The sequence below is a fragment of the Paraburkholderia atlantica genome, from assembly GCF_009362785.1.
Classification (GTDB): domain Bacteria; phylum Pseudomonadota; class Gammaproteobacteria; order Burkholderiales; family Burkholderiaceae; genus Paraburkholderia; species Paraburkholderia atlantica.
Genome location: NZ_WHNQ01000020.1, coordinates 57,672 through 148,225, shown reverse-complemented (window position 1 = coordinate 148,225; position 90,554 = coordinate 57,672). Strand labels below are relative to the sequence as shown.

At 63.2% G+C, this 90,554-nt stretch carries 82 protein-coding genes and 10 pseudogenes (1 of these 92 only partly in view); 50 read left to right on the top strand and 42 right to left on the bottom strand.

Annotated elements, in window-relative coordinates; genetic code table 11:
- Together mhpE and GCT19_RS25790 are read left to right on the top strand one after the other, a co-directional pair.
- Positions 1–350: pseudogene (mhpE, locus tag GCT19_RS25795) on the top strand (4-hydroxy-2-oxovalerate aldolase); the annotation flags it as partial.
- A 76-nt stretch (positions 351–426) separates the two neighbouring features.
- Positions 427–1,293: an alpha/beta fold hydrolase gene (locus GCT19_RS25790; protein WP_152853514.1), complete on the top strand. Its 867-nt coding sequence runs from the start codon at positions 427–429 to the stop codon at positions 1,291–1,293.
- Between the two features lie 339 nt (positions 1,294–1,632).
- Here the strand turns inward: GCT19_RS25790 and GCT19_RS25785 are convergent.
- Positions 1,633–2,441 (bottom strand): annotated as a pseudogene (locus GCT19_RS25785) (IS3 family transposase); the annotation flags it as partial.
- Positions 2,442–2,473: 32 nt separating this feature from the next.
- Between GCT19_RS25785 and GCT19_RS43545 the strand changes: the two are divergent.
- Both GCT19_RS43545 and GCT19_RS42890 read left to right on the top strand, forming a co-directional pair.
- A pseudogene (locus GCT19_RS43545) lies at positions 2,474–2,665 on the top strand (substrate-binding domain-containing protein); the annotation flags it as partial.
- A 355-nt stretch (positions 2,666–3,020) separates the two neighbouring features.
- Positions 3,021–3,260 carry a hypothetical protein gene (locus GCT19_RS42890; RefSeq protein WP_193727452.1) on the top strand — a complete coding sequence of 80 codons (240 nt, stop codon included), beginning with the start codon at positions 3,021–3,023 and terminating at the stop codon, positions 3,258–3,260.
- Positions 3,261–3,533: 273 nt separating this feature from the next.
- Here the strand turns inward: GCT19_RS42890 and GCT19_RS25770 are convergent, their stop codons facing one another.
- Genes GCT19_RS25770 through GCT19_RS25755 form a run of 4 tightly spaced genes read right to left on the bottom strand, consistent with a single transcriptional unit; the run spans position 3,534 to position 8,702 of the window.
- Positions 3,534–5,201: a dipeptide ABC transporter ATP-binding protein gene (locus tag GCT19_RS25770; RefSeq protein ID WP_152853512.1), complete on the bottom strand. Its 1,668-nt coding sequence runs from the start codon at positions 5,199–5,201 to the stop codon at positions 3,534–3,536.
- A complete protein-coding gene (locus GCT19_RS25765) occupies positions 5,198–6,109 on the bottom strand; it encodes an ABC transporter permease (protein WP_152853511.1) in 912 nt (303 codons plus the stop codon). The genes GCT19_RS25770 and GCT19_RS25765 overlap by 4 nt, the downstream gene beginning before the upstream one ends.
- Entirely contained in the window at positions 6,106–7,056 is a 951-nt protein-coding gene (locus GCT19_RS25760) for an ABC transporter permease (protein ID WP_152853510.1), read from the bottom strand. Before GCT19_RS25760 ends, GCT19_RS25765 begins: the two co-directional genes overlap by 4 nt.
- The gene (locus GCT19_RS25755; RefSeq protein WP_152853509.1) at positions 7,053–8,702 is read right to left on the bottom strand and encodes an ABC transporter substrate-binding protein; all 1,650 of its coding nucleotides are present in this window, start codon (positions 8,700–8,702) and stop codon (positions 7,053–7,055) included. Before GCT19_RS25755 ends, GCT19_RS25760 begins: the two co-directional genes overlap by 4 nt.
- Before the next feature lie 204 nt (positions 8,703–8,906).
- Between GCT19_RS25755 and GCT19_RS42885 the strand changes: the two genes are divergently transcribed.
- Together GCT19_RS42885 and GCT19_RS25750 are read left to right on the top strand one after the other, a co-directional pair.
- A complete protein-coding gene (locus GCT19_RS42885; RefSeq protein WP_193727451.1) occupies positions 8,907–9,092 on the top strand; it encodes a hypothetical protein in 186 nt (61 codons plus the stop codon).
- 58 nt (positions 9,093–9,150) lie between these two features.
- The gene (locus GCT19_RS25750) at positions 9,151–10,521 is read left to right on the top strand and encodes an LLM class flavin-dependent oxidoreductase (RefSeq protein WP_152853520.1); all 1,371 of its coding nucleotides are present in this window, start codon (positions 9,151–9,153) and stop codon (positions 10,519–10,521) included.
- 89 nt (positions 10,522–10,610) lie between these two features.
- On the opposite strand, the gene GCT19_RS25745 is transcribed toward GCT19_RS25750, so the two are convergent.
- From GCT19_RS25745 to GCT19_RS25705, 9 genes are read right to left on the bottom strand one after another with little or no spacing between them, the layout of a single operon-like run.
- Positions 10,611–11,834, bottom strand: a complete 1,224-nt coding sequence (locus tag GCT19_RS25745; protein ID WP_152853508.1) for an acyl-CoA dehydrogenase family protein — start codon at positions 11,832–11,834, stop codon at positions 10,611–10,613.
- Between the two features lie 2 nt (positions 11,835–11,836).
- Entirely contained in the window at positions 11,837–13,246 is a 1,410-nt protein-coding gene (locus GCT19_RS25740) for an LLM class flavin-dependent oxidoreductase (protein WP_152853507.1), read from the bottom strand.
- Positions 13,243–14,082 (bottom strand): TauD/TfdA dioxygenase family protein, encoded by an 840-nt coding sequence (locus tag GCT19_RS25735; RefSeq protein ID WP_152853506.1) that lies wholly within the window; start codon positions 14,080–14,082, stop codon positions 13,243–13,245. Before GCT19_RS25735 ends, GCT19_RS25740 begins: the two co-directional genes overlap by 4 nt.
- A complete protein-coding gene (locus GCT19_RS25730; RefSeq protein WP_152853505.1) occupies positions 14,075–15,493 on the bottom strand; it encodes an LLM class flavin-dependent oxidoreductase in 1,419 nt (472 codons plus the stop codon). The genes GCT19_RS25735 and GCT19_RS25730 overlap by 8 nt, the downstream gene beginning before the upstream one ends.
- A 12-nt stretch (positions 15,494–15,505) precedes the next feature.
- Positions 15,506–16,507 carry an oligopeptide/dipeptide ABC transporter ATP-binding protein gene (locus GCT19_RS25725; RefSeq protein WP_193727450.1) on the bottom strand — a complete coding sequence of 334 codons (1,002 nt, stop codon included), beginning with the start codon at positions 16,505–16,507 and terminating at the stop codon, positions 15,506–15,508.
- Positions 16,504–17,586 carry an ABC transporter ATP-binding protein gene (locus GCT19_RS25720; RefSeq protein WP_152853503.1) on the bottom strand — a complete coding sequence of 361 codons (1,083 nt, stop codon included), beginning with the start codon at positions 17,584–17,586 and terminating at the stop codon, positions 16,504–16,506. Before GCT19_RS25720 ends, GCT19_RS25725 begins: the two co-directional genes overlap by 4 nt.
- Before the next feature lie 2 nt (positions 17,587–17,588).
- Entirely contained in the window at positions 17,589–18,446 is an 858-nt protein-coding gene (locus GCT19_RS25715) for an ABC transporter permease (protein ID WP_227749335.1), read from the bottom strand.
- A complete protein-coding gene (locus tag GCT19_RS25710; RefSeq protein ID WP_152853502.1) occupies positions 18,443–19,363 on the bottom strand; it encodes an ABC transporter permease in 921 nt (306 codons plus the stop codon). Before GCT19_RS25710 ends, GCT19_RS25715 begins: the two co-directional genes overlap by 4 nt.
- A gap of 3 nt (positions 19,364–19,366) precedes the next feature.
- Positions 19,367–20,935: an ABC transporter substrate-binding protein gene (locus tag GCT19_RS25705; RefSeq protein ID WP_152853501.1), complete on the bottom strand. Its 1,569-nt coding sequence runs from the start codon at positions 20,933–20,935 to the stop codon at positions 19,367–19,369.
- 300 nt (positions 20,936–21,235) lie between these two features.
- Between GCT19_RS25705 and GCT19_RS25700 the strand changes: the two genes are divergently transcribed.
- On the top strand, positions 21,236–22,687 hold the full coding sequence (locus GCT19_RS25700) for an NAD(P)-binding domain-containing protein (protein WP_152853500.1): 1,452 nt from the start codon (positions 21,236–21,238) through the stop codon (positions 22,685–22,687).
- A 67-nt stretch (positions 22,688–22,754) separates the two neighbouring features.
- A complete protein-coding gene (locus tag GCT19_RS25695; RefSeq protein WP_152853499.1) occupies positions 22,755–23,702 on the top strand; it encodes a TauD/TfdA dioxygenase family protein in 948 nt (315 codons plus the stop codon).
- Positions 23,703–23,789: 87 nt separating this feature from the next.
- Here GCT19_RS25695 and GCT19_RS25690 read toward each other — a convergent pair whose 3' ends face one another.
- Positions 23,790–24,386, bottom strand: a complete 597-nt coding sequence (locus GCT19_RS25690) for a nitroreductase family protein (RefSeq protein ID WP_152853498.1) — start codon at positions 24,384–24,386, stop codon at positions 23,790–23,792.
- 251 nt (positions 24,387–24,637) lie between these two features.
- Here GCT19_RS25690 and GCT19_RS25685 point away from each other — a divergent pair, with 251 nt between their 5' ends.
- The gene (locus GCT19_RS25685; RefSeq protein WP_227749334.1) at positions 24,638–24,838 is read left to right on the top strand and encodes a hypothetical protein; all 201 of its coding nucleotides are present in this window, start codon (positions 24,638–24,640) and stop codon (positions 24,836–24,838) included.
- A gap of 890 nt (positions 24,839–25,728) precedes the next feature.
- Here the strand turns inward: GCT19_RS25685 and GCT19_RS44820 are convergent.
- From GCT19_RS44820 to GCT19_RS25670, 3 pseudogenes are all read right to left on the bottom strand, one after another.
- Positions 25,729–26,025, bottom strand: a pseudogene (locus tag GCT19_RS44820) (LLM class flavin-dependent oxidoreductase); the annotation flags it as partial.
- Positions 26,023–26,527: pseudogene (locus GCT19_RS25675) on the bottom strand (ATP-binding cassette domain-containing protein); the annotation flags it as partial. The pseudogenes GCT19_RS25675 and GCT19_RS44820, both read right to left, overlap by 3 nt.
- A gap of 27 nt (positions 26,528–26,554) precedes the next feature.
- Positions 26,555–26,707 (bottom strand): annotated as a pseudogene (locus GCT19_RS25670) (ABC transporter permease); the annotation flags it as partial.
- A 151-nt stretch (positions 26,708–26,858) separates the two neighbouring features.
- Here GCT19_RS25670 and GCT19_RS25665 point away from each other — a divergent pair.
- The 11 genes from GCT19_RS25665 to GCT19_RS25615 all read left to right on the top strand — a co-directional run bounded on the left by GCT19_RS25665 (position 26,859) and on the right by GCT19_RS25615 (position 37,552).
- Entirely contained in the window at positions 26,859–28,235 is a 1,377-nt protein-coding gene (locus GCT19_RS25665) for an LLM class flavin-dependent oxidoreductase (protein WP_152853497.1), read from the top strand.
- 41 nt (positions 28,236–28,276) lie between these two features.
- Positions 28,277–28,822, top strand: a complete 546-nt coding sequence (locus GCT19_RS25660; RefSeq protein WP_152853496.1) for a carboxymuconolactone decarboxylase family protein — start codon at positions 28,277–28,279, stop codon at positions 28,820–28,822.
- Positions 28,823–28,844: 22 nt separating this feature from the next.
- Positions 28,845–30,086 (top strand): ABC transporter substrate-binding protein, encoded by a 1,242-nt coding sequence (locus GCT19_RS25655; protein WP_152853495.1) that lies wholly within the window; start codon positions 28,845–28,847, stop codon positions 30,084–30,086.
- Positions 30,083–30,853 (top strand): ABC transporter ATP-binding protein, encoded by a 771-nt coding sequence (locus GCT19_RS25650; protein ID WP_152853494.1) that lies wholly within the window; start codon positions 30,083–30,085, stop codon positions 30,851–30,853. Before GCT19_RS25655 ends, GCT19_RS25650 begins: the two co-directional genes overlap by 4 nt.
- The gene (locus GCT19_RS25645; protein ID WP_152853493.1) at positions 30,850–31,596 is read left to right on the top strand and encodes an ABC transporter ATP-binding protein; all 747 of its coding nucleotides are present in this window, start codon (positions 30,850–30,852) and stop codon (positions 31,594–31,596) included. The genes GCT19_RS25650 and GCT19_RS25645 overlap by 4 nt, the downstream gene beginning before the upstream one ends.
- Positions 31,597–31,608: 12 nt before the next feature.
- Positions 31,609–32,487: a branched-chain amino acid ABC transporter permease gene (locus GCT19_RS25640; protein WP_152853492.1), complete on the top strand. Its 879-nt coding sequence runs from the start codon at positions 31,609–31,611 to the stop codon at positions 32,485–32,487.
- A 9-nt stretch (positions 32,488–32,496) separates the two neighbouring features.
- Positions 32,497–33,390: a branched-chain amino acid ABC transporter permease gene (locus tag GCT19_RS25635; RefSeq protein ID WP_152853491.1), complete on the top strand. Its 894-nt coding sequence runs from the start codon at positions 32,497–32,499 to the stop codon at positions 33,388–33,390.
- A 164-nt stretch (positions 33,391–33,554) separates the two neighbouring features.
- Positions 33,555–34,568 carry an ABC transporter substrate-binding protein gene (locus GCT19_RS25630; RefSeq protein ID WP_152853490.1) on the top strand — a complete coding sequence of 338 codons (1,014 nt, stop codon included), beginning with the start codon at positions 33,555–33,557 and terminating at the stop codon, positions 34,566–34,568.
- 21 nt (positions 34,569–34,589) lie between these two features.
- The gene (locus tag GCT19_RS25625; RefSeq protein ID WP_018432805.1) at positions 34,590–35,633 is read left to right on the top strand and encodes an ABC transporter permease; all 1,044 of its coding nucleotides are present in this window, start codon (positions 34,590–34,592) and stop codon (positions 35,631–35,633) included.
- Positions 35,627–36,463, top strand: a complete 837-nt coding sequence (locus GCT19_RS25620; RefSeq protein ID WP_227749333.1) for an ABC transporter ATP-binding protein — start codon at positions 35,627–35,629, stop codon at positions 36,461–36,463. The genes GCT19_RS25625 and GCT19_RS25620 overlap by 7 nt, the downstream gene beginning before the upstream one ends.
- Positions 36,464–36,517: 54 nt before the next feature.
- The gene (locus GCT19_RS25615; protein WP_013093524.1) at positions 36,518–37,552 is read left to right on the top strand and encodes an ABC transporter substrate-binding protein; all 1,035 of its coding nucleotides are present in this window, start codon (positions 36,518–36,520) and stop codon (positions 37,550–37,552) included.
- Between the two features lie 63 nt (positions 37,553–37,615).
- Here GCT19_RS25615 and GCT19_RS25610 read toward each other — a convergent pair whose 3' ends face one another.
- The 3 genes from GCT19_RS25610 to GCT19_RS25600 are packed head-to-tail and all read right to left on the bottom strand — an operon-like array spanning position 37,616 to position 40,895.
- Positions 37,616–38,704: an LLM class flavin-dependent oxidoreductase gene (locus tag GCT19_RS25610; protein ID WP_152853489.1), complete on the bottom strand. Its 1,089-nt coding sequence runs from the start codon at positions 38,702–38,704 to the stop codon at positions 37,616–37,618.
- Entirely contained in the window at positions 38,701–39,927 is a 1,227-nt protein-coding gene (locus GCT19_RS25605) for an acyl-CoA dehydrogenase family protein (protein WP_152853488.1), read from the bottom strand. The genes GCT19_RS25610 and GCT19_RS25605 overlap by 4 nt, the downstream gene beginning before the upstream one ends.
- An 11-nt stretch (positions 39,928–39,938) precedes the next feature.
- On the bottom strand, positions 39,939–40,895 hold the full coding sequence (locus GCT19_RS25600) for an ABC transporter substrate-binding protein (protein WP_026228172.1): 957 nt from the start codon (positions 40,893–40,895) through the stop codon (positions 39,939–39,941).
- Positions 40,896–41,086: 191 nt separating this feature from the next.
- On the opposite strand from GCT19_RS25600, the gene GCT19_RS25595 reads away from it, so the two are divergent.
- A complete protein-coding gene (locus GCT19_RS25595; protein WP_152853487.1) occupies positions 41,087–41,998 on the top strand; it encodes a LysR family transcriptional regulator in 912 nt (303 codons plus the stop codon).
- Between the two features lie 6 nt (positions 41,999–42,004).
- Here the strand turns inward: GCT19_RS25595 and GCT19_RS25590 are convergent, their stop codons facing one another.
- The 4 genes from GCT19_RS25590 to GCT19_RS25575 are packed head-to-tail and all read right to left on the bottom strand — an operon-like array spanning position 42,005 to position 45,805.
- Positions 42,005–43,612 carry a rhodanese-related sulfurtransferase gene (locus tag GCT19_RS25590; RefSeq protein ID WP_152853486.1) on the bottom strand — a complete coding sequence of 536 codons (1,608 nt, stop codon included), beginning with the start codon at positions 43,610–43,612 and terminating at the stop codon, positions 42,005–42,007.
- Positions 43,609–44,205 (bottom strand): cysteine dioxygenase family protein, encoded by a 597-nt coding sequence (locus GCT19_RS25585; RefSeq protein ID WP_018432813.1) that lies wholly within the window; start codon positions 44,203–44,205, stop codon positions 43,609–43,611. The genes GCT19_RS25590 and GCT19_RS25585 overlap by 4 nt, the downstream gene beginning before the upstream one ends.
- Positions 44,205–44,717, bottom strand: a complete 513-nt coding sequence (locus GCT19_RS25580; protein WP_152853485.1) for a class II aldolase/adducin family protein — start codon at positions 44,715–44,717, stop codon at positions 44,205–44,207. The genes GCT19_RS25585 and GCT19_RS25580 overlap by 1 nt, the downstream gene beginning before the upstream one ends.
- Before the next feature lie 11 nt (positions 44,718–44,728).
- Complete coding sequence (locus tag GCT19_RS25575; RefSeq protein ID WP_152853484.1) at positions 44,729–45,805, bottom strand: LLM class flavin-dependent oxidoreductase; 1,077 nt, start codon at positions 45,803–45,805, stop codon at positions 44,729–44,731.
- 402 nt (positions 45,806–46,207) lie between these two features.
- Here GCT19_RS25575 and GCT19_RS25570 point away from each other — a divergent pair, with 402 nt between their 5' ends.
- From GCT19_RS25570 to GCT19_RS25545, 6 genes are all read left to right on the top strand, one after another.
- Entirely contained in the window at positions 46,208–47,047 is an 840-nt protein-coding gene (locus GCT19_RS25570; protein ID WP_152853483.1) for a MetQ/NlpA family ABC transporter substrate-binding protein, read from the top strand.
- Positions 47,048–47,072: 25 nt separating this feature from the next.
- Entirely contained in the window at positions 47,073–48,239 is a 1,167-nt protein-coding gene (locus GCT19_RS25565; RefSeq protein WP_152853482.1) for a methionine ABC transporter ATP-binding protein, read from the top strand.
- A complete protein-coding gene (locus GCT19_RS25560) occupies positions 48,232–48,888 on the top strand; it encodes a methionine ABC transporter permease (RefSeq protein WP_018432818.1) in 657 nt (218 codons plus the stop codon). The genes GCT19_RS25565 and GCT19_RS25560 overlap by 8 nt, the downstream gene beginning before the upstream one ends.
- 316 nt (positions 48,889–49,204) lie before the next feature.
- Entirely contained in the window at positions 49,205–50,452 is a 1,248-nt protein-coding gene (locus GCT19_RS25555) for an SfnB family sulfur acquisition oxidoreductase (protein ID WP_152853481.1), read from the top strand.
- Between the two features lie 3 nt (positions 50,453–50,455).
- Positions 50,456–51,703, top strand: a complete 1,248-nt coding sequence (locus tag GCT19_RS25550) for an SfnB family sulfur acquisition oxidoreductase (protein WP_152853480.1) — start codon at positions 50,456–50,458, stop codon at positions 51,701–51,703.
- The gene (locus tag GCT19_RS25545; protein WP_018432821.1) at positions 51,703–53,097 is read left to right on the top strand and encodes an LLM class flavin-dependent oxidoreductase; all 1,395 of its coding nucleotides are present in this window, start codon (positions 51,703–51,705) and stop codon (positions 53,095–53,097) included. The genes GCT19_RS25550 and GCT19_RS25545 overlap by 1 nt, the downstream gene beginning before the upstream one ends.
- Before the next feature lie 82 nt (positions 53,098–53,179).
- On the opposite strand, the gene GCT19_RS42880 is transcribed toward GCT19_RS25545, so the two are convergent.
- On the bottom strand, positions 53,180–53,455 hold the full coding sequence (locus GCT19_RS42880; protein ID WP_184247053.1) for a hypothetical protein: 276 nt from the start codon (positions 53,453–53,455) through the stop codon (positions 53,180–53,182).
- A gap of 365 nt (positions 53,456–53,820) precedes the next feature.
- On the opposite strand from GCT19_RS42880, the gene GCT19_RS25535 reads away from it, so the two are divergent.
- Together GCT19_RS25535 and GCT19_RS45090 are read left to right on the top strand one after the other, a co-directional pair.
- Positions 53,821–54,639, top strand: coding sequence for a MetQ/NlpA family ABC transporter substrate-binding protein (locus GCT19_RS25535; protein ID WP_152853478.1), 819 nt, complete (start codon positions 53,821–53,823; stop codon positions 54,637–54,639).
- A 12-nt stretch (positions 54,640–54,651) separates the two neighbouring features.
- A complete protein-coding gene (locus GCT19_RS45090; RefSeq protein WP_429262053.1) occupies positions 54,652–54,900 on the top strand; it encodes a DUF7685 domain-containing protein in 249 nt (82 codons plus the stop codon).
- An 84-nt stretch (positions 54,901–54,984) separates the two neighbouring features.
- On the opposite strand, the pseudogene GCT19_RS25525 reads toward GCT19_RS45090, so the two are convergent.
- Positions 54,985–55,155, bottom strand: a pseudogene (locus tag GCT19_RS25525) (IS3 family transposase); the annotation flags it as partial.
- Positions 55,156–55,520: 365 nt separating this feature from the next.
- Here GCT19_RS25525 and GCT19_RS25520 point away from each other — a divergent pair.
- The 7 genes and pseudogenes from GCT19_RS25520 to GCT19_RS43535 form a co-directional block, all read left to right on the top strand.
- Positions 55,521–56,351, top strand: coding sequence for a DUF1016 N-terminal domain-containing protein (locus GCT19_RS25520; protein WP_321576872.1), 831 nt, complete (start codon positions 55,521–55,523; stop codon positions 56,349–56,351).
- 65 nt (positions 56,352–56,416) lie between these two features.
- Positions 56,417–57,451 carry a sugar ABC transporter substrate-binding protein gene (locus GCT19_RS25515; RefSeq protein WP_152853477.1) on the top strand — a complete coding sequence of 345 codons (1,035 nt, stop codon included), beginning with the start codon at positions 56,417–56,419 and terminating at the stop codon, positions 57,449–57,451.
- Positions 57,448–59,034, top strand: coding sequence for a sugar ABC transporter ATP-binding protein (locus GCT19_RS25510; protein WP_152853476.1), 1,587 nt, complete (start codon positions 57,448–57,450; stop codon positions 59,032–59,034). The genes GCT19_RS25515 and GCT19_RS25510 overlap by 4 nt, the downstream gene beginning before the upstream one ends.
- Positions 59,031–60,095, top strand: a complete 1,065-nt coding sequence (locus tag GCT19_RS25505) for an ABC transporter permease (protein ID WP_018437003.1) — start codon at positions 59,031–59,033, stop codon at positions 60,093–60,095. Before GCT19_RS25510 ends, GCT19_RS25505 begins: the two co-directional genes overlap by 4 nt.
- A complete protein-coding gene (locus tag GCT19_RS25500; RefSeq protein ID WP_152853475.1) occupies positions 60,088–61,047 on the top strand; it encodes an ABC transporter permease in 960 nt (319 codons plus the stop codon). Before GCT19_RS25505 ends, GCT19_RS25500 begins: the two co-directional genes overlap by 8 nt.
- A gap of 65 nt (positions 61,048–61,112) precedes the next feature.
- Positions 61,113–61,346 carry a hypothetical protein gene (locus GCT19_RS25495; RefSeq protein WP_152853474.1) on the top strand — a complete coding sequence of 78 codons (234 nt, stop codon included), beginning with the start codon at positions 61,113–61,115 and terminating at the stop codon, positions 61,344–61,346.
- A gap of 6 nt (positions 61,347–61,352) precedes the next feature.
- Positions 61,353–61,557, top strand: a pseudogene (locus GCT19_RS43535) (amidohydrolase family protein); the annotation flags it as partial.
- 94 nt (positions 61,558–61,651) lie between these two features.
- Here GCT19_RS43535 and GCT19_RS25490 read toward each other — a convergent pair.
- The 4 genes from GCT19_RS25490 to GCT19_RS25475 form a co-directional block, all read right to left on the bottom strand.
- The gene (locus GCT19_RS25490) at positions 61,652–62,722 is read right to left on the bottom strand and encodes a substrate-binding domain-containing protein (protein WP_018437006.1); all 1,071 of its coding nucleotides are present in this window, start codon (positions 62,720–62,722) and stop codon (positions 61,652–61,654) included.
- Between the two features lie 38 nt (positions 62,723–62,760).
- Entirely contained in the window at positions 62,761–63,996 is a 1,236-nt protein-coding gene (locus GCT19_RS25485) for an SfnB family sulfur acquisition oxidoreductase (protein WP_152853473.1), read from the bottom strand.
- Positions 63,997–64,106: 110 nt separating this feature from the next.
- Positions 64,107–65,162 (bottom strand): ABC transporter permease, encoded by a 1,056-nt coding sequence (locus GCT19_RS25480; RefSeq protein WP_026228992.1) that lies wholly within the window; start codon positions 65,160–65,162, stop codon positions 64,107–64,109.
- The gene (locus tag GCT19_RS25475; protein ID WP_152853472.1) at positions 65,159–66,658 is read right to left on the bottom strand and encodes a sugar ABC transporter ATP-binding protein; all 1,500 of its coding nucleotides are present in this window, start codon (positions 66,656–66,658) and stop codon (positions 65,159–65,161) included. Before GCT19_RS25475 ends, GCT19_RS25480 begins: the two co-directional genes overlap by 4 nt.
- Before the next feature lie 277 nt (positions 66,659–66,935).
- Between GCT19_RS25475 and GCT19_RS25470 the strand changes: the two genes are divergently transcribed.
- The 3 genes from GCT19_RS25470 (at position 66,936) to GCT19_RS42875 (ending at position 70,265) form a co-directional block, all read left to right on the top strand.
- Entirely contained in the window at positions 66,936–68,177 is a 1,242-nt protein-coding gene (locus GCT19_RS25470) for an acyl-CoA dehydrogenase family protein (RefSeq protein ID WP_152853471.1), read from the top strand.
- Between the two features lie 5 nt (positions 68,178–68,182).
- The gene (locus GCT19_RS25465; RefSeq protein ID WP_152853470.1) at positions 68,183–69,619 is read left to right on the top strand and encodes an LLM class flavin-dependent oxidoreductase; all 1,437 of its coding nucleotides are present in this window, start codon (positions 68,183–68,185) and stop codon (positions 69,617–69,619) included.
- Between the two features lie 421 nt (positions 69,620–70,040).
- Positions 70,041–70,265, top strand: a complete 225-nt coding sequence (locus GCT19_RS42875) for a hypothetical protein (RefSeq protein WP_184247495.1) — start codon at positions 70,041–70,043, stop codon at positions 70,263–70,265.
- Here the strand turns inward: GCT19_RS42875 and GCT19_RS25455 are convergent.
- Positions 70,251–71,081, bottom strand: coding sequence for a CmcJ/NvfI family oxidoreductase (locus GCT19_RS25455; RefSeq protein ID WP_152853469.1), 831 nt, complete (start codon positions 71,079–71,081; stop codon positions 70,251–70,253). The two genes, GCT19_RS42875 and GCT19_RS25455, sit on opposite strands and share 15 nt — an antisense overlap.
- A gap of 32 nt (positions 71,082–71,113) precedes the next feature.
- Positions 71,114–71,338, bottom strand: a complete 225-nt coding sequence (locus GCT19_RS25450; RefSeq protein WP_018436444.1) for a hypothetical protein — start codon at positions 71,336–71,338, stop codon at positions 71,114–71,116.
- A gap of 305 nt (positions 71,339–71,643) precedes the next feature.
- On the opposite strand from GCT19_RS25450, the pseudogene GCT19_RS25445 reads away from it, so the two are divergent.
- The 3 genes and pseudogenes from GCT19_RS25445 to GCT19_RS25435 form a co-directional block, all read left to right on the top strand.
- A pseudogene (locus GCT19_RS25445) lies at positions 71,644–71,756 on the top strand (co-chaperone GroES); the annotation flags it as partial.
- Positions 71,757–71,821: 65 nt separating this feature from the next.
- Positions 71,822–72,175, top strand: a pseudogene (locus GCT19_RS25440) (TCP-1/cpn60 chaperonin family protein); the annotation flags it as partial.
- 111 nt (positions 72,176–72,286) lie between these two features.
- Entirely contained in the window at positions 72,287–73,873 is a 1,587-nt protein-coding gene (locus GCT19_RS25435; protein WP_152853467.1) for a gamma-glutamyltransferase family protein, read from the top strand.
- A 181-nt stretch (positions 73,874–74,054) separates the two neighbouring features.
- On the opposite strand, the gene GCT19_RS25430 is transcribed toward GCT19_RS25435, so the two are convergent.
- From GCT19_RS25430 to GCT19_RS25420, 3 genes are read right to left on the bottom strand one after another with little or no spacing between them, the layout of a single operon-like run.
- Positions 74,055–74,645: a flavin reductase family protein gene (locus GCT19_RS25430; protein ID WP_013093401.1), complete on the bottom strand. Its 591-nt coding sequence runs from the start codon at positions 74,643–74,645 to the stop codon at positions 74,055–74,057.
- Entirely contained in the window at positions 74,635–75,390 is a 756-nt protein-coding gene (locus tag GCT19_RS25425; RefSeq protein ID WP_152853466.1) for a GntR family transcriptional regulator, read from the bottom strand. The genes GCT19_RS25430 and GCT19_RS25425 overlap by 11 nt, the downstream gene beginning before the upstream one ends.
- Positions 75,387–76,352 carry a polysaccharide deacetylase family protein gene (locus tag GCT19_RS25420; protein WP_152853465.1) on the bottom strand — a complete coding sequence of 322 codons (966 nt, stop codon included), beginning with the start codon at positions 76,350–76,352 and terminating at the stop codon, positions 75,387–75,389. Before GCT19_RS25420 ends, GCT19_RS25425 begins: the two co-directional genes overlap by 4 nt.
- 318 nt (positions 76,353–76,670) lie before the next feature.
- Between GCT19_RS25420 and GCT19_RS25415 the strand changes: the two genes are divergently transcribed.
- The 8 genes from GCT19_RS25415 to GCT19_RS25380 all read left to right on the top strand — a co-directional run bounded on the left by GCT19_RS25415 (position 76,671) and on the right by GCT19_RS25380 (position 85,046).
- Positions 76,671–77,729 carry an ABC transporter ATP-binding protein gene (locus tag GCT19_RS25415; protein ID WP_152853464.1) on the top strand — a complete coding sequence of 353 codons (1,059 nt, stop codon included), beginning with the start codon at positions 76,671–76,673 and terminating at the stop codon, positions 77,727–77,729.
- 81 nt (positions 77,730–77,810) lie between these two features.
- On the top strand, positions 77,811–79,106 hold the full coding sequence (locus GCT19_RS25410; protein ID WP_152853463.1) for an ABC transporter substrate-binding protein: 1,296 nt from the start codon (positions 77,811–77,813) through the stop codon (positions 79,104–79,106).
- A 128-nt stretch (positions 79,107–79,234) separates the two neighbouring features.
- A complete protein-coding gene (locus GCT19_RS25405; protein WP_152853462.1) occupies positions 79,235–80,149 on the top strand; it encodes an ABC transporter permease in 915 nt (304 codons plus the stop codon).
- 2 nt (positions 80,150–80,151) lie between these two features.
- On the top strand, positions 80,152–81,057 hold the full coding sequence (locus tag GCT19_RS25400) for an ABC transporter permease (RefSeq protein WP_013093395.1): 906 nt from the start codon (positions 80,152–80,154) through the stop codon (positions 81,055–81,057).
- 231 nt (positions 81,058–81,288) lie between these two features.
- The gene (locus GCT19_RS25395; RefSeq protein WP_152853461.1) at positions 81,289–81,840 is read left to right on the top strand and encodes a hypothetical protein; all 552 of its coding nucleotides are present in this window, start codon (positions 81,289–81,291) and stop codon (positions 81,838–81,840) included.
- 598 nt (positions 81,841–82,438) lie between these two features.
- Positions 82,439–83,482 (top strand): ABC transporter substrate-binding protein, encoded by a 1,044-nt coding sequence (locus tag GCT19_RS25390; protein WP_018436432.1) that lies wholly within the window; start codon positions 82,439–82,441, stop codon positions 83,480–83,482.
- The gene (locus GCT19_RS25385) at positions 83,479–84,315 is read left to right on the top strand and encodes an ABC transporter permease (protein WP_152853460.1); all 837 of its coding nucleotides are present in this window, start codon (positions 83,479–83,481) and stop codon (positions 84,313–84,315) included. The genes GCT19_RS25390 and GCT19_RS25385 overlap by 4 nt, the downstream gene beginning before the upstream one ends.
- Positions 84,291–85,046 (top strand): ABC transporter ATP-binding protein, encoded by a 756-nt coding sequence (locus GCT19_RS25380; RefSeq protein ID WP_152853459.1) that lies wholly within the window; start codon positions 84,291–84,293, stop codon positions 85,044–85,046. The genes GCT19_RS25385 and GCT19_RS25380 overlap by 25 nt, the downstream gene beginning before the upstream one ends.
- Positions 85,047–85,122: 76 nt before the next feature.
- Here the strand turns inward: GCT19_RS25380 and GCT19_RS25375 are convergent, their stop codons facing one another.
- The 6 genes in view from GCT19_RS25375 to GCT19_RS25350 are tightly spaced (at most 55 nt apart) and all read right to left on the bottom strand, a layout consistent with a single transcriptional unit that may run on beyond the window.
- Complete coding sequence (locus GCT19_RS25375) at positions 85,123–85,440, bottom strand: 4Fe-4S dicluster domain-containing protein (RefSeq protein ID WP_018436429.1); 318 nt, start codon at positions 85,438–85,440, stop codon at positions 85,123–85,125.
- Positions 85,437–87,086: an FAD-dependent oxidoreductase gene (locus GCT19_RS25370; RefSeq protein WP_152853458.1), complete on the bottom strand. Its 1,650-nt coding sequence runs from the start codon at positions 87,084–87,086 to the stop codon at positions 85,437–85,439. Before GCT19_RS25370 ends, GCT19_RS25375 begins: the two co-directional genes overlap by 4 nt.
- A gap of 55 nt (positions 87,087–87,141) precedes the next feature.
- Complete coding sequence (locus GCT19_RS25365; RefSeq protein WP_152853457.1) at positions 87,142–87,954, bottom strand: ABC transporter permease; 813 nt, start codon at positions 87,952–87,954, stop codon at positions 87,142–87,144.
- 19 nt (positions 87,955–87,973) lie between these two features.
- On the bottom strand, positions 87,974–88,774 hold the full coding sequence (locus GCT19_RS25360; protein ID WP_152853456.1) for an ABC transporter ATP-binding protein: 801 nt from the start codon (positions 88,772–88,774) through the stop codon (positions 87,974–87,976).
- 31 nt (positions 88,775–88,805) lie between these two features.
- Positions 88,806–89,843 carry an ABC transporter substrate-binding protein gene (locus tag GCT19_RS25355; protein WP_152853455.1) on the bottom strand — a complete coding sequence of 346 codons (1,038 nt, stop codon included), beginning with the start codon at positions 89,841–89,843 and terminating at the stop codon, positions 88,806–88,808.
- A 42-nt stretch (positions 89,844–89,885) separates the two neighbouring features.
- Positions 89,886–90,554, bottom strand: the 3' portion of a protein-coding gene (locus GCT19_RS25350) for a TauD/TfdA dioxygenase family protein (RefSeq protein WP_152853454.1). The gene runs 264 nt beyond the window's last position; the window shows 669 of its 933 coding nt (coding positions 265–933); its start codon lies off the right edge, out of view; its stop codon occupies positions 89,886–89,888.

Sequence of the window (90,554 nt, the reverse complement as noted above, 5' to 3'; positions counted from 1 at the left end):
CATCGCTCGCGGGCATGGGCGCGGGTGCGGGCAACGCGCCGCTCGAAGTGTTCATCGCGGCCGCCGAGCGCATGGGCTGGAATCACGGCACCGACCTCTACACGCTGATGGACGCCGCCGACGACATCGTGCGTCCGCTGCAGGACCGGCCGGTGCGCGTCGATCGCGAAACGCTCGCGCTCGGTTATGCGGGCGTGTATTCGAGCTTCCTGCGTCATTCGGAAGTGGCCGCGAAGAAGTACGGCCTGAAGACCGTCGACATTCTGGTCGAGCTGGGCAAGCGCCGCATGGTGGGCGGTCAGGAAGACATGATCGTCGACGTCGCGCTCGATCTGCTCAAGCGGCAGTGAGACAAGGGGCAGGCTGGCGCTGCGTGCGCTCTTCTGCCCCATATTCCGATCGAACAATCACGCAAGGAATTCGCACATGAGTGCTACTTACACTGAAGCCAATACCAGCCGCTTTGCGACGATTCGCGACGGCGAGACCGATTACAAGGTGCATTACAACGACGCGGGCCGGGCCGAGGGCCAAGTCGTGATGATGCTGCATGGCTCGGGCCCGGGCGCGACCGGCTGGGCCAACTTCCACCGCAACATCGAGCCGCTCGCGGCGGCCGGCTATCGCGTGATCCTGCTCGACTTCCCGGGCTGGGGAAGGAGCGATGCGTTCGTGAACACCAAGGGTTCGCGCTCGGACTTCAACGGCCGCATCGTCAAGGGCCTGCTCGACCACCTGGGCGTCGAGCGCGCGCACCTGATCGGCAACTCGATGGGAGGCCACAGCGCCACGGCGTTTGCGCTGGAGAATGCGTCACGCGTCGGCAAGCTCGTGCTGATGGGCGGAGGCACCGGCGGCCCGAGCCAGTTCGTGCCGATGCCGACCGAAGGCATCAAGCTGCTGAATCATGTCTACCGCGAGCCGACGCTCGAGAACGTCAAGCGCATGATGAACATCTTCGTGTTTGATCCGAGCTCGCTGACCGACGAACTGCTGCAGCTGCGCGTGGACAACATGCTGTCGCGCCGCGATCACCTCGAGAACTGGGTCAAGAGTCTGGCCGCGAATCCGAAGCAGTTCAGCGACTACGGTCCGCGCCTCGGTGAAATCCAGGCGGTGGCGATGATCATCTGGGGCCGCGACGACCGCTTCGTGCCGTACGATATTGGCCTGCGCCTGTTGTGGGGTATGCCCAACGCCGAACTGCACATATTCAACCGCTGTGGCCACTGGGCCCAGTGGGAGCATGCGGAGAAGTTCAACCGTATGGTGCTCGAGTTCTTCGCAGACTGATCGATTTTCCTCGACCCCGGTTGCTGACATTGTTCACGCATGGGTTTGCATATCCATACGGGAATCGGCGCGGCGACGGGTGGCGCAGGAACGCGCGATACGCGATCGCATCTCTTGGGCTAACTCTCGCCTCGACGAGGAACTTCCGCTCCGGTTTGTATCGGCTCACCCGAAAAGCAATGCCGCCAGCCTCATAACGGGCTCGATTCGTCGCGGACGGCGGCTATCTTTGGTAGTGACGTATGCGGTTTACAGGCGCTAAGGCGCCGCCCTCCATTAGCTGTCTGTTGATACGCAGATAAAACTGACGCAGGGGGGCGGACAAATTCTTGGACTGATTTATGCCGCAATTCCAAGACTCTGCCGGTATTCGACCGGGCTGAGGAAGCCGAGCGAGATCTTGATCCGCTTTGCGTTGTACCAGCGGATGTACGAGTCAACGACTTCGATGAATTGATCAACGGTCGTGGCCCGCCAGTCACGAGGATAGAATAACTCCGTCTTGAGGCGCCCGAAGAAACCTTCGCAGGCTGCATTATCCGGCGAACATCCTTTGCGCGACGACATCGAACGAATCAGTCTGGCATCCTGCATCCGTGAGAGCCATCCTGGCCAGCGATAGGAACCACGGGCCGCTGCTCGCAGCAAGCCACCGACTCAATCGCCGAATCCAGCATGGTATTGACGAGTTCGGCATCCGGGCGCGTGCCGATTGACCAGCTCACAACGAGACCGTCGAAGCAGTCGATCACCGGCGGCAGATATACCTTGCCGTCCGGGATCTGGAATTCGGTAATGTCAGTGAGCCATTTCTGATTTGGAGCGGCGGCACAGAAGTCACGATTGATGATGTTCTCCGGCACGGGGCTTATTTCTCCGCGATAGGAGCCCTAGCGACGTCGCCTGGTCGTGGCAGCGGCCAGACCTTCCTGTCGCATCAAACGTCGCACTACCTTCTCCGAGATAAAGATCTGCTGCCTGCCCAACGCCGCGCGGGTTCGGCTATATCCATAGCAACGGTGATTGAGTTCGAAGATGTCCGCGATAACGCGACGCGCCCCAGCATGCCTGTCAGCAACCAACAGACGTGCACGGTGATAGAAGTATGAACTTCGGGCAAGCCCCATGGCGGCTAACAGCTCCGGCAACGTCGGGTAACACAGAGTCCCCGGCTTAAGATAAGGCCATCAATCTGGGCGTGTCGGCGATCATCGTCAATCACGGCTTGCCCGAGTCGCTTAAGGATGTCGTGCAGCAGGCGCTCGACAAGGGCATCAAGGTCGTCGCGTTCGACGTCAATCTGGCCAATCCGAAGGTCCCGCAAATCGAGCAGAGCGACCATGACCTGGCTTCGCTGCTGCTGACGCAGGCGGAACTGGGGGGAAGTTCCCGGCGTTCCGGGCCAGCGATGTGGCGACGGCGGCCTGGATTCCCGTCGATCAGCAACCCTGGTGGTGGCGCGGACCGAGCACCCGGCGGGTCGCGCCTGGTTCCATTCCCTTCACTCCGCGGCTTTCGAGGCAATGCGGCTCGTGGGAATCTTCGTCGCGCTTCTTTCGATCTGACTGATTGTTGGTGCCGTTTCGCTGCAGTGCTTTCTATGCTGGGAGGCTGGATGAGCTTGCCATCTCGCGTACGGAACGCCGAGCCTCATCGCCTCCGATTCCCAACAAGGACGCATCGTCGACGCTTCGGACCGCGTATTGCGCTTTTAATCGGAAATCATCATGAGCACAGACGTCGTCCCAGAAGAAGCCCAGATCGTTGTCCGGCCGCTTTCAGCCCATATTGGCGCCGAAGGAACTGCTCGCGGAAAAAGCCGCAGGGTGCGCGCGGAGACGATCAGCGCCGTGGAGTTGGAAGATCTGTTTCGCGAGATCAATGCCGAGAACGTCGATTTCCGATTGCTCATCGACTTGCAAGTTCGTCGGCAGCGCAAGTTCCACGAGCTCGCGCTGCCTTGGTGAAGCCGTTTTGCACGCTATCTCGGCCAGATTTTTCACGATTCGAACGATTACCCCAACATGTGCGCGCAGTAGTCGATAGCGTGTTGGATTGGCACGGTCATCGGCAGGGTGTCGGGTCCACGACCACCTCGTCCCGCGCAAACACGCGGATCAGATGATCGGGCTTGCCCGCATATGAGCGGCCAAAGAATAGTTCATGTCGCTAAAAATCCCGATCTAATCCTCGCCATCGTCCTCGCCGCCAAAATGGAGGCGGCTCGCGCGTGCGTCAGGTCACGAAGCGATCTTTGCGATGGAGCCGATCAGTTCCTGGGTGTAGGTGTCCCGCGGTGATCGGAAGACGGTCTCTGTCTCGCCTTCTTCCACGATTCGCCCATCCTTGAGGACGACAACCCTATCGGCCACATGGTGAACCACACCGAGGTCGTGGGAAACAAAAAGGATTGTCGTACCATGCTCGGCGCGGAGCTCGACGAGAAGGTCGAGCACCTGTGCTTGCACGACGACATCTAACGCGGAGACCGGTTCGTCGCAGACGATAAGGGATGGCGTGGGTGCCAACGCGCGAGCGATCGCGACTCGCTGACGCTGGCCGCCCGACATGCTGCGCGGGTTGCGCTCCAACACGGAGCGGGGTAGGTGCACCTGGTCGAGCACCTCCAGCACGCGTCGCTGCCGATCCACTGCGTTCGGAACCGAGTTCAGCAGCGGCTCTTCGATCAGCCGTCCGACCGGAGAGCGGGGGTCGAAGGAACTGAGGGGATCCTGGGAGATGAGCTGGGCATATGCCCGATGGGGCCGGCGGTCGACCTCCTTGAGTGAACTCCACGGCTCGCCATTGAGCAGCACCTCGCCGGTGGTTGGCGCCAGCAAACCGAGAACGATCTTCAGAATCGTCGACTTTCCTGATCCCGACTCCCCCACGATGCCGAGCGTCTCACCTCGACGGACCTGGAAGCTGACATCCGAGACCGCCGTGAATCCCGCACCGCGACGGATCGCCTTCGCGCCCCCATAGACCTTGGCCAGGTTGCGCACTTCGAGGACCAGTTCATCCGTACTGGGCGTGTGGACTGGGGCGGCGATACGCTTAAGGCCGTGCCCGGCTTGCGGGGACGCAGCGAACTGGGACAGATAGTAGCCACGCGACGATCTGGCCGGGATCGCCGCCAGAAGCTGCCGCGTGTACGGGTGCTCAGGGTACCTGAGCACAGTGCCGATCGGGCCGCGCTCCACGACAACACCATCTTTCAGGATCAGGACGTCGTCGGCGATCCCGGAGACCATCGCCAGGTCGTGACTGATCAGCAGCAACGCGGCGCCGTCGTCGCGGCGCCGCTGGAGGACGCTGAGGATGCGCTTTTGCACCGTGACGTCGAGGGCTGTGGTCGGCTCGTCGGCGATGATCACCTTCGCGTCAGCGGATATGGCCGAGGCGATCAGGGCACGCTGGCGCTGCCCGCCGGAAAGCTGGTGTGAGTAGGAATCGACCCGATGCTCGGCGTCGCGAATGCCTACGGCCTTGAGCAGCGCGACGGCTTTGGACGCCCGCTCGGCACGGGTGCCGATCTTGTGAGCCTCCAGGGTCTCGGTGATCTCGCGGCGCAAAGTACGCAGCGGATCGAGGCTGGTCAGGGCGTCCTGGAGGACGAGCCCGATCTCCTTGCCGCGGATCCGTTGCCAGTCCTCGCGGGAGAAGCCCAGCGCGTTCTCGCCACCGATCTCAAACGTGTCCGCCCGGACGACGAGTCCTTCTCCGGCCAGGCCGACCAGGCTGCGGGCGGTGAGGCTCTTGCCCGAACCAGACTCGCCAACCAGGGCGAGGCAACGTCCAGGGCGCAACTCGAAGGAAACACCTTTGGAGACGATCGCGTCGGCGCCGGGCAGGCCGATCCGGAGGTTCTCGACCTTGACGAGCACATCGTTCGTCTCGACGCTCATCGCAGCCTTCCTTCGAAACGAGCCTGGACGTAGTGGCCAAGGATCGCGAAGGCGACCACGGCCAGCACGATGGCACTGCCGGGGAAGAGGCTGGGCCAGGTGGCGATGCGCAAGACGTTGCGGCCTTCGGCGACCATGACACCCCACTCCGGGGTGGGCGGCTGCGGGCCCATTTGAAGAAAACTCAACGCCGATACGGCAAGGATCGCGGTACCGATGTCCAGCGCGGCCACGAGCCCGACGGAGCCGATCACGTTCGGGAGCACATGACGGAAGACGTTGCGGGTCTGGCTGTGGCCAAAGAGCACCGCATGGGTGACGTAGTCCGAGTTCGCCACCTGTTTCGTGCGTCCGCGGATGATGCGGCCGAACTTAGGAATGCTCGACACACCGATGGCCACCGCGGTGCCGAGCGGACCGCGGCCCCACAGCACCGCGATGAACAACGCCAGCAGAACACCGGGGAAGGATGAGAGCAGGTCAAAAACACGACTCAGAATCTCGTCGAGCAAACCGCGGGCCAGCCCGGCAACCAGACCGAGCACAGTACCGCCAGCCACACCGATGACCATGGCTGACAGGGCTATGCTGAGCGACCACCTGGTACCGACCACGACCCGGCTGTAGACGTCGCGGCCGAGTTGGTCCGTGCCGAACCAGTGCTCGGCCGACGGCACTTCGAGGGCGTGCTCGGGGGAGGAGGCAGTCGCGTCCCCGGCACCCAGCAGGCCGGGAGTGAAGGCCGCGATCAGGAGCACGAGGACGTAGGCGAGGGCAATGATGACAGTGACCGGTGGGATTCGGCGCTCCTGTCGGGCGCGTTGGACGTCATGCGACGACCTTGCCGCCTCAGCATAGTTTGCGGGAATGGCGCAGTCGAGTGCTTCGGCGCTCTTCTTCAAGCTCATGAGGTTCCCTTCGTTCTTGGATCGATGATTGCGTACGAGAGATCGACGAGTGTCGAGGTGACGACGTACACCAGAGCGACGATGAGGACAACGGCGAAGACCACTGGGACGTCCTTGCCGAGCACCGCCTGAAGGGTGGTCGTCCCGAGTCCGGGGCGGCTGAATACCGTCTCCGTGACGACCGTACCGCCGAGGAGCTGACCTATCAGCCATCCGGCAAGCGTGATTGTCGGGACCAGGCCATGACGTAGCGCGTGGTGGGTGCGCAGGCGCAGCGGGCCGATGCCACGCGACAGCGCGGTGAGTGAAAAGGGCTGATCGAGGGCGCGCTCCATCGCCTCGCGCAAGACAGGGCTCAGCAGCCCGAAGGTCGGCAGGGCCAGGACGATCGCCGGGAGCACCAGCGAGGACAGGCCATCGGCGCCAGAGATGGGGAAGAGATGGATCTTCACCGAAAAGGCGACGAGGAGCACCAGTCCCGACCAGAAAACCGGGATCGAGTTGACGAGCAGCTCCAGGCCGATGAAGAAAGAGCGCAGCGCCCGATTGCGACCCGCGGTCAGCAGGGAGACCGCTATTGCCGCGACGACGGCGATGAGACCGGCGGTCAGGGCCAGTTGGATCGTCGGACCGATCGACTCGCCAAGGATGACACTGACGTCTTCTCGTTTGACGTAGGAGCGACCGAAATCACCGACAAAGAGCCGGGCAACGTAGTGGACGTACTGCACGTACCATGGCTGGTCGAGTTGCCACTCCTTTCGGATCGCATCCTCAAGCCCTTCGTAACTGTTTTGGCCAGCCATGATGGCAGCGATGTCGCCCGGAATAAGCTGGAGCGAAATGAAAGTGAGGGTCACCGCTGCCCATAGCACCACCACGGCTCCTGCGAGGCGTCGGAAAATGGCACCTCGCTGGGTGGGGTGCGTTGCCACGCTGCCGGTCATTTGGCGATCCATACGTTATACAGGCTGCCGACTGTCAGGGACTCGGGTTCGAAGCCGATGTTGTGGACCTTCGAGGTGGCCGCGAGCTGGAATGCCCCGGAAGTCAGCGGCACGAAGAGCGCGTAGTCATCAACAAGCTTTCGCTGCGCCTCCGACAAGATGTTCTTGCGCGCGTCGTGGTCGGTGGTAGCCGTGGCCTCCTGGCCGAGCTTCGCGACGTCAGCCACGTCGGCAGGCAAGTTCTTGACGGTGTAGCGGTAAAGCCAGTTCACGATATAGGTTGTGATGTTGTTTCCATAGTCGGCGCGGGTCCAGATGTTCGGGTAGATGCCGTAATCCCCCTTGCCGAGTTCGTCGTAGAACGGGCCGGACGCCGGGGTGTGCAATTCGAGGTCGAGGCCGATATTCTTCTTCAGGGCGGCGGCCACCGATTGGATGAGTGTGTCGCGCTGGTCGCGGACGGCCTCGGCGATGTACTCCACGTTGACAGTCAGGCGCTTGCCATCCTTGGTGCGGTAGCCTTCGCTGTCGCGTGTGGTCCAGCCCGACGCGTCGAGAAGCTTGTTGGCCTCGTCAATTTTGTTGCCCCACGAACCTTTCAGGGATGTGTCGTAGTAAGGACTGTCGGAGCCGACCCAGCTCCAGGCGCGGGTGCGCGTGCCTTTGTAGAGCGAGGTCACGATGGTGTCGGCATCAAAGCCGTCGCGAAGGGCTCTGCGGACGTTGATGTCGTCCAGCGGGGCTTTGCCAGCGTTGAGGTTGAAGCCGAAGGAGGTGCTGGTGTCGTAGCCGACGATGTGCTGGAAGTCCTTGTCACCGGCAAAGAGCGGCACATCGTAGGACTGGACCGAGTCGATCGCATCAACCTGGTTGGACTGCAGCGCGTTCGTACGCGAGGAAATGTCGGGCAGGAACGAGTAAACGATCTTGTCGAGATACGCAGGCCCCCTGTGTTTCTCCCCAGACTTCGGCCAGTTGTAATTCTTGTTCCGGACCAGGGTTATATTCTGACCCGGGCGGTAATTCTCGAAGATGAAGGGACCAGTGCCAATGATGTTTTTGGCGTCCTGGCAGAGCTTATCCTTGAGCGCGAGCTTGCTCGGCTCGATGAAACCAGCACGCACGCTGGACAGGGACTGGAGCAAACCGGCGTCGACCCGCTTAAGATGCAGCACGAGCGTGGCGTCGTCGGGTGCCTCGACTGACTTGATGCTGTTCAGAATGCCTAGCGCATTGGTCGCGTTGGCTGGATCGAGGTCGAAGTCGAGGTTCGCCTTGGCCGCCTTGGCGTTGAACGCGACCCCGTTGCTAAACGATACGCCCTGGCGAATCTTGAAGGTGTAGGTCAGATGGTCGTCGGAGACTTTGTAAGATTCCGCAAGCCACGGCGTGAGCGTGCCATCGGCCTCGAGATAGAGAAGCGAGTCGATAACATTGCGCGAGACTGTATAGTTAATGATCGTGCCTGTGTACGCCGGGTCGAGGCAAGGTGGTTCCACCGAGAGGCCAAACTTCAATGTGCCGCCGGCGACCGGAGCAGTATTGTTGCCGCCAGTCCGGGAGCCGGTCGCCTGTTCGCAGCCACCCACGATCAGGGACAATGCAACAACCATAGCTGAGGCACAAACGCTCCGCTTCTGCTTCATAGCCTATCTCCTCGACAGAACTCGTTGGCGTGCAACCAAGGGATAAGATGGGTGCACTTCATGATCCAATAAGGACAGGTGAAGAGGCATGAACCGCAGGTTCTTAAGCACTGCCGACATGAATACCTCTTGCTTGACAGCTCGGCATTGTCATAAGCAAGCGAAGCACACGGCAAACATTAATTTCGCATATGCAAATGGTTTATGTCGGCATATGGCAAGGTGAAAAACATATTTAGCCCAACCTCCTTCGCTACTTATCATGGCCCTCGCATTTTCAGTATTCGTCGCTTGACGATGGCGCGCCGCGCCGAGATCATGGGCTTTCACCCCAGTCTGAAATGCTGGCTGGCGGAACACGGCCGGGCGCACGATGATGTGATGACCTGAAATCATGCCCGGCGGCTACCGCAGCCCACACATCCATGCCACCCCAGACGGTCGAAAAATGAGCAAAGAAATCCGACTCAACGCGTTCTCTCTGGCAGCGCCATCGCATCTTTCCATGGGCCTTTGGCGCCACCCTCGCGATCGTTCGCTGGAATACAACCAGTTGTCCTACTGGACCGACCTCGCACAGATCGCCGAGAAGGGCAAATTCGACGCGCTCTTTCTGGCTGATGGAATCAGCCTCTATGACGTGTACCGAGGCAGCGCCGACACGGCCATCCGTCACGGAGTGCAGTTCCCCCGGCTGGATCCGCTGCTGCTGGTGTCGGCCATGGCGCATGTGACCACGCACCTGGGCTTTGGCATTACCAGCAGCGTCAGCTACGAGTCGCCCTACATGTTCGCGCGCCGCATGAGCACGTTGGACCACATCACGGGTGGGAGAGCCGGCTGGAACATTGTCACCAGCTTTGGCGACAGCGGCACCAAGGCCCTCAATGGCCAGGCTGCCCGTGCCCATGATGATCGTTACGATGTAGCCGACGAATACATGTCACTGGTCTACCAATACTGGGAAGGCAGTTGGGAAGACGGTGCCGTTTTGCGCGATCGAGAACAGGGTGTATTTGCCGACCCGGCGCGCATTCACAAGGTAGAGCACGAGGGCGAGTTCTTCCGTAGCGAAGGCATCCACATCTGCGAGCCCTCGCCGCAGCGTACCCCGCTGCTGTTCCAGGCCGGCACTTCGGAGCGCGGCAAAACATTCGCGGCCCGTCACGCCGAATGCGTGTTTATCTCGGCTCCCAGCAAAAAAGTGGTCAAGAACGCAGTAGATGACATACGCCAGCGCGCCGTGCAGGCAGGGCGTCCTGCGGACAGTATCAAGGTATTCCTGTCACTGACGGCCATCCCCGCCGAGACCGACGAGCAGGCCCAGGCCAAGTACCAGGATTACCTGCAATACACCAGCGCGGAAGGGGCGGCTGCGCTTTTCTCGCGCTGGACCGGCATCGACCTCGCCAAGTACGGCCTCGATGATCCGATCCAGTATGTGGACTCCAACCACATGCAGTCGGCGATCAACAACTACACCCGCGCGGACCCAGACAAAGTCTGGACGTTCCGCGAAATCCTGGCCCGCGTGGCCATCGGCGGCGGCAGCGCCAACCTGCTGGTTGGCTCGCCCACCACCATTGCAGACCAGATGCAGGAATGGGTCGATGACACCGGCATCGATGGATTCAACCTGGGTTATGCCGTGGCCCATGAAAGCTTCCAGGATTTCGTCGACCTGGTGGTGCCTGAATTGCAACGCCGTGGCGTCTACAAGCAAGACTATGCCCCCGGCACGCTGCGTGAAAAGATCTACGGTTCGGGGCAGGCTCGTCTTCCCGACGACCACCCGGCGGCGCGGGCGCGACGCGCCTGAAGACTGCGTGCCTGCCGACATCGACTGGAGACGCGCGTGAATCCCGCGCTCGCGCGCAAACAGCCGCGAGCCGGATTGCGCGTCGATGGCTAGAAAGTCCGCCCTTCGACCAAGTGTGTCTTGACGCCGTTAAGGACATAGTCGCCAACGACTTTGGCCTTATGATTCAGCGGGTTGTGGCTGAAAATGGTGCGGAGGTTACGCCAGTGGCGGTCGAAATTATATTTTCGCGAAGTCGCCGAAGCGCCTCCCGCATCGAATAGGCGCTCTCCCGCCTGCAGTGCAAGCCGCCCGACAACGATCTGCGTGCGCGCAGTTGCGAGTGCGCTTTCCAGCACGAGTTCGTCCGCCGCCGGGTCGGCGTGCAGGATAGCGTCAGACGAGCGCCCGAGCGTGCGCGCGTTTTCGCTCACGAGCACATCGATGGTGTGGCTCAGTGCCGAAAGCTCGCCCACCACCTGCTGGATGAACACATCCTCTCGCGCGGAGGACGCAGTGGAATGCAGCACGGGGCGCCCATGCGCGGTCACATACGACCGGGCGTCGGCGAGGATATTGCGCACAATACCGGCCGCCACGGCAACCAGATGCAGCTGACGATACGCGCCGCCATGCCGTCCGATCAGCGATGAGTAGCCCTTGTTGATGACTTCGGTCGCATCGACCCGGACGTCTTCGAACACGACGCTTCCGCTCGCCGTCATGCGCTGCCCCATGCCGTCCCAGTCGTCGAGCACGGCCAGGCCCTCGGCGCGCACCGGGATGATCGCCGTCACGCCGTTACCGTGCTCGTCCACGAGATTGGTGCGCACGAAGTCCGCATAGGCGGTGCCGGTGGTGTAGTACTTCTTGCCCGACACGCGGAAGTGATCGCCCTCGCGGCGCAGCACGGTCTCAATTTCGCCCGCGCGAGCGGTGCCCTGTTCGCCCGACGCGCCGCCATACAGGGCACCTTCAATGATGCGGCGGATCTGGCGGTCGTGAAACGGTGTGTGCGGCGCGAGCCGCATCGATTCCACGACATCGAAATGCACGCGCAGCGCATGCGCGACGTTCGATTCCGATGCGGCCAGCGTCGTGACCACGTGGATGGCGTCTTCGAGCGAGCCGCCCAGCCCGCCGCGCTCCGCGGGAATGCGCAGGGCGCCGAGGCCGGAGCGCCGAAACGCATCGAAGGCCGCGAACGGCAACTCACGGCGGACTTCGCGTTGAGCCGCGTCGACGCCGATTTCCGCGGCCAGCGCGGGCAGTGCGGCGAGCGCGTCGCGCAGACGGCTGGTGGAAGGAGATTCGTGCAGGGTGGTGCTACTCATGGTCAACGTTCCTGGATGGAGTGTGGCGCACGCCGGAAGGCCGCGCCGGGATGTCGCTCATCGAGCCGGCTGCTGTCGCCGCCCAATTTCTCGCGCAGCGTGCCCGGTGCGTAACGCGTCTTGTAGCGTCCGCGCCCCTGCAGCTCTGGCACGATGAGATCTGCGAAGTCTTCGTACGCCTCCGGCGTGACGGCATAGCTCAGGTTGAAGCCGTCGATGCCTGTTTCGTCGACCCATTCTTCGAGCGCATCGGCGACTTCGCCGGGCGCGCCGATGAAAACCGGGCCGCGGCCGCCGATCGCGTTATGCAGCGCAAGCTCGCGCACGGTCCAGACGCGTTCCGGATCGAGCCGCGTGAAACCTTCGAGCGCCGAGGACGTGCCCGCATCGAGCTGCATGTAGCGGATCGGCTCGTCCGGGTCCCAGGTCGAGAAGTCGATGCCGGTCCAGCCAGAAAACATCGCCAGTGCGGCCTCGGGCGTCACGTAGCGGCGGTAGTCCTCATATTTCTCACGCGCCTCGCGAGAGGTACGGCCCGTGATGATGGTCGCCATGGTGAAGAACCTGATGTCGTGTGCCGCGCGTCCTGCCTTCACGGTTTCGGCGCGCGTGGCGTTCACTACGGGCGTAAGCACTTTCTTGCTCGGTCCGCTCAAATAAATGCCCTCGGCGTGACGGCCGGCAAAACGCTGGCCGCGTGCCGACGCCCCCGCCTGGAACAGTACCGGCGTGCGCTGCGGCGAAGGCTCGGTCATATGGATGCCCTGAACCTTGAAGTAGCGGCCCTGATGATCGACGCGATGGACCTTCGAAGGATCGACGAAAACTCCGGTGGCTGTATCGCGTACGGGCGCATCGTCTTCCCAGCTGCTTTCCCAAAGCTTGTAGACAACGTCCATGTATTCGTCGGCGATGTCGTAGCGCTCGTCGCGCGAGGCGATCGCGTCCTTGCCGAGCACTTTCACGCTGCTTTGCGCGAAGCCTGTGACGATGTTCCAGCCGATGCGTCCACGCGTCAGATGATCGAGCGTCGACATGCGGCGCGCGAAAACATAAGGCGGCTCGTGATTTGCGTTGCTCGTGACGCACAGGCCGAGATCGCGCGTGACGTACGCCATCGCCGAAAGCGCCATGACCGGGTCCTGCTTGGGCACCTGCGCGCCGTGCCGCAGGGCGGTATCCACGCTGCCGCCATGGACGTCGTTCACGCCGATGCTGTCGGCCATGAAGAGCGAATCGACGAGGCCGCGCTCCAGCGTCTTCGCGAGTTCGACCCAGTATTCGAGCGTGTTGTAGTGCAGCGAGCGGTCGCGCGGATGCCGCCACATGCCCGGCGAGTGATGCACCGGGCTGTGCAGCGCGAACGCGTTCACGCGGATTTCCTTCTTCTGATGAGCAGTTGCGGAACTCATAGGTAGGGCTTGTCTCCGTTGATCGTCACGCGGTAGCCGGAGCGCACCTCGGGGTAGTAGTCCCACACGGCCAGATGCTGGCAGGCGCGGTTGTCCCAGAACGCGATCGAATGCGGCTCCCAGCGCCAGCGCACCTGGAATTCGGGCGAGGCGAAGCGCTCGAAGAGCAGGCGCAGGATGCCTTCGCTCTCGGCGGCGGGCACGTTGTCGATATGCGTCGTGAAGTTCTCGTTGACGAAAATGCCTTTGCGTCCGGTCTCGGGATGAGTTCGCACGACCGGGTGCGAAGCCTTCGGAAAGCGTCGGCCGCTGTCGTCGATGCCGCGCAGACGGTTGCGCTGCCGGTATGTCGGTTCGCCGTCGTGTGTGGCGCTCAGCCCTTCGAGATAGCTCCGGAATCCCGGCGAGAGCGATTCGTACACCGCATAGGCGCTCGAAAAGAGCGTGTCGCCACCATGCGAGGGAAGCGTGTGCAGATGCAGGATGCTGCCCATCGGCGGCTCGTCGTCGCACGACACATCCGAATGCCAGCGGTCGCCGGCTACGCGGCGCGTGTTCTCGTCCGCGTGAATCTGGAGAATATCCGGGTAGCCCTCGGGGCCCGGCGTGTTCGGATGCACGTGCAGCGTCCCGAAATGGCGGCCGAGCGCGAGATGTTGATCGAGACTGATCGGCTGATTGCGGAAGAAGATGACCTGGTGCGCAAGCAGCGCGCGGCGCAGTTCGGCTACTTGCGACCCGGTAAGCGGACGGGTCAGGTCAATGCCGTCGATCTGCGCGCCGATATGGCGCGTGAGGGGCTGCACGGCGATGGTCGGTTGGTCGGTTTCAGACATGGGGTGCGGTGTCGAATTGCGGGCCTGCCTGGGCGCCGCGTGAGTGGACAGCGCGATGAAGCGCTGCGGGATGCGGAGGCGCGATGAGCGCCGCGCCTTCGCCGTAGAGTTTTTCGCGCAAGGTGCCGCTCCGGTATGCCTCCTTGTAGATGCCGCGGCGGCGCAGCTCCGGCACCACGAGATCGACGAAATCCTCATGTGTGCCGGGCAGCAGCGCGTGGCTCAGATTGAAACCGTCCACGCCCGTTTGGGCTTTCCAGTTTTCGAGCGCGTCCGCCACCTCTTGCGGCGAGCCGATGAACACTGGCCCCTTGCCGCCGATCGCGTTGAAGATCGCCAGCTCGCGAATGGTCCAGACGCGCTCGGGATCGGCCACTGTGAAGGCTTCGATGGCCGATTGCATGCCTTCGCTCTTCACGTAGCGCAGCGGATCGTCGGGGCTGTATTTCGAAAGATCGATGCCGCTCCAGCGCGAGAACAGCGCGAGCGCGCCTTCGAGGCTCACATGGCGCTGGATGTCCTCCCATTTGGCCTGCGCCTGCGCGGAGGTCGGCGCGACGATGACCGTTGCGAGCGAGAAGAAGAGCACGGAGGTCGGGTCGCGACCGAGCGCGGCGGCGCGCCGGCGCACGTCGGCGACGTCGCGCGCCACCACATGCGCGGTGGGCGAAGAGAGAAACACGCATTCGGCATGGCGAGCCGCGAAGTCCTTGCCGCGATTCGACGTGCCCGCCTGGTAGAGCAGCGGGGTTCGCTGCGGCGAGGGTTCGGCGTAGTGCGTGCCCTGCATCGAAAAGTAGCGGCCCTCGTGGCGGATCTCGTGCACACGTTGCGGGTCGGCGAACGTCAGCGTTTCGCGCTCGCGCACTGCCGCGCCTTGCTCCCAGCTTTCTTCCCACAGGCGATAGACGAGTTCCATGTATTCGTCGGCAAGGTCGTAGCGTTCGTCATGCGGCCGCGCGTCTTGCTGGCCGACCGCGCGCGAGCCGCTTTCGCCAAAGCTCGTCACGATGTTCCAGCCAATGCGGCCGCGCGTCAGATGGTCGAGCGTCGAGAGCCGGCGCGCGAACAGGAACGGCGCCTCGTAGCTCACGCTGCTCGTGACGGCGAAGCCCAGATGCTCGGTGACCTGAGCCATTGCGGAAATGAGCAGCAGCGGATCGAGGCGAGGAAACTGCAGGCCGAGCCGCACGCCTGTGGCGTTGGAGCCGCCGTAGACGTCGTACTGGCTGATGCCGTCGGCGAAGAAAAGCGCGTCGTAGCCGCCGCGCTCGGCGGTGCGTGCAAGGTCGGTCCAGACGGACAAGGTGTTGTAGTCGAGCGAACGGTCGCGCGGGTGGGCCCAAAGACCGGGCGAGAGGTGCGTCGGCGCGAAAGCCAGAAACGCGTTGATGCGGATTTCCGTGGACATGCGAAGCGTCCTCTAGGCTGGAAGATTGGGGACGTGCGAAGCAACCGGGAAGTGGCAGGTCACGCGGTGCGTCGCGGAGAATTGATGAGCGGGCGGCGCCTGCGTGCGGCACACTGCGCGCGCGACCGGGCAGCGCGTGTGGAAAACGCAGCCGGGCGGCGGCGAGAGTGGCGAGGGCATGTCGCCGCCCACGGCCTCCACGTGCAGCGCGTCCGGGTCGGAGGCGGCGATCAGCGCGTGCGTATACGGATGCGCCGCGCGCTCGACGATGTCCTCTCGCGTACCTTGCTCCATGAGGCGCCCGAGGTAGAGCACGCCGATATGGCTGCTCATATACGCGACGACGGCGAGATCGTGCGAGATCAGCAGAAAGCTGAGGTCCAGCGTTTCCTGCAGGTCTTTGAGCAGATTGAGCACCTGCGCCTGTATCGAGACGTCGAGCGCCGAGACCGGTTCGTCGAGCACGAGAATTTCCGGCTCGAGCACGAGCGCACGCGCGATGGCGACGCGCTGGCGTTGGCCGCCGCTCAGCTCGCCAGGTCGGCGTTGCCTGAATTCGGCGGACAATCCTACTTGTGCGAGCAGTCTGTCGAGGCGCTCTTCGCACGCGGCGCGTGCAATACCACGGCGCTGGATGCGCAACGGTTCGAGCACGATATCCGCAACCTTCATCTGTGGATCTAGTGAAGCGGACGGGTCCTGGAGGACAGCCTGGACTGCGCGTTGCCGCCAGCGAAGATCCTCGGCGCGCGTGTCTTTCCCGAACGTCCTTCCGTCGAGGCAAACCTCGCCCCGGCTCGCGGTCTCGGCGCCTAGCACGATCTTCGCGAGCGTCGACTTGCCCGAGCCGGACTCGCCGACCAGCCCGAATGTCCCGCCCTTGGGCAGGACGAAGGAGACGTCCGCGACGGCGTGCAAGTCCGTCGCGCGTGACAGCAGCCCGCTTCGAACGGCGAAAACGCGTCCGAGATGGGTCACCTCGATGGCCGCGACGGGCGATGCTTGCGTATTCACGAGGCCGTAGTGAGAGGAAGCCGTTCGAGCGGGACGGAAGCAGCACGCGAAGCCGCGCTCGGCGCCGCGGCCGACGCAGATGCAGGCTCGGGATGCCAGCAGGCCACGCTGCGTCCCGGCTGCGGCTCGACTGTTGCGGGATACTGCGCCGTGCAATCGGCGTCGGCACGCGGGCAGCGCGGTGCGAAGCGGCATCCCTGCGCGATGCTGCCCGGCAGCGGTGGCTGCCCCGGAATCACGGTGAGCCGCCGCTGCGGCTGCCGCAGTCGCGGCACGGCGCCAAGCAGCCCGCTCGTATAGGGATGGCGCGGCTGCGCGAAGACCGCCTCGACCGGCCCCTGTTCGACGATGCGGCCGGCGTACATCACGGCCACGTTGTCGCAATAGCGGCGCACGAGATGCAGGTCGTGCGTGACGAGCACGATCGCGGTGCCGCGCTCGGCTTGCATTTCGCGCAGCAGATCGAGGATCTGGAGCCGCACGGTAATGTCGAGGGCGGTTGTCGGTTCGTCGGCGATCAGCAGGCCGGGGTTGCACGCGAGATTCATTGCGATGGCCACGCGCTGGCGCATTCCGCCGCTGAACTGGTGCGGATAGCTCTTCAGGCGACTCTCCGGCGCCGGAATGCGCACGCGGCGCAGCAGATCGACCGCCCGCGCCTCGCACTCGGTACGGCTTTCGATGTTCGCTCGGTAGCGGAACATCTCGGTGATCTGCCGGCCTATCGTCAGCAGCGGATTGAGCGAGGTCATCGGGTCCTGAAGGATCATGCCGACCTCGCGGCCGCGCAGCGCCTGAAGCTCGGCAGGCGTCTTGCTTCGCAGGTCGTCGCCGCGCAGCAGGATGCGTCCACCCGCCACGCGCACGCGTGCGGGCGGCAGGCCCAACACGGAAAGACACGTCACGCTCTTGCCGGAGCCGGATTCGCCGACGAGTCCCAGCGTGCGGCCCGCGTGCACAGAAAAGCTCACGCCGTCCACGAGCCGTACCGGCGCCTGCGGCGAACCGGCTGGCGGCGCGGCTTCAGCAATGAGGCCTTCAACCGCGAGCACCGGCGCCGCCTCGGTCTTGCCGTTCATTTTCAGCCTCCCTGGCTACGTTCGCCGCGCTGCAACGCATCGCCGGTCCGGTTGCTGCAAAGCACGGTGGCGATGAGCACGAGTCCCGGCAGCGCGGTCAGCCACCAGGCCGTATCGAGGTAATTGCGGCCTTCGGCGAGCATGCCGCCCCACGACGGATCGGGCGGCTGCACGCCGAGGCCTACGAAGCTCAGCGCCGCCTCCATGAAGATCACGAGACCGATGTCGAGCGTGAGCAACACGACGAACGTGTTGCGCACATTGGGCAACAGGTGGCGCAGCGCCACGTAGAGGGGCGACGCGCCCGCGAGCCTCGCGAGCAGCACGAAGTCGCGCTCGCGGAGGCTGAGGGCCTCGGCGCGGATGATGCGCGCGAAGCGCCCCCAGTTCGCGAGCGTCACGACGATGATGATGTTCGTCACGCTCGGGCCGCATATGCCGACAATCAGCATGGCGAGGAAAACGGGCGGCAGCGCGTACTGCGCGTCGACGAGGCCCATCAGGACCGTGTCGAAGCGGCCGCCGATGTAGGCGGACAGCAGCCCGGCCAGCACACCCGAAAAGCCCGCGAGCAGCACGGCGCAAAACGCGATGAGCAGGGAGATGCGTCCGCCGTAGAGCGTGCGCACGAAGACGTCGCGGCCCATCTGGTCGGTGCCGAACCAATGCGCGTGGCATGGCGCCCGGAACGTGGCTGAGAGATCGATCGCGTTCGGGTCGATGCGCGTGAGCCACGGCGCGAGCGCGGACGCGCCGACGATCAGCACAAAGATGATTGCGTAGGCAAGCATGCCGCGCTGGCGCCATGCGGCTCGAATGGCTTCGCCGCGCGCAACAGGGAAGAGCAGGCGCCCGCTCATGAATGATGCCGGATGCGCGGATCGACGAGTGCGCACAGCACATCGACCGCAAGATGGATCACGGCGAACAGCAGCACAGAAACGATCACTGCGGCCTGCACGACCGTGAAATCGAGCGTGTTGATGGCCTCGACCATGAGACTGCCGAAACCTGGCCACGAGAACACCGTTTCGATCGACACGGCGCCACCGATCAGGATGCCGAACTGCGAGGCGGTGTACGCCACGATCGGTAACGCAGCATTTCTCAGTGCGTGCGTGCCGATCACCACATACTCGGGCAACCCCTTGATGCGCGCCATGCGAATGAAGTCGGAGTCGAGTACGCTCAACATGTTGGCGCGCGTGAGGCGTGCGATGCCGGCGGCTGAGTACCACGCGAGCGAGACGACGGGCAGCACGAGCTGTTTCCAGCTACCGTGGCCACCCGTCGGCAGCCACCCCAGCTGCACGGAAAAGAGCCGGATCAGCAGCAGCGCGACGAAGAAGGGAGGACCTGCCTGGCCGAGCACAGCGAACAGGGTCGCGAATCGATCCACCCACGAGCCGCGCGCAACAGCCGCGCCGATACCAAGCACGAGCCCCACGAAGAGCGCCAGCGCGAGCGATGTGCCGACGAGCACGAGGCTCGCACCAAGGCGACCGAGCGCCATATTGAGCGCCGGTGCGCCGAAGTGAAACGAATTGCCCATGTCCCCTTGCAGAATCCCGGCCAGAAAGTGCACGTACTGCACTGGGAGCGGGTCGGCGAGACCGAGCTGCTGCCGAAAGAGCTGGCGGTCCGCTTCAGTGGCTTCGGGTGGCATCAGCAGATAGGCGGGGTCGCCCACCATGCGCACCAGCACGAATATCACAACCGACATTAGCCACACCGTGACGAGTGTGGAGCCGAGGCGGCGCAGAACATAGCCGCACATGGGTCAGTTCCCGACCACCGTCTGCGGCGCCCACGCGATCGTGCGGAAGTTCAGGAAGCCGCCGCCTTGCTGCGGCTGCCACTCCAGCGTCTTTTTCTTCGCGTAGACGTATGTGAACTCGGAAATGAAGATGGCCGCTGCGTCGTCGTGCAGTTCGCGCCCAATTTGCTGGAATACCTGCCCGCGCTGCGTCCTGTCGCTGACCTTCGAGACGTCGGCGAGCAACGCGTCTACCTTCGGATTCGAATAGTCCGACCAGCTACCGGTTGACGCGAACGCACCGGCGACCGGATGGACCGGGTCGTAGAGCGCATTGGTGAACTGGCTCAGCGCCAGCGGCCCGGAAGCGTGCGTATTGTTCAGGCGCTGGAACGTTGCGTAGGTCAGCCGATTGAGCTTCACCTTCACGCCGACCTGCCCCCAGTAAGCCGCGATTGCTTCGGCTACGCCTTGCGGCATGTCTCCCTGAATATTGAGCGTGGTTTCGAAACCCTTCGGATAACCGGCTTCAGCGAGCAGCGCGCGTGCTTTGACTGGATCATACGGATAAGGCTTGATCGAGTGGTCCGCTCCATACGGGTAGTAGTTCGAAATCATCGTGCCGAGCGGCTCGCCCACGCCGTACAGCACGCTCTTGATGATGGCGTTCGTGTCCAGCGCATAGCTGAGCGCCTGGCGGACCCCTACGTTGGCAAGCGGCGAATCCTTCGCATTGGTATAGACGCGAACATAGATCGGTGAAGCGACGCGGCTTTGAATGACATCGAGCCCACTTTCTTTCTTGAGGCGCGCGTAGTCAGAGAAGGGCAGCGCGACCGAAAGGTCGACCTCACCGCGCAGCACCGCATTGACGCGGCTCGACGGGTCGGTGATTGCGCGGAAGATCAGCGTTTTCACGCGTGGCCTTTCTCCCCAGTAGTCGTCGAAGCGCTCCAATACGAGTTCATTGCCGCCCGGAGAAAGAGACTTGAATTTGTACGGTCCGAGCGAAACAGGTTTTTGCGCGAACGCGTCCGGAATCGGCAAGCTCGCGAGGTAGTCGGCGGGAACGATGTACAGATAGCCGGCGACCTTGTTGGCGAACGCGCCATCCGGCGCCTTCAACTTGAAGACGACCGTGAGCGGATCCGGCGTTTCCACTGATTCGACAACGGGTGCGAAGAACGGACGGCGCGTGCTTTTGCTGCGCGGGTCGAGGATATGATCGAGCGATGCCTTCACGTCGCGCGACGTGAGTGTCGCGCCATTGTGAAATTTGACGTTGGGGCGGAGTTTGTAAGTGAAGACGCGAGCGTCGTTCGAGACGGTCAGGCTCGTTGCAAGACGCGGGACGAGATTGCCCCTGGTATCGAAGCCGTAGAGCGTATCGTAGATCTGCCAACCATAGCGCAGCGAATCACCGCTCACGGCAACGAGGCCGTCGAGATTGTAGAACTCCTTTTCAACGCCTATCACGACAGTATCACGATCGACGGCGGGCGCGGTGCTCGTTGCGTGGGACGGTGCGACGAATGTGCAGGAAAGGGCGGCCGCCAATGCGAATCCGCGAAGGAAAGTCAAGATCGTGTGCATGGTAGGACAGTGGCGACAATGCAGAATCGTCGCGGATGCAGTTGCGGCCGGTAGCCATCGGAGCGATGGATGATCGCGCGCCAAATGGCGATTCGGCAACGATGCAAATGCGATATCGATATCAATGCGCACCTTAAGTGCTTTTCTGCAAACGGCATGAGGTACACCGTGCATGGGGTAGCGCAGTCCGGAACGTGGGACCCGCATTTCATGAAGATGAAAATCACAAATGCTTCGTTTCCGGCTGACCGCATAGGGCCGATACTCGATCGCCCGCCACGTTCGACCGGATACCCGTTCATGACTTCGTCCTCGACCCAAGATGCTCTCGCTCGCGAAACGCTGCGCCTCATCGGTCCCGATCCCGAGAACTGGGTCGCCGATCGGTCGGGCATCGATCACAACGTGCTGATCGTAGGAGGTGGACAGAGCGGTGCGGCGTTTGCTTTCGCACTGCGGCGAGCGGGCATTGGCAAAGTCAGCGTAATCGACGCTGCAGCAGATGAAAGAGGCGCGGGTGTCTGGACGACGCGAGCACGTATGAACCGGTTGCGCACGCCGAAGTCGCTCGCAGGCCCCGAGGCGGGACTGCCTGGACTGAGCTTCCAGGCCTGGTACGAAGCGCGCCATGGCGAGACCGCCTACGCGGAGATCGAGCGGATCGGGCGCGAGCAGTGGAGTGAATATCTCGCCTGGTACCGCCACTTTCTTGGCATTCCGGTGCGGTACGGCACGACGCTCGAACGTATCGAGCCGCATGGACGACACTTCCGGCTGCATCTTGCGATTCGGGGCGCCGATGGTATCGAGCATCGTATGGAGACGGCGCGCAAAATCATTCTCGCCAACGGCGTAGCGGGTAACGGCAGGCCCAACCTGGTCGCGCCACTGGCGACGCTGCCGTCCACGCACTGCGCACACACATCCCAGGCGATCGACTTCGCTTCGCTGAGCGGCAAGTCGGTCGCAGTGGTCGGTGCAGCGGCCTCGGCATTCGATGCGGCGGCGACGGCGCTGGAAGCCGGGGCCGCCGACGTACATCTGTTCGCAAGGCGTGCGGCGCTCGCCGCGGAGCCCGTGATTCGCGCGCGCTCGTATCCGGGTGCCTACGACAACTATCCGGCACTGCCCGATGCGCTGCGCTGGCACTTGGCGTGGCGTTTCAGGCGTGCGGGTTCGACGCCGCCGGCCGATGCCGTGACTCGCGCGACGCGCTTTGCCAACTTTCATCTGCATCTCGGCACGCTTTGGCACGAGGCCACCGTCGAGGGCACGCGTGTACGAGCGCGCGCAGGGGGCGCAACGTTCGCATTCGACTTCGTGATCGCCGGCACGGGCTACGCGGTCGACCTGCATGCGCGGCCCGAACTGGCCGAAATCGCGGATCAGGTGCTGCTCTGGCAGGACCGCTACGTGCCCACCCCGCCCGAGCGGGACGACGCGCTCGGTGCCCACCCATGGCTCGGCGAAGCATTGGAGTACCAGGAGAAAACGCCGGGCACGGCGCCGTATCTCGCGAACATCCACGTGTTCAATCCCGCCGCTTTTGTGAGCCGGGGCTTGCCTGTCGGCGATGTGCCCAGCATGAAGCGCGACATCCCGGCGGTGATCCGGCGCATCAGCCAGGACCTGTTCGTCGAAGACCTCGGTGTGCACGAAGAGCGTATGAGCGCCACTGTTCCTGCTGACTTCGACGAATCTCACTATGCGCAGAGCGTTTATCGGGAAACCGACGTCGCATTGGCGAAGTAAATCGAAGCAACATGGGCGGCTGATTTTGCAGCGCGCCTGTTCGTTACGACATCAACCGGAATCCATCATGAATACAGCCGTCGTTTCAGAAGACGCACAGGTCGTTGTGCGCCCGCTTTCTGCGCATACCGGCGCCGAAATCAGCGGCGTCGATCTTTCCCGACCCCTGACACGCTCGCAGATCAAGGCGATCCGCAATGCCTTGCTTGAATGGCGCGTGATCTTCTTTCGCGACCAGTTCCTCAGTCATGAGCAGCATGTGGTTTTTTCAGCTCAATTCGGCGAGCTGACTGTTGGGCATCCTGTCTTCGGCCATGTCGAAGGTCATCCGCAGATCTATTCGATTTCGAAGTTTCGAAAGGAGACGCGTTTCGAGGGAGAGCCGCTCCGGCGTCCGTGGACAGGCTGGCATACCGATGTCACGGCGGCGGTCAATCCACCCTATGCGTCGATCCTGCGGGGCGTGACGATCCCCCCATACGGAGGGGACACGCAATGGACCAATCTCGTGGTCGCCTATGAGAAGCTTTCTGCCCCGCTGCGCGCTTTCGTCGACGGTTTGCGCGGCGTGCATCGCTTTGCGCCGCCGCAAGGCGCGAAAGGCACTGACGCGTTTGCATCGGCGGTCGAGCAGCATACGCTCGTCAGCGAGCATCCGATCGTGCGCGTGCATCCGGAGACCGGCGAGCGCGCGCTATACGTGAGCCCCGGCTTTCTCAAGCAGATCGTCGGACTGGCGCCACGCGAAAGCCAGGTGCTGCTCGAACTGCTGTGGGAGCACGTGACACGACCGGAATTCACCGTGCGCTTCAAATGGGAAGCGGGCAGCGTGGCGTTCTGGGACAACCGCACGACTGCACATCTCGCGCCGACCGACATCTTCGATCTCGACTTCGACCGTCAGTTGTATCGCACGACGCTCGTCGGTGACGTACCGGTCGGGCCGGACGGAAGGACGTCGGTGTCGCTCGAAGGTTCGCCGATGGGAGCGGCCGCAGCGATTGCGCTGAACTGAGTCGCAGGTCGCTCGTCGGGCGGTCCGGTTCGTCGACGCGCGCGCCGCGAAGCCCGGTGACGGCGACGCGCCCCGCAAGCGGCGCGCTCAGAGCGCGAAACGGCCTTCCGCGACGAATGTCGGTAGCGGATTGCGCGGGCTCGGCGCCTCGCGCTTTTGCAGGGCTTCAGGCAACGAAGCTTTGTCACCAGCGCGACCGATGGCAACGGCCGCCTCGATCGCATAGTCCTCGGGGATCGCCAGTTCCGCGCGGATATGCTCGCGTTCAATGCCGGCAAGGCCGTGTGCCTTCCACCCCGACAGGCTTGCCTGCAGCGCGAAATAACCCCACGCGGCGCCTGTATCGAACGAATGCGACGCGAGCGGCACTTCCGTTGCGGCCCCCGGTGGCGCGAACGTGCGCTTCGACAGCACGATCAGGATCGCGGCGGCATATTGTGCCCAGCCGCGGTTGAACTCGTTCAGGAAACCCAGAAATCGCGTCCAGTGCTCCGTGTCGCGGCGCGCATAGACGAACCGCCACGGCTGCGAGTTATACGACGAGGGCGCCCAGCGGGCCGCTTCTAGAAAGGTTAGCAACGTCGATTCTGGAATCGTGTCCTTCGTGAACGCGCGCGGCGACCAGCGTTCGAGAAATTGCCTGTCGATCGGATACTCGGCGGTACGGGAGTTTGAGGTGGTCATGTCTGTGCCATTGAGGAGAGAGAGGCGATGCTTATGCGTGTACGCCCGCCAGAGTCAGGACGGTAAGTCGGGTCAAACATGAATCCAACCAATGTTTGCGCATAAGAAAAGCAGATGACGGGAGAATACGTTGAGTCGATGTCGTCCTGCCGACATTGCATTTGCGGCACAGAGCATTGCACAAATGCTTGTTTGCGCAAGCGAGCGGCGCTGACTAGATTCGATCAATGCCACGAGCAGGGGAGCGCACGATGTCATTGGACCTCGCATTGTTCTATCGGCGGGCCGTGTCCGGCTTCCTCGAAGCCGTGCGGCAGCGGATGCATCTCGACCGGCGCCACGCGGCTGTCCGCGCGCGCAGTGCACGCGAACAGCCGCGCGACGATCCCGAGCGCCTCGAGCGCATCGCCACTTACGCGCGCGGGATACTTCAACATGGGCTGGACGTTTGAATAAATCCGGACAGGGCGGCTGAAACCTACGCGTTAGTGTTCGATCGGCGGCACGGCGGCTATTGTTTTCCGCTAGTGACGCCAGACTAACTGCTCCTGCTGAACATCTACAATTCAGCGGGCGACGACACAGCGCGATCGAGCGTCCATAAGGTGTTCGTCGATCCGTCCTCGCCGCGCGACGCGCGGTCACGACGCGGTCACGACGCAGCATCGAATTGCGCTCGCGCTGTTTTCCTGAGTCCCTGCGCGGCATAGGGCCGGTCGTCATAACCTTAGTCGCAATCCGCTTTGATGGGCTCGCTCGCACTACTTATACTGGTGCGCTTGTCGGCGCGCCGATTCTGTCGTCGCAGTACGCGGATTGAACTCGAATTATCACTGCAACGGCATTCAGCAATGGCGCATCGACGCCGATGGGAGCGTGAAAAATGCGTAAGCGGGTCCGGTTCGTGGCTTCGAGATCGAAGACGATGAGCGCTCTGCTGACGGTGGTCGCGGTCAGCGGCCTGCTCGGAAGTTGCTCCTCTTCGGTCAACGCAACCGGTGAAGCGCAATCCTCCGCCGAACCGGTGCGCTGGCGCCTATCTATCGACACGATCGGCAAGCCCACTAGCGGGGCCGAACTCAGCGCATGGAACGTCGATGTCGCGGCGGATGGACGCGGCCTGGCCAGTGGCAGCGACGATGTCGCAACGGATGGCCGGATTTTCGCGGCTAATTGGGCGGCCTGCCATGGCGCGCAAGGCGAGGGGTTGAGCGGCGATCAATTGGTCGGCGGCGCGGGCACGTTCGCGAGTGCGAATCCGAAGCACACGGTCGTCAGCTACTGACCAGATGCGACGACTATATTCGACCATATCCGCCGGGCGATGACGTATAACGCGCGTCGATAGCAACGCGAGACGGACCGCCGGATCGATGAACTCCTGCAACGCGTCGAACTTGTCGCGCGCTTCCTGCTGCGTCTTGCCGATCACCGGGAAGATGCCCGGTATGATCTTCAGGTGTTCGGGCGCGCGTCCGTAGCGGGCGAGCCGCCCCTTGACGTCGCGATAGAACTGCCGTGCTTCGTCGAGCGTCTGATGCGCGACGAAAATCACCTCGGCCGTTTGCGCGGCCAGCAGCCCGATGCGCTCCGTCAAGACCGACAGCGCGGCATGCGCGCGAGCTGCGCGTAGTGGGCCAGGGCGCGGCGCCATCGCCACCACGCGATCGCCAAGATGGATCGCTTCGTCGACGTCATGCGTGACGAGCATTATCGTGATGCGCTCGCTATGCTCGAAGCCTTGCAGGCCGACGAGTGCGACGTGCTCGGACACCGCGTCGCGCTTCTGCTGTGGCGAAAGCGGCGCGTTGCGCAGCGCGGCGAGAATATTCTGCGAGGCTGTAAGCCACTGAAATAGCCGCTGATCCTGAAAACACGATGCCACGTTCGAGCGACGTATCGCGCACCCGCTCGCCGTCCACGCTGATCTCGCCGCGATAGTCAGTGTCGAGTCCGGCGGCTAGCCGCAGCAGCGTCGACTTGCCGCAGCCGCTGGCGCCGAGCACGCTAATGAATTCGCCGGCCGCGATATTGAGTGAGATGTCATCGAGCACGAGCAGGTCGTCGTCCGCATCACGTTGGCGCGCATAGCGGTTGCTGACGCCGCGGATGCGGATGCCTTCGGAACCCGTGGTGGTCATGAGTCCGCTTCCTGTTGTTGAGCCGCTTCAAGCTACGGCACGTTCGCGCGGCGCACCGCTGCGGCGCGCGATCACTCGTCGCTCGACGCCGCGCGCCAGTGCGTTGAGCGCCCAACCCGTCAGTCCAACGACGATGATGCCGAATAGCACCAGGTCCATCCGGAACTGCTCGCTGCCGTCGCCGGTCGCGCAACGGGAGAGACGGGCGACGTAAGCGGCCTGCGTGCTTTTTATTCCATGTATACGCTGATAAGCAAACCAGAATCGCATGGTTGGGCGGCGTTTATGCGAAACATAGAATCACCGGTTCCCAAGCGTCACCAGCCCTGCCATGCCTCGCCAGATACGACTGAATGCCTTCATGATGAATTGCGTGGTGCACCTCGCACCCGGGCAGTGGACAGCGCCCGACGACAATTCGGTCGGCTATCTCGACACGAACTATTGGGTCGAACTCGCGCAGACGCTGGAACGCGGCCTGTTCGACGGCCTTTTTCTCGGCGATGTGACGGGTATCTACGACGTACTCGGCGATAGCCCGGCCGCCGCGTTGCGCACCGCCGCGCAGGTGCCGATGAACGATCCTGTGCCGCTGATCCCGTTGATGGCGCACGCGACAAAGCATCTCGGCTTCGGCGTGACCGTTTCTGTCGCGTATGAAGCGCCGTACCTGCTGGCGCGCCGCTTCACCACGCTCGATCATCTGACCGGCGGCCGCGTCGCCTGGAACATCGTGACGTCGTATCTGCAAAGCGGCGCACGCAGTCTCGGCCAGACGCAACTGCGCGCGCACGACGAACGCTACGACCGCGCCGACGAATTTCTCGAAGTCTGCTACAAGCTGTGGGAAGGAAGCTGGCAGGACGGCGCGGTTAAACGCGACACCGAACGCGGCATTTATGCCGATCACGATCGCGTGCGACCCATCGAGCACGAGGGCCATTATTTCAAAAGCGAAGGCATCTTCCAGTGCGAGCCGTCGCCGCAGCGCACGCCGCTGCTTTTTCAGGCGGGCGGCTCCACGCGCGGCACGCAGTTCGCCGCGAAGCACGCCGAATGCATCTTCCTCGGCGCGCCCACGCGCAACGGTCTGCGCAAGTCGGCGCAGGCGATTCGCGCGGCGCTTGTCGAAGCGGGACGCGCGCCCGACAGCGCGCTGCTGTTCGCGATGTTCACCGTGATCGTCGATGAAACCGCGGAAAAAGCGCAGGCGCGCTACGAAGCCTACCGTCAGCGCGCGAGCTACGAGGGCGCGCTGGCGCTGCTGTCGGGCTGGACGGGGATCGACCTGTCGCGCTACCAGCCCGACGATACCTTGGCCTACGTCGACACGGATGCGGGCCAATCGGCGCTCGCGTCGTTCAGCAAGCTCGACCCGGATCGCGAATGGACCGTGCGCGACGCGGTGGAATTCGTGACGATCGGCGGACGCGGCGCGGTGGTGGTCGGGGATGCGGCGCAGGTCGCAGACGAACTGCAAGCGCTCGTTGAAGAGACCGGCATCGACGGCTTCAACCTCGCGTGGGTCGAATCGCCGCGCACCTTCCACGACGTGGTGGAGTACCTCGTGCCGGAATTGCAGCGGCGCGGCGCATACAAGACGTCTTATACGGAAGGCACCTTGCGCGACAAGCTGCTCGAGCAGGGCGCGCATCTCCAGCCACCGCACGTAGGCGCGAGCTTTCGCTTCGAATCCGGCGCGCGCTGAGCGTGCGTCCGTCATCCACTTTTCTCACGGCGGGATTGCCCATGCCTCGCGTCAGCGAACCGGATCCATCTTCTTTCTCGCCCGAACTGCGTCAGCTATTCAACGCGTTCACCGGCAACGGCGCGCATTTCGCCGATCAGTTCTCCGTGCTCTCGCATGTAGGACCGGCGGTCGAGCATTTGCCTCGCATGCTGCTCGAACTGAAAGCGCGCAACGCGGTGCCGTTTCGCTACATTGAAATCTCGATTGTCGTGGTGTCGCTGCTGAACGATTGCGACTACTGCGTGCGCAGTCACGCACCGCGTCTTGCGGTTGAAGGCGTGAGCGAGGCGGGCGCGCGCAACCTGCTCGACTACGCGGATCATCCAGAGCTCGATGCCGTCGATAAGCTCGTAGTGGAGTACGCAATCGCCGTGACCAACGCGCCGCAACGCATTCGCGACAACGTGTTCGAACGTCTGCGCGAGCACTTCAGCGAGGCGCAAATCGTCGAGCTGACGCTGCGCATTTCGCTGTGCGGCTTCTTCAATCGCTTCAATCAGGCATTGCAGATCGGCGAAGACCCGACGGCAGTGCATCCGGCTTAACCACATCTTCTCAACCTCGCACATGTCCGATTCTTCGTTCGATCGCCGCGCCTTCCTCGGCGTGGCGAGCGCCGCATTCGCCGCGCTTGCCGTTCCGCGTCTCGCCTTCTCACAGGACAACGGTCCGATCCGTATCGGTCTGCTCGCGCCGCTCACCGGCGCGGGCGGCGCGTATGGCGAAGGCATGGTCAACGCAGCGAAGCAGGCCGCGAACTTCATCAATAGCGAAGGCGGCGGCGTGCTGGGCGGCCGCAAGATCGAGATCGTCGTCGAGGATGACGAGAGCAATCCGACCGCTGGCGTCGCCGCTGCGCGCAAGCTGTTGGACGTGTCGAAGGTGTCGGCGATTGTCGGCGTATGGAGCAGCGCAGTCGCGATGGCGATCAAGCCGATCACCATCGAGAAGGGCGTGCCGCTCTTCGTCACCGGTTCGGGCGACGAAGTCACGCAAGGCGACAATCAGGGGCTCGTGTGGCGCTTTCAGGCGCGCGGCACTGACTGGGGCGCGATATTCGCACGCGCGGCGCTGAAGGACGGCGCGCGTACGGCGTCGGTGCTTGCGTTGCAGACGCCGTTCACGCTGAGCATGGTGAACCCCTTCGTCGATGCCTTCAAAAAGGGCGGCGGCAAGATTCTCGACGTGGTGTACTACAATCCGAATCAGCCGTCGTATCGCGCGGAAGTCGAAAAGGTGTTCGGCAAAAAGCCGGACGCGGTGTTCCTGCCGAGCTATCTGCCGGACCTGTCGGCGATCGCGCGCGAGGTCTATCGCAGCGGCTTCAGCGATTCGCGCATCTATGCGAATTCGTCGGCGGCGGATGCGGAAGGCGCGTTCATCAAGAACGTCGGCAAGAGCGTGGCCGAGGGCATTCACCATATTCAATCGATTCCGCCCGCAAGTTCGACCGCATACAAGACCTTCGCGCACCGCGCGGGCATTCCGGCGAATACGCTCGCGATCTTCCCGTCGAACGTGTGGGACGAAATCTCCGTGCTGGCACTCGCTATCGAACATGCGGGCAGCGCCGATCCGGCCGTGTTTGCGAAGTCGATTCTGCCAGTCGTCAACGGTAGTGGGCCCAACGCAAAGAGCGTCGAGAATCCCGTCGATGGCCTCAAGGCGCTCCGCGCGAAGCAGGCCATCTCGTATAGCGGCGCGGGATCGAGTTTCCGCTTCACGCCGACCGGCGATCAGTTGAACCGCGAATATGGCCACTTCGTGATCAAGAACGGCGCGAACCAGTTGATCGACACGCTCCGATGAAGGAAGACCTCTCGTTGGCGGTCGCGCACGTGAGCGTCTCTTTCGGCGGCGTGCGCGCGCTCGACGATGCGTCGCTCGGTCTGCGCGCGGGCCGCATCACGGGGCTGGTCGGGCCGAACGGCGCGGGCAAGTCCAGTCTATTCAACGTGCTTGCAGGCACGCTGCGGCCGCAGCGCGGCGCGGTGACTCTTGGTGGTCGGGACATCGCGCGGCTCGCGGTTCATGCGCGCGCGCATCTGGGAATTGGCCGCACGTTCCAGATTTCGCGCGAACTGGACAGTCTCTCGGTGCTGGAGAACCTGCTGCTCGCGGCACCCGCGCAGCGCGGCGAAACTATCACCGGCTTGCTGTTTTCGCGGCGCAGCGTGCGGCGCGCGGAAGAACGCGCGATCGAACGGGCGTTGTCGCTGCTCGCTCGCGTGCGCCTTACTCATCTCGCCGACGAACCGGCCGGGGTGCTCTCGGGCGGTCAGAAAAAGCTGCTGGAGTTATGCCGCGCATTGATGCTCGAACCGTCGATCCTGCTGCTCGACGAGCCTGCTGCTGGTGTCAATCCCGCACTGATCGACGAACTGAGTGCGTTCATTCTCGAACTGCGCGATGAAGGCATGACCTTCGGCATCGTCGAACACAACATGGAGATGATGGCTGCGCTGTGCGATCACGTGTATGTGCTCGCCGAAGGCCGCGTGCTGACCCAGGGCACGTTCGATGCCGTCACCACCGATGCGCGTGTGCAGGAAGCCTATCTCGGAGCAGCGGCATGAGCGCGGCGCTGACGTTGCATGGCGTGCATGCGGGCTACGCCGGTAAAGACATTCTGCACGGCGTCGATATCGAACTGGAGCAGGGCGGCGCGCTTACCGTCGTCGGGCCGAACGGTTCGGGTAAGTCCACGCTGCTCAAAACCGTAGTGGGGCTTTTGCGGACTTCGCGTGGGTCGATCGCATTGCAGGGAACCCAGGTCGAAACGCTCAACGCACCGGCGCGAGCGCGGCTTGGTCTCGCGTACGTACCGCAGGAGCGCAATGTTTTCGCCAATCTCTCGGTGGCGGATAACCTGCGGCTCGGCTGGGAGTTTTTGCATCCGCGCACGGAAGGCTCGGCGCGGCGCGAGCGGCTCGATTATGTGTTGCAGCTTTTCCCCGAGATCCGCGACCGCCTTTCCGCGAGCGCGGGTCTGCTGAGCGGCGGTCAGCGGCAGATGGTGGCGATTGCGGCCGCGCTAATGCAGACGCCTTCGCTGCTGGTGCTGGATGAGCCTTCCGCGGGCCTTTCGCCCCGCAACGCGGGCCTGCTGTTCGAATCGATCGCGCGGATTCGTGCGGCGGGCATCACGCTGCTGATGATCGAGCAGAACGTGAAGCTCGGTTTGTCGGCGGCGGATCGCGGGCTCGTTCTCGTTGCGGGACAGGTGCGCCTTCTCGCCCCGGCGCAAGAGCTTCTCGCCGATGACCGTTTGCACCGCCTCTACCTCGGCGCGCCGCTCGACGCGTCCGAGACTCACTGATTCGCGTACACGATGCTGCAAATTCTTTTCAACGGACTGGTCTCGGGCCTGCTCGTCGCGCTGCCGGCGCTGGCGCTCGCGCTGAGCTTCAGCATCCTGCGCTTCGCCAACTTCGCGATCGGCGCGATGCTCACGCTCGGCGCTTACATCATCTACTTCTTCAACGTCAAGCTCGGATGGCCGATCGCTTTCGCTGCGCTCGCGGGGATGGTGCTCGGCGGACTGATCGCGGTCGCGGTCGACTGGCTGGTGTATCGCCCGCTGCGCGAACGCTCCGGCGTGACGCTGCTGGTGGCGAGCATGGGTGTCGCACTGGTGCTGGAGAACGCGGTGCGCTTCGTCGCGGGCAGCACGCCGCTCGGCTACGACGTGGAGCCCGCGCGGCCGACGCGCTTCGCCGCGCTCGAACCGCTCGGCGGATTGCGCGTGAATCACGAGCAATGGCTGATCGTCGCGGTCGGTCTTGCGGGCCTTGCCGTGGTCTGGGCACTGTTCGGCCACACGCGTCTCGGACGCGCGATGCGCGCCGTCGCCGACAACGCGGCGCTCGCTTCGGTGCGCGGAATCTCGCGCGACCGCACGGTGTCCGCGATGTGGTTCGTGAGCGGCGCGCTCGCGAGCGCAGCGGGGCTGCTAGTCGGGCTCGATGCGACGCTCGATCCACAGATGGGCTGGAACTATCTGCTGCCCGTGTTCGCCGCGGCGATTCTCGGTGGCATCGATAAGCCGATGGCCGCCGTGTTCGGCGCGCTCGTGATGGGCGTGGCGTCCGAACTCTCGACGCTCGTGATCGCGCCGCACTATCGCACTGCGGTCGCTTTCGTCGTGCTCAGCGCGTTGCTGCTGGTGCGCCCGTGGGGCGTGTTCGGGCAGCCGCGCGTCACTCGCTAGGTCTCGCACATGACACCGTATCTCATCTCACTACTGATGCTGGTCGCGATTGCGGGCATCGCGGCGCTCGGGCTGAATCTGCAATGGGGCCTGACAGGGCTCGTCAATTTCGGGCTGTTCGGTTTCTACATGCTCGCCGCTTATCTGTGCGCGCAACTGACGAAGAGCGGCTTTGATCCGTGGCTCGCGATGCTCGTCGCAGTCGCGCTCACCGCGCTGGCGAGCGCAGGCGTCAGCCTCATTTCCATCCGCCTCTCCGACGACTATCTCGCCATCGTCACGCTCGGCGCGGCGGAGTGTCTGAAGCTCGTGGCGATCCACGAGGAGTGGCTGACGCGCGGCAGTCTCGGCATCTCGAACATCGCGCGGCCTCTTAACGGCGACGTGCCCTTGCTGCTGCTGACGCTCGCGTTGCTCGCGGGCGTGTTCGCGCTGTTCGAACTGGTTGCGCGCGCACCGCTCAGCCGCGCCGCCCGTGCCGTTCGCGACGATCCGCTGGTCGCCGCGACGCTTGGCAAGAACGTGCTGACGCTGCGCCTGCGTCTGTTCGCGCTGGGCGGCGGCGCGATCGGCCTCGCGGGCTGTCTGCATGCGTTCTACTACCAGTACATCGACCCGACGCAGTTTGGTCCGATCCTGACCGCCTATGCGTTCATGAGCGTGATTATCGGCGGACGGGGCAGCAATCGCGGCATGCTGCTGAGTGTGTTCACGGTGGTGCTGCTGCTGGAGGGCACACGTTTCGTCAACGACTATGTGGCGTGGTTGTCGTCGAGTCAGCTTGCGGCGTTGCGGCTGATGCTGGTTGGACTGGGCCTGATCCTCGCGCTGATCTTCAAGCCTGATGGTTTCGTGCGGGAGTACCGGTTCAGGGTCGCACGCGACGCGGCGAGCAAGGCTTAAGCTCCGCGAATCCTACGGCTCTCGCATGGCGAGAGCCGCGCGCTTACCTGCGTTGCTGACATGCAAAACATAAATATTGAATAAATATAAACATATCGAAATCGAATAATTCTCACGCGGGTCCTTCCTCGCTACGCTGTGTTGACTATCTTCGGCGAGGACTTATGACCCCTTCCGTTCCAACGTCTTTTTCCGCGCGGCGACGCGTGTTGCGTGCGCTCACTGCAGCGCCGCTCGCCTCAGTGGCCGCCGCGGCACGTGGGCAAAACGTGTCCGCGGGCAGTCCAAACGCGAGCACGGCAAGCGACGGTGTAACGCTCGTGCTCGGCGATCAGGCCGGCGGAACGCGGGCGCTGATCGAAGCATCGAAGGTACTGGACGACGCACCTTACGCATACCGCTGGGCTAACTTCCAGGGCGCCGCGCCCTTGTTCGAAGCGCAACGCGCGGGCGCCGTCGATCTCGCGCCTGCGGGCGACTTGCCTGTTCTCGCCGCGGCGGTGGGCGACCCGTCGTTGAAAATCGTGGCGACCCGCGTCGGGTCCGGCGCGCAACTCGGCATTCTGGTGAGCCCGAATTCGACTGTTCGCACCGTGGCCGACCTCAAGGGGCGCACGGTGTTCGTCTCGTCGGCGCGCGGCAGCATTTCGCAGTTCCAGCTTTATGGCGCGTTGGCGGAAGCGGGTTTATCGAAGGATGACGTCAACGTGCGCTTCATTCTGCCGGTCGACGCGTTCGCCGCCTTCGCGTCCGGTTCGATCGAAGTGTGGGCGACCTTCGACCCGTACTACGGAATCGCCGTGCAGCGCGGCGGCCGGGTGCTGCGCGATGGCAGCGGGATCAACAGCGGCCTCGGCTTCATCACTGCGTCAGGCAACTCGCTGACGGACCCGCGCAAACGCGCGGCGATTGCCGATGTCCTGAAGCGCTATCAACGCGCCGGCGATTGGGCCCTTGCGAACCCCGATGCCTATGCGCAGATCTACGCGACGCTCACGCGCTCGCCACTCGACGCCGCGAAGCAGATCACGCAGCGCGCTTCGCTGAAGCAGCACTTCGTCACCGACGCGGACATCGAAGCGCTGCAAAAAGTAGCCGACAGCGCGAACCGCGACGCGATCCTGCCACGCCGGATCGACGTGCGCGCGATTTCAGAAACCCATCTTGCCAGCGCATGACCTCGACTGACGGAGCGCGACATGTCCACGCAAACTCAAACTTTCCCTCGGGCCAATCTTGCCGCCGATGCCGCGAGCACTGCGCGACACGACCCCAAGCTGATCGTGTCCGGGCTCGCCGCGCTTGGATGGCTCGGCGGCGCGGCGATCACGCAGTGGTGGCCCGCACTCGACGACTGGCCATACACGCGTGAACTGCTGATCCTCAAGCTGCTGTTCGCGGTGTTATCGGCGGGTATCGGCGTGGCGGGCTGGCGAGTGAATACCTCGACACCAGCGGCAAGCGCAAAGCGTCTGCGCGTGCAGGCGTGGCTCAACGCGACGCCCTGGCTGTTGGCGCTGTCTATCGGATTGACGGCATGGGAAGTGGTCACCGCGCAGCTCGAATGGCTGCCGCGTCCGTTCTTCGCGCCCCCGCAAGCATTGCTCGCCGTCTATGCGGACGATCTGCCGAGACTCGCGTCGAGCGTCGGTCACTCGTTCGTGTTGCTCGCGTACGGCTACGTGTGCGGGGCGCTGGCGGGCTTCGTGATCGGCGTCAGCATCGGCTGGTCGAAGGCGGTGGGGTATTGGCTTCATCCGGTCCTGCGCCTCGTGGGTCCGTTGCCCGCCACCGCGTGGCTGCCGCTCGCCTTCTTCTTTTTCCCGTCGAGCTTCAGCGCAAGCGTGTTCCTGATCGCACTCGCTGCCGCGTTCCCGGTCGCCGTGCTCACATGGTCCGGTGTAGCGAGCGTGAGTTCCGCGTATTACGACGTGGCCCGCACTCTCGGCGCGCGGCCATCGTTCCTGATTCTTCGCGTCGCCATTCCGGCTGCGTTGCCTTCGGTATTCGTCGGGCTGTTCATGGGTCTGGGCGCGTCGTTCGCGGTGTTGATCGTCGCGGAGATGATGGGCGTGAAAGCGGGCCTCGGCTGGTATCTGCAATGGGCGCAGGGCTGGGCCGCCTATTCGAACATGTACGCCGCGCTGCTCGTGATGGCGCTGATGTGCTCGGGGCTCATCACGTTGCTGTTTCGCGTGCGCGATCGTCTGCTGACATGGCAAAAAGGATTGCTCAAATGGTAGCCGCTTCTCTGTCTCAATCGTTTCCCGGGTCGTTTCGGCAGATGTCTTCCGCTCACGCACGGAGAGGCACGCGAGTCGATGTGCGCGAGGTCAGCCATCAATTCACGCTGCGCGGCGAGGCGCTGCCCGTGCTCGACAACATCAGCCTCACGGTCGAGCCCGGCGAGTTCGTCGCGCTGCTCGGCGCTAGCGGCTGCGGCAAATCGACGTTGCTCAGGCTCGTCGCGGGCCTCGATGCGCCCGCGCGCGGCGAGATCCATGCAGACGGCGAAGCGGTCGCTGGTCCCGATCCGTCGCGCGTCGTCGTGTTTCAGGACCCGACGCTGTTTCCGTGGCGGACGGTGCGCGACAACGTCGGGCTCGGTCCGCAGGCGCAGCGCAAAACACGGGGCGATCAGGCGAAGCGCGAAACCGCGGAACGTATCGACGCGGCGCTGCAGACGGTCGGCCTGTCGGCGTTTGCGAACGCGTTTCCGCATCAACTGTCGGGCGGGATGGCGCAGCGCGCGGCACTCGCGCGCGCGCTGGTCAATAACCCGCGCCTTCTCGTGCTCGACGAACCATTCGGCAAGCTCGATTCGCTGACGCGTATCCGCATGCAGGCGGAACTCGTGCGGCTGTGGCAGGCGGAAGGGTTTTCCGTGCTGCTCGTCACGCACGACGTCGAGGAAGCGCTGTACGTCGCGAACCGCGTGATCGTGCTGAGCGAACGGCCGGCGCGCATCGTTTCCGAGGTGCGCAACGACGCGCCGTATCCGCGCCATCGCGACGATCCCGCGCTGGTGTCGTTGCGCCGCGATGTACTGGGGCTGCTGGGCCTCGAAACGTAGCCCGCGCGCAGACGCGGCCACAGACCATCCACTCAAGCACAGGGAAGCAACACGATGAACCATACTGACGACAATCAGCCATCGAACGCCGCGCGCCGCGTGTGGCTGCGCAACACCGCGTGGGCTGCCGGCGCGGCTGCGCTCGGCGGCGCGGCATTCGGTCTGCCGGGCGTGCGCGCATCGGCCGACGAAGCGCTGAAGCCGCTCAAGCTCTCATGGAATGCGTCGGCGATCTGCACCGCGCCCGTGCCGGTCGCCGAGAAACAGGGCTTTTTCCGCAAGCATGGCTTGCAAGTTGAACTGGTCAACTTCGCAGGCTCGACCGACCAGCTGCTCGAAGCGATCGCAACCGGCAAATCGGATGCAGGCGTCGGCATGGCGCTGCGCTGGATCAAACCGCTTGAACAGGGCTTCGACGTGAAACTGACCGCGGGCATTCACGGCGGCTGCATGAGACTGCTCGCGACGAAGGCGTCGGGTATCGTCGATCTTCAGGGGCTTAAGGGGCGCACGGTCGGCGTGAGCGACATGGCGAGCCCCGCGAAGAATTTCTTCGCGGTCACGCTAAAGAAGATCGGCGTCGATCCGGACAACGATGTGCACTGGCGTCAATATCCCGCTCCGCTGCTTGGCGAAGCATTGAAAAAGGGCGAAGTGCAGGCGATCGCCGATGGCGACCCGACCATCTGGACCTTGCGCGAAGGCGACCATTTGCAGGAAGTGTCGAACAACCTGTGCGGCGAGTACGCGAACCGCGTGTGCTGCGTGCTGGGCGTGCGCGGCTCGCTGATCCGCAAGGACCGCGCGACGGCGCAAGCGCTGACTCAGGCCTTGCTCGAAGCGACCGAGTGGACCGCGAACAACCCCGCGCAGGCCGCCGCGATCTTCGCGCCGAACGCGCCGGGCGCGAATGTCGAGCAACTGACGGAGATGCTCAAGAGCCATACGGACCACCATCATCCGGTGGGCGATGCGTTCAAGAAGGAAATCGCGCTCTATGCCGACGATCTGAAATCGGTCGGCGTGTTGAACAACGGTACGAATTCGGACCGTTTCGCGGCGCGTGTGTTTTCGGACGTGCTTGCCTGACGTGCAAAAAGCCTCGACGCGCGCCTGGTTAGCAGGCGCGCGTCGGTTGCATGAGAGAAATAATCAAGCGGACGCCGTTTCGCGCGCGACGGCGGCTCGCACCACAGGTAACAGATCCCGGCCATACGCCAGCGCATCTTCGAGCGGATCGAAGCCGCGAATCAGGAAGGTCGATACGCCGAGCTTGTGATATTCGAGCAGCGCGTCAGCCACCTGTTGCGGCGTGCCGACCAGCGACGTCGAATTGCCCGCCGCACGCGTGAGCGCGGTAATGCCGGTCCACAGCCGCGTATCGACGACATTGCCCTTATCGGCTTCGGCGAGCAGCCGTTGCGAGCCGACGTTCTGCGGGTTCTTCGGCCGGCGCGTGAAATTCGGCGACGTGGCGACAATGTCTTTCGCGCGCTCGAGAATGGATTCGGCGCGCGCCCATGCGGCGTCTTCGGTGGACGCGATGATGGGACGCAGAGACAGGCTGAAACGCACGTGCTGTTCGCGGCCATAGCGCGCGGCGGCTTTGCGCACCTTCGCGATGGTCTCTTCGACGGCCGCGAGCGACTCGCCCCACAGCGCGTAGACGTCGGCGTGCTTGCCCGCGACCTCGATCGCCGCCTCGGACGATCCGCCGAAATACACCGGCAAATGAGACCGCTGCAACGGGCGAATCTGCGACTTGTGGCCCGTCACGCGGTAAAACGCGCCTTCGTGATCGAACGGTTGATCGCTGGTCCAGGAGCGCTTGACCACATCGAGATATTCGTCGGTGCGCCGATACCGGTCAGCGTGCGACAGATAATCGCCACCGCGCTGCTGCTCCGCGTCGTCGCCGCCCGAGATGATGTGCACGGCGGCGCGTCCCGCGCTGAAGTGATCGAGTGTCGCGAGTTGCCGCGCGGCGAGCGTCGGCGCGACGAAGCCGGGCCGATGCGCGAGCAGGATGCCCAGGCGCTTCGTCTGCTGCGCGACGAACGACGCAATCTGAAAGCCGTCGGGCGACGCGCTCGAATGCGCAATCAGCACACGGTCGAAGCCGCCATATTCATGCGCTTGCGCCACGGCGGCAATGTACGGCGGATTGACCGCAGGTCCTTTCGGCAAATGAATCTCGCTCGATTCCTGATGGCTCACATAGCCGATGAATTCGACGCTCATCTGGGTTCGCTCCTCGTGGGTGAAGTGGTGGCGAATGCGGCGCGGCCCAGATTGCCGAGCACGGTGTCGTTCTGCGGTGTGTGAATGCGCGCGCACAGCACGTCGCGGTAGTGGCGCTCCAGTGCGTTGTTGCGACTGAGGCCAGGATTGCTGCTCGCTTCGAGTGCGAGTTCGACGGCATCGATAGCGTGCTGGCTGACGAGATACTTGATGGTCGGCGCTTCGACCGTATCGATCTGGCCGGCTGCGCCTGCATCGAGCAGGACGCAGTTGTTGAACAGCAGCGCATCGATGCGCCCCACCGTCTGCTGAAAACTGTCGAGCGTCGATAGCGGAGCGTTCAGTCCCGAAGGCACGCGTTGCGCCGCCCACTGCACGAACCAGTCGCGCGCGGCGCGTGCGATGCCGTCGTAGATCGATGGCAGCAACACGTTCATCCACAGGCTCGTCACCGGGTCCATGCCGTTGGCCGGGCCGGGCGGTTGAAGATCGACGGCCTGGTCGAACGGTACGCGTACGTTATCGAAGATCACTTCATGGCTGCCCGTCGCACGCATGCCGAGATGATTCCACGGCTCGCCAAAACGGATACCGGGCGTGTCGCGATGAACGAGCCACGTGCCGACTCGCGGTGCCGCTTCGTCCGTGCGTCCCCACACGGCGAACCAGGTCAGACCGGGACTGCCCGTCGAATACAGCTTGCGGCCGCTCAGTATCCAGTGACTGCCTTCGCTGCGGCCAACCGTGGCGGGCAGGCCGCCACGCGACGGCGAGCCGAGTTCGGGCTCGACGCGCAACGAGTTGATCAGCGCGCCGCGTTCGACGGCATCGCGCGCAATGCGTTCTTTCAGCGCTGCCGGCCAGTTCGGATTGGCCTGCAGACGCAGATGATAGAGGCATTGCATCACAAGAATCAGCGCCGTCGAAGGTTCGCCGCGCGCTACCGCGCGAATCACCTTGAGCGCTTGTGCAAGTGTGGCCTCGCGTCCGCCGAGCGCACGCGGCACGGTCAGCGAAAGCAGACCCGCGCGACGCAGACGGGCGAGGTTCTCGTGCGGGAAGATCGGGCCGGCGTCGAGCGCGGCGGCGCCTGCGCCGAATTCGGCTGTCAGCGCGGCGAGCCACGCATCGGCTTGCGGACTGTCGAGATCGGCGAGTGCCTGAAGCGCATCGGCGTCGCGCTCCACATCGGCAAGCGCGCCTTCGGGTTGACGGCTGGTCATGGTCGGTCGGTTCACTGTGCGGCAAGCGGAAATTGCCGGTCGAAACTCTTCGTGACATCGAGCGGTGTCTTGATCACATCCGCACGGTGATAGAGATCGGCCGTCTTTTGCTGTTCGGCGATGAGACCATCGTCGATGACGACGGGATGCAGTTGCGCGCGCTGATATACGGTCTTCAGCACTTCGGGCGGCAAGCCCGTCACTTTCGATTGCATGGCTGCCACTTCGTCCGGATGCGAGAGCGCCCAGCGCTGGCCGGCCGCGACGCGCTTGAGAAAATCGGCGATTTCGGCATGCTTGTCCTTGATGGAGGTTTCGGTCGCAGCCTGGAAGCTAAGGCCAGAAGACAGATTGACGCCATTCGCGATGCTGCGATCGTGATCGCGCTGCTCGGCGAGCGCGACATACGGATCCCACGTGGACCATGCGTCGACGTTGCCGGACGTGAGCGCGGCCTTGGCATCGGCGGGCTGCATGAAGCGCAGCGATACATCCGAGAGCTTGATGCCCGCGCGTTCGAGTGTTGCAATCGCGAGGTAATGGCCGATTGACCCGCGCGTGGTCGCTATGCGCTTGCCCTTGAGATCGGCGGCCGTCCTGATGGGCGATGCGTCAGGCACGATGATCGCGAGATCGGTCGGCGTCGAGCGCGTTGCGGCTACTGCACGCACTCGCGCGCCCGCTGCGTACGCGAAGATCAGCGGCGCATCGCCGAGGCCGCCGACATCGATTGCCCCCGCGTTGAGCGCTTCTCCCAGCGGTTGCGCAGCAGGGAAGTTGAACCATTCGATCTTGTACGGCACGTCCTTCAACTGGCCTGACGCTTCGAGTATGCCGCGCGTCTGCAACTGCTGATCGCCGACTTTAAGCGTCGTCTCCGCCAGCGCGGCAGGCGATGCACTTGCGACGATCGCGCAAATCAGAAGGCCGGACAATCTTTGCAGAAATCGATTGAGAAGGAAGGGCATGAGGGAGCGCAGCATCAGGTAGTTGGATAAAAACACACGATACGATCGCAGGTTTTATAAGGCAACCGCATTGTTCTTCTTTGTTAATATGCGTTGGAGGAAAACGGAAAGCTGGAAGTGCCGCTTGAGCATACGGGCGGTTGCAGGCTAATGTCGCTCCATCAACGCTTCATTTGAAGACAAGACCATCCATGAAACTCGAAGAAATCGAGGCCTTCGTTGCCGTCGTGCGCAGCCAGTCGCTGAGTCAGGCCGCCGATTCTCTCGCACTGACGCAACCTGCTGTCACGCGCCGCATCCAGAACTTCGAAGAAGCGCTTGGCGTCGAACTGCTCGATCGCAACACGAAGCCGCTGAAGACCACGCCGATGGGCCGAGTTGTGTATGAGCAATGCCGTGCCATCGTGCGCGAGGTGGATGCGCTCGGACATCTGGTCGCGGACGACGCGCCACTCGCGGGGGTATTGCGCCTCGGCGTCGCACAGACGGTTGCCGATGTGGCGATGCTCAAGGCGCTTCATGCGCTGCGCTGCGCGCATCCCGAGTTGCGGGCGCGGGTGACGACGGGATGGGGTAACCCGCTACTGCAGAAGGTCGACGAGGCCGAACTGGATGCGGTGATCGTGCTGCTGCCAACGAACCGTGCGTTACAGGAAACGCTCGCAGGCGAAACGCTGGGCGAGCTGAAGCTCGCTGTGGTCGCGCAAAAGGGCAGCCTGAAGAAGCGTGCGTATACGCTCGCGGAATGCCAATCGTATGGCTGGGTATTGAATCCGGATGGCTGCGGCTTTCGCGCGGGCTTGCAGCAGGCCCTCGCGGCGAAAGGTTACACGCTGAAGCTCAACCTCGAAACGCTCGGCACCGAGTTGCAGCTCGGGCTTGTCGCCGACGGCGTCGGCCTGGGGCTGGTTCCGCTGCCCTTGCTGCACAACAGCGTGCATGCAGCGCAACTCGACGTGGTTCCGATCACCGACTTCAAACCGGAAATCGCCGTGTGGATCGTACGTTCGCGCGCGTTGGGCAAGATGCAGTCGGCGCTCGCCGTACTCGCGGAAAGCGTCGAACAGAGCTTCAAGGCGGCACGTCTATCACGTGCCGCCTGATCCCGATCAGACCACGAAGAAGCCATGCGTGCCGTCGCGATCGAGTTGCGCGACGAGGCCGTATTCCCATTCCAGATAGGCGTTCATCGCTTCGCGCGCATTGTCGGTGCCTTCATACGGACGACGATAGCGATCGATACGCGGCGAAGCGAGCCGGGCGTCTCCCGATTCGGTCAGAAAGCCCGCACTTATCCACGCCGATGTGCCGCCCTCCAGCACATGCACGGGCTTACCTGTTAGCGAGGCGACTTCGGGTGCGGCGAACGGTGCCAGCGCGTTGGTCGCGCAGGTGACGACATAACGTTTCGCGTCGGGCAGCGCGCGAAGATCGTCGACATCGTTCGACAGGCGCGAACGCACGATCCAGTGCGCACCCGGAATATGCGCCTTCACGTGGTTCGCGCTCGACGTAACGTCGATCACCACGGTGCGGCTCGATGGATCGGCGAGCAGCGCGGCGAGTTCTTCCGCGGATAGGGCGGGGGTGTGCGCGGGCTCCGGCTTCGTGCTGCGCCAGGGGCCACTAGCCGTGAGTTCCTGTCCGGCAGCGTCATCGATCACGTAGACGTCGATGTTCATCTGCGCGAGCCAAGATGCTGTCATGTTGGCGCGCACGCCGTCGTCGTCGAACAGCACGACGCGCGCGCCGCGCACGGGCGCGAACATGTCCGTCTCCTGCACGAGCTGGCCGCCCGGCGCGCCCTGAAACCCCGGTGCATGCGCGCGTTCGTATTCGGCAGGCGTGCGCACATCGAAGCGATACGTGGTGCGCGACGGATCGGACGCCCAGCGAGCGGCTTCATCGAGCGTCGTGCGTTGGACGCCCGCGCGGTCGGCGAGCGCGCGCGCTGCGTTGCGCGATGCAGCGAGGTTCGTCTGATCGAGACCGGCCTCGGCATCGAACCGACGGCTGCTGCCGTGCTCCAGCGTCTGCCCCGCGAGCGTCCAGCCGATGGTGCCGTTGCGCAGCGCCGCGACGGGATTCGGCAACCCCGCATTGACTAGCGATTGCGTGCCGATGATGCTGCGTGTGCGCCCCGCGCAATTGACGATCACACGCGTCTTAGGATCCGGCGCGAGCGCTCGCGCGCGCAGCACGAGTTCCGCGCCGGGCACGCTGATGCTGCCGGGAATGTTCATCGTCTGATATTCGTCGAAGCGGCGCGCGTCGAGCACGACGACGTCGTCACCGTTTTCAAGCAAGATTCCGACCGCCTCGGCGGAAAGCGAAGGCGTGTGCCGCTGCGCTTCGACGAATTCGCCGAAAGCCTTGCTCGGCACGTTGACGTCGCGGAACACTTCGCCGCCGGCGCGAATCCATCCGTCGAGTCCGCCCGCCAGCAGTGCGATCCGTGTGTATCCGAGGGACGTGAGCTTGTCGGCGGCGCGCGTCGCAAGTCCTTCGCCAGCGTCGAACAGCACGATGGGTACGTCGCGGCGGGGCAAACGGGTGTAGGCGTCCAGTTCGATCTTCGACAGCGGAAAATTCGCGGCGAAGAGCGGATGAGCCTGTGCATGCGGGTCTTCTTCGCGCACGTCGAGCAGCGCGATTTCACGGCGCGCGAGCAGCGCTTCGCGCACGTCTTCATACGTGCGGACGGAATATGACTTCATGAAAGAGGTATTTCCTTGCTGAGATCCCACAGGTTGGGGAGCGTGTCGTTCGAATAGCCTGAAATAAACGGCTTTGGCCGCTCGTTTGGCGGGTACGTGGAGCGGCGCACCGCGCCGATGTTCGCGCCATAAACATGGATGCTGACGGACGTGCGGTCGTCATACGCATTGCGCACGCGATGAATGTCGCCGATGGCGGGCGACACCGCTTCGACATCGCCCGCTTCGAGACGTACTTCGGCGCCCGCCACGCATAGCGTGCCGTCGTCGTTGCGCGCGTAGGGCGCGGCAAGTTCCGCGCCGCGCAGCACACCGATGAGTCCCCACACGGTGTGATCGTGAATCGGCGTCTGCTGGCCCGGACCCCAGACGAAGCTGACGACGCTGAAGCGTTGGCGTGCATCGGCGTAGAGCAGAAACTGCTGATAGCGATCGACGGAAGGCTGCGCATAAGCATCGGGCAGCCAGTCGTCGACGCGGATCAACTCGCGCAGCGCAAGGACGCCTTGGTGGAGCAATCCGGCTTCATCGACTCCGGAATCAACGAGTTCCGCAATCTCGCCGACAAAGTGCCGAAGTTTGTGAATGGCCATCAGTCGAGCAACTCCCGTTCGTTTTCGATCAGCCCTTCGTACAGGCTGTCGAATGCATGACGCGCACCGTTCGCGCGGCCGACCTGCTGATGCGTGAGGTCTGCCATATCGTGCGGAATCGGCCGTGGCGTGAGATCGGGGCGCGCCTCGTGAATGGCAGCGTGAATGGCAAACGCAGCCTGATTCACAGGATCATCGCCCACCACGATCTCGCCGTGGCGATTCACCAGCAGGAGATCGGACACGCGCATGCGGCCGAAGTGCCGGCCCAGCGGATTGACCCAGAAGTGGTCCGTCCATTCGGGATCGCGCGCGGTGATATGACCCGCGAGCCCTTGCGCGAAGCCATATTGCGCGAACAGTCGAAATGCGCCCGCAAGACGTTGCTGACGATGCAGACGTTCTTCTGCAAGCGTACGTTGTGGTTCCAGTTCTTCGTCGAACCAGAACTTGCGCACAGGTGTGTCATGCCGCACGAGCGACGGTTGATCGGCGGCGAGAAGGGTGCTCATGATCGCTCCGGTCAGGCGGCGCGGCGTGCGCGGGACGTGAGTTCGCGGGTCGCGGGAATCAGTTCGCGCCCATAGTCGATGGCGTCTTCTAATGGATCGAAGCCGCGAATGAGGAAGGTCGTCACGCCGAGTTCATGATATTCGGCGAGCGTCTGCGCGACTTGCGCCGGCGTGCCGACAAGCGCAGTGGAATTCGAGCGTCCGCCGATTTCTTTTGCCACGGCGGTCCAGAGACGTTCGTCCGCGCGTACGCCGTCGCCGGATGCCGCGAGCAGGCGGCGCGCGCCTTCGCTTTGCTGCGGACCGCCGCGCGAGAAGCCCTGTTCGACACGCAAGCGACGTGTCTCTTCGAGGATGTGTTCTGCGCGCTCCCATGCGGCACTTTCCGTCGCGGCAAGGATCGGCCGGAACGACACGGAGAAGCGCACGCTGCGGCCGTGTTTCGCGGCTTCGGCGCGCACGCGCGTCACCTGTTCATGCACCTGCTGTTTCGATTCGCCCCACAGTGCATAGACGTCGGCATGTTTGCCGGCCACGGCGAGCGCGGGCTCGGATGCACCGCCGAAATAGATGGGCACATGCGGCGACTGTTTCGGCTTGACCTCGGAGAACGCCTTTTCCACGCGGTAGAAGCGGCCTTCGTGATCGAACGGCTGATCTTCCGTCCACACGCGACGCAGAATCTGCAGGTATTCGTCGGTGCGCGCGTAACGGTCGTCGTGACTCAGGAAGTCGCCGTCGCGCCGTTGATCTTCGTCGCTGCCGCCGGAGATGAAGTGCACACCGAGCCGGCCGCCCGAGAAGTGATCGAGCGTGGCGATCTGCCGGGCCGCGAGTGTTGGCGCGACAAAGCCCGGGCGATGCGCGAGCATGAAGTGCACTTTCGATGTCGCGCTCGCCGCGTAGGCGATCGTGATCGTCGCATCGGGGCTCGTCGAACTGTGCGGGACCAGAATGCGATCGAAGCCGGCGTTCTCGTGCGCCTGCGCAAAGGCGCGTACGTAGTCGGTATCGATAGCGGGCCCTTGCGGAAGATGCGTTTCCGACACCTTGCGCTGTTGAATCATGCCGATGAATTCGACGCTCATGTTAGTTCCCTGCGGAAATCCGTTTTGATGATGAAATACATGTCACAACAGACGCAACGATGAACGAAGCGCCTGCGGATGATCGAAACGAGGCTAACACTACGTTATGCAAAGGCTAAATAGTTAATTCAGATAAACATATAGAGATCGCATGTTGCGCAAGAGATCTGCAACGCCTTTCATATCGCGTTTTACGATTTCCATTCGAAAATCTCTTCGTAGACCGGGTTTTTGCGTGACTCTATTATCGGCTCTCCCAGGACTGAGCGCGGCGAGGTCTTATCTAACGGCCAAATAGGTTCCCAGTCCATTCCCGCGCGTGGAAGTCCGTGGAGGCGTGATCTGAGCCTCTTGCAGTCGCGAGCGCTTTGAATCAATACATTCCATTGACGAGAGTCGAGTATGAGTCAAGCTTTGTCCACATTACGGCGTTTCTTTTTCGCTCGAAACGCGTCGGCAGTCCACGCTATCCTCTTTGTGCTGGCCTTCAGTACGTCATCCGCATTCGCGGGCGACGCACAGACACTCAAGATCGGCACATCGACCAGCCCGCAAATCGAAGCGTTGAAGACCGCGGCTCAGGAAGCCAAACAGCAAGGGCTCGACGTCAAGATCATCGAATTCACCGACTGGAATACGCCGAACGCCGCCCTCGCGAACAAGGATATCGACGTCAACTATTTCCAGCACATTCCCTTCCTCGAAAACGCAAAGAAGCAGGGTGGTTACGACTTCGTGGCGATTGCTCCCGGCACGATCATGAAGATCGGCCTCTATTCGAAGAAGGTAAAGCGCTTTGAGGATCTGAAGGATGGCGCCACGGTTGCGATCGCGAACGATCCCGTCAACGGTGGTCGCGGACTGCTACTGCTGCAACGCGCTGGACTTATCAAGCTGAAGCCTGGCGCCGACTACCGCGCGACCACGCTGGATATCGTCGATAACCCGAAGCATCTGAAGATCGTTGCCCTTGAGGCGTCGCAACTGGCACGCTCGCTCGATGACGTCGATCTCGCGCAGGGCTATCCGAGCTTCATCAAACTCGCGGGCACGGCCGATCCGAATAGCGCGCTGTTGTTCGATGGCCTCGAAAACAAGAACTTTGCGATTCAATGGGTGGTGCGCCCGGAAAGCGTCAACGACCCGCGCATCCTCAAGTTCATTTCGATCTACCAGCATTCGCATGCCGTGCGAGTTGCGCTCGATAAGGCGTTCGGCAATCTGTACGCTGTCGCGTGGTGAGACGAGGATCGGCAAGGAATTCCACATGACCCATCTGCTCGACGCTGTGCGCTTCATCGAGGAAGAATCGGCATTCGCCGTCGGAGCGCCGGAGCACGGCACCGCACCTGCCGTCGTATTCGACGCTGCAGGCAAGGTATTCAAGCCGGCACGCGGTCAGCCCGCCGTCGCGTTGACGAACGTACGGTTGAATGTGCGTCGTGGCGAGATATTCGGCATCATCGGGCGCAGCGGTGCGGGCAAGTCGACCTTGCTGCGCCTTGTCAATGGACTCGAAAAGCCGTCCTCGGGAGCGGTGCTCGTGAACGGCGTGAGCGTCGGCGAACTCGGCGAGAGCGGACTCGTCACATTGCGTCGGCGCATCGGCATGGTTTTCCAGCACTTCAACCTGCTGTCGGCGAAAACGGTCTATGACAATATCGCGTTGCCGCTCAGGATCGCGGGCGTGTCCCGGGCGGCCATCGAAGAGAAAGTCTCGGCCCTGCTCGATCTCGTCGGGTTGTCGGCCAAGCGAGACGCATTTCCGGCGAGTCTTTCGGGCGGGCAGAAGCAGCGCGTCGGCATTGCACGTGCGCTCGTACACGATCCCGACATTTTGCTGTGCGACGAAGCGACCTCTGCGCTCGACCCGGAGACGACACAGTCGATTCTCGCGCTGTTACGCGATATCAACCGGCGTCTCGGTCTGACGATCATTCTCATCACGCACGAAATGGGCGTGATACGCGAAGCCTGCGACACCGTCGCTGTCATCGAGCAGGGCGCCGTAGTCGAAACAGGCCCCGTGTGGCGAGTGTTCGGCGAGCCACAGCATGACGCGACGCGCGCGCTGTTGCGCACATTGGTGCACGCCCTTCCCGACGATCTTGCCGCCCGCCTGAAGCCGGCGAGCAGTCCTGCATTGCCTGGCGAGGCGGCCGATGTTCTGCTTGACGTGCGCTACACGGGGGCCAGCGGAAACGATCCGGACCTTGCGGCATTGAGCTCGTCGTTGACGGTGGACGGCGGCGCGGTGCGCTTCGTGCATGGCGGAATCGACCGCATTCAGGGACATGCACAGGGGCGTCTCGTGCTGGCGGCGCGGTTGTCGGCGCATGAGAGGTCAGAGGGCGCATTCGCGAGCCGCATCGCCGTGCTGGTTGAGCGTGCGCGGCGACACGCGGATCACGTGGAGGTGCTTGGCTATGTCTGAACTGTGGCTCTCGGAACTGACGGGTGCGATTCGTGACACGTTGCTGATGGTCGGCATTTCGGCATGCATCGCGTTGATCGTCGGCATTCCGCTTGCGCTGGTGCTCGTCACGACCACTCGGGGTGGTATCTACGAGCGACGCACGGTGAATTCGACGCTCGGCGGTCTCGTCAACGCGCTGCGCTCGACGCCGTTCATCATTTTGCTCGTCGCGCTGTTGCCGCTCACGCGTGTTCTGGTCGGCACGACGATCGGCGTGTGGGCTGCGATCGTGCCGCTCTCTATCGCAGGGATTCCATTCTTTGCCCGCGTTGCCGAAGTCAGTCTGCGCGAAGTGGATCGCGGTCTGATCGAGGCCGCCCAGGCGATGGGTGCGCAGCGCCGCCACATCATCTGGCATGTACTGCTGCCAGAAGCGCTGCCGGGCATCCTGGGCGGATTCACGATCACGATTGTGGCGATGATCGGCTCGTCCGCGATGGCGGGCGCCGTCGGTGCGGGCGGGCTTGGCGATCTCGCGATCCGTTATGGCTACCAGCGCTTCGACACGACTGTGATGGTGACGGTGATTGTGTTGCTCATCGCGATTGTCACGGCGGTGCAGGTCGCCGGGGACCGCCTTGTTCGCCGTCTCGCGCGACGCGCGTGAAGTCCGGCTGGATCGGCCGGAAGCGAATCGTGGCGCTGCACGGCGCACCTCGTACAGACTTTCTGCAGCGACATCGCAGCGCGTGCTCTTTCCGGGGCGATTTGTCCGGATTCTCGAGGCACAGGCCTGCCCGCATGAGTGCCGGCTTGTCCGTAAATCCTGCTAAGCAATCTCGGATTCGATAGTAGGCGTGGCGCGCCGCGACTGATCCAATATGTGATTGGCCTCGTCTGCGGCGGATTGCAATGTCTGCTCCTTCGTTTGTGACGCGACGCCGCGAGCCGACGGGCTTCACTTTTGCATTCGAGCCAACATCATGTCGACATTTCAATCCGATGCCGTGGCGCAGTTGCCGCGACGTCCCGATCCTGCGCGCGTCAAGCGCATCAAGGACGATTCCGAAGCCCTCGATGCGGCGCGCACCCTCGCGGCAGACTTCGCAGCGGGTGCCGCCGAACGAGATCGCGACCGCATCCTGCCATGGGCCGAACTCGACCGGTGGTCCGAAAGCGGGCTGGGAGGGATTACCGTACCGGCGGAATACGGCGGCGCCGACGTTTCGTTCGCGACGCTTGCGGAAGTCTTCGTGATTCTTTGCGCGGCCGATCCCGCGTTGGGTCAGATCCCGCAAAATCATTTCGGCGTGCTGGGCGTACTTCGCGAGATCGGCACACCGGCCCAAAAAGCGCGCCTGTATGGCGAAGTGCTGGCGGGCCAGCGGCTCGGCAATGCCGGCCCGGAACGCCGCTCCGCATCGAGCGCGACGATCCTGCAAGGCACGACGCGCTTGCGTGCGACGCAAGATGGGCTGCGGCTAGACGGCAAGCGTTTCTATTCTACGGGCGCGCTGTTTGCGCACCGCGTCCCGGCCCGCGCGACCGACGACGAAGGACGTGCCGTTCAGGTCTGGGTGCCGCGCGATGCCGCTGGCCTGAGCGTGATCGATGACTGGAATTCGTTCGGGCAGCGCACAACCGCGAGCGGAACCGTGATTTTCGACCAGGTGTCCGTCGATGCCGACGATGTATTGCCCATCTGGCAGCTTGGCGACCGTCCGGGTCTGTTCGGGCCGACTTCTCAACTGATACAGGCCGCCATCGACCAGGGAATCGCCGAGGCGGCCGTGGCCGATGCAATCCATTTCGTGCGCGAGCGTTCCCGGCCGTGGATCGATTCGGGGCTGGAGCGCGCCGTCGATGATCCCTACATCATCGCCGACGTCGGCCGCCTGCAAATCGATCTCCACGCCGCGCACGAAGTGCTGATCGAGGCTGGCCACACGCTCGACGCCATCGCTTCGCAGCCGGTCGATGCCGCGGCGAGCGCGCGTGCGTCCGTTGCCGTGGCTCAGGCAAAAGTGCTCACGACGCGCATCGCGCTTGAAGCCAGCGAGAAGCTGTTCGAACTGGCGGGGTCCGCGTCGACGCGCGCGGCACACAGCCTCGATCGCCATTGGCGCAATGCACGCACCCACACGCTGCACGATCCCGTGCGCTGGAAGTTGCATCTGGTCGGTAACTATTTTCTGAATGACGTACTGCCCGTGCGGCATTCGTGGAACTGAAAAATGGCAACAGACATTCATGACAGTACGCTTGAGCGCACCACGCCGGCCGAATCGACGCGCGCGAGGCCGGCACGAATCGCCGATGACGCACACGCGTTGCTCGCCGCTCGACAGCTCGCCGCAGCTTTCGCCCCCGAAGCCGCGGCGCGCGATCGCGATCGCCGGTTGCCATGGGCCGAACTCGACGCGTTTGCGGCGAGTGGTCTATGGGCGATCACGGTGCCTCGCGAATATGGCGGCGCGGGCGTCAGCAGCAAGACGCTCGCGCAAGTGACGGCGATCATTGCGGCAGCTGATGGCTCTTTGGGCCAGATTCCGCAGAATCATTTCTATGCACTGGAAGTGCTGCGTGTCGGCGGGCGCCCTGAGCAACAGCGCTTCTTCTATGATCGCGTACTGGCGGGAGACCGATTCGGCAACGCACTCGCCGAGACTGGCCACAAGGACTTCAAACGGCGCACGCGGCTCACGCGCGGCGCGGCCGGGTGGCAAGTCGAAGGGCGAAAATTCTATTGCACCGGCGCGCTGTTCGCACACTGGATTCCCACACTGGCGGTCAGCGAAGAAGATGGGCGCGATGTCACTTACCTCGTGTTCATCCCGCGCGACGCGCCGGGTGTCGAAGTGATCGACGACTGGGACGGTTTCGGGCAACGCATCACGGGCAGCGGCTCCGTGCAGTTCGATCAGGTGCGCGTCGAGCCAGAATGGATCGTGCCGTTTCAGACTTCGTTCGAGCGGCCTACGACGATCGGCCCGTTCGCGCAGATCATGCATGCGGCAATCGATCTGGGACAGGCGCGCGGGGCATTTCAGGCAGCGTTGCAGTTCGTGCGCGAGCATTCGCGGCCATGGATCGACGCGAGGGTGGAACATGCGTCGCAGGATCCGCTCACCATCACGGCCTTCGGTGATCTTGCCGTTCGCCTGAGCGCGGCGGAAGCGCTGTTGCGCCGGGCGGGCCGCTTCGTCGATGCAGCGCAGGCGAAGCCAGCCGAACGCTCCGTTGCTGAGGCGTCGATCGCCGTGGCTGAGGCGCGCGCGCTCACCACGACGGTCTCGCTTGAAGCCGGCTCGCGGCTGTTCGAACTCGCCGGCACGGCCGCGACGCTCGACGGCCTCGGCCTCGACCGGTTCTGGCGCAATGCACGCACCCACACGCTGCATGATCCCGTGCGCTGGAAGTATCACGCCGTCGGCAACTTCTATCTCAACGACAAACATCCGCCCAGGCACGGAGCCTTGTGATGGCAAAAAAGCAGATCCTGCTGAACGCATTCAACATGAATTGCGTCGGCCATATCAACCACGGGTTATGGACGCATCCGCGCGATCGCTCGGCAGACTATCGGACACTGCCGTACTGGACCGATCTGGCGCGCACGCTCGAGCGTGGACTGTTCGACGGGCTGTTTCTGGCCGACATCGTTGGCGTGTATGACGTTTATCAACACAACGTCGATGTGACGTTGCGGGAATCGATCCAGCTTCCCGTCAACGATCCCACGCTGCTGATTTCGGCGATGGCCGCCGTTACCAGGCATCTCGGGTTCGGCGTCACGGTCAATCTCACCTACGAGCAGCCCTATCTGCTTGCACGGCGTTTCTCGACGCTCGATCATTTGACGCAAGGCAGAGTCGGCTGGAACATCGTGACGGGCTATCTCGACAGTGCGGCAAGGGCGATGGGACTTGAAGAGCAGTTGCCCCACGACGAGCGCTACGACCGCGCGGACGAATACCTCGACGTGCTGTACAAGCTCTGGGAAGGGAGCTGGGAAGCGGATGCGGTGCTTCGCGACAAGTCGGCGCGTGTGTATGCCGATCCGGCGAAGGTCCACAAGATCCGGCACGCGGGGCGCTACTACAACGTAGACGGCTATCACCTCGCGGAGCCGTCGCCGCAGCGCACGCCAGTTTTGTTTCAGGCGGGGAGTTCGGGGCGTGGTCAACGTTTTGCCGCCCGTCACGCAGAATGCGTGTTCATTTCGCCCCCGAGTCGAGCGGTTGCACGCGAGACGGTCAAGACGCTGCGCGAGCAACTGGTTGAAGCGGGACGACGCCCAGATGACGTGAAGGTGTTCGCCGGCGCGGCAGTCGTGACGGGGGCCACGGAGCGCGAAGCTCGCGAGAAATACGCGGACTATCTTCGGTATGCAAGCCGCGACGCAGGGGTTGCGCATTTTGCCGCCAGCACGGGCATCGACTACGCACAATACGATCTTGACGCCCCCGTCGATTACGCGCCCACCAATGCCATCGAGTCCGCCACGCGCACAGCAAAGCAACACGGCTGGACGCGACGCAAGCTGCTCGAGATGTTCGAGCTGGGTGGCCGGTATCCCGCCATCGTCGGGAGTGCCGCGCAGGTCGCGGATGAACTGCAGGGCTGGATCGAAGAAACCGGTATCGATGGATTCAATCTGAGCCGTACGGTCGTGCCCGAGAGCTACGAAGACTTCATCGATCACATCGTGCCCGAACTGCAGAGCCGGGGTCTTTACAAGACTGCTTATGCGGACGGAACGCTGCGCGGCAAGCTGTTTGGGCGCGGCGATCATTTGCCCGAGCAGCACACCGCGTCGGATTTCCGTGTCGGATCGAACGAGCGAAGAGAGATTGAGCAAAACGTCCACCGTTGAGCAATCTCGTTGCTCGCGGATGAGCTGGCCGCTGGTGCGCTTCGCGGCTGATATCAGCGAATGACGATCTGATCGCGAAAGTTCATATGTCCAATCCGAAGATGCGTTCGAATCTGTCTATCGCGACGCGCCGAATCAGCACATCAAGATCATTCGCTATCCTGGCCGCGACGCGCGAATTGATCTGCGGCCGCTTCACGGGCGGCGGGAGCCACAACCCGGCGTGGGAATGCTCGGGCGCCGTCGCACCCCTCACGACAATTGGCGCGGCGACGAGAATCGACGCATCATCCGGCAAACGCGCCGGCACACCTGGCGGAATGCCGATCACCTGCGTATCGGGCAGGAGGGCGCGCACGGCATCGTTGAAGGCTTCGGGAAGTTGACTCGCGATCGTGACCCACGGATGTGTTGATATTAGTGGCTAAAGAGGCGTACCAGGATGGGGCGGCATCGGAGGGCGACGGAGTAACGCGTCGCGCCTTGATGCACGAGGCTACGGTTTGATCGCGCACTCGACAACGAACGAATGCTGAAGAACATATGAAGCGCGTCACGCCCGCGCCGGTTGAATGGACGGTCAGCCGTATTCACTTCCAGAAGAAACCAAAGATTGATTTGTTGGTTTGGCAAGGGCTGACGTTTTTGTAAGCTCACATGCCTACAACCGATAAAAGGTCGCCGGGCCCAACCCACGGGCGCGACGGCTCAGAGGAGAACCCGATGAAAGCTTTCCGCCGTGCATGGTCGCCCTTGACTGTCATCGCTCTCGGCGCGTTGATCGCAGTCAGCGTGACCGCGCATGCCGCCGATCCCGACAAGAAGGAAATCCGTTTCGGCGCGACGGCCGGGCCGTATTCCGATCAGATCCGCTATGGCATCAAGCCGCAGCTGGAGAAGGAAGGCTACAAGGTGACGATCGTCGAATTCAGCGATTATGTTCAGCCGAATCTCGCGCTCGCCGATGGCGCGCTCGATGCCAACGCATTCCAGCACGAGGTGTATCTGAAGAAGTTCTCGGCGGATCATAAGCTCGCGCTGTCGGAACTGGTAAAGGTGCCCACGGCGCCGATCGGACTATACAGTCACAAGCACAAGCGTCTCGATGAACTGACGGACGGTGCCACGGTGTCGCTGCCGAATGATGTCACCAATCAGGCGCGCGCTATCATCCTGCTGCAGCAGCTTGGCTGGGTGACGCTCAAGCCCGGCATCGATCCCGTCAAATCGTCGGAGCGCGATATCGATGCCAACCCGCACAAGATCAAGCTGGTGCCGCTGGAAGCCGCACAGTTGCCGCGTTCTCTGGATGACGTCGACTACGCATTTGTGAACGGCAACTTTGCGCTGGCCTCCGGCCTCAAGCTAACCGATGCGCTGCTGCTCGAGAAAATCCCGCCGTACTATCTGAACCTCGTCGCGGTGCGCACGGCCGATCTGCACAAGCCGTATGTGAAAGATATTGCGACCGCGTACAGATCGGCAGAGTTCAAGCGTGTAATCGACGAACGTTTTGCGGGTTTCTCGAAGCCGTCGGAATGATGTGAACGGGCGGTGCACGAGCGATGCGAACAATGCGGTAACTCGACTCCGCCTTGGGACATCATCCACTGTGGCTCCGGCGATGGCACCTGTGAATTGCTCTGCACTTCGTGCTTCAATGCCAGGACAGCCGAGTCGACCGGATTCACCGATTTCGAGAATGTCCGGCTTGACCCCATCCGGATGTTTGACTGCGAGGGGGAAGGCCCACCAGTTCCATTTCCAGCTCCTGGGCGACCGGATTGCGCTCGATGCCTTTGAGCTCCGCGGTTTGGGACCTACACTAAATGTCAAAGCCATTCTGAAATGTCCGCACAGTGGGTGCGGCGGAATTCTTGGACTGGTTTATATTGTCAGCCGGAGACTCTCCCGGTATTCAACCGGACTGAGTGCGCCAAGCGAGATCTTGATCCGTTTCTCGTTGTACCAGCGAATGTACGAGTCAACGACCTCGATGAATTGGTCGGTGCTGACGGCCTGCCAGTCCCGAGGGTAAAACGTTTCTCGAACGACTCTCGCCAATGCCGGTACTGAATCAGCACGTACTCGACCGCGTTGCGCTCGCATTGCAGCAGTAGCAAGACGGAGGGCAGATCTCAATTCTTTAGGTCGCGCAGTACTATCAAGCGCCAGAAAATCCGCACCAGAGATTCATTGCACTGGTATGGTCAATACGCGTGATGAGCGATGAGCGGAAAGCCCGAAAGCGCGAAAGCGCGAAAGCATTGGCGTACGGGTGTCCATCTCCGTGAATCTCATTGGCAAGGCGCGCGCGAGCTTTCCGTCAACATTATTTGACATAACATAATTTATCAATATTTTTGATGCGATGCGATGGCCGAGCTCAAGCAGCGCGTCGAGCGCGCGCGTCACAACGCGCCGTGGTCAGCGCAAATCGCGAGCTGGTCACCCTGTATTGGCAGATCGGCCGCGACATTCTCGAGCGGCAGGAGCAGCAAGGCTGGGCAGCCTTTCCCGACATGCGCGGATTCTCCTCGCGCAACCTCAAGTACATGCGAGCCCTGGCGCAAGCCTTTCCGCAGCCGGAATTTGTGCAACAGCCCGTTGCACAATTACCGTGGTCGCATGTCGTCACGCTGCTCGACAAGCTGGACGACGGCGCCCAGCGGCTCTGGTACGCAGAAAAATCGCTCGAGCGCGGCTGGTCGCGCAGCGTGCTGACCATGCAGATCGAGACGGCGGCGCATGCGCGTGCCGGCAGCGCCGTCACGGACTTCGCCGACCGGCTCGGCCTCCAGCGAATACCAACGCTCGAGAACGCCTTCACGCTCGAGCAAACCTTTGAAACGCGCACAGGCCCCCTGCCGCCGCAAGAATCCCTCGACCTGCCCGTAACGCGCACGCAACTCCTTGTGCGACAAAGCGCAAGGCGTGATGTCCTCCGAGATCAAACTCGTTCTTATGCGGTATCGCCACATAACGATTGTCAGAGAGCTCCTCGTCGAACGCGTCACTCGAATGGGAAGTCCGCCAGATCTTGCCCGTATCGAGCGAGATATACGCGTTATGCTCCATTGGACAATCCAGCGTTCATGAATCGATGCTCCTCATCGACAGCGCGCGACTTGCGATGCTCAGCACCCAACACCTGGCGCCCGGCTTCCACAGCGATTCCCCGGAAAGTATTCCATCCAGTGCCAACTATCTTTAGCTCAATTCGATGTTTCACCTTCTCCGTCCATGCGGTTTAGATTCGCAGCACAGTGCGACTTCCCCCTTCACACGGCGAAAGCCTGGACAACGAATCGACTACGACATGAACCGCGAGACAACCCGCTCCTTCGCTCCGATCAAACGCGCCGCTGCCGCGCTTGCCATCGCCCTCGGCGTATTGACAGGATTCAACGCCGTAGCCCACGCCCAAGGTGATGCCGATGTACCTTCGCTCAAAGGCAAGCGCATAGGTATTACGGCGGTGGGCACGGACCACTACTGGGATCTGAAAGCCTATCAAGGCGCCATCGACGAGGTGAAGCGTCTGGGCGGCACGCCGATCGCGCTTGACGCGGGCCGTAACGACAATCGCCAGATCGCGCAGATACAGACGCTCATCGCACAGAAGCCCGACGCCATCATCGAGCAGCTCGGTACCGCGACTGTGCTGGAGCCGTGGTTGCAAAAAATTCGCCAGGCCGGCATCCCGCTGTTCACCATCGATACGGCGTCGCCGTCGAGCCTCAACGCCACCACATCGGACAATTTTTTCATCGGCGAACAACTGGCGCTCAAACTCGTCAACGACATCCATGGTGAAGGCAACATACTCGTATTCAACGGCTTCTACGGCGTGCCCGTGTGCGCGATCCGTTACGACCAGTTGAAGGCCGTGCTCAAGTATTACCCGAAGGTGCACATCATCGAGCCGGAATTGCGCGATGTGATTCCCAACACCGTGCAGAGCGCCTATGCGCAGGTGAGCCAGTTGCTCACGAAATACCCCAAGGGGCAAATCTCGGCGATCTGGGCCGCGTGGGACGTGCCGCAGGTGGGGGCGACCCAGGCCGTCGATGCAGCGCATCGCAGCGAGATTCGCACCTATGCCGTCGACGGCAGTCCGGACGTGGTGTCGCTAGTCAAGGATCCGAAGTCGAGCGCTGCCGCTGTGGTGGCGCAGCAGCCCGCGCTGATCGGCAAGACCGCCGTCGACAATGTCGCGCGCTATCTCGGTGGCGAGCGCAATCTGCCGCCCTACACTTACGTCCCGTCGATTCTCGTGACCAAGGACAACGCTGCCGAAGTGCAGAAGACGCTCGGTCAGTCCGCGCAGTCCGGCCAGCTCGCCTCGAAATGAGTGAGCCGCTCAACGGCAAGCGGGCCCCAGCCATTGCGCCCGCCCTCGAACTGCGCGCTCTCTCGAAGCAGTACGGCGGCGTGCAGGCGCTGCGTGGCGCATCGTTGAGCGCCGCGCGGGGCACGGTGCATGGACTGATTGGCCAGAACGGCGCCGGGAAATCTACGCTCATCAAGATTCTCGCGGGGCTCGAGCGAGCGGACGCGGGCGAGATTGAGGTCGATGGCGTTGAGATTGGCGCGGGAGTGCGCAGCGAGATTGCCTTCATTCATCAGGAGCGTCTGCTCTCACCGACATTCACGGTGGCCGAAGCGCTCGCGCTCGGCGACGAGCCAGTAGCCGTGCCCGGCGTGCGCCGTCTGCGCGCCCTGCTGCCGCTCGATTTGCGCCGCATGCGCCGCCGCGCGAACGAGGCGCTGGCCGAGCATTTCGACATCGCGTTGCCACCGGAGCGTCTGATCGGCGAATTGAGCGTCGCAGAGCAGCAGATCGTACAGATCACGCGCGCGCTCATGCGCACGCCGCGCATCCTCGTGTTCGATGAGCCGACCGCCGCGCTCGTGAGCCGCGAGGTCGAGCGCCTGTTGCAGACGATTGATCGCCTCCGTGCACGCGGCCTCACGATCCTCTATGTCTCGCACTATCTGAACGAGATAGCGTCGCTGTGCGACCACGTGACGGTATTGCGCGATGGCGTCGATGTGGCGCACGTCGATGCGCGCGACACGACTGTCGACGCGCTTGTCTCGGCGATGATCGGCACACAGCCTGCGGCGCGTTCGCGCCGTGAAAACGCATCGCCCCGGGAGGTAGTGCTTGAAGCACGAGATCTCTGCGCCCCGGGACGCTTCGGGCCGTTGTCCTTCGCGCTAAGGCGGGGCGAAGTGCTGGGCGTAACGGGGCTGGTCGGCTCGGGCGGCAAGCCTCTGGTGCGCAGCCTGTTCGGCCTGGAGCGCGGAGTCCGTGGCGAATTGCGTGTGCGCGGCAAGGCCGTGCGCTTGTGCCGACCGGCCGACGCAGTGCGCCAGGGCATCGCTTTCGTGCCTGAGGATCGACGCCGCCAAGGTGTCGCGACTGCACTGTCCGTGCGCGACAACCTTTCACTGCCGAGCCTCGCGCGCTTCAGCCGCTTTGGCGTATTGAATACGCGCCGCGAGACCGCGTCAGCATGTGCACTGATCGACACGCTCGGCGTGCGCACGCCTGGCCCGCAAGCGCCTGTGCGTCATCTCTCGGGCGGTAACCAGCAGAAAGTTGCGCTCGGCAAGTGGCTCAGCCGCAAGACAGACGACGGCGCGGCCATCTATATCCTCGACGAGCCGACAGTCGGCGTGGACGTCGGCGCGAAAGCAGACATCTATCGCCTCATCGATGCGCTCGTGGCTGAAGGCGCGGCCGTGCTGATTTTCTCCAGCGATCTGCACGAACTGCTCGAGGTGACCGACCGCGTACTCGTGCTTGCGCGTGGTGCAATCGTCCAGAACGTGCCCTCGCACGCTGCCCATGCCCAGGACCTGCTCGCGTGGGCCACGCTCGCGCGGTCGCCCGAAGAAAGCGCGCCGAAACAGGAGAATGCAGCATGATCGGCAAGGTGATCGAGCGCCTGGATGCGCTGCGCGGCAACGACGATCTCGCCAGTGATCGCACCGGTTCGACGACGCCCCAGCCAGACGCCCCTGGCGCGCAATTCTGGCTGCGCGGCGGCGCCGTGCTGGCCTTTGCACTGGTGTTCGCGGTCTTCGCGGCGACCTCCCCGCTCTTTCTCACGCTCGCCAATCTCGCCAATATCGTGCAGCAGTCGGCGGTGCTCGGCGCGCTCGGGTTCGGTCTCACCGCAGTGCTGATCGGCGGCGGCGCGGACTCGATCAAAGGTGGCCTGGATCTGTCGATCGCCGCCAACATGGGTCTATGCGCCGCGGCTCATGCGGTGGCACTGCGTGCGGGTGTGTCGAGCGCGGGCGCGGTCGGCCTCGCGCTCACGGCGGGCGTGACGATCGGCGCGCTCAATGCCTTCGCGGTGCTCGGCCTGCGCATCCTGCCGCTGCTTGCCACGCTCACAACGATGAACCTTTGCGCGGGCCTCGAACTCGTGCTCACGCAGAACACCTCGGTGCCGGCTACTTCCCCACTGCTCGCCTTCCTGATCGGCGAAGGCGCATCAGGTATCCCGCATCTTGCGACGGCGTTGCTCGCCGTCGCCGTGCTCGTCACTCTGCTGGTGCACTACACGCCATTCGGGCTGCGCCTGCGCGCGTGCGGCGAAGACGCCCAGGCAGCCCGCGCGGCGGGATTGAATGTGCGCGCTTATGCGGCCGCAAGCTATCTGCTCGGCGGCTTCGCGGCGGCGCTCGCCGCGCTGGCGTCGTCGGCGCTCCTGAGCGGCAGTTCGCCCGGCGCGGGCGAAAACCTGCTGGCCGTAGTGGCAGCGGCGCTGCTCGGCGTGGTTTTCTCGCGGCGCATGGTGCCGACGATGCCGGGCACGCTGCTGGCCGTGCTCTTCATCGGCGTCGTCAGCAACGGGTTTCAGCTCGACAACGTCTCCAGTTACTGGGTCAACGGCGTGGAAGGAGCGCTGATTCTGTTCGTCGTCTCCACCACGGCGCTGCTGCGTCGCCGTCACCTCGGAACGCATGCTCATGACTGATCGGCTCGTGCGCATCCAGCGCTTTTCGCTGCCGGGCGCGCTGGTCGCCGTCAGCGTATTCTTCGCGGTGTGCTCGCCAGGATTTGCGCAGCCCCGCAATCTAGGCAATGTGCTGCTCAACGATTTCGCGCTGCTGGCGATTGCTGCGCTCGGCATGACCCTTGCCCTATCGATCGGCGCCGTCGACCTGTCGCTTGGCACGGCTATCGACGTTAGCAGCCTCGTTTTCGTCCTTTTGAGCGCACATCACGTGGGGGTACCGCTGGCCGCCGTGGCCGCGCTCGGCGCAGCGCTGCTGGTGGGCGCGTTCAACGGCATGCTGGTGGCGGCCCTCGGCATCGCACCATTTCTGGCGACGCTCGGCACGCTCTTCATCGGCCAGACTCTGCAGCAGCTTGCGACCGATGGCGGCCAACCCGTCTACCTGCTGGGCCTCCCGTTGCCGCCGCTGTTCGGCGCGCTCGCGCACGGCACGTGCGCCGGCGTACCGGTGCCCTTGTGGATCGTGGCGGCGCTCGCGTTAGTCGTACACGTGTCGCTCGCGCATTCGGTGTTCGGCCGCTACAGTGCCGCACTCGGTACGCAACCCGGCGTCGCTCGTTATTCGGGCCTGCCGGTTGCGGTCATTGTCGCGGCAACTTTCGTGGCGGGCGCGCTGATCTATGGCGTGGTGGGCCTGCTGCTGTCATCGATGGTGAAAGCCTATGTGCCGCAAGCTGGCAACGGCTATCTGCTCAACGCCATCGGCGCGACCTTCATCGGTACGACGCTGTCGCGCGCGCGGCGGCCCAATGTGCCCGGCACGCTACTCGGCGTGCTGCTGCTGAGCCTGGTGGCAAACGGGCTGTTGCTGATCGGCTGGAACTTCTACTGGCAGCAGGTCGCCACGGGCGTGCTGATCTTCGCGGTGCTGGCGTTCAGCTTCGCGTCGCGGAGCGAGCAACAGGCCTAGCGTTCCGCATTGCTCGGCACGCTCTGGCGGGTTGCGCGCTGGATGTCGGCAGTGAAGCGGATCAGATGCCGTCGCGGGTTCTCGCGCGGCATCGGAAGGTGATCGCGACACCGTATATCGGCGGTCTTACGCCGCAGGCAACCGAACATCAGGCGCTCGAAACAGTGTCGCAAGTCGAAGCAATGCTGCGAGGAGCCATACCGGAGGTTGCGGTCAATGCGGCCCGCGCGAGCCGCGTAGGCCGATTCGCAAGCGGTGGGAACACGGCCACGCCGTCGTCGGTCTCCACCAGCCTCTGACATCCTATGAATCCGACTCTGGCAGCGATGCACCCAGGCCCAAGCGATTGCCACATCCATATCTACGAAGAGGGCTATCCGTTCGCGCCGCACGCGAGCGCTGCTCCGCCGCCTACTGAGCGCATGCCGGCAAGTGCAAAAGGCGCTAGGTCTCACGCGCGCGGTCATCGTCCAGCCGACCGGCTACGGCTTCGACGATAGCTGTACGTTGGAGCGTGAGTACCGCGCGTTGTACGCGGCCTTCGTTTTGCAGCGGTTCGAAGTGACGCTTCGACACTGCCAGCCTGTGCCACGTTTCTCGCGGCTTATTGCGAGGCAGGAATCCACGCAGCGGTGGCCGCCTCACTCGAACGGAAGGCAGGGAATTTCTCGCCAAGGTCCGCAATCGTTTTGATGTCGTTTTTCAACAGATCGTCGCGCGTGATCAGCGTCGGCTTCACCACGATGTGATGACCCGGGTCCTGTCCTGCCACCAGTAGGGCCGCCGCACGTACCGACACGGCGCCGACCACGGCGGGATTGGTCGCCGCTGTCGCCACCCAGGCGCTGCCTGGCGCGCGGATCGCTTCGATATCGGCAGTCGAAATGTCCGCGCTGTAAATGCGCAGTTTCGACGACAGTCTGGCTTCGTCAGCGGCCAGTTTGGCGCCGCGCGCAAACTCGTCGTATGGTGCGAACACGACGCGAATCTCCGGATGCGCGCGGTACGCGGCCGACGCCTGATTCGCAACGGACTGCGCGATCGGGTTATCCACCGTGCCCCAACGCGCCTTTTCCTGCACGTTCGGATGCGCGCGCTTGAAGTCGCGCCACACGGCGTCACGCCTGTCGAGCGGCGCGAAGCCCGCGACATACACGTAACCCGCTGCGAACGCGTCGCCGTTGTCCTTCACAGCCTGATCGAGCAACAGTGACGCGAGATCGCGATCGCTCTGCTCGATTTGCGGCACCTTCGGATTGGCGAGATCCACGTCGAACGCGACGACCTTGACGCCCTTGTCCAGCGCACGCTGCACGACATCTTTCAGCGACTCCGGCAAGCCGTGATTGACGATGATCGCCGAGACACCCAGGCTGATTGCCTGCTGGATCTGCTCGCGCTGCTCCGACGCATCCTGGCGGCCCTCGTAGATGCGCAAGTCGACACCCAGCGCCCTGGCCTGCTTCTGCGCGCCCGCTTCGTAAGCCTGGAAGAAGTCACCCGTCGACAGATAATTGACGAGCGCGATCCGCACACCGCCCTTGTCGAACGGCGCCGGTGCGCCTTTGAGCGGCTCGGAATGTGCGGATACCGCAGACAGCACGGCAGCCGAGCACAACGTCAGTGCGCCCAGCGCACGCACCCAGATCGAACGGCTTTGAAACAGCGATTTCATCGAAAGTCCCCTTGTTTGATGCCTGATTACCGGCAGCGTCAGTTCCATGCGTGACGTGCCGGTTTCACGCCGTTCACATAGTAGTTGCCGACGAGGTGATACTTCCATCGGACAGGATCGTGCAGCGTATGCGTGCGCGCGTTGCGCCAGTGACGGTCGAAGTTGTGTTCGCTCAGGGTCGACTGCGTGCCCGCGAGTTCGAAGAGCTTTTCGCCGGCCAGCAGCGCGATTTCGGTCGTCAATACCTTGGCCTCGCCGACGGCGACCGAGGCACGCGCGACATCGTCTTCCGTGGTCGCGCCTTTGGCCGACAATTCGTCGAGCACGCGTGCAGCGCGTTCGAGCAGCGCTTCGGCGGCATGCAGCTGGATATGCAGGCGGCCGATTTCACGCAGCGTGAGCGGATCGTCGCCGGCCTTGTCGACGCCGCTGTCGACCCACGGTCGCGCGCGCGTGCGAACGAATTCGAGCGTATCGGCGATGGCGGCTTTCGCGATGCCTGCATCGATGGCAGCCTGAATGATCTGCGACACGGGGCCATTGAGTGTTGGTTCGTCGGAAACGCGCTGCGCAGGCAGCACGTGCGACGCCGGCACGCGCACGTCTTCCAGCGTGACCGTACCGCTTGCCGTCGTACGCTGGCCAAAGCCGGACCAGTCGTCGATGACCTCAAGGCCCGCCGTGCCCTTGGGGATATACGCGAGCCACGCTTTGCGTTCTTCATCGAGCCCAAGCACGGGCACGTAGTGCGCGAATAGTGCCCCTGTCGAATAGAACTTCGTGCCGTCAATCACATAGTCGTCGCCATCGCGCCGCACCGTGGTCCTGAGATCGAGCACGTTCTTCGTGCCCTTTTCGGAGAAGCCGTTGCCGAAGCGCTTGCCCGCCAGGATTTCCGCAAAGAAATAGCGCTTTTGTTCTTCGGTGCCTGTCAACACAATCACATCGACCAGGCCGAAATGATTCTGCGGCAACTGGCCAAGCGACGGATCGGCCGCAGAGACGATCTTGATGACCTCCGTCAGCGTGACGAACGACACACCCGCGCCGCCATACGCCTTCGGCACCGTGATGCCCCACAGCCCCGATTGCGAGAACCACTCGATCTCTTCGCGCGGCAACCGGCGCTCGCGATCGCGCTCGGATGCACCCGCCGCAATACGCCGCGCCAGCTCATGCGCGACGGCAATGGCTTGCGCATCGTCGGCGATCACCCGCACCGCGCGGGCATGCGCGTCCGTCTGCTGTTGATCGGCTACGTCGGTTTCGGCCATGAATGTCTCCCTTTGATGACTATCGGCACAGACTAGCAACGCTCGTCACGATCACAAACTGAGCGATTTGCAAATGGATATGACGTCGATGCGCAGATGGTTTTCTCGTCTCACCCGCGCGCACCCGAACGCGAGCCGACACTGAATGTGAAAGCCAATGCAAACACGAGCAGCACGCCCTTGATGAAGTCCTGCATGTAGTACGGCGCGTTCAGCATGGTCAGGCCGTTGAGCAGCACGCCGACGAACACCGCGCCCACCACCGTGCCGAGCACGTTGGGCCGCTTCGCGCCCCATACCGCGTAGCCGACCAGCGCCGCCGCGACGGCGTCGAGCAGCAACGAATGCCCCGCGCTCACATCGCCCCGGCCGACGCGTGCCGCAATCAGCACACCGCCCAACGCGGCAATCGTCGATGACGCGACATAGGCCGCGATGCGATAGCGAGCCGTCGGCGCGCCGGCGAGGCGCGCGGCCGTTTCGTTGCCGCCGATCGCATAGATCACCCGCCCCCAGCGCGTCGCCTCCATGACGAAGCACGCCACCGCCGTCAACGCCGCCAGCAGCAGAACAGGCAGCGGCACGATGTCCAACAGGCGCGAACGCCCCAGCGCGAGAAACAGATCGGGAAAGCTGCCCGTCGCTTCCGTGCCGTCGGGCAGCACGGTGCCCGTCGCAAGCGAACGCCCGCCTGTCGGAATCAATTGCAGACCTGCCAGCAGGAACAGCGTGCCGAGCGTGGCAAGCTGGTCGGGCACGCGCAGACGTGTGATAAGCACACCATTGAACAGGCCCGCGACTACGCCGAATGCCAGACAGGCCAGCACGGCGCTCCACGCTCCGCCATGCCATACGATCAGCACATAGCTCGCGACCATTTGCGCGGTTGCAGCGACGCTGCCTACCGAGAGATCGAAGCCGCCTGCCGCCAGCGTGATCGTGACGCCTATGCCCAGCAGCGCGACGATCGAAACGGCCTGCAGAATGCTCAGCAGATTGTCGACGTTCAGAAAGGCTGGCTCGCGCACCGCGAACACGACGATCAGGACGGCCAGCACCAGCAGGATGCCCGTGCGTTCCAGATGCTCGCGCAGACTGCCCGAGCGCGGGCGCGCCGTCGATTCGGCAGGGACGTTCGTCGTCACGGACGGGGTGGTGGATTTCATGAATGAGGGAGAGCAACAAAAGAAAGAGAATCGGCGGGAGCCGCGCGCTCGAGTGTCGTACCGCGATCGAAATGCACGACGCGATCGGCGATTTCGAACGCTTCTTCGAGATCGCTGACGAACACCAGCGTGGCACGCCCCGCCGCACGCTTGCGCAGCAGTGCCACGATGTCGGCGCGCGCGCCTGCATCGACGCCCTGAAACGGTTCGTCGAGCAGCAACAGCTTCGATGGTTCCGCGTGCCAGCGCGCGAGCACGACCTTTTGCTGATTGCCGCCCGACAGACGCGACAGCCGGTCGTCCGGTCCCGTGCAGCGCACGCCGAATGCGGCAATCGCCTCGCCGGCCGCCGCCCGCTCCGTCTCACGACGCACGAAGCCGCCCTTATGCCAGCGTGGCAGAAATGGAAAACTGAGTGTGCCCGCGATCGATGCGAACGGCACGCTGTCCGGAAACAGCGACGAGCGCCAGCGGTCTTCTCCCGCGAGGTAGACACCCGCGCGAATCGCGTCAGCGGGCGAGCGCGGTCGCCATGGCTTGCCGAGCAACTGCATGTCGCCTTGCACGGCGCGCGTTTCGCCAAAAATGACGCGCGCGAGACGCGATTTTCCGCCGCCGATGGGGCCTGCAATCGCCACGATCTTGCCTTCTTCGACGTCCAGATCGAAAGGTATCGAAGCTGGCGTCAGCTTCAGATCGCGCGCGCTGAACACCACGTCGCTGGATGTGCCGCTGTCGTGCGGCGCAGCGCGATCGGCGGGCAGTGCATGGCCGATCATCGTTTCTACCGCGGCGTCGAAATCGATGGGCGGACGCAGATTCGCCACGATGCGGCCATCGCGCATGACGGTCACGCGGTCCGCGATGCGGCGCAAGTCACCTAGCCGGTGAGACACCAGCAATATCGCCGCGCCGTCGGCACGCAAACGCTCGATCAAGGCGAAAAGCCGCTCCGCTTCCGGCGCAGAAAGACTCGCCGTAGGCTCATCGAGAATCAGCAACGACGGATTGCCGGCCAATGCACGCGCCAGGGTCACAAGTTGCTGCCCTGCCAGCGACAGCGTATGCAACGGCGCAGACAGGTCGACTTCGAGTCCCACGCGCAGCGCAAGTGGCCGTGCGGCATCGACGCGCACCGCTGGCGTCATACGCCACGCAGTCGCCGCATCGCAAAGCTGATCGAGCAGCAGGTTATCCGCAATGGATAACGTCGGGACCACGGCATCAGCGGTGCTTTGATGCACGGTCGCGACGCCAAGCCGTTTGGCCTGCTGCGGCGACCAAGGCGCGAAGGGTTCGCCGCGCAACGTCAGCGCACCGCTATCCGCTCCGTAGACGCCGCTGATTATCTTGACGAGCGTCGATTTGCCCGCGCCGTTCGCGCCCATCAACGCCACCACCTCTCCCGCACGGATGTCGAGATCGAGATGGGTCAGCGCAGTCGTCGCGCCGAATCGCTTCGTGATGGAGACCGCCTTCAGGACAGGCTGATTCATTGCAGGGAGGATCGCTTCTGGATGCATGACCTTTCATGCTAGACAAGCTCGTCCATGCCGCAAACGAATCGCTATTCATATGCTTAGTATTCTCAACCGATTGATGGCACTTTCTGTCCCCGCAGTCATACCGCCGCTATCGTCGACATAAGTCGCCATACGGATAACGATCTGCCAATCCGTTATTTACGCGCGGCGAGCGGTGATTTTTATACTCGCCTTTGTCCAGCGCTCCATGCGCGTCGTGGGCTTCGCTACCGCCTTTCAAAGGATCTGCATGACCTCATCGCACGCCGCCGATCTCTCCGTCGGAACCGACTACGAATCACTCGCCAATCGCTTTCGCCCAATCTTCGCGCGTATCGCCGAAGGTGCGGCACAGCGCGACCGTTCGCGCGAATTGCCGCATGAAGCGATTGGCTGGCTCAAGGACGCGGGCTTCGGCGCAGTGCGGATACCGGTCGCGCATGGCGGTGCCGGTGCATCGCTGCCGCAACTGTTTCGTCTTCTGATCGAACTCGCCGCGGCCGATTCGAATCTGCCGCAGGCGTTGCGCGCGCACTTCGCTTTCGTCGAAGACTGGCTGAATGTGCCGCCCGGCACCGAGCGCAACACCTGGTTCGACCGCTTCGTGAGCGGACAACTGGTGGGCAGCGCGTGGTCCGAGGTGGGTGACGTCGCCGTCGGCACGCTGTCGACCAGCGTATCCCGACGCGATGGCCAGTACGTGGTGAATGGCTCGAAGTACTACAGCACGGGTAGCATCTTTGCCGAGTGGATCGACGTGCTCGCGAAACGCGAGGAAGACGGCGCCGACGTAATCGCCGCCGTCAGCACGAATCAACCCGGTGTGTTGCGCAAGGACGACTGGGACGGGTTCGGCCAGACAACCACGGGCAGCGGCACGACCGTATTCATCAATGCCTCGGTCGATGCGCATGACATCATTGCGTTCGAGCGGCGCTTCAAGTATCAGACTGCGTTTTATCAGTTGGTGCATGTCGCCACACTGGCGGGCATCGGTGCGGCCATTACGCGCGACGTCGGCACGCTGGTGCGGCAGCGCAAGCGCATCTATAGTCACGGCAATGCGCCGCACGTGAGCGAAGACGCGCAGATCCAGCAGGTGGCGGGCGAAATCGCCTCATGGGCCTATGCGGCACAGGCGCTGACAGGGCAGGCGGCGCAGCCTTTGCAACGCGCGTACGAAGCCCGTTTTTCCAACGATGCCGAAGCGCAGCATCGCGCCAACGTCGATGCCGAACTCGAATCGGCGCAGAGCCAGCTTGTCGTGTCGGAACTCGTATTGCGCGCGGCGACGCATCTGTTCGATGCGCTCGGTGCGTCGGCGACCAGCACCACGCAGGCGCTCGATCGTCACTGGCGCAACGCGCGCACCGTGTCGTCGCACAATCCCCTCGTCTACAAGGCGCGCATCGTCGGCGACTGGGTGATTAACGGCAAGGAGCCGCCGTTTATCTGGAGCATCGGCAACGGCCCCGGCCGGGGGAGCAAGTGAGCGTCATGACCAAACCCATTCGCTTCAACGCATTCGAGATGAATTGCGTCGGTCATCAGTCGCCGGGCTTGTGGGCCCATCCGCGCGACCGCTCGTGGCAATACAAGGATCTCGAATACTGGACGGATCTCGCGAAGGTATTGGAGAAAGGTATTTTCGACGGCATCTTTATCGCCGACGTGATCGGCTATTACGACGTCTACAAGGGCAACAACTATCACGCGCTGCATCAGGCCGCGCAGATTCCCGTCAACGATCCGCTGCAACTCGCCGCGCCGATCGCGATGGTCACCGAGCACCTTGGCATCGGCATCACGGCGTCGACGAGTTTCGAGCATCCGTACACCTTCGCGCGCCGCCTCTCGACCGCCGATCATCTGACGAAGGGCCGGCTCGCGTGGAATATCGTCACGTCGTATCTGGAGAGCGGCGCGAAGAACATCAGCGAAGGCGGATTGCGCGATCACGGCAATCGCTATGAAGTCGCGACGGAATACGTCGAAGTTCTGTATAAGCTTCTGGAAGGAAGCTGGGAAGACGGCGCGGTTGTCCGCGACCGCGAGAAGCGCGTGTTCACGCATCCGGAGAAGGTCCACGAAATCGGCCACAAGGGCAAGTACTTCGAAGTGCCCGGCTATCACCTTTGCGAGCCTTCTGCGCAGCGCACGCCGGTGCTCTTTCAGGCAGGTGCATCGGGCCCGGGTAAGGCATTCGCTGCGCAGCACGCCGAATGCGTGTTCGTCGCCGCGCCGACGCAAGCCGTCCTGAAAAACTACGTCAGCGATGTGCGACGCCAGGCAGCGGAAGCAGGACGCGATCCGGACAAGCTGCTTATCTACAACCTCGTCACCGTGATCGTCGATGAAACCGATGCGAAGGCGCAGGCGAAGTTCGATGAGTACAAGCGCTATGTGTCGTATGACGGATCGCTCGTGTTCATGTCGGGATGGACGGGTATCGACTTCGGCCAGTACGCGCCCACCGATCTCGTGAGACGCGTCGAAACCAACGCCATCGTCTCGGCCGTCGAACATCTGTCAGGCGGCGACAAGGCATGGACCATCGAGGAACTCGCGATCTGGGGCGGCGTCGGCGGCATGGGGCCTGTATTCGTCGGATCGCCTTCGACAGTGGCGGACATCCTGCAGCAATGGGTCAAGGCAACCGGCGTTGACGGATTCAACCTTGCGTATGCCATCGCGCACGAAACGTTCGAAGACGTCGTCCATTACCTCGTGCCCGAGTTGCAGCGCCGCGGCGTCTATCCGACCGCGTACACGCCCGGCACGCTGCGCGAGAAGCTGTTCGGCGACGGTGCGCGCCTGCCGCAGACGCATCCGGCTACCCGCTTTCGCGATATCGAGCGGATCAAGCGCGAGTCGCAACAGGCGCAGCACGTCACGGCAACACCGCCCGATGCCGAACCCGCAGCGGTGAGGTAAGCGCGTTGCGGCCGGTCATGCCGCTGTTCACATTCCTCCGTCTATCCAGCAGCGCGCCAGGCGCTAATGCAATCTTGCCTTATGTGTTCGCCGCACTGCTGCTGACGGGACTTGGATGGCCCGTCGCGCTGCGCGTGTACGCGCCGCATCGTTTGCGCCAGATCTGAGCGGAGCTGGCGGGTACCGAAGACGAAAGACCCGTATCGTCGCAGGCCGGGCTTGCGCCTGGCGCGTCGCTTCGCGATGCATAAAGAAGCATGGCGCCGTAAGCTGCCATGACACGCGTAAATCACCTGAATGCGCTGTTGCTACGGAGCCCGGCGTATCGACGAGCCTGTGTTTCCTGAATGATGTCGAGCATGCACGGGAGCTTTCGCGAGATGCTCAACCAAGGTCAAACAGGTCGCAACCGAACTCGTCGATGACCGCTTCGCGAAGAAGAGCATCGAAGCATCGGGCGGGCTCGCGGCCTTCGGAAATGCTCGGCGTGAGCGCGGGACTCGACTATCTGATTCTCGATGCACGCGGCCGGCTCGCGTATTCCGAATTGACGGCCGTCATGCCCGTGATCGGCGTGCCGCGGTTCCTGCCGGATCTCGGCGGGATATGCTCGTGCACGCTTCGGCAAGCATCAGAAGAACAATAGCGTGCGCAGTTCGATACTCCGACGCGGTCTTGCGTCCGGCGGCGACGACGGATCATCGAATGCCGTATGTGCTGTCAGCCGCGCGACACCGTCGCCAGCGGAATCGTAGATTTTCAGCAGCAGGACTTCTTCCGCCTTCATCAGCGGAAAGTAGTACCAGCGATGCTTCGGGTTGAACACGAACGCATAGGTCTCGCCGACTTTGTCCTGATAGATCAGATCCGACGGCACCAGATCGGTCGGCGCAATACTGCGCGCATCGCACAACGCCAACGGCGACGATTCGACCGTCGATCCGATGGGACGCCACAGGTTGACGATCGCCACCCTGCCCTTGAGCAGTTCTTCCGCTTCATGCGGCGGCAGGTGATCGCGCACGCGGCGCGGACCCGACACGAAGGTCTGGTCGTTGTGAATGAACTTGACCGGCTCGCGCACGGTGCCTGGACGCGCCGCATGGCCGTCGCGAATCGTGTGATCAAAGATGACGGCGCGCTTCGCGCCCGTCCAGCCCCTTAGCAGCGCCTCCGACTCCGGATAGTAAATGCGTTCTATCGCAGCAGGGTCCGTGAAATCGCTGAGCACGCTCGCGTGCTGCCGCAACTCGAAACCGTTGCGGTCCAACGATAAACCACCCGGCGGTGGCGAAACCCGCGCATTGACGATGTTCACACGCTGCGTCCGATACACGCCACTGCGCTGCGGCACGCCAGCAGGCGGCTCATAAGCGTAGGTAGCGGGCTTTTCCCCCGTCGCGACGAGATAGTTCAAGGCGGCTTCGACGACGGCCGGCTGTTCAATGACGACATCGCTCATGAGTTACGCTCCATGCCTGGGAGTGGACGAATTCAGTCCGGCGCTATTTCGCCGATGATCTGACAAGAACCGGATGTGACTGTGATGTTGAAGTAGCCGGCGCGCGCATAGCGGGCAATGCGTTCGAGGCGCTCCGGATCGTCCTTGCACGTATGCTCCGGTACAGACGGCACAGGCCGCGCCTGCGCGCGCTGACGCACGAATTCGAACGGATGAAGCACGGCCAGACGGTAAAACGATGCGAGGCTCATCGACATGACGCGCCCTCCTGCTCATGGCAACCTTGGTTGAATCTAGTCAGTGAAGTGGCAATGCACAAACAAGCATTTGTGCATTGCTTTGCAGCGTTTGGACGTTGCACAGGCTGGCCGTTCGAAGCGCGTGGCGCGTCGGTGCGTCGAGTGCACCGACGCTCTACACGACTAGCACATTCCTTGCGCCAGGCTATCAATGTGCAAAACACTTATTGGGGCGTCATCGGGCTGTTTTTTTATACTCGATTTCAGGTAGCACTCCGAGCCACGGAGTGCCAGTTTGAAGCATAGGTTGGAGGAAAAAGCGAATCAGTTTGCGTCCCTTGCACGATCGCGTGATCGACAAACGACTGGATCAGGAAACCCGCACCGCCTCGGGCATCGTGCTTCCCGACAGCGCCCCGAGAAGCCTGATCAGGGCTGCGCGAAGAAGACATCGTTGCGGTCGTGAACCGCTGAACCTGAACGCTCAAGGAGTCGAATCAAATGGCAGCAAAGGACATCGTATTCGCGGACAACGCCCGCTCGAAGCTCATCGAGGGCGTCAATATTCTGGCCGACGTCGTGAAGGTCACGCTTGGTCCGAAGGGCCGTAACGTCGTGCTGGAGCGTAGCTTCGGCGCGCCGGTCGTGACCAAGGACGGCGTGTCAGTGGCAAATGAAATCGAGCTGGCCGACAAACTGCAGAACCTCGGCGCGCAACTCGTCAAGGAAGTGGCCTCGAAGACCGGCGATCTCGCCGGCGACGGCATCACGACTGCGACCGTGCTCGCACAGGCGATCGTGCGCGAGGGCAACAAGTACGTCGCGGCGGCCCTGAACCCGCTGGGTGCACTGCGTTGATTGCGCGTCGAAGATCGGCGTCGATTTTTTTCGACGCGCTGCGTGAACATATAATCCGTACTCCGACGAGCTCACGCGCGCTCGTCTCCTGTAACGGAGCAGCAATCGATGCGCGACACGCGACTCGCCGGCCCGACCGGCGGCATGGTCACCAGCCCCCACGCGTTGGCGAGCGAGGCCGGCTGCGACGTGTTGCGCGCCGGCGGCAACGCGATCGAAGCGGCTATCGCGATCGGTGCCGCGCTGTGCGTGACGTATCCGCATTTCACAGGACTCGGCGGCGACGCGTTCTGGGTAATCGGCGACCGCGAGGGAACCTTGCGCACGCTGTCGGGCATCGGCCAGGCCCCGGCGCAACTGCCCGCGTTCGACGGGGCGATTCCGTTGCGCGGCGCGGCGTCCGCGCTCACCACCGCCGCGACCGTCGATGCATGGCAGCACGCGTACGAGATCAGCAAAAGCGCATGGGGCGGCACACAGTCGTGGTCGTCGCTGTTCGACCGCGCGCTCAACTATGCCGGCGAGGGCTTTCCCGTCACGCCGTCGCAGCATTTCTGGCAAAGCCTACGTGCCGACGAACTGAATACATTGCCGGGCTTTGCGGCAACCTTCGCTCCGCACGGCAGGATTCCCGCTGTCGACGAACGTTTCACACAACCGGCGTTGGCAAAGAGCATCGAGCGGATTGCCCGTTTCGGCGCACGCGAGTTTTATCAAGGCGAACTGGCGGAGCGCATCGCGCGCGGTTTGCAGCAGGCCGGCTCGCCGCTCACTTCGAGCGATCTCGCCAGAACCCGCGCGCGCGACGAAGCACCGCTGCGGGTCGGGTATCGCGGCGGCGAACTGGTGAGCCTGCGTCCGCCTACCCAAGGCGTGACGACACTGCAAATCATGGGCACGCTGGATCGCTTCGACATCGGCGCGATTCGCGAAGGGAGTGCCGATTACTATCACCTGCTGGTGGAAGCGGTGAAGTGCGCGTTCGTCGACCGTGACCGCTTCGTATCGGATCCCGAGTTCAACACCGTGCCCGTCGAGCAGATGCTGTCGCCCGCGACGCTCGACGCCCATGCTCGTTCGATCGACCCACATCGAGCGCGAGCGTGGCCACACGTCTTCCATCCGGGCGACACGGTGTTCATCGGCGCGACGGATAGCCAGGGCCGCAGCGTCAGCGTGCTGCAAACGGTCTACTTCGACTGGGGCAGCGGCGTAGTCGCGGGCGATACCGGAATTCTGTGGCACAACCGCGGCGCGTCGTTCAGCACGCACCCCGCGCATCACAACGCGGTGCGGCCGGGCAAGCGCCCTTTTCATACGCTCAACCCCGGCATGTACCTGAAAGACGGCCGCCCGTACCTGCTGTTCGGCACACAAGGCGCCGACGGTCAGCCGCAAACGCTCGCCGCCATTCTCACGCGGCTGATCGACTACGGGATGGACCCGCTCACCGCACTCGCCCGTCCGCGTTTTCTGCTCGGCAAGACGTTCTCCGACACGCGCGATGCGCTGAAGCTCGAAGAAGACGCAGGCGCCGACGTGTTCGCGGCGCTCGCCGCGCGCGGCCACGAGGTGAGCGCGATCCCGACGCAGAGTCCGCTCGCGGGTCACCCTGGTGTGATACGCATCGATGCGGACGGCGCGGTGTCAGGCGCGCACGATCCGCGCAGCGATGGCCGCGCGCTCAGCGTGTGATGGATCGGCGCGTGGGTTCTTTCCCGCATGCTGGTTCACGCGGGCCGTTCAGGTTCGCCTGCGTGGCGGCCTACGCACACGGTCCAGACGCAGTGATTCGCCAGCTAACACAAGCGCGTCTATACGCGCGTTGATCGCTGAAGGGGCTAACGCTTGTGGTCCATACGCGTCAACGTCAACGTCAACCCAACGTAAAGCGGTCACGCGTCGTCACATAGTCACTCGCGCCGAAACGGCCCACCGGAAAGTAGTGCTGCAAACGCACGCGCCACGTTTCGGTGTCGATCAACTCGTCGCGCGCATGCAGCCGATGTACGCGGCCAATAAAGATCTGCCGGGTGGTGGTCTCCAGCGTCTCCCATATCGTGCACTCGAACGCAACCGGCGCTTCGGCAATGCGCGGCGGCGCAACGCACGAGCTCGGCACCGGCGTCAAGCCGACCTCGACAAGTTCGCTAACGTTGGGCGGCAGCCTTTCCCCGCAACGATGCATTTTTTCGGCGATCGTCTCGTCGGCGAGATGCACGACGAACTCGCCGGTCCGCACGATGTTGACCGCCGTGTCCTTCAGCGTGCCGTCCGCCACGCGGTTAATGCTGATCATCACGATCGGCGGTTCTTCGCCGAGCATATTGAACATCGAAAACGGCGCGGCGTTGATCGTACCGTCGGCGCCGAGCGTGGTGACGAGCGCGATCGGACGCGGCACGATCAGGCTCGCCATCAGCTTGTAGCGCTGGTATTCGGTGATCGCTTCGAAATCAATTTCCATGTCGGGCCGCCTGGTTCGTCGTCGCGTGTTCAATGATGCCGAGCAATTGGCCGAGGCTTTTCTCGCCGCGCATTCGCGAGGTTTCAATGCGTTCTTCGAGATCGCGCAGATGCGCTTCCATATGCCCCATTGCGCCCGCCGAGTCGCGCGCCTCGATGCAGTCGACAATCGCAGCATGCTCGGCGTGCTCGCACGGCGCATGCCCCGGCGGCTCGTACACCCCGACGATCAGCGAACAGCGCGATACCAGTTCCTTCAGATAATTTTGCAGAATCGAATTGCCGGCCAGCGCGGCGATGCGCATATGAAAGCCGCTGGCGAGCGTCGCCCACGAAGGCTGGTCGTAGCGGTGCATGGCGTCATGCTCGCTCGCGAGTTGTTGCCGCAGCGCCTTGATGTCCGTCGCACTCGCGCGCTGCACGGCAAGCTCTACCAGCATCCGTTCGACCGAGCGCCGCGCCTCGAATATCTCGCGCGTTTCCTCGGGCGAGGGCTCGGCGATTACCGCGCCCTTGTTCGGCCGCAATACGACGATGCCGTCATAGGCGAGCTTTTCCAGCACACGACGTACGACCGCGCGGCCCACGCCGAACAGTTGGCACAGTTCGGGCTCCGGTAACTTCGTGCCGGGAATCAAACGATGATTCATCACGCCGTCGAAGATCGACTGATAGATGCGTGCATTGATATCCGTGTCGTCACCGGCATTTTTCTTCGCGGTGGCCGCGCCGGCTTTCGCGCTCATGCGACGGCCGGGCGCACGATGCCGGCCCGCTCCAGATCGTCCATATGACTCGCGATCTCCCCTGGAGTGGTGATCCACACATCGCCTCGTGCGCGCGCCGTGGCGATATGTTCGAGCGCGCGGCGCAGATGCCGCAACCGGTACGGCTGTCCGACCAGATACGGATGCAGCGCGATTCCCATCACCAGCGCCTGCGCTTGCGCGCCGCGATTGGCCTGTTCGAGCATCTCGTCGAACTGATCGACGATCATGTCGGCGAACGCGCGGCCGTCCATGTGACGGCCCACCATCATCGGCAGATCGTTGAGTTCCTGCGGATACGGAATCGACCACAGCGGCGCGCCACGCGTGGCCATCCGTATGGGGCGGTCGTCGTGACACCAGTTCAACGTGTAGCGATAGCCGGTCTCGGCCAGCAGATCGGGCGTCAGATGCGACTCCGAAATCCACGGCGACAGCCAGCCTTGCGGCGGCGTACCGGATTCTTCCGCGATCCGTTCGCAGCAATGCAAAAGCAGCTCGCGTTCACCGCTTTCGTCGAGGTCGCTCTGCCGGTGCGCGTTCGTGTGGCCGTGGCCGATCAGTTCATCGCCACGCGCGACGCAAGCCGCGATCAGTTCAGGACAGTGATCGTAGAGCGCGGTATTGATCAGCGTGCCCGCGGGCAGCGCGAGCTGATCGAACAGTTCGATGCAGCGCCACGCGCCGACGCGATTGCCGTACTCGCGCCAGCTATGGTTCAGCACATCCGGTTGCGGCGAGAGCGGACCGAGTGCCGCACCGAGGCCTTCGCCGAACGCAAAGTGCTCGATGTTGAAGCCAAGATAGACTGCGAGTCCGGTGTCGCCAGGCCAGCGGAACGCGTCACTATCGGTGATCGGGCGGTAGGCAAAGCGGCCATGTGTGGCAAGCGATTGACGCGCGCGGTTCTCTGCCAGGGGCATGTTCCGTGTGTCGTTCATGAGCAAGAAATCGTGGATGACGAAAGGCGCCACGACACGTTATGGATGAACCGGATTGGCCAGTTCATGCCCCGAGACGGATCGAAGACGCACCGTGATCGCGCAATCCCATCCTTCTGATCGCAAACGATCGACGCCGCGGATCGTTTGCAATATGTGAGCCAACTCGTAGACGTTAAGCACAACGGTACGTCGGCAATCGACGAGCGTCGCAATGCAATGGATGGCACATGTCTTGCGTTTGCATGGCTTCGCATGGGCGGCGCATCGGTTTTCACGCGCGCCCCACTGTTCGCCGTTCACGAGGACACATCCTTCATGATTCAGCCTGCTTCAACGGTGCTCGAAACCAAAGCCGCCGATATCGAACTGGTCCACGTGTCAAAGCAATATGGCGATTCGCTGGCCGTCGACGCGATCGACCTGCGCATCGCCGGCGGCCAGTACTGTTGCCTGCTCGGCCCATCGGGATGCGGCAAGACCTCGACCTTGCGCATGATCGCCGGGCATGAATCCGTCACTGAAGGTGACATTCTGATCGCGGGCCGCAACGTCACGCGCGCTGAACCCGCCACGCGTGGCACCGCAATGGTGTTTCAGAACTACGCGCTGTTCCCGCATCTGAGCGCGCTCGACAACGTCGCGTTCAGCCTGAAGGTGCGCGGCGTCGCGAAGGACGTGCGGCGCAAGCGCGCCGCCGAACTGCTCGAACTGGTCGCGATGTCCGCGTATGCCGAGCGCAAACCGGCCCAGCTATCCGGCGGCCAGCAGCAACGCGTGGCGCTCGCGCGCGCGTTGCTGAATCAACCGGGCTGCCTGCTACTCGACGAACCGCTCTCCGCGCTCGACCCGTTTCTGCGTGTGCAGATGCGCGCCGAACTCAAGCGTTGGCAGAAGGATCTCGGCATTACCTTCGTGCATGTCACGCACTCGCAGGAAGAAGCGATGGCGCTGGCCGATCTCGTCGTGGTGATGAGCCATGGCCGTATCGAACAGAGCGGCACACCGCACGAAGTATTCAATCGTCCGCGTACCGAATTCGTGGCCCGCTTCCTCGGTGGCCATAACGTCTTCAATACGAATGGCCGCCTGTTTACCGTGCGCGCCGACCATCTGCGCGTGATGCCGCACGGCGTCACGCCGGTGCAGAACGCCGGCGGCGAGAGCGGCCTGACACGCATTGGCGGCGTGCCCTGCAGGGTCCGTGAAGCCGAATACCAGGGCACGCATCTGCGCATCACGCTCGACCCGCTCGACGGCTCGCCCGAATTGATCTCGCTCGTGAGCGACGGCGACTACGACGCGACACGGCTCGGTCCCGACGCGCGCGTGGTGATCTGGTGGAACGAGCGGGACGCGCATCCGCTGGCAGCCTGAGTGCTTGCATCGCAGCGGATCGCATTGCAGTGAACAGAACGTCGAATAAGCGGGAATTGAACGTCAACTGAGGAGAAAGCAATGAGTGAAACGAACGAGAGCCCGGCAGTGGCCGCAACCGATGTGAAGGAAAAAGGCCTGTCGCGCCGCACGTTCATCAAGGGCGCGGTGGCGGCGGCCGGCATTGCCGGCTTTCCGTACGTGCATGCGCAGGAAAAGATCACGTTGCGCTACCTCGGCACCGCGGTCAATCAGAGTGCCGACATCGCGAAGAAATTCAAGGAAGACACCGGCATCGAGATTCAATACGTGCCAGTGACCACCGACGACGTCGCCAAGCGCATCATCACGCAACCCAACTCGTTCGATATCGTCGACACCGAATACTTCGCGCTCAAGAAGCTGATTCCGGCCGGCACGCTCGCGGGCATGGACGCCAAACGCATCAAGCTCGCCGACAAGATCACGCCCGTGTTGACGCGCGGTGAAGTCAACGGCAAGAAGATCGGCGACCAGGGCACCGCGCCCAAGAAGGTGATGTTCCTGACCGGCCCGCGCTCGACCGAGTTCTCAGCGACGCCGACCGAATGGATGACGCTAATCCCCACCACCTATAACGCGGACACGCTCGGCATTCGTCCCGACCTGATCAAGCGCCCGATCGACAGTTGGGCAGAGCTGCTCAACCCGCAGTTCAAAGGCAAGGCGGCGCTGCTGAACATTCCCGCGATCGGCATCATGGATTCGGCGATGGCGATCGAGGCGATGGGTCACATGAAATACGGCGACAAAGGCAATATGACCAAGGCCGAGATCGACCAGACCATCAAGATCCTGATCGACGCCAAGCATGCTGGGCAATTTCGCGCGTTCTGGAAGGACTTCAACGAAAGCGTGAACCTGATGGCGTCGGGCGAAGTGGTGATCCAGTCGATGTGGTCGCCGGCGGTGACGAAGGTGCGCACGATGGGCATCGCGTGCAAATTTCAGCCGCTCAAGGAAGGCTATCGCTCGTGGGCCTCGGGCTTCGGCTTTCCGCGCTCGCTGCAAGGCAAGAAGCTCGACGCCGCGTACGAATTCGTCAACTGGTTCCAGGACGGCTGGGCCGGCGCCTACCTGATGCGCCAGGGCTACTACCCCGGCGTGATCGAGACCGCGAAGACGCACATGCAGCCGTACGAATGGGACTACTGGATCGAAGGCAAAGTGGCAGCGCAGGACATCAAGGCGCCGGACGGCCAACTGCTCGAAAAGGCCGGCGCCGTGCGGGACGGCGGTTCATACACCCAGCGCATGAGCGCGATTGCCTGCTGGAACGCCGTGATGGACGAGAACATCTACATGGTTCAGAAGTGGAACGAGTTCATCGCGGCCTGATCGACGCCGCGGTTCGACGTGCTTGCCGAGGTGTGACGCACCGGCAAGCACGGCTCCTATGAGCAGCGTAGTTACTTCTCGTTCTCGCGCAGCGATGCGCCGCACAGTCATTCGATAGACTCCCGCCCATGGCAACCATCGACCTTCCCTCGCACGCGCAGGACACGCCCGTCAAACATCGCCGCGCACCGGCATGGTTGCAGGCGACGCCGCTGTCGTTGACCTTCCTGCTGTTTTTCATCGTGCCGCTGGTCATCACGCTGATCGTCAGTTTCTGGGACTTCAACGAATACCAGATCATTCCCGCGTTCACGCTGAAGAACTACGCGGCGATCTTCAACGGCTGTTCGTCGATGACGGACGTTTGCGTGACCTTCAAGACGTACTGGTCGACACTCAAGTTCTGCGCGATCGTGTGGGCAATGACCTTGCTGCTGGGCTTTTCGATCGCCTACTTCCTCGCGTTTCACGTGCGCACGACGAGCATGCAGACGGTGCTGTTCCTCGTCTGCACGATTCCGTTCTGGACCTCCAACGTGATCCGGATGATTTCATGGATGCCGCTGCTCGGCCGCAATGGCCTCGTCAATCAGGTGCTACTCGGCGCGCATCTGATCAACCAGCCGCTCGAATGGCTGCTGTACTCTAACTTCTCGGTGGTGCTCGCGTTCGTCCATCTCTACACGTTCTTCATGATCGTGCCGATCTTCAACGCGATGATGCGCATCGAGCGGTCGCTGCTCGAAGCCGCGCGCGATGCCGGTGCGAGCGGCTGGCAGGTGGTACGCGACGTGGTCCTGCCGTTGTCGAAGACGGGCATCGTAATCGGCTCGATCTTCGTGATCACGATCGTGATGGGCGATTTTCTGACCGTCGGCGTGATGGGCGGGCAACAGATTGCATCGGTGGGCAAGGTCATTCAGGTGCAGACCGGCTACCTGCAATTTCCCGCCGCGGCAGCCAATGCGATCATTCTGCTCGCCGTCGTACTGATGATCGTGTGGGGTTTGACGCGGGTCGTCGATATCCGCAAGGAGCTGTGAAAATGCAGGCCATTCGCGTCAAACATCGGGAACGCCGTCCAGCCAGTTTCTACTGGCTTGCGCTGCTGTTCGGCCTGTTCGTGCTGTTCTTGTATGGGCCGGTGATTACGATATTCATTCTGTCCTTTCAGGGCCCCGAGGGCGGCCTGACCTTTCCGATGCGCGGTGTCTCGCTGCATTGGTTCGCCGCGTTGCGCGACGGCGTCGGCGATGTTGATATCTGGGGCGCGTTCGGACGATCCGTGCGGCTCGCGCTGGCGGTCACGGTGCTGACGGTGTTGTTTTCAGTGGCGGCGGGCCTCGCCTTTCGTCGAAAGTTTCGCGGCGACACGGCGGTGTTCTACGTGTCGGTCGCGAGTCTGATCATGCCGTCCATTATTGTTTCGCTTGGGATCGGTTTGACGTTCCGGCTGCTCGATAATGGGGTGAAGTACCTCGCGTCGACATGGGGGTATCAATCGTTTTCCGATAGCTATACGACGTCGATGGGCCTGTTCACCTCCGCGCTCGGAGCGCATTTGACGTGGACGCTGCCGTTCGGTTTGTTGGTGATGTTCGCGGTGTTTAACCGCTTCAATCCGGGCTATGAAGAGGCGTCGCGCGATCTCGGCGCGACGCCGTGGCAGAGTTTCCTGCATGTCGTGCTGCCGATCATCGGACCGTCGGTGGTCGGCGTCGCGATGTTCGGCTTCACGCTGTCATGGGACGAGATCGCTCGCACCTCGCAGGCGATCGGCGATCAGAACACGCTGCCGCTCGAGCTTCAGGGGCTCACCACGTCGGTGACGACGCCGGTCATATATGCGCTCGGCACGATGACGACAGTGTTGTCGTTGACCGTGATGGGCGGGTGTCTGCTTGCGGTGAGGGTGTTGGCGCGTCGCCGCGCAGTGGCAGGGTTGAAATAACTCGTGGCGTCGCCGCATGGCGAGCGCCAGGCGTCATTGCACGCTCACTGCCAAGAATCAGCAAAATGCTTCGTTGCTAGCGCCCCGCGTCCTCCCGTACCGTTCTCCGATTGCGCCTCGCGAGCGTCTTACTGCGGAGAACACACGTCGGGCTTCGAGCGCTCAACGCCCCGAGGACTGCTTGCTGCTCGGGGGGAAGTTACAATTGAGGACTCACCTCAGCAGAGAAATATGCAGATGAAAGATGCGTTCGAACGCCGTGCCCTGTTGCTGCACCTGGCAGACGTATTGGAGGCAGTGAATTGGGCCATTAATCACGATGTCAACGACAAGACACTGCGCGAACTTGCGGAAACGAACGGACCACTCACGCGCTTTCCGCTGCTGCGAGACGTGTCGGCGCAAATGACGTCGATGGAGTTTGCGCGACGTGCCACAAGCGCTTTTGTTGAATGGCCGCGCGAATTGCTCGAGCCTGAGTTAAATCGCAAGCGTCTCGCCTCCTCGGTCCAGCGCAACCTGTTTGATGGCAACGCGGAGGGATGGCGCGCGTACGTCGCCGGGTTAAGGGCCGATGTTCCGTGGTTTGGCGTCGGTTTGCGGTTGTTGAGAGAAAGCGAGGACGCGCGTTCCTCATCGACGCCGGCGCTCCCAGACCGCCTGGCCGCGAAGGAAGTCGTTGTCGACAGCGAAGCAGCGCGTAACGGCGAGCCGGTCGCTAAAGCGGGTGAAAACTTTGAAACCAGCCAACGTATCTATCCCACGTGGCCGTGGAAGTCCTGAGTTCTGTGCGCTCGCGACGATGGCGTGCTCCGCGCCTTGCCGCCGTGCAGGCTGGCACTGACTGTTGGAACAAGCGCGTCGCGTCAACTCAGGCTGCTCTAAGCCGACGGGATTTGCGGATGCGGTCAGACTGGGTTCCTCATGCCATCCGGCGACCAGCCATCGACGGCGATGCCGGCCCTATCGGCGAGGCCGGGCGGGTTTTCGATAAGGGTATATCCCCATCAAGAAACAGCTACGGTTGATAATCAACGCGGCTCATCAACTCCCCGCCGAGCTCTACCTTGTCCGCCGTCACGCGCTCGCAGAAGAAATTCCGTCGTTCGGGTCCCTTCTGCTTGCGCTCCTGTTTGCCTGGACCTCGAAGCGGCCTCGCTCGCTTTATAACGAAGAAAATCGCACATGAATGTGAACGGGCGCGATAGCCTGGGCCGCTCAGCGTGCACGGGTGCCCGGGACGCGGCCCCCACGTGGTGTGTTCGTGACCGCAACTATCTAATCAAGCGCCGCGGTGATATCGATGTGAGCAAACGGGTTTTGAGAGTGGAGATTGCTGCCGCGAAAATAGTTGTCCAACACTTTCGCGGAATCTCCCGTAATGACGTTCGTCCTCGCCTCGCTGGTGTCATCGTTCTCGCGCCACAGAGCGCGTCTCTTCTTCGCGGCCGGTGTGCTTCTCGCGGCGACGGCGCACGCGACGCCGGGCGATGCGATCCCCGACACGGTGCCGCCCGGTACAACGCTCACCATCGGCGATCCGCGCACACAGCGCGCGCTGGAACTCTCGGGCGAGATCAAGAAGCTGCCGTTCAAGGTGATCTGGGCGAACGTAAGCGGTGGTCCGCAGACTATCGAGGCCTTCCGGGCGAAAGCGCTCGATCTGGGCTCCGTTGCCGACATTCCGCCCATCCACGCGACCTGGACGGGGCTGCCGGTAAAGATCGTCGCCGCGTCGTTCCGCAAGGACCCGATCAATCACCCGATCTACAAGCTGGGCATCGCACCGGGTTCCAACATCAACACGCTCGCCGATCTCAAGGGCAAAAAAATCGCCTACAGCCCAGGACAGGCGCAGGGCGCGCTGGTGCTGCGCATCCTGCAGAAAGCCGGGCTCACGCAGAAGGATGTGACGCTCGTTGAGATGCCGAGCACCGGCGATGTCTACGTGAGCGCGCTGGCGAGCCGGCTCGTCGACGCGGCGCCCATCGGCGAGGCGAATCAGCCGCGTTACCTCGCGAATTACGGGCACAACGGCGCGAAACTCATTTCGCACGGACTGCGCGACGACCCTTGGTACATCTACGGTCTGCGATCCGTCGTCGACGATCCGGCGAAGGCTGCAGCGGTTCGCGAGTATGTCAAGGCGTGGGCGCGCGCGACCGAATGGATCTACCTGCATCAGGAACAGTGGGTGCAAGGCTATTACGTCGAGCAGCAAGGACTCAAAGCCGATGCGGGCCGCTATCTGGCGCAGTCGGCGGGTGAGCCGGACATTCCCGCCGACTGGAACGGTGCGATCCAGCGCCAGCAGGCCACCATCGATCTGCTCGCGAAGGAGACCGGCAAGCCGCGTCTCGACGCCGCCTCCCTGTTCGATCGACGCTACGAATTTCTCGCGGCCAAAGCCCTGCAGACACCATGAGCGATCTCTCCACTTCCGCGGACGGCGTGCCAACCACAACGGTCCGGCGCGCGCGGCGGCCGCGTCTCGGCCCGGGCAAGCCTATTCGCTATGGCGCGGCCATCGGCCCGCTCCTGCTGCTCGTGATCTGGAGCGTCGGTTCGTGGACGGGTTTGATCGACCATCGCACGCTCTCGCCACCGTGGGTTGCCGCGCAGACCGCCGGCGACCTGATCGCGTCGGGGCGTCTGTGGTCGAACTTCGCGACTTCGCTGTGGCGAGCGTTGCAGGGCCTGTTCTGGGGCGTACTGGCGGGCGGTGTGCTGGGCGTGGTGTCGGGGTTGAGCCGCATCGGCGAATACCTGCTGGACGGCCCCGTGCAGATCAAGCGTTCGATCCCGAGTCTCGCGCTGGTGCCGCTCCTGATGCTGTGGCTCGGCATCGGCGAAAGCATGAAGGTGACGGCCATCGCGCTGATCGTGTTCGTGCCCATCTACATTCAGACGCACGACTGCCTGCGCGCGATCGACAATCGGTATCTCGAACTCGCGCTCACGCTCGGCGTCGGACGCTGGTCGTTCATCCGCAACGTAGTGCTGCCGGGCGCGCTGCCCGGCTTCCTGCTCGGGCTGCGCTTCGCAGTCACATATTCGTGGCTCGCCCTCGTGGTGGTCGAGCAGGTCAATTCGACGAGCGGCATTGGCTACATGATCGAGCTTGCGCGCACCTACGGACAGACTGAAGTGATCATTGTCGGCCTCGCACTGTATGCTCTGCTGGGCCTGACCTCGGACGCCCTGGTGCGGCTATTGCAACGGAGAGTGCTGACATGGCGGAAAACCCTGGCGGACTGAACTTGAGCGTCGTCAGCGTGCGTGGCCTCATGCGCCGTTTCGGCGATCGCACGATTCTCGATCGTATCGATCTGAATATCCAGCGCGGCGAGTTCGTCGCCATGCTGGGCCGCAGCGGCTCGGGCAAGAGCACCTTTCTGCGCGCGCTGGCGGGACTCGATCATGAGGTCGCGGGCGGCGGCAGTCTCGCGGTGCCGGACAGGCTGTCCGTGGTGTTCCAGGACGCGCGCCTGCTGCCGTGGAAGCGGCTCGTCGAGAACGTCACGTTCGGGCTTGCCGTCGAACGGCCGCAGGAACGGGCGCGCGAGGCGCTGACCGAAGTGGGTCTCGCCGGGCGCGAGCGGGCCTGGCCGCAGGAACTCTCGGGCGGCGAGCAACAGCGCGTCGCGCTCGCGCGGGCACTGGCGCGCGAGCCGGAACTGCTGCTCGCCGACGAACCGTTCGGCGCGCTCGACGCGCTGACCCGTCTGCGCATGCATGCGTTGCTGCGGCGTCTGTGCGACCGGCATCGGCCCGCGGTGCTACTCGTCACGCACGACGTCGATGAAGCCATTCATCTTGCCGACCGCGTCGTGGTGCTGGATCAGGGCAAGCTTGTCGTCGACGTGACGGTCGGCTTGCCCGCCACGCAACCGCGGCGCGAGGCGCGCGTGGTCGAATTACGCGAACGACTCCTGGCGAGTCTCGGCGTTGAAGCGGAACTCAGCGAAAAGGCCCGTGCGGTGGCGTGAGCGGCGCCCTGCATGACATGTACGAAAGCTCGCGAACACCCCGCCAACGTGACAGCGCCTCGAAGCCTTATGCCGTTCAATGAACACGAGCCAGCAATTCGAAACTCGCGTCCTGATCGGCGGTAGGCTGCCGGTCGCGTCCCCAGCCGATCGCGCGACGGTACTGACCGAATTCGACGGGACGCATCTCCCCCTTAGGCAACGGCTCGACTTGCGGCGCGACGAAGAGCGCATCCTCCGGGCAATACAGCTCGCAGATGAAGCACGTCTGGCAATCGCTCTGACGCGCGATACGCGGCGGGCCGTCCGGCACGACATCGAACACGTTGATCGGACACACGCGCACGCAGATTTTGCAGCCGGTGCAGCGCTCGCTATCGACAATCTCGATCATGCGGCCACTCCTTTGACGAGATCCGCCGAGCGTCGCGCATCCAGTTTTTCGACCCACACTCTGTCCAGCCCGCTGCTCAACAAGCGTTCACGCTGAGCCGGGTCAAGCGACGGATGTTCCTTCCGCCGATGCATGCCGCGCGTCTCGGTGCGTTGCAACGCGCTGCGATACATCCAGCGCGAGGTCGCCAGCATCGCCGCGGCCTCGCGGGCACGCACGGTCTCCAGTGCGCTGCGTGCGGGCGCCGCACGGCGTACGCGCTGCCACAGCGTGTCCAAACGCGTCAGCGAGTCTTCGAGCAGCGCGCCGTCGCGCGTCCAGTTGCGTTGCGTCGGAAAGACCTCCTGTTGCACGCCGCGAATGACTTCGTCCACGTCGTAAGGCGCACTGCCTCCGCCGTCGCGTAGCGCGACGCCTCCCGCGCGCACGATGCATGTTGAGCGCGCAGCAGCTCCTCGTGAGCGCGCGTAATCCGCCGCGCCCGCGCCAGCCCAAAGGCCGGACGACATCGCCCACGCCGCGTTATGGCTGCCGCCTCCGGTAAAGCCGCCGCAGATGAACTCGCGCGTGGCCGCATCGCCCGCCGCATACAAGCCCTCGGCGGACGTCGCGCAGGACTCGTCGATCAGATGCAGACCACCGGTTCCACGCACCGTGCCTTCGAGGCGCAGCGTAACGGGAAACCGCTGCGCGAATGGGTCGATGCCCTGACGGTCGAACGGCAGAAAGAAATTGGACTGCGCCTTGCGCATCCATGCGCGGATCTGTTCGTCGGCGCGATCGAGGCGCGCGTACACCGGCTGGCTCTCCAGAACCTGAGCGATCACACCGCGCCCATGAGACGATCCCGCGCCGGGAATCGCCGATCCGTCGCGGTAGTAGAAAGTCGCCCAGTTGTAAAACAGCGATTTGGTCACCGACGAAAACGCGGGCCCAAGTCCATACGCATTCGAGAACTCCATGCCCGACAGAACCGCGCCCACTTCGGCGGCCATCAGCTGGCCGTCGCCCGTCAACACGTTGCAGCCGAGCGCGTTGCTGAGAAACGCGCAGCCGCCGGTCGCGATCACCACTGCGCCCGCGCGCGTGAGCCACGGCTGCCCCGCCTGACGATCGACACCCGCAGCACCCGACACCGTGCCGTCCTCGTCGATCAGCAGTTCGAGCGCGGGGCTTTGGTCCAAGATACGCACGCCTGCTTCCTTGACGCGCTTGCGCATCAGCCGCATGTATTCAGGCCCTTGCAGCGACGTGCGCCGCTCGGTGCCGGCTTCGTCGAACGGAAACGGATAGCCCCACTCCGCCAGTTGCTGCACGTTCAGCCAAGTCTGCTCCAGCACGCGATCCATCCACGCCTGGTCCGCGAGTTCGCCGCCGAGCTTGAAGCGGCTCGCTTTCGCGGCAGCGCGCGATGCCCCGTCCGGCGGCACATACCAGACGCCGGTGCCCGCAGGCGCGGTCGCGCCCGACGTGCCGCAGAAGCCTTTGTCCGCAAGCACGACTCGCGCGCCGCGCGCGGACGCGCTGATCGCCGCCCACGTGCCGGCGGGACCGCCGCCGATCACGAGCACGTCGGCATCGTGTCGCGTGCCCTTATCCGCGTGAGTGACCTTGGGCGCACCGCTTCTCGCCGGATTGTCCGTCATGAAAATGCGTCTCCTGTGATGACCGTTGCCGTTCCCTCACGAAGCCAAAGCGCGCTCAGCGCTCGCCCTTCCAGGCCGTGAGCCGCCGCTCCGCAAGCAACACCGCGTGATTGAAGACGAGCCCGAGCAGCGCGAGCGTGACGATGCCCGCGTACATCTTCGGAATCTCGAACGTGAATTGCGAGTAGTTGACGAGGTAGCCGAGCCCCGCCTTCGCACCGACCATCTCCGCGGCGATCAGCACGAGAATCGAATAGGCCGCCGCGACGCGTATGCCGGTGAACACAGCCGGGACCGATGCTGGCAATACGACTTTGCGAAAGAGTTGCAACGGCGTGAGTCCCATCGACAACGCCGAGCGGATCAGGAGCGGATCGACGTTGCGCACGCCGCTCACGGTGTTGAGCATGACAGGCCACACGCACGAATAGACGACCATCGACACCTTCGAGGTCTCGCCCATTCCCAGCACCAGCACGAACACCGGAAGCAGCGCGAGCGGCGCGGTATTGCGAAACAGTTCGAGCAGCGGATCGAGCATTTCGGCCAGCGTTCGATACCAGCCAATCATTAAACCGAACGGCACGCCAATCGCGACTGCGATCGTGAACCCGGCGAGCGCTCGCGACGCGCTGGCGAACAGGTGTTGTTCAAGCTCGCCCGAACGCAGCATCTCGACCAGCGCGCCGAGCACCGTCGAAATAGGCGGCAGAAACGTCGCGTCGATCCAGCCAGCACGCGGCAAAATCTCCCACAGCGCACAGAACGCGACGATCGCGACACCGCCGCGCAGTACGCGCGACAATGTCGATACGAGACCAGTGGCCCACGAGCCAGCCGACGAAAAGCGGGTGGATAACGTACTCATCTTCGTTCGGGCTCCAGGTTCAGGCCGCATACGCGACCGCCGCGCGCGAGACCGCGCGGGGCTGATGCGTCAGTTGCCAGATCTCGTGTCTCAGCTGCACGAACTCAGGTTTGGAGCGCAGGTCTTCATTCAGGTCGAGCCGCTCCAGATTCACGTCCAGCGCATGCGTGACACGTCCCGGCGCTGCCGCCATCACCAGCACGCGCTGCCCGAGATAAATCGCCTCATCGATCGAATGCGTGATGAACACGATCGTGGTGCCGGTGCGTTGCCAGATCCGCAGCAGTTCGTCTTGCAGTGTCTCGCGGGTCTGAGCGTCGAGTGCGGCAAAGGGCTCGTCCATCAGCAGCACGTCGGGCTCGAATGACAACGCGCGCGCGATCGCAACACGCTGCTTCATCCCGCCCGACAGTTCATGCGGATAGCGGTCGCCGAAACCGCTCAGGCCCACGAGTCCAAGGAATGCGCGAGCCTTCTCCGTGCGCTCCGGTTTCGCCACGCCTTTCGCCGCGAGGCCGAACTCGATGTTGCCGAGCGCGGTTTGCCACGGAAACAGCGCGTACTGCTGAAACACCACGCCCCGGTTGAGACCCGGCCCTTCGACCGCGCGGCCATCGACGAGAATCTGTCCACGGTCGGGCTTCGCCAATCCCGCGATCAGATCGAGCAGCGTAGTCTTGCCGCAGCCGCTGGGTCCGACGAGCGTCACGAACTCGCCAGCGACCACGTTGAACGACACGTCCTCCAACACGCTGAAGTGTCCGCGCCGCTTCAGATGAAATCCTTTCGTGACGTTGCGCACGCCGATTGCAGCACCCATCGCAGGCCTCGGAAGTCGACGCGATAGCGCCCTAGTGGGACGCCACCGACTGATTGAACGGATTGAACTGGTTCGAGTAGATGCTCTCGGCTTTCACCTGGTTCTGCTTCAGCACGCCGTTTTTCACGTACCAGTCGATGTATGTGGTGAAATCGTTCGCGTCGATCAAGCCGCCCTTGCCGCCGACGCCCGCCGACTTCCAGTAATCGACGATCGTCGTGTCCTCGTTGCGATGGCGCGCTTCGACGATCTTCTTCAGACGCGCGACCACTTCGGCGCGCGGCGTGGTCTTCGCCCATTCGATCGCGCGCGCCGTGCCATCGACGAACTTGCGCACCGTGTTCGGGTTCTGCGCGATGAAGCGATCCGTGAACAGATAACTCGCGTAGCCGAACGAGCCGAACAGTTGATAGTCGGTGACCAGCAGCGTCGCGCCGCCTTGCGCGAGCTGCTTGTCCTTGATGATGTCTTCGAGGAACACCGCGTCGAGCTGCTTCTGCTTGAGAAGCTGCGCGAGATTGACCGGCGGCGCGGCGACGAACACTACCTTGTCGATTTCATCTTTGGACAACCCCGCTTTCTCCAGATACGCCGTCACCAGGTATTGCTCATACGCGCCCGGCGTATTGACGCCCACCTTGTGCCCGATCAGATCGCGCGGACCATGAATCGGACTGCCCTGCAACACGAACAGTCCGCCGTTGGTGTCCCTGTCGGTGCCCACGTACGAAATCACGGCCTTCACAGGCGCATGCGCCGCCACCAGCTTCACGATAGATCCGTTGAACGCGCCGCCGAAATCCACGTCGCCCGTTACTGCGGCCTGAATGTCCTGCGGTCCGCTGATCGTATTGCCAACCCACTTCAACTTGATCGGCGCGAGATAGCCCAGATCCTCGGCAAGCTCGGGATACAGCACCTTGCTCGCCCAGCCCTGATAGCGCAGTTCGAGCTTTTCAGGGGACTGCGCGAACGCAGACGCGCCGCAAAACATTCCGCCCGCGATCAGCGACGCCAGGTAGAAGATCCGTGTGACACGCTGCCGCCAGCGTCGAGCCGTTTGCTTCATGTTCCGTTTCTCCGTGATCCGATGCCGAAGGCCGAGCCCCAGTTAGAAAACCCCGTCGTGCTCCAGCGTGATGCGGTGAATGCGCCGCCGCGCCGAGCCGTAGTCGCGCGCCGCGTAGTGTTGGACCTGACGGTTGTCCCAGATCGCGACGTCGCCGGCTTTCCACTCGAAGCGCGCCTGCACTTCCGGCGTCTTGATCAGGTCGTATAGATAGTTCAGCAGGCTCTGACTCGCCGTCTTCGAAACACCGAGCAGATGGCTCGTATGTCCTTCGTTGACGAACACCAGCTTGCGGCCGTTTTCAGGGTGCGTTTTGATCACCGGCACTTCGATCGGCGGAAACTTTTGCGATGCGTCGCGCACCCGTTCGAGCCCGGCCTGTACGTTGTCCTCGCTCGTTCCCTCGGGAATGTCGTAGCCGCTCAACAGGTCCGCAAGAGCATGCTTTTTCGGCGAAGCGATGAACGTGTTGACCGCTTTCAGTTTCTCGAAGTAGCGGGCCAGATCGGGATCCAGCAAGTCGTAGACTGCCGCCGACGAGGTCCAGATCGTGTCGCCGCCGCCCCCTTCGGGAATCTCCTTTGCGTGAAGGACGGTTGCCTTGGGCGGCTGTGCCTGCCATGAAACATCGACGTGCCAGTTGTCGGTGCCGCCGGATTGCGTCTTCTCGCTATGGGCGATGACCTCGATCTCCGGGAAGCCCGCGACGGC

What these genes read in the sequence shown, in the direction of transcription:
- GCT19_RS25790 (WP_152853514.1), top strand. Translation starts at nt 427, where the DNA reads ATGAGTGCTACTTACACTGAAGCCAATACCAGCCGCTTTGCGACGATT.
- GCT19_RS42890 (WP_193727452.1), top strand. Translation starts at nt 3,021, where the DNA reads ATGAGCACAGACGTCGTCCCAGAAGAAGCCCAGATCGTTGTCCGGCCG.
- GCT19_RS25770 (WP_152853512.1), bottom strand. Translation starts at nt 5,201, where the DNA reads ATGAGCGTCGAGACGAACGATGTGCTCGTCAAGGTCGAGAACCTCCGG.
- GCT19_RS25765 (WP_152853511.1), bottom strand. Translation starts at nt 6,109, where the DNA reads ATGAGCTTGAAGAAGAGCGCCGAAGCACTCGACTGCGCCATTCCCGCA.
- GCT19_RS25760 (WP_152853510.1), bottom strand. Translation starts at nt 7,056, where the DNA reads ATGACCGGCAGCGTGGCAACGCACCCCACCCAGCGAGGTGCCATTTTC.
- GCT19_RS25755 (WP_152853509.1), bottom strand. Translation starts at nt 8,702, where the DNA reads ATGAAGCAGAAGCGGAGCGTTTGTGCCTCAGCTATGGTTGTTGCATTG.
- GCT19_RS42885 (WP_193727451.1), top strand. Translation starts at nt 8,907, where the DNA reads ATGTCGGCATATGGCAAGGTGAAAAACATATTTAGCCCAACCTCCTTC.
- GCT19_RS25750 (WP_152853520.1), top strand. Translation starts at nt 9,151, where the DNA reads ATGAGCAAAGAAATCCGACTCAACGCGTTCTCTCTGGCAGCGCCATCG.
- GCT19_RS25745 (WP_152853508.1), bottom strand. Translation starts at nt 11,834, where the DNA reads ATGAGTAGCACCACCCTGCACGAATCTCCTTCCACCAGCCGTCTGCGC.
- GCT19_RS25740 (WP_152853507.1), bottom strand. Translation starts at nt 13,246, where the DNA reads ATGAGTTCCGCAACTGCTCATCAGAAGAAGGAAATCCGCGTGAACGCG.
- GCT19_RS25735 (WP_152853506.1), bottom strand. Translation starts at nt 14,082, where the DNA reads ATGTCTGAAACCGACCAACCGACCATCGCCGTGCAGCCCCTCACGCGC.
- GCT19_RS25730 (WP_152853505.1), bottom strand. Translation starts at nt 15,493, where the DNA reads ATGTCCACGGAAATCCGCATCAACGCGTTTCTGGCTTTCGCGCCGACG.
- GCT19_RS25720 (WP_152853503.1), bottom strand. Translation starts at nt 17,586, where the DNA reads ATGAACGGCAAGACCGAGGCGGCGCCGGTGCTCGCGGTTGAAGGCCTC.
- GCT19_RS25715 (WP_227749335.1), bottom strand. Translation starts at nt 18,446, where the DNA reads ATGAGCGGGCGCCTGCTCTTCCCTGTTGCGCGCGGCGAAGCCATTCGA.
- GCT19_RS25710 (WP_152853502.1), bottom strand. Translation starts at nt 19,363, where the DNA reads ATGTGCGGCTATGTTCTGCGCCGCCTCGGCTCCACACTCGTCACGGTG.
- GCT19_RS25705 (WP_152853501.1), bottom strand. Translation starts at nt 20,935, where the DNA reads ATGCACACGATCTTGACTTTCCTTCGCGGATTCGCATTGGCGGCCGCC.
- GCT19_RS25700 (WP_152853500.1), top strand. Translation starts at nt 21,236, where the DNA reads ATGACTTCGTCCTCGACCCAAGATGCTCTCGCTCGCGAAACGCTGCGC.
- GCT19_RS25695 (WP_152853499.1), top strand. Translation starts at nt 22,755, where the DNA reads ATGAATACAGCCGTCGTTTCAGAAGACGCACAGGTCGTTGTGCGCCCG.
- GCT19_RS25690 (WP_152853498.1), bottom strand. Translation starts at nt 24,386, where the DNA reads ATGACCACCTCAAACTCCCGTACCGCCGAGTATCCGATCGACAGGCAA.
- GCT19_RS25685 (WP_227749334.1), top strand. Translation starts at nt 24,638, where the DNA reads ATGTCATTGGACCTCGCATTGTTCTATCGGCGGGCCGTGTCCGGCTTC.
- GCT19_RS25665 (WP_152853497.1), top strand. Translation starts at nt 26,859, where the DNA reads ATGCCTCGCCAGATACGACTGAATGCCTTCATGATGAATTGCGTGGTG.
- GCT19_RS25660 (WP_152853496.1), top strand. Translation starts at nt 28,277, where the DNA reads ATGCCTCGCGTCAGCGAACCGGATCCATCTTCTTTCTCGCCCGAACTG.
- GCT19_RS25655 (WP_152853495.1), top strand. Translation starts at nt 28,845, where the DNA reads ATGTCCGATTCTTCGTTCGATCGCCGCGCCTTCCTCGGCGTGGCGAGC.
- GCT19_RS25650 (WP_152853494.1), top strand. Translation starts at nt 30,083, where the DNA reads ATGAAGGAAGACCTCTCGTTGGCGGTCGCGCACGTGAGCGTCTCTTTC.
- GCT19_RS25645 (WP_152853493.1), top strand. Translation starts at nt 30,850, where the DNA reads ATGAGCGCGGCGCTGACGTTGCATGGCGTGCATGCGGGCTACGCCGGT.
- GCT19_RS25640 (WP_152853492.1), top strand. Translation starts at nt 31,609, where the DNA reads ATGCTGCAAATTCTTTTCAACGGACTGGTCTCGGGCCTGCTCGTCGCG.
- GCT19_RS25635 (WP_152853491.1), top strand. Translation starts at nt 32,497, where the DNA reads ATGACACCGTATCTCATCTCACTACTGATGCTGGTCGCGATTGCGGGC.
- GCT19_RS25630 (WP_152853490.1), top strand. Translation starts at nt 33,555, where the DNA reads ATGACCCCTTCCGTTCCAACGTCTTTTTCCGCGCGGCGACGCGTGTTG.
- GCT19_RS25625 (WP_018432805.1), top strand. Translation starts at nt 34,590, where the DNA reads ATGTCCACGCAAACTCAAACTTTCCCTCGGGCCAATCTTGCCGCCGAT.
- GCT19_RS25620 (WP_227749333.1), top strand. Translation starts at nt 35,627, where the DNA reads ATGGTAGCCGCTTCTCTGTCTCAATCGTTTCCCGGGTCGTTTCGGCAG.
- GCT19_RS25615 (WP_013093524.1), top strand. Translation starts at nt 36,518, where the DNA reads ATGAACCATACTGACGACAATCAGCCATCGAACGCCGCGCGCCGCGTG.
- GCT19_RS25610 (WP_152853489.1), bottom strand. Translation starts at nt 38,704, where the DNA reads ATGAGCGTCGAATTCATCGGCTATGTGAGCCATCAGGAATCGAGCGAG.
- GCT19_RS25605 (WP_152853488.1), bottom strand. Translation starts at nt 39,927, where the DNA reads ATGACCAGCCGTCAACCCGAAGGCGCGCTTGCCGATGTGGAGCGCGAC.
- GCT19_RS25600 (WP_026228172.1), bottom strand. Translation starts at nt 40,895, where the DNA reads ATGCCCTTCCTTCTCAATCGATTTCTGCAAAGATTGTCCGGCCTTCTG.
- GCT19_RS25595 (WP_152853487.1), top strand. Translation starts at nt 41,087, where the DNA reads ATGAAACTCGAAGAAATCGAGGCCTTCGTTGCCGTCGTGCGCAGCCAG.
- GCT19_RS25590 (WP_152853486.1), bottom strand. Translation starts at nt 43,612, where the DNA reads ATGAAGTCATATTCCGTCCGCACGTATGAAGACGTGCGCGAAGCGCTG.
- GCT19_RS25585 (WP_018432813.1), bottom strand. Translation starts at nt 44,205, where the DNA reads ATGGCCATTCACAAACTTCGGCACTTTGTCGGCGAGATTGCGGAACTC.
- GCT19_RS25580 (WP_152853485.1), bottom strand. Translation starts at nt 44,717, where the DNA reads ATGAGCACCCTTCTCGCCGCCGATCAACCGTCGCTCGTGCGGCATGAC.
- GCT19_RS25575 (WP_152853484.1), bottom strand. Translation starts at nt 45,805, where the DNA reads ATGAGCGTCGAATTCATCGGCATGATTCAACAGCGCAAGGTGTCGGAA.
- GCT19_RS25570 (WP_152853483.1), top strand. Translation starts at nt 46,208, where the DNA reads ATGAGTCAAGCTTTGTCCACATTACGGCGTTTCTTTTTCGCTCGAAAC.
- GCT19_RS25565 (WP_152853482.1), top strand. Translation starts at nt 47,073, where the DNA reads ATGACCCATCTGCTCGACGCTGTGCGCTTCATCGAGGAAGAATCGGCA.
- GCT19_RS25560 (WP_018432818.1), top strand. Translation starts at nt 48,232, where the DNA reads ATGTCTGAACTGTGGCTCTCGGAACTGACGGGTGCGATTCGTGACACG.
- GCT19_RS25555 (WP_152853481.1), top strand. Translation starts at nt 49,205, where the DNA reads ATGTCGACATTTCAATCCGATGCCGTGGCGCAGTTGCCGCGACGTCCC.
- GCT19_RS25550 (WP_152853480.1), top strand. Translation starts at nt 50,456, where the DNA reads ATGGCAACAGACATTCATGACAGTACGCTTGAGCGCACCACGCCGGCC.
- GCT19_RS25545 (WP_018432821.1), top strand. Translation starts at nt 51,703, where the DNA reads ATGGCAAAAAAGCAGATCCTGCTGAACGCATTCAACATGAATTGCGTC.
- GCT19_RS25535 (WP_152853478.1), top strand. Translation starts at nt 53,821, where the DNA reads ATGAAAGCTTTCCGCCGTGCATGGTCGCCCTTGACTGTCATCGCTCTC.
- GCT19_RS25515 (WP_152853477.1), top strand. Translation starts at nt 56,417, where the DNA reads ATGAACCGCGAGACAACCCGCTCCTTCGCTCCGATCAAACGCGCCGCT.
- GCT19_RS25510 (WP_152853476.1), top strand. Translation starts at nt 57,448, where the DNA reads ATGAGTGAGCCGCTCAACGGCAAGCGGGCCCCAGCCATTGCGCCCGCC.
- GCT19_RS25505 (WP_018437003.1), top strand. Translation starts at nt 59,031, where the DNA reads ATGATCGGCAAGGTGATCGAGCGCCTGGATGCGCTGCGCGGCAACGAC.
- GCT19_RS25500 (WP_152853475.1), top strand. Translation starts at nt 60,088, where the DNA reads ATGACTGATCGGCTCGTGCGCATCCAGCGCTTTTCGCTGCCGGGCGCG.
- GCT19_RS25495 (WP_152853474.1), top strand. Translation starts at nt 61,113, where the DNA reads ATGCCGTCGCGGGTTCTCGCGCGGCATCGGAAGGTGATCGCGACACCG.
- GCT19_RS25490 (WP_018437006.1), bottom strand. Translation starts at nt 62,722, where the DNA reads ATGAAATCGCTGTTTCAAAGCCGTTCGATCTGGGTGCGTGCGCTGGGC.
- GCT19_RS25485 (WP_152853473.1), bottom strand. Translation starts at nt 63,996, where the DNA reads ATGGCCGAAACCGACGTAGCCGATCAACAGCAGACGGACGCGCATGCC.
- GCT19_RS25480 (WP_026228992.1), bottom strand. Translation starts at nt 65,162, where the DNA reads ATGAAATCCACCACCCCGTCCGTGACGACGAACGTCCCTGCCGAATCG.
- GCT19_RS25475 (WP_152853472.1), bottom strand. Translation starts at nt 66,658, where the DNA reads ATGAATCAGCCTGTCCTGAAGGCGGTCTCCATCACGAAGCGATTCGGC.
- GCT19_RS25470 (WP_152853471.1), top strand. Translation starts at nt 66,936, where the DNA reads ATGACCTCATCGCACGCCGCCGATCTCTCCGTCGGAACCGACTACGAA.
- GCT19_RS25465 (WP_152853470.1), top strand. Translation starts at nt 68,183, where the DNA reads ATGACCAAACCCATTCGCTTCAACGCATTCGAGATGAATTGCGTCGGT.
- GCT19_RS42875 (WP_184247495.1), top strand. Translation starts at nt 70,041, where the DNA reads ATGACCGCTTCGCGAAGAAGAGCATCGAAGCATCGGGCGGGCTCGCGG.
- GCT19_RS25455 (WP_152853469.1), bottom strand. Translation starts at nt 71,081, where the DNA reads ATGAGCGATGTCGTCATTGAACAGCCGGCCGTCGTCGAAGCCGCCTTG.
- GCT19_RS25450 (WP_018436444.1), bottom strand. Translation starts at nt 71,338, where the DNA reads ATGTCGATGAGCCTCGCATCGTTTTACCGTCTGGCCGTGCTTCATCCG.
- GCT19_RS25435 (WP_152853467.1), top strand. Translation starts at nt 72,287, where the DNA reads ATGCGCGACACGCGACTCGCCGGCCCGACCGGCGGCATGGTCACCAGC.
- GCT19_RS25430 (WP_013093401.1), bottom strand. Translation starts at nt 74,645, where the DNA reads ATGGAAATTGATTTCGAAGCGATCACCGAATACCAGCGCTACAAGCTG.
- GCT19_RS25425 (WP_152853466.1), bottom strand. Translation starts at nt 75,390, where the DNA reads ATGAGCGCGAAAGCCGGCGCGGCCACCGCGAAGAAAAATGCCGGTGAC.
- GCT19_RS25420 (WP_152853465.1), bottom strand. Translation starts at nt 76,352, where the DNA reads ATGAACGACACACGGAACATGCCCCTGGCAGAGAACCGCGCGCGTCAA.
- GCT19_RS25415 (WP_152853464.1), top strand. Translation starts at nt 76,671, where the DNA reads ATGATTCAGCCTGCTTCAACGGTGCTCGAAACCAAAGCCGCCGATATC.
- GCT19_RS25410 (WP_152853463.1), top strand. Translation starts at nt 77,811, where the DNA reads ATGAGTGAAACGAACGAGAGCCCGGCAGTGGCCGCAACCGATGTGAAG.
- GCT19_RS25405 (WP_152853462.1), top strand. Translation starts at nt 79,235, where the DNA reads ATGGCAACCATCGACCTTCCCTCGCACGCGCAGGACACGCCCGTCAAA.
- GCT19_RS25400 (WP_013093395.1), top strand. Translation starts at nt 80,152, where the DNA reads ATGCAGGCCATTCGCGTCAAACATCGGGAACGCCGTCCAGCCAGTTTC.
- GCT19_RS25395 (WP_152853461.1), top strand. Translation starts at nt 81,289, where the DNA reads ATGCAGATGAAAGATGCGTTCGAACGCCGTGCCCTGTTGCTGCACCTG.
- GCT19_RS25390 (WP_018436432.1), top strand. Translation starts at nt 82,439, where the DNA reads ATGACGTTCGTCCTCGCCTCGCTGGTGTCATCGTTCTCGCGCCACAGA.
- GCT19_RS25385 (WP_152853460.1), top strand. Translation starts at nt 83,479, where the DNA reads ATGAGCGATCTCTCCACTTCCGCGGACGGCGTGCCAACCACAACGGTC.
- GCT19_RS25380 (WP_152853459.1), top strand. Translation starts at nt 84,291, where the DNA reads ATGGCGGAAAACCCTGGCGGACTGAACTTGAGCGTCGTCAGCGTGCGT.
- GCT19_RS25375 (WP_018436429.1), bottom strand. Translation starts at nt 85,440, where the DNA reads ATGATCGAGATTGTCGATAGCGAGCGCTGCACCGGCTGCAAAATCTGC.
- GCT19_RS25370 (WP_152853458.1), bottom strand. Translation starts at nt 87,086, where the DNA reads ATGACGGACAATCCGGCGAGAAGCGGTGCGCCCAAGGTCACTCACGCG.
- GCT19_RS25365 (WP_152853457.1), bottom strand. Translation starts at nt 87,954, where the DNA reads ATGAGTACGTTATCCACCCGCTTTTCGTCGGCTGGCTCGTGGGCCACT.
- GCT19_RS25360 (WP_152853456.1), bottom strand. Translation starts at nt 88,774, where the DNA reads ATGGGTGCTGCAATCGGCGTGCGCAACGTCACGAAAGGATTTCATCTG.
- GCT19_RS25355 (WP_152853455.1), bottom strand. Translation starts at nt 89,843, where the DNA reads ATGAAGCAAACGGCTCGACGCTGGCGGCAGCGTGTCACACGGATCTTC.